Source organism: Pseudovibrio flavus (assembly GCF_009711345.1).
Lineage (GTDB): Bacteria > Pseudomonadota > Alphaproteobacteria > Rhizobiales > Stappiaceae > Pseudovibrio > Pseudovibrio flavus.
This window is the reverse complement of sequence record NZ_SMMA01000066.1, coordinates 77,404-189,422: the sequence shown is the minus strand read 5'-3', so window position 1 is coordinate 189,422 and position 112,019 is coordinate 77,404. Positions and strand designations below refer to the sequence as shown.

Annotated in this window: 102 protein-coding genes and 1 tRNA gene; 56 read left to right on the top strand and 47 right to left on the bottom strand. The window is 52.4% G+C overall.

Going from position 1 to position 112,019, the window contains the following annotated elements; translation table 11 throughout:
* Nucleotides 1–114: 114 nt before the first annotated feature.
* On the bottom strand, nucleotides 115–957 hold the full coding sequence (locus E1162_RS17835; RefSeq protein WP_155134251.1) for a hypothetical protein: 843 nt from the start codon (nucleotides 955–957) through the stop codon (nucleotides 115–117).
* Between the two features lie 310 nt (nucleotides 958–1,267).
* Here E1162_RS17835 and E1162_RS17830 point away from each other — a divergent pair, with 310 nt between their 5' ends.
* On the top strand, nucleotides 1,268–3,436 hold the full coding sequence (locus E1162_RS17830; protein WP_155134248.1) for a putative bifunctional diguanylate cyclase/phosphodiesterase: 2,169 nt from the start codon (nucleotides 1,268–1,270) through the stop codon (nucleotides 3,434–3,436).
* A gap of 1 nt (nucleotide 3,437) precedes the next feature.
* Here E1162_RS17830 and E1162_RS19800 read toward each other — a convergent pair whose 3' ends face one another.
* The gene (locus E1162_RS19800) at nucleotides 3,438–7,193 is read right to left on the bottom strand and encodes an AAA family ATPase (protein ID WP_155134245.1); all 3,756 of its coding nucleotides are present in this window, start codon (nucleotides 7,191–7,193) and stop codon (nucleotides 3,438–3,440) included.
* The gene (locus E1162_RS17820) at nucleotides 7,193–8,437 is read right to left on the bottom strand and encodes an exonuclease SbcCD subunit D (RefSeq protein ID WP_155134242.1); all 1,245 of its coding nucleotides are present in this window, start codon (nucleotides 8,435–8,437) and stop codon (nucleotides 7,193–7,195) included. The genes E1162_RS19800 and E1162_RS17820 overlap by 1 nt, the downstream gene beginning before the upstream one ends.
* 556 nt (nucleotides 8,438–8,993) lie before the next feature.
* Here E1162_RS17820 and E1162_RS17815 point away from each other — a divergent pair.
* Nucleotides 8,994–9,989: an ABC transporter substrate-binding protein gene (locus tag E1162_RS17815; protein ID WP_155134238.1), complete on the top strand. Its 996-nt coding sequence runs from the start codon at nucleotides 8,994–8,996 to the stop codon at nucleotides 9,987–9,989.
* Nucleotides 9,990–10,063: 74 nt separating this feature from the next.
* Here E1162_RS17815 and E1162_RS17810 read toward each other — a convergent pair whose 3' ends face one another.
* The 3 genes from E1162_RS17810 to E1162_RS17800 all read right to left on the bottom strand — a co-directional run bounded on the left by E1162_RS17810 (nucleotide 10,064) and on the right by E1162_RS17800 (nucleotide 13,518).
* Nucleotides 10,064–10,612, bottom strand: a complete 549-nt coding sequence (locus tag E1162_RS17810) for a hypothetical protein (protein ID WP_155134235.1) — start codon at nucleotides 10,610–10,612, stop codon at nucleotides 10,064–10,066.
* Between the two features lie 206 nt (nucleotides 10,613–10,818).
* Entirely contained in the window at nucleotides 10,819–12,135 is a 1,317-nt protein-coding gene (gene preA / locus E1162_RS17805) for an NAD-dependent dihydropyrimidine dehydrogenase subunit PreA (RefSeq protein ID WP_155134232.1), read from the bottom strand.
* Nucleotides 12,136–12,159: 24 nt separating this feature from the next.
* Nucleotides 12,160–13,518 carry an NAD(P)-dependent oxidoreductase gene (locus E1162_RS17800; protein ID WP_155134229.1) on the bottom strand — a complete coding sequence of 453 codons (1,359 nt, stop codon included), beginning with the start codon at nucleotides 13,516–13,518 and terminating at the stop codon, nucleotides 12,160–12,162.
* A 486-nt stretch (nucleotides 13,519–14,004) separates the two neighbouring features.
* On the opposite strand from E1162_RS17800, the gene E1162_RS17795 reads away from it, so the two are divergent.
* The 4 genes from E1162_RS17795 to E1162_RS17780 all read left to right on the top strand — a co-directional run bounded on the left by E1162_RS17795 (nucleotide 14,005) and on the right by E1162_RS17780 (nucleotide 18,359).
* Nucleotides 14,005–14,733: a pirin family protein gene (locus tag E1162_RS17795; RefSeq protein WP_155134226.1), complete on the top strand. Its 729-nt coding sequence runs from the start codon at nucleotides 14,005–14,007 to the stop codon at nucleotides 14,731–14,733.
* A gap of 185 nt (nucleotides 14,734–14,918) precedes the next feature.
* Nucleotides 14,919–15,323 carry an arsenate reductase (glutaredoxin) gene (arsC, locus tag E1162_RS17790; protein WP_155134223.1) on the top strand — a complete coding sequence of 135 codons (405 nt, stop codon included), beginning with the start codon at nucleotides 14,919–14,921 and terminating at the stop codon, nucleotides 15,321–15,323.
* A gap of 324 nt (nucleotides 15,324–15,647) precedes the next feature.
* A complete protein-coding gene (locus E1162_RS17785; protein ID WP_257099100.1) occupies nucleotides 15,648–17,300 on the top strand; it encodes a GNAT family N-acetyltransferase in 1,653 nt (550 codons plus the stop codon).
* Between the two features lie 189 nt (nucleotides 17,301–17,489).
* Nucleotides 17,490–18,359 carry a glucosamine kinase nucleotide-binding domain-containing protein gene (locus tag E1162_RS17780; RefSeq protein ID WP_155134217.1) on the top strand — a complete coding sequence of 290 codons (870 nt, stop codon included), beginning with the start codon at nucleotides 17,490–17,492 and terminating at the stop codon, nucleotides 18,357–18,359.
* On the opposite strand, the gene E1162_RS17775 is transcribed toward E1162_RS17780, so the two are convergent.
* On the bottom strand, nucleotides 18,356–19,282 hold the full coding sequence (locus E1162_RS17775; protein ID WP_155134214.1) for a LysR family transcriptional regulator: 927 nt from the start codon (nucleotides 19,280–19,282) through the stop codon (nucleotides 18,356–18,358). The two genes, E1162_RS17780 and E1162_RS17775, sit on opposite strands and share 4 nt — an antisense overlap.
* A 107-nt stretch (nucleotides 19,283–19,389) precedes the next feature.
* On the opposite strand from E1162_RS17775, the gene E1162_RS17770 reads away from it, so the two are divergent.
* Nucleotides 19,390–20,580 carry a multidrug effflux MFS transporter gene (locus E1162_RS17770; protein WP_155134211.1) on the top strand — a complete coding sequence of 397 codons (1,191 nt, stop codon included), beginning with the start codon at nucleotides 19,390–19,392 and terminating at the stop codon, nucleotides 20,578–20,580.
* Nucleotides 20,581–20,613: 33 nt separating this feature from the next.
* Nucleotides 20,614–21,246 (top strand): glutathione S-transferase family protein, encoded by a 633-nt coding sequence (locus E1162_RS17765; protein WP_155134208.1) that lies wholly within the window; start codon nucleotides 20,614–20,616, stop codon nucleotides 21,244–21,246.
* Nucleotides 21,247–21,312: 66 nt separating this feature from the next.
* Here E1162_RS17765 and E1162_RS17760 read toward each other — a convergent pair whose 3' ends face one another.
* Both E1162_RS17760 and E1162_RS17755 read right to left on the bottom strand, forming a co-directional pair.
* Nucleotides 21,313–22,767 (bottom strand): DEAD/DEAH box helicase, encoded by a 1,455-nt coding sequence (locus E1162_RS17760; RefSeq protein ID WP_371312009.1) that lies wholly within the window; start codon nucleotides 22,765–22,767, stop codon nucleotides 21,313–21,315.
* Nucleotides 22,768–23,137: 370 nt separating this feature from the next.
* Nucleotides 23,138–23,214 (bottom strand) — tRNA-Ile (locus E1162_RS17755).
* A 243-nt stretch (nucleotides 23,215–23,457) separates the two neighbouring features.
* Here E1162_RS17755 and E1162_RS17750 point away from each other — a divergent pair.
* Nucleotides 23,458–24,516 carry an AI-2E family transporter gene (locus tag E1162_RS17750; protein WP_155134205.1) on the top strand — a complete coding sequence of 353 codons (1,059 nt, stop codon included), beginning with the start codon at nucleotides 23,458–23,460 and terminating at the stop codon, nucleotides 24,514–24,516.
* A 133-nt stretch (nucleotides 24,517–24,649) separates the two neighbouring features.
* A complete protein-coding gene (locus tag E1162_RS17745) occupies nucleotides 24,650–25,372 on the top strand; it encodes an SIMPL domain-containing protein (RefSeq protein WP_257099099.1) in 723 nt (240 codons plus the stop codon).
* A 62-nt stretch (nucleotides 25,373–25,434) separates the two neighbouring features.
* Here the strand turns inward: E1162_RS17745 and E1162_RS17740 are convergent, their stop codons facing one another.
* The gene (locus E1162_RS17740) at nucleotides 25,435–26,673 is read right to left on the bottom strand and encodes a cytochrome P450 (RefSeq protein ID WP_155134199.1); all 1,239 of its coding nucleotides are present in this window, start codon (nucleotides 26,671–26,673) and stop codon (nucleotides 25,435–25,437) included.
* Between the two features lie 316 nt (nucleotides 26,674–26,989).
* On the opposite strand from E1162_RS17740, the gene E1162_RS17735 reads away from it, so the two are divergent.
* Both E1162_RS17735 and E1162_RS17730 read left to right on the top strand, forming a co-directional pair.
* The gene (locus E1162_RS17735) at nucleotides 26,990–27,673 is read left to right on the top strand and encodes a type 1 glutamine amidotransferase domain-containing protein (RefSeq protein WP_155134196.1); all 684 of its coding nucleotides are present in this window, start codon (nucleotides 26,990–26,992) and stop codon (nucleotides 27,671–27,673) included.
* 404 nt (nucleotides 27,674–28,077) lie between these two features.
* Complete coding sequence (locus tag E1162_RS17730; protein ID WP_155134193.1) at nucleotides 28,078–28,290, top strand: hypothetical protein; 213 nt, start codon at nucleotides 28,078–28,080, stop codon at nucleotides 28,288–28,290.
* A gap of 56 nt (nucleotides 28,291–28,346) precedes the next feature.
* Here the strand turns inward: E1162_RS17730 and rpoD are convergent, their stop codons facing one another.
* The 3 genes from rpoD to E1162_RS17715 form a co-directional block, all read right to left on the bottom strand.
* The gene (rpoD, locus tag E1162_RS17725; RefSeq protein WP_155134190.1) at nucleotides 28,347–30,419 is read right to left on the bottom strand and encodes an RNA polymerase sigma factor RpoD; all 2,073 of its coding nucleotides are present in this window, start codon (nucleotides 30,417–30,419) and stop codon (nucleotides 28,347–28,349) included.
* Nucleotides 30,420–30,943: 524 nt separating this feature from the next.
* Entirely contained in the window at nucleotides 30,944–32,917 is a 1,974-nt protein-coding gene (gene dnaG / locus E1162_RS17720) for a DNA primase (RefSeq protein WP_155134187.1), read from the bottom strand.
* 103 nt (nucleotides 32,918–33,020) lie between these two features.
* Nucleotides 33,021–33,482, bottom strand: coding sequence for a GatB/YqeY domain-containing protein (locus E1162_RS17715; RefSeq protein WP_155134184.1), 462 nt, complete (start codon nucleotides 33,480–33,482; stop codon nucleotides 33,021–33,023).
* A 251-nt stretch (nucleotides 33,483–33,733) separates the two neighbouring features.
* On the opposite strand from E1162_RS17715, the gene carA reads away from it, so the two are divergent.
* Nucleotides 33,734–34,921 (top strand): glutamine-hydrolyzing carbamoyl-phosphate synthase small subunit, encoded by a 1,188-nt coding sequence (gene carA / locus E1162_RS17710; RefSeq protein WP_155134181.1) that lies wholly within the window; start codon nucleotides 33,734–33,736, stop codon nucleotides 34,919–34,921.
* A 150-nt stretch (nucleotides 34,922–35,071) separates the two neighbouring features.
* Here the strand turns inward: carA and E1162_RS17705 are convergent, their stop codons facing one another.
* Nucleotides 35,072–35,515, bottom strand: coding sequence for a MerR family transcriptional regulator (locus tag E1162_RS17705; RefSeq protein ID WP_155134178.1), 444 nt, complete (start codon nucleotides 35,513–35,515; stop codon nucleotides 35,072–35,074).
* A gap of 1,256 nt (nucleotides 35,516–36,771) precedes the next feature.
* Here E1162_RS17705 and E1162_RS17700 point away from each other — a divergent pair.
* From E1162_RS17700 to E1162_RS17685, 4 genes are all read left to right on the top strand, one after another.
* Nucleotides 36,772–37,038 carry a helix-turn-helix domain-containing protein gene (locus E1162_RS17700; RefSeq protein WP_155134175.1) on the top strand — a complete coding sequence of 89 codons (267 nt, stop codon included), beginning with the start codon at nucleotides 36,772–36,774 and terminating at the stop codon, nucleotides 37,036–37,038.
* A 126-nt stretch (nucleotides 37,039–37,164) separates the two neighbouring features.
* On the top strand, nucleotides 37,165–40,524 hold the full coding sequence (gene carB, locus E1162_RS17695) for a carbamoyl-phosphate synthase large subunit (protein WP_155134172.1): 3,360 nt from the start codon (nucleotides 37,165–37,167) through the stop codon (nucleotides 40,522–40,524).
* 106 nt (nucleotides 40,525–40,630) lie between these two features.
* A complete protein-coding gene (gene greA, locus E1162_RS17690; protein WP_155134169.1) occupies nucleotides 40,631–41,104 on the top strand; it encodes a transcription elongation factor GreA in 474 nt (157 codons plus the stop codon).
* A 178-nt stretch (nucleotides 41,105–41,282) separates the two neighbouring features.
* A complete protein-coding gene (locus tag E1162_RS17685) occupies nucleotides 41,283–42,629 on the top strand; it encodes a globin-coupled sensor protein (protein ID WP_155134166.1) in 1,347 nt (448 codons plus the stop codon).
* Between the two features lie 33 nt (nucleotides 42,630–42,662).
* Here the strand turns inward: E1162_RS17685 and E1162_RS17680 are convergent, their stop codons facing one another.
* Nucleotides 42,663–43,145 carry an Lrp/AsnC family transcriptional regulator gene (locus E1162_RS17680; RefSeq protein ID WP_155134163.1) on the bottom strand — a complete coding sequence of 161 codons (483 nt, stop codon included), beginning with the start codon at nucleotides 43,143–43,145 and terminating at the stop codon, nucleotides 42,663–42,665.
* Nucleotides 43,146–43,308: 163 nt separating this feature from the next.
* Between E1162_RS17680 and E1162_RS17675 the strand changes: the two genes are divergently transcribed.
* Genes E1162_RS17675 through E1162_RS17665 form a run of 3 tightly spaced genes read left to right on the top strand, consistent with a single transcriptional unit; the run spans nucleotide 43,309 to nucleotide 46,219 of the window.
* On the top strand, nucleotides 43,309–44,259 hold the full coding sequence (locus E1162_RS17675; protein WP_155134160.1) for a mitochondrial fission ELM1 family protein: 951 nt from the start codon (nucleotides 43,309–43,311) through the stop codon (nucleotides 44,257–44,259).
* Nucleotides 44,260–44,317: 58 nt separating this feature from the next.
* Nucleotides 44,318–45,280: a thioredoxin-disulfide reductase gene (gene trxB, locus E1162_RS17670; RefSeq protein ID WP_155134157.1), complete on the top strand. Its 963-nt coding sequence runs from the start codon at nucleotides 44,318–44,320 to the stop codon at nucleotides 45,278–45,280.
* Nucleotides 45,281–45,307: 27 nt separating this feature from the next.
* A complete protein-coding gene (locus E1162_RS17665) occupies nucleotides 45,308–46,219 on the top strand; it encodes a LysR family transcriptional regulator (protein ID WP_155134154.1) in 912 nt (303 codons plus the stop codon).
* Between the two features lie 6 nt (nucleotides 46,220–46,225).
* On the opposite strand, the gene E1162_RS17660 is transcribed toward E1162_RS17665, so the two are convergent.
* The 3 genes from E1162_RS17660 to E1162_RS17650 form a co-directional block, all read right to left on the bottom strand.
* Nucleotides 46,226–47,200, bottom strand: coding sequence for a DUF2332 domain-containing protein (locus E1162_RS17660; RefSeq protein ID WP_371312008.1), 975 nt, complete (start codon nucleotides 47,198–47,200; stop codon nucleotides 46,226–46,228).
* 18 nt (nucleotides 47,201–47,218) lie between these two features.
* Nucleotides 47,219–47,656, bottom strand: a complete 438-nt coding sequence (locus E1162_RS17655; protein ID WP_155134151.1) for a GNAT family N-acetyltransferase — start codon at nucleotides 47,654–47,656, stop codon at nucleotides 47,219–47,221.
* 78 nt (nucleotides 47,657–47,734) lie between these two features.
* Complete coding sequence (locus tag E1162_RS17650; RefSeq protein ID WP_155134148.1) at nucleotides 47,735–48,706, bottom strand: NAD(P)-dependent alcohol dehydrogenase; 972 nt, start codon at nucleotides 48,704–48,706, stop codon at nucleotides 47,735–47,737.
* A 94-nt stretch (nucleotides 48,707–48,800) separates the two neighbouring features.
* Between E1162_RS17650 and E1162_RS17645 the strand changes: the two genes are divergently transcribed.
* A complete protein-coding gene (locus E1162_RS17645) occupies nucleotides 48,801–49,694 on the top strand; it encodes a LysR family transcriptional regulator (protein WP_155134145.1) in 894 nt (297 codons plus the stop codon).
* A gap of 832 nt (nucleotides 49,695–50,526) precedes the next feature.
* Here the strand turns inward: E1162_RS17645 and msrP are convergent.
* The 3 genes from msrP to E1162_RS17630 form a co-directional block, all read right to left on the bottom strand.
* On the bottom strand, nucleotides 50,527–51,495 hold the full coding sequence (msrP, locus tag E1162_RS17640) for a protein-methionine-sulfoxide reductase catalytic subunit MsrP (protein WP_155134142.1): 969 nt from the start codon (nucleotides 51,493–51,495) through the stop codon (nucleotides 50,527–50,529).
* A 178-nt stretch (nucleotides 51,496–51,673) separates the two neighbouring features.
* A complete protein-coding gene (locus E1162_RS17635; protein ID WP_155134139.1) occupies nucleotides 51,674–53,725 on the bottom strand; it encodes an elongation factor G in 2,052 nt (683 codons plus the stop codon).
* A 227-nt stretch (nucleotides 53,726–53,952) separates the two neighbouring features.
* Nucleotides 53,953–54,498 carry a DUF992 domain-containing protein gene (locus E1162_RS17630; RefSeq protein ID WP_257099098.1) on the bottom strand — a complete coding sequence of 182 codons (546 nt, stop codon included), beginning with the start codon at nucleotides 54,496–54,498 and terminating at the stop codon, nucleotides 53,953–53,955.
* Nucleotides 54,499–54,793: 295 nt separating this feature from the next.
* On the opposite strand from E1162_RS17630, the gene E1162_RS17625 reads away from it, so the two are divergent.
* Nucleotides 54,794–55,525, top strand: coding sequence for a hypothetical protein (locus tag E1162_RS17625; protein ID WP_155134136.1), 732 nt, complete (start codon nucleotides 54,794–54,796; stop codon nucleotides 55,523–55,525).
* A 73-nt stretch (nucleotides 55,526–55,598) separates the two neighbouring features.
* On the opposite strand, the gene E1162_RS17620 is transcribed toward E1162_RS17625, so the two are convergent.
* Nucleotides 55,599–56,126: a GNAT family N-acetyltransferase gene (locus E1162_RS17620; protein WP_155134133.1), complete on the bottom strand. Its 528-nt coding sequence runs from the start codon at nucleotides 56,124–56,126 to the stop codon at nucleotides 55,599–55,601.
* Between the two features lie 93 nt (nucleotides 56,127–56,219).
* Nucleotides 56,220–57,419 carry a pyridoxal phosphate-dependent aminotransferase gene (locus E1162_RS17615; protein ID WP_155134130.1) on the bottom strand — a complete coding sequence of 400 codons (1,200 nt, stop codon included), beginning with the start codon at nucleotides 57,417–57,419 and terminating at the stop codon, nucleotides 56,220–56,222.
* Between the two features lie 254 nt (nucleotides 57,420–57,673).
* On the opposite strand from E1162_RS17615, the gene E1162_RS17610 reads away from it, so the two are divergent.
* From E1162_RS17610 to E1162_RS17595, 4 genes are all read left to right on the top strand, one after another.
* A complete protein-coding gene (locus tag E1162_RS17610) occupies nucleotides 57,674–58,087 on the top strand; it encodes a GtrA family protein (protein ID WP_155134127.1) in 414 nt (137 codons plus the stop codon).
* A gap of 127 nt (nucleotides 58,088–58,214) precedes the next feature.
* On the top strand, nucleotides 58,215–58,445 hold the full coding sequence (locus E1162_RS17605; RefSeq protein WP_155134124.1) for a hypothetical protein: 231 nt from the start codon (nucleotides 58,215–58,217) through the stop codon (nucleotides 58,443–58,445).
* A gap of 445 nt (nucleotides 58,446–58,890) precedes the next feature.
* Nucleotides 58,891–59,301, top strand: coding sequence for a DUF3775 domain-containing protein (locus tag E1162_RS17600; protein ID WP_155134121.1), 411 nt, complete (start codon nucleotides 58,891–58,893; stop codon nucleotides 59,299–59,301).
* 333 nt (nucleotides 59,302–59,634) lie between these two features.
* Complete coding sequence (locus E1162_RS17595; RefSeq protein ID WP_155134118.1) at nucleotides 59,635–60,534, top strand: DMT family transporter; 900 nt, start codon at nucleotides 59,635–59,637, stop codon at nucleotides 60,532–60,534.
* Here E1162_RS17595 and E1162_RS17590 read toward each other — a convergent pair.
* The 4 genes from E1162_RS17590 to E1162_RS17575 all read right to left on the bottom strand — a co-directional run bounded on the left by E1162_RS17590 (nucleotide 60,531) and on the right by E1162_RS17575 (nucleotide 67,826).
* Complete coding sequence (locus E1162_RS17590; RefSeq protein ID WP_155134115.1) at nucleotides 60,531–62,090, bottom strand: MltF family protein; 1,560 nt, start codon at nucleotides 62,088–62,090, stop codon at nucleotides 60,531–60,533. The two genes, E1162_RS17595 and E1162_RS17590, sit on opposite strands and share 4 nt — an antisense overlap.
* A 186-nt stretch (nucleotides 62,091–62,276) precedes the next feature.
* Entirely contained in the window at nucleotides 62,277–65,060 is a 2,784-nt protein-coding gene (uvrB, locus tag E1162_RS17585; RefSeq protein ID WP_155134112.1) for an excinuclease ABC subunit UvrB, read from the bottom strand.
* Between the two features lie 124 nt (nucleotides 65,061–65,184).
* On the bottom strand, nucleotides 65,185–66,381 hold the full coding sequence (locus tag E1162_RS17580; RefSeq protein ID WP_155134109.1) for an OmpP1/FadL family transporter: 1,197 nt from the start codon (nucleotides 66,379–66,381) through the stop codon (nucleotides 65,185–65,187).
* A gap of 491 nt (nucleotides 66,382–66,872) precedes the next feature.
* Nucleotides 66,873–67,826 carry an acetyltransferase domain-containing protein gene (locus E1162_RS17575; protein ID WP_155134106.1) on the bottom strand — a complete coding sequence of 318 codons (954 nt, stop codon included), beginning with the start codon at nucleotides 67,824–67,826 and terminating at the stop codon, nucleotides 66,873–66,875.
* Nucleotides 67,827–67,992: 166 nt separating this feature from the next.
* On the opposite strand from E1162_RS17575, the gene E1162_RS17570 reads away from it, so the two are divergent.
* Complete coding sequence (locus E1162_RS17570) at nucleotides 67,993–68,436, top strand: septal ring lytic transglycosylase RlpA family protein (RefSeq protein ID WP_371312028.1); 444 nt, start codon at nucleotides 67,993–67,995, stop codon at nucleotides 68,434–68,436.
* A gap of 155 nt (nucleotides 68,437–68,591) precedes the next feature.
* Complete coding sequence (locus tag E1162_RS17565) at nucleotides 68,592–69,575, top strand: DUF1402 family protein (RefSeq protein WP_155134103.1); 984 nt, start codon at nucleotides 68,592–68,594, stop codon at nucleotides 69,573–69,575.
* Nucleotides 69,576–69,666: 91 nt separating this feature from the next.
* Here the strand turns inward: E1162_RS17565 and E1162_RS17560 are convergent, their stop codons facing one another.
* Nucleotides 69,667–70,329, bottom strand: coding sequence for an MBL fold metallo-hydrolase (locus E1162_RS17560; protein ID WP_155134100.1), 663 nt, complete (start codon nucleotides 70,327–70,329; stop codon nucleotides 69,667–69,669).
* Between the two features lie 569 nt (nucleotides 70,330–70,898).
* Here E1162_RS17560 and E1162_RS19730 point away from each other — a divergent pair.
* From E1162_RS19730 to E1162_RS17535, 5 genes are all read left to right on the top strand, one after another.
* Nucleotides 70,899–71,570 (top strand): cold-shock protein, encoded by a 672-nt coding sequence (locus E1162_RS19730; RefSeq protein WP_155134097.1) that lies wholly within the window; start codon nucleotides 70,899–70,901, stop codon nucleotides 71,568–71,570.
* A gap of 167 nt (nucleotides 71,571–71,737) precedes the next feature.
* Entirely contained in the window at nucleotides 71,738–72,586 is an 849-nt protein-coding gene (locus E1162_RS17550; protein WP_155134094.1) for a 23S rRNA (adenine(2030)-N(6))-methyltransferase RlmJ, read from the top strand.
* An 84-nt stretch (nucleotides 72,587–72,670) separates the two neighbouring features.
* Complete coding sequence (locus tag E1162_RS17545; RefSeq protein ID WP_155134091.1) at nucleotides 72,671–73,156, top strand: cytoplasmic protein; 486 nt, start codon at nucleotides 72,671–72,673, stop codon at nucleotides 73,154–73,156.
* A gap of 109 nt (nucleotides 73,157–73,265) precedes the next feature.
* Nucleotides 73,266–73,814, top strand: a complete 549-nt coding sequence (hemG, locus tag E1162_RS17540) for a menaquinone-dependent protoporphyrinogen IX dehydrogenase (protein WP_155134088.1) — start codon at nucleotides 73,266–73,268, stop codon at nucleotides 73,812–73,814.
* Nucleotides 73,815–73,961: 147 nt separating this feature from the next.
* Nucleotides 73,962–74,573, top strand: coding sequence for a glutathione S-transferase (locus E1162_RS17535; RefSeq protein ID WP_155134085.1), 612 nt, complete (start codon nucleotides 73,962–73,964; stop codon nucleotides 74,571–74,573).
* A gap of 96 nt (nucleotides 74,574–74,669) precedes the next feature.
* Here E1162_RS17535 and E1162_RS17530 read toward each other — a convergent pair whose 3' ends face one another.
* The gene (locus E1162_RS17530; RefSeq protein ID WP_155134083.1) at nucleotides 74,670–75,320 is read right to left on the bottom strand and encodes an outer membrane protein; all 651 of its coding nucleotides are present in this window, start codon (nucleotides 75,318–75,320) and stop codon (nucleotides 74,670–74,672) included.
* 407 nt (nucleotides 75,321–75,727) lie between these two features.
* Here E1162_RS17530 and E1162_RS17525 point away from each other — a divergent pair, with 407 nt between their 5' ends.
* The 9 genes from E1162_RS17525 to E1162_RS17485 all read left to right on the top strand — a co-directional run bounded on the left by E1162_RS17525 (nucleotide 75,728) and on the right by E1162_RS17485 (nucleotide 83,896).
* A complete protein-coding gene (locus tag E1162_RS17525; protein ID WP_155134080.1) occupies nucleotides 75,728–76,711 on the top strand; it encodes a calcium/sodium antiporter in 984 nt (327 codons plus the stop codon).
* A gap of 93 nt (nucleotides 76,712–76,804) precedes the next feature.
* Nucleotides 76,805–78,838: an excinuclease ABC subunit UvrC gene (gene uvrC / locus E1162_RS17520; RefSeq protein ID WP_371312007.1), complete on the top strand. Its 2,034-nt coding sequence runs from the start codon at nucleotides 76,805–76,807 to the stop codon at nucleotides 78,836–78,838.
* A gap of 93 nt (nucleotides 78,839–78,931) precedes the next feature.
* Nucleotides 78,932–79,969 carry an endonuclease/exonuclease/phosphatase family protein gene (locus tag E1162_RS17515; protein ID WP_155134076.1) on the top strand — a complete coding sequence of 346 codons (1,038 nt, stop codon included), beginning with the start codon at nucleotides 78,932–78,934 and terminating at the stop codon, nucleotides 79,967–79,969.
* Nucleotides 79,970–80,076: 107 nt separating this feature from the next.
* Nucleotides 80,077–80,703 carry a thymidine kinase gene (locus E1162_RS17510; RefSeq protein ID WP_155134073.1) on the top strand — a complete coding sequence of 209 codons (627 nt, stop codon included), beginning with the start codon at nucleotides 80,077–80,079 and terminating at the stop codon, nucleotides 80,701–80,703.
* A 39-nt stretch (nucleotides 80,704–80,742) separates the two neighbouring features.
* Nucleotides 80,743–81,030 carry an HlyU family transcriptional regulator gene (locus E1162_RS17505; RefSeq protein ID WP_155134070.1) on the top strand — a complete coding sequence of 96 codons (288 nt, stop codon included), beginning with the start codon at nucleotides 80,743–80,745 and terminating at the stop codon, nucleotides 81,028–81,030.
* Between the two features lie 102 nt (nucleotides 81,031–81,132).
* A complete protein-coding gene (gene pgsA / locus E1162_RS17500; protein ID WP_155134067.1) occupies nucleotides 81,133–81,705 on the top strand; it encodes a CDP-diacylglycerol--glycerol-3-phosphate 3-phosphatidyltransferase in 573 nt (190 codons plus the stop codon).
* 19 nt (nucleotides 81,706–81,724) lie between these two features.
* Entirely contained in the window at nucleotides 81,725–81,976 is a 252-nt protein-coding gene (gene moaD, locus E1162_RS17495) for a molybdopterin converting factor subunit 1 (protein ID WP_371312027.1), read from the top strand.
* 22 nt (nucleotides 81,977–81,998) lie between these two features.
* Entirely contained in the window at nucleotides 81,999–82,466 is a 468-nt protein-coding gene (locus E1162_RS17490) for a molybdenum cofactor biosynthesis protein MoaE (RefSeq protein ID WP_155134061.1), read from the top strand.
* 176 nt (nucleotides 82,467–82,642) lie between these two features.
* Nucleotides 82,643–83,896 (top strand): multidrug effflux MFS transporter, encoded by a 1,254-nt coding sequence (locus tag E1162_RS17485; protein ID WP_257099097.1) that lies wholly within the window; start codon nucleotides 82,643–82,645, stop codon nucleotides 83,894–83,896.
* A gap of 75 nt (nucleotides 83,897–83,971) precedes the next feature.
* Here E1162_RS17485 and E1162_RS17480 read toward each other — a convergent pair whose 3' ends face one another.
* Nucleotides 83,972–84,871, bottom strand: coding sequence for a branched-chain amino acid aminotransferase (locus E1162_RS17480; RefSeq protein WP_155134058.1), 900 nt, complete (start codon nucleotides 84,869–84,871; stop codon nucleotides 83,972–83,974).
* Nucleotides 84,872–85,200: 329 nt separating this feature from the next.
* On the opposite strand from E1162_RS17480, the gene E1162_RS17475 reads away from it, so the two are divergent.
* Genes E1162_RS17475 through E1162_RS17465 form a run of 3 tightly spaced genes read left to right on the top strand, consistent with a single transcriptional unit; the run spans nucleotide 85,201 to nucleotide 87,807 of the window.
* Complete coding sequence (locus tag E1162_RS17475) at nucleotides 85,201–85,689, top strand: MarR family winged helix-turn-helix transcriptional regulator (protein WP_155134055.1); 489 nt, start codon at nucleotides 85,201–85,203, stop codon at nucleotides 85,687–85,689.
* Nucleotides 85,689–86,390 (top strand): response regulator, encoded by a 702-nt coding sequence (locus tag E1162_RS17470; protein WP_371312006.1) that lies wholly within the window; start codon nucleotides 85,689–85,691, stop codon nucleotides 86,388–86,390. Before E1162_RS17475 ends, E1162_RS17470 begins: the two co-directional genes overlap by 1 nt.
* 34 nt (nucleotides 86,391–86,424) lie before the next feature.
* Nucleotides 86,425–87,807, top strand: coding sequence for an ATP-binding protein (locus E1162_RS17465; protein ID WP_155134052.1), 1,383 nt, complete (start codon nucleotides 86,425–86,427; stop codon nucleotides 87,805–87,807).
* A 17-nt stretch (nucleotides 87,808–87,824) separates the two neighbouring features.
* Here the strand turns inward: E1162_RS17465 and E1162_RS17460 are convergent, their stop codons facing one another.
* From E1162_RS17460 to E1162_RS17440, 5 genes are all read right to left on the bottom strand, one after another.
* Nucleotides 87,825–88,181 (bottom strand): tRNA-binding protein, encoded by a 357-nt coding sequence (locus E1162_RS17460; protein ID WP_155134049.1) that lies wholly within the window; start codon nucleotides 88,179–88,181, stop codon nucleotides 87,825–87,827.
* 27 nt (nucleotides 88,182–88,208) lie between these two features.
* Nucleotides 88,209–88,832 carry a TetR/AcrR family transcriptional regulator gene (locus E1162_RS17455; protein ID WP_155134046.1) on the bottom strand — a complete coding sequence of 208 codons (624 nt, stop codon included), beginning with the start codon at nucleotides 88,830–88,832 and terminating at the stop codon, nucleotides 88,209–88,211.
* Nucleotides 88,833–88,927: 95 nt separating this feature from the next.
* Entirely contained in the window at nucleotides 88,928–89,749 is an 822-nt protein-coding gene (proC, locus tag E1162_RS17450) for a pyrroline-5-carboxylate reductase (RefSeq protein ID WP_155134043.1), read from the bottom strand.
* Nucleotides 89,746–90,246, bottom strand: a complete 501-nt coding sequence (locus tag E1162_RS17445; RefSeq protein WP_155134040.1) for a type III secretion system chaperone family protein — start codon at nucleotides 90,244–90,246, stop codon at nucleotides 89,746–89,748. The genes proC and E1162_RS17445 overlap by 4 nt, the downstream gene beginning before the upstream one ends.
* Before the next feature lie 279 nt (nucleotides 90,247–90,525).
* Entirely contained in the window at nucleotides 90,526–90,810 is a 285-nt protein-coding gene (locus tag E1162_RS17440; RefSeq protein WP_155134037.1) for an accessory factor UbiK family protein, read from the bottom strand.
* 199 nt (nucleotides 90,811–91,009) lie between these two features.
* Between E1162_RS17440 and lgt the strand changes: the two genes are divergently transcribed.
* The 6 genes from lgt to E1162_RS17410 all read left to right on the top strand — a co-directional run bounded on the left by lgt (nucleotide 91,010) and on the right by E1162_RS17410 (nucleotide 96,715).
* Nucleotides 91,010–91,852, top strand: coding sequence for a prolipoprotein diacylglyceryl transferase (gene lgt, locus E1162_RS17435; protein ID WP_155134034.1), 843 nt, complete (start codon nucleotides 91,010–91,012; stop codon nucleotides 91,850–91,852).
* A complete protein-coding gene (locus E1162_RS17430) occupies nucleotides 91,852–92,937 on the top strand; it encodes a class I SAM-dependent methyltransferase (protein ID WP_155134031.1) in 1,086 nt (361 codons plus the stop codon). The genes lgt and E1162_RS17430 overlap by 1 nt, the downstream gene beginning before the upstream one ends.
* A gap of 72 nt (nucleotides 92,938–93,009) precedes the next feature.
* Nucleotides 93,010–93,774: a peptidoglycan editing factor PgeF gene (pgeF, locus tag E1162_RS17425; protein ID WP_155134028.1), complete on the top strand. Its 765-nt coding sequence runs from the start codon at nucleotides 93,010–93,012 to the stop codon at nucleotides 93,772–93,774.
* Between the two features lie 24 nt (nucleotides 93,775–93,798).
* Entirely contained in the window at nucleotides 93,799–94,959 is a 1,161-nt protein-coding gene (locus tag E1162_RS17420; RefSeq protein WP_155134025.1) for a M24 family metallopeptidase, read from the top strand.
* Between the two features lie 162 nt (nucleotides 94,960–95,121).
* A complete protein-coding gene (locus tag E1162_RS17415; RefSeq protein ID WP_371312005.1) occupies nucleotides 95,122–95,550 on the top strand; it encodes a hypothetical protein in 429 nt (142 codons plus the stop codon).
* 232 nt (nucleotides 95,551–95,782) lie between these two features.
* Nucleotides 95,783–96,715 (top strand): ribose-phosphate pyrophosphokinase, encoded by a 933-nt coding sequence (locus E1162_RS17410; protein ID WP_155134019.1) that lies wholly within the window; start codon nucleotides 95,783–95,785, stop codon nucleotides 96,713–96,715.
* A 95-nt stretch (nucleotides 96,716–96,810) separates the two neighbouring features.
* Here E1162_RS17410 and E1162_RS17405 read toward each other — a convergent pair whose 3' ends face one another.
* On the bottom strand, nucleotides 96,811–97,638 hold the full coding sequence (locus E1162_RS17405; RefSeq protein WP_257099096.1) for a sulfite exporter TauE/SafE family protein: 828 nt from the start codon (nucleotides 97,636–97,638) through the stop codon (nucleotides 96,811–96,813).
* A gap of 289 nt (nucleotides 97,639–97,927) precedes the next feature.
* Here E1162_RS17405 and E1162_RS17400 point away from each other — a divergent pair, with 289 nt between their 5' ends.
* Genes E1162_RS17400 through ychF form a run of 3 tightly spaced genes read left to right on the top strand, consistent with a single transcriptional unit; the run spans nucleotide 97,928 to nucleotide 100,452 of the window.
* A complete protein-coding gene (locus E1162_RS17400) occupies nucleotides 97,928–98,542 on the top strand; it encodes a 50S ribosomal protein L25/general stress protein Ctc (protein WP_155134016.1) in 615 nt (204 codons plus the stop codon).
* Between the two features lie 33 nt (nucleotides 98,543–98,575).
* Nucleotides 98,576–99,352 carry an aminoacyl-tRNA hydrolase gene (gene pth, locus E1162_RS17395; RefSeq protein WP_155134013.1) on the top strand — a complete coding sequence of 259 codons (777 nt, stop codon included), beginning with the start codon at nucleotides 98,576–98,578 and terminating at the stop codon, nucleotides 99,350–99,352.
* Entirely contained in the window at nucleotides 99,352–100,452 is a 1,101-nt protein-coding gene (gene ychF / locus E1162_RS17390) for a redox-regulated ATPase YchF (protein ID WP_155134010.1), read from the top strand. Before pth ends, ychF begins: the two co-directional genes overlap by 1 nt.
* A 55-nt stretch (nucleotides 100,453–100,507) precedes the next feature.
* On the opposite strand, the gene E1162_RS17385 is transcribed toward ychF, so the two are convergent.
* The 11 genes from E1162_RS17385 to E1162_RS19625 all read right to left on the bottom strand — a co-directional run bounded on the left by E1162_RS17385 (nucleotide 100,508) and on the right by E1162_RS19625 (nucleotide 110,114).
* Nucleotides 100,508–101,320, bottom strand: a complete 813-nt coding sequence (locus tag E1162_RS17385) for a DeoR/GlpR family DNA-binding transcription regulator (RefSeq protein WP_371312004.1) — start codon at nucleotides 101,318–101,320, stop codon at nucleotides 100,508–100,510.
* A 367-nt stretch (nucleotides 101,321–101,687) separates the two neighbouring features.
* Nucleotides 101,688–102,185 (bottom strand): GNAT family N-acetyltransferase, encoded by a 498-nt coding sequence (locus E1162_RS17380; RefSeq protein WP_155134003.1) that lies wholly within the window; start codon nucleotides 102,183–102,185, stop codon nucleotides 101,688–101,690.
* A 25-nt stretch (nucleotides 102,186–102,210) separates the two neighbouring features.
* Nucleotides 102,211–102,879, bottom strand: a complete 669-nt coding sequence (gene bluB, locus E1162_RS17375) for a 5,6-dimethylbenzimidazole synthase (RefSeq protein ID WP_155134000.1) — start codon at nucleotides 102,877–102,879, stop codon at nucleotides 102,211–102,213.
* The gene (locus E1162_RS17370; protein ID WP_371312026.1) at nucleotides 102,876–103,409 is read right to left on the bottom strand and encodes an adenine phosphoribosyltransferase; all 534 of its coding nucleotides are present in this window, start codon (nucleotides 103,407–103,409) and stop codon (nucleotides 102,876–102,878) included. The genes bluB and E1162_RS17370 overlap by 4 nt, the downstream gene beginning before the upstream one ends.
* Nucleotides 103,410–103,466: 57 nt before the next feature.
* Nucleotides 103,467–104,336, bottom strand: a complete 870-nt coding sequence (locus E1162_RS17365) for an S-methyl-5'-thioadenosine phosphorylase (RefSeq protein WP_155133996.1) — start codon at nucleotides 104,334–104,336, stop codon at nucleotides 103,467–103,469.
* Between the two features lie 168 nt (nucleotides 104,337–104,504).
* Entirely contained in the window at nucleotides 104,505–105,350 is an 846-nt protein-coding gene (locus tag E1162_RS17360) for a cytochrome c1 (RefSeq protein ID WP_155133993.1), read from the bottom strand.
* A 21-nt stretch (nucleotides 105,351–105,371) separates the two neighbouring features.
* Nucleotides 105,372–106,658 carry a cytochrome b gene (locus E1162_RS17355; protein WP_155133990.1) on the bottom strand — a complete coding sequence of 429 codons (1,287 nt, stop codon included), beginning with the start codon at nucleotides 106,656–106,658 and terminating at the stop codon, nucleotides 105,372–105,374.
* A 23-nt stretch (nucleotides 106,659–106,681) separates the two neighbouring features.
* Nucleotides 106,682–107,263 (bottom strand): ubiquinol-cytochrome c reductase iron-sulfur subunit, encoded by a 582-nt coding sequence (gene petA, locus E1162_RS17350; protein WP_371312003.1) that lies wholly within the window; start codon nucleotides 107,261–107,263, stop codon nucleotides 106,682–106,684.
* A gap of 315 nt (nucleotides 107,264–107,578) precedes the next feature.
* Entirely contained in the window at nucleotides 107,579–109,426 is a 1,848-nt protein-coding gene (locus E1162_RS17345; RefSeq protein ID WP_155133987.1) for an ABC transporter ATP-binding protein, read from the bottom strand.
* A gap of 70 nt (nucleotides 109,427–109,496) precedes the next feature.
* Complete coding sequence (locus tag E1162_RS17340; protein WP_155133984.1) at nucleotides 109,497–109,781, bottom strand: hypothetical protein; 285 nt, start codon at nucleotides 109,779–109,781, stop codon at nucleotides 109,497–109,499.
* A gap of 207 nt (nucleotides 109,782–109,988) precedes the next feature.
* Nucleotides 109,989–110,114, bottom strand: coding sequence for a hypothetical protein (locus E1162_RS19625; protein ID WP_257099094.1), 126 nt, complete (start codon nucleotides 110,112–110,114; stop codon nucleotides 109,989–109,991).
* A 284-nt stretch (nucleotides 110,115–110,398) separates the two neighbouring features.
* Between E1162_RS19625 and E1162_RS17335 the strand changes: the two genes are divergently transcribed.
* Entirely contained in the window at nucleotides 110,399–110,854 is a 456-nt protein-coding gene (locus E1162_RS17335) for a tRNA (cytidine(34)-2'-O)-methyltransferase (RefSeq protein ID WP_155133981.1), read from the top strand.
* Nucleotides 110,855–110,948: 94 nt separating this feature from the next.
* On the top strand, nucleotides 110,949–111,860 hold the full coding sequence (gene hemF, locus E1162_RS17330; protein ID WP_155133978.1) for an oxygen-dependent coproporphyrinogen oxidase: 912 nt from the start codon (nucleotides 110,949–110,951) through the stop codon (nucleotides 111,858–111,860).
* Nucleotides 111,861–112,019: the final 159 nt, after the last annotated feature.

The window sequence follows — 112,019 nt, the reverse complement described above, 5'->3', positions numbered from 1 at the left end:
CCCCATACGAGCGTCAGCCGAAGCCCCCCCACTCTTGCAGCTTCTAGCTGTGCTGCATTGACTTCAATCAATAAATAAAACAATGTTTGATTATCTAAACCTGAACCCACTATCTTATTGCCAGGTATACATTTTTTCCCAATCTATCTCTGACGAAACGGAAATAAAAACATGGCCATCACGCTGAGAGGACCGCTCTAAAATACCCCCTTTTGCTGCGCGTATGGAGACCAGAGCGCCGTCCCCAGCCGCCCTATTTTCAGTAAACAGAGCGCCGCCTTGGGCCGCTATGGTCAACACGGGAGGATGGCCGACACGATCAAGGAAAAGCTCTAACCATGAACCCTGAAGATCAGATGCACCAAGTGCAGCGGAAGTACTATCAGATGACGCCAGACGCACGGGCGCATCAGCCTCAGCATTTGCGACCCATCTGGGACCATGGATTACATACTGCGGCGCGATGGACAGCTTCTCTGAAACAATAGCCCTTGTTAGCTCTTTATCTGGCCCGGTAGCCACCCAAACGATAAAGCCCTTTTCTTGAAGCAGCTCCACCAGCTCCGTCATGGGCTGATAGACCATTTCCTTCAGCGGAGCCCGCGTTGACGGATGCATGCCGGTTAAATACCAACTTCTGGCATTTTCCCGCTCATTTAGCTTTGCATTCCAACGACCGTTTAAAGAAGGTGCCGCCCCGTCTGCCTGCACCTCGGTGAACTTGTAGTGCTGATATGTCCCGCGGCTCCACAGGGTGCCTTCTGCTTCGATGAGTACATGCCGGTGAGTTTCGGGAACGAAATCTGGACTAGCCTCTCGCGTTGCCCGCTCTACGAACTCGACAATCCCATGACGCGCTTCGGATGCTTCCCAACTTGGCAGAATGTTCTCGTGCTCAGCCCCTGTAGGCTTCATCACAGACACTGCACCCATAACAAGCAAAGCAGACCACTTCATGGATACCCTCACTGGACGTTTTGACAGTGAAGCAATTCATAGCAAAAACGAATTCAGGGAATCATAAAATCAAATATAAAATTGAACGGTGAATCGAAACTCAAAGGAGAACGAAAAAACACCAAGATAAGTACAAACCAATAATAAAAATAAGAAAACTATTAACCACGAAAATTCGAAATAAATTCAAAAACAAAGCGGAATATATGCAAATTCTATAAACCGCCTGAGACTGCGTTATTTTAATAATAAAACATTAGCAATTTGCTGCCCCAATAGCTCTCTTGTTTAATTAGGAATTTCGGAGCTAATGCTGTTTTATCGATCGATATCTGCTTTCGCCGTCTCCGCCTCGACCTTCGGCATTAGGCAGCTTCTACTCGTAAGCGTGCTTTGCGGGACCGCTTACGCTCACAGCCCGATCACACCTCAAGAAACAGCGCCAAGCCACTGGTTCTGGCTCCATACAGTTCTACCCTTAGCGGCGATCTTTATTGCCTTAGCAGCTCTCCATTCCAGCCATCTGCGCCTTACTAAGGGCAGCAAACCGTCAGCCCAAATTCCCGATCAGAACGCTATTTCCAAAGAAGGCATCGACGTTTTCGAAAGAACTCTAGATGAAGTCCTACTAGGCAGCGTGACCTCCAAAAAGCGTTTCGAACCTGACGCCCTAGGCAAACTCGGAAGATCTGCTCGCCTGATAAACCGAATTCTAGACCGGTTTCAGGTCGAGCTTTTCCGGCGCTCTTTTGAGGAGGAGAACGCTCAGGAGACAGGCCGCGCCAATCGTCTTTCAACGTTTTCAGAGGGCGCATTCGAAGGACTGATCATTTCCCACCAAGGCCGGGTGATAGAGACCAATCGCGCTTTATGTGACCTTGTCTCCCAAACCGAAAGTGAGATGATCGGCCGCCACCTTACAGAGTTCATCGCCCCTGACAGCATCGAAGAGGCACTTGTGAACCTGAAGTTGGATACAGCCTCCCCCTATGAAATCGAGATAATCAGCTCCTCAGGGGAGTATATTCCGGTCGAGGTTCGTGCCCGAACGGTTGAGATAAACGGTCAAAAACTTAGAGCCACGGCTGTGCGAGATATTCGAGAACAACGCGCAGCCCATGCCCAAATTCTTCACATGGCGCAACATGATCTTCTTACCGGATTGCCAAACCGCCAGCTACTCAGAAGCAGGCTGGAAAAGGCCCTAAAGCGCCAAAAGCAAACGAACAAACCAGTTGCTGTGCTTCTTATCGACATAGATCGCTTCAAGGATATCAATGACCTCTACGGCCACCCTATTGGCGACAAACTCATCAAAACAACCGCAGCGAGGCTTGAGGCCTGCACCGAGAAGAAAGACACTGTTGCCCGATTTGGCGGAGATGAGTTTGCTATTCTCGTAGCCTCTGGAAAATCACGCTCACAGCTCGGCGAACTTGCCAAGAAGATACAAGCAGCCATTTCTGAACCAATTGACGTTGGAAATGGTATTTTGGTTAGAACAACCGCCTGTATCGGCATAAAAATCGCAAAAGCTGATCGCTTAGACCCCGACGCTCTTCTGGCAAACGCTGATATTGCCCTCTACCGCGTGAAAGACTTTGGCCGAAACAAAATCTCGTTCTTCCAAGCGTTCATGGCAGCGGAAGTCGCCCTGCGCCGAACAATGGAAGATGACCTTCGCCTAGCCTTGGAAAAAGGTCAGTTTGAAGTCCATTACCAAGCGCAGGCTCGGACAATGGATCGCAAAACAAGAGGCTTTGAGGCTCTGCTACGGTGGAACCACCCGACCAAAGGCGCTATTTCCCCGGCGCAGTTCATACCAATCGCAGAAGAAACCGGTCTGATTGTACCCATTGGCCGCTGGGTAATCGAGCAAGCCTGTCAGGCTGCAGCGCAATGGCCGCAAACACTTCGTGTGAGCGTCAACCTAAGTCCAGTGCAGTTCTATGACGACCAACTCATTCCGCATATCGAATATGCTTTGCTGCAAAGTGGACTAGAAGCGCATCGTCTTGAAGTGGAAGTTACTGAAAGCATCCTCATCGAGGATGATGCACGAACCCTTTCAGCCCTCAACAAGCTCAAAGAGCTTGGCGTAACCATCGCCCTGGATGATTTTGGTACAGGATATTCCTCGCTCAGCTATTTGCGCCGTTTTCCTTTTGACCGCTTAAAAATCGATCGCAGCTTCATTAGCGGCATAACTCATACGCCGGAGTATCTTGCGATTATTCGCGCGGTGATTGATCTGGGCCACGCTCTGGGCATGGAAGTAATTGCCGAAGGCGTTGAGACTGAAGCAGAAGTCGCGCTGTTGCACTCAGAGCGATGTGACGAGATACAAGGTTACCTTATCGGCCGTCCAAAGCCGCTCAGCGCGTTGGAGCCAATAAGCGACACGTTTCACTACGCAGATGCAAAGGCCGGCACTTCAAAAAAGGACAGCAACATCGTTCGAGCATTAGAAAGCGCCTAAACTACCAAAGCTCTGGCGCTGACAACGCTACACGGCTTTTACCAGCCCCCTGACGTTCAACTCGGATCTGTACCGGAATACGGTCCTTCATCGCTTCAACGTGGCTGATCACGCCCACCTTACGCCCCTGCCCTTGCAGCATCTCCAGCGCATCAATAGCAACGTCCAGCGTATCACCATCAAGCGAGCCAAAGCCTTCGTCAATGAACAGCGTATCGACGAACGACTGACGTCCTTCAAGACCGGACAGCGCCAAAGCAAGAGAAAGCGAGACGAGGAAGCGCTCACCACCACTCAAAGAGCGAGTGGAACGAGGCACATCGCCCATATCCCTGTCTTCAACAAGAATACCAAGACCGCCACTTGCCCGCTGTAAGCGGTAGCGCGGTTTCAGCACCTGTAGCTGTTTGTTGGCGAGCTCTACGAGAAGGTCGAGCGTTACCGCCTGAGCAATCTTTTGGAACTTGTCGCCTTCTGCAGAACCAACCGCACGGTTTACGGCACCCCACGCAGTGAAGTGCTCCTTGGCTTTGTTGATCTCAACCATGAGGCCAGCAGCTTTAGCCCGCGCGGTATCATCAGCCACAAGCTGTGCTTCCACACGGCCCACTTTCACAAGTAAATCCTGATGCTCGTTCTGCGCCTCTTCTATCTTCTGTTCCAGTATCAGAAGAGGATCGGCAGGCATCGGCTGGGCAAGCGCTTTTTCCAAATCGACCTTGCGCAAGCGAACAACTTCACGCGTCTGGATCAACGCTTCATCGATGCGGGCTAACTCGGCCTCAAGAACAGGCAGTTCTGTAACCAGACGCTGACGGGCGGACTGGTATTCCTCGGCACTGACACCGAGTTCTTGCAGCACGGCTTCAAAAGCAGCTTTTGCTTCTGTTACCGTTTTCTCATAGGCAGCAAGGTTTTCCTTTGTGGTCTCGAAGCGGCCTTGAGCGTCTTTCAGCTCCTCAAGCTTACCAACCAGAACAGTGTTGGTTTGCTGGGCAGCGGCGCGCGCACCTGCGCGTTTTTCTGAAAACTCGTCTTGGTGCTGTTTCGTCGGCTTCCCATTCAGCAAGCCAGCTCGCTTTGCCCTCTCCTGTTGGAGACGCTCTTCGAGCAGTTTCAGCTTGCTTTGACCCTCAGCGGCCGAACGCTCTGCGCTTTCACAGGAGCTTCGCAGGCCAGCAATATGCTCAGCAAGTTCAGCAAGACGCTGATCGCAGACAGTAGATGCTTTGTTCGCATCCTCCCATTCGGCAGCAAGACTTCCAACCTTCTGCTTGATGCTTTCCGGCTTCTGCAACATTTCATCGAAAGAGGTTTCCATAAACGCCAGCGGATGAGAAAGCTCCCTGCCAAGGCGGTTCAACTCATTCTGAGTGTTGGTCTTATCGGAGGACAGTTTGACCTTCTGCTGTTCCAGAGAGCCGATTGTACGGCGCTGCTCGTCCCGCTGCTGTTCCTCTTTCTGTGCTTCGTCCTGCAGCTTCTGCAATTCGCCGTAGTCTGCATCAACTTGCGCTTTGAGGCGCTGATAGGCATCAAGGCGCTCACGCCCCTTAGCAGCCTCTCCCGTGATCATCTCTTTGAGCGAGAGCCAGTTTTCGTCTAGGCCGCGAATACTTTGCTTGTCGATGGAGCCACCGACAGACTGCACCAAACTAACAAACTCGCCAACCTGCTCTTCAAAGGCAGGAATGCTCTCTGCAAGAGAATTGGAGATTTCTTCACTGCTGCGCTGACGTTGATCTTTCTCCGCCTCGGCCTTTGCAATCGCAGAGCCGAGCTCCTGCTGCTGCTTTTCAGTGGTTTTGCGTTTTTCGCGAAGCGCCACAAATTCCGCTCGCAGCTCTTCAAAGAGCGCTGTAATCGCAGGCGCTTGCTCACCAACAAATGGATGGTCTATAGAACCACAAACCGGACACGGCTCATCCTCCACCAGCGCCATGCGCAGGTGTGCGCTCACCTCATCCGCAGCTTTGTTGGCAAGGCTCGCCTTACCTTCAGCACGCTCCTCTTGCTCACGAAGACTTTCCAGCTCTAGAGACAGCGCCTCCTTTTGTGCTGTCAGTGCCTCGATGGTACCAGTAAGGTGTTGAACTGCTTCATTTTCTCCGAGCAGACGCTTTTCATTTTGACCAAGAAATCGGCTGTCCCGTTCTAAACTAGAAACGAGACCCCCCAATCGTTCGAGTGTCTCACGGCGGGCTTGCAGCGTTTGAATATCAAAGTCACCAAGCGCGTTTTGCGCCTCATTCAAGCGAGCACGAATGGTCTGCTGCTGCGAGGCGAAACTCTGAAGGCGGCCTTCCAGCTTTTCTTGCAGGTCTTGTAGTTCGTTGGCCCGTTTGAAAACAATCTGCTCTTCGTCTTCAATCTTGGACAAGCGAATAGCCGCGTCCTGCGCGCCGTTGATACGTGTAATGATATCATCACCGCGCTCATGGAACCCTTGAGCAGGCTTGAGGCGGGCAAGCTGATCCTTCAGCTTGTCTTTCAGATCCTTCTGCTCTTCCATCTCGCGTAGTTTGCTGGTCAATTCCTGCTGGAATGCAGAGAGCTGGTCACTAAGTGAACGCGTTTCACGTCTGTGCCCCTCGACCTGATTTCCAAGCTGGCGGACAGCCTCATCAAGACGCTCAGCCTCAGCCCATTGCGGCTGCATGATCGCAAAGTCAGCATCAATCTGCTCTAGAACAGACTGCGCCTTGTCATTTTCTTCTCGGCTAGAGCGCACAATCGCATCGGCCCGAGCAAGGAACATTTCCAGCTTCTGTAGCTGGCTGCGAGCCTCGCCCTCTTGCCGCACAGCATGCTCCTGCGCGACAGCGATTGGCTCGGTTCCCTGAATGCGCTTTAACTGCTCACGCAGCTTGCGCTTGGTCTCATTTGCTTCGCTCTCTCGAACGGCAAGATCCTGTTTGGTTTCAGCCTCTTCCACCTGTTCGCGGGCAATATCAATGCGCTTGAGAATTTCCGCGCCAGCCTTAAGCTCCGCAAGGGCCTTCTGGCGCGCTGCCGCAAAGGCGCGCTGCTCATCAAGCTCTTTTTGCAACTCTCCGCGCTGCTCATCATCCAGCATACCCACCGCATCACAGCGTTTTTCCAACTCGCTCACAGCCTGCTGAGCCGTGCTGGTTTGCTCGTGAATACGCTTGGAAACACGGCGGTAAATATCTGTGCCTGTTACCTTTTCCAGCAGAGCGGCACGCTCTCGGTCACCTGCACGAAGGAAAGCATCAAAGTCGCCCTGAGCAAGCAGAACCGTTCGGCGGAACTGCTCATAGGTAAGACCCAGCTTTTCCTCGACGGCTGCATCCACCTTCTTGATGCCATTCTCGATGGTTTTGTCATCACGAACACGCACCAACTGGCGATCCACGTTCTGCAGGCGACCTGTTGCTTTGCCGCGCGCTCTGCGCACGACCCACTGGCTGCGATAGACCTCCCCGTCGATGCCAAGAAAGTCCACCTCGGCAAAACCGCTGGCAGCACCGCGTGTGAGCACCGATTTTGGGTCGCGCTCGCCATGCGTATCGCCGGAGATATCAGGAACGGACTCGTTAGAGCCATCTGCCGTCAAGCGCGGGCATTTGCCGAAAAGCGCCAAACACATAGCGTCCAGCAACGTAGACTTGCCTGCACCGGTCTCACCCGTAATGGCAAACAGGCCAGCGCCCTTGAGAGGCTGCACTTCAAGGTCAATTTCAAACGGCGCAGCAAGGCTCGCCAGATTTTCACCGCGAATACTTAGAATGCGCACTAGTCGATCTCCGCAAGGACACTATGAAAGAGCTCAAGGTGGCGCGCTTCCGGCCCCTCGCCATGCTCTTTCTCAAAGGCCGTGTAGAACAGGTCCAACGGTTTTATCTCTTCCAATTTCTTCAAACTGACAATTTCGGATGGAGCCGCCTGCCCCTCTTCCTTGGCGCTGACAATGGAAACACCAGTATCGCGCACCGGATAACGAGAGAGGATTTGATCCACTTCCGCCCGTAGCCCCAGAGCAGATGTCTGACGGCGCAGATCCACATGCACGAAAGGCTGTTGCTCAACAGGTAGGTCGGCGTCCAGCTCAAGAGCCTCCAGCGCACCTTCCACTTCTGCAACAAGAAGCCCGTCTTTTCCCTTCAGCCGATAAAACGGTACAGGACGGGTAAGGGCGTGGCGCTCATAGGAATAGCTATCGCCATCAAGCTCAATAATATCAACGCCGTGCTTGTAATTGAGTTCGCTAACAGAAAGAGGGAATGGTGAACCGGAATAACGCACAGTATCGCGCCCAACACGCTGCGGCTTGTGCAAGTGCCCAAGAGCCACGTAAGCGAGGCTCTCGTCAAACACAGTTGCCGGAACAGCATGTTCCCCGCCGATGAGAATGCGTCGCTCGGAAGCTTCGCTCTCATCACCGCCGGAAACATGCAGATGGCCCATGGCAACAAGCGGCGCATCGCCAATCTGCTCACGCGCACCGCTAACAGCCCGCTGATAAAGGTCTGCCACAGCGCGCACAATTGGAGAACCTGCTTCTTTGGCGCTCTCACCCGTCAGCGTAGGCAAGTCACTTGCTCGCGGAAACGGCAGTGCCAGACAGTAAGCCTCAATCACGCCTTCTGCATTTTTCAGCGGCACCAAATGGCGAGATAGGTCCAGCCCACCATCTTTTTGCAGGATCATGCCTACGGCGGACACACCAATCTCTTCCAGAAGAATACCCGGCGCTTCCAAGCGCCCAGCTGGGTCATGGTTACCCGCTGTCATTACCGTAGTGAGATGGGGCCTTGCCCGACGCAGATCCGCCAAGGCATGAAACAGCATGCGCATTCCTTCCGCAGACGGGTTCTGATTGTCGAACACATCACCGGAAATCAAAACAGCATCAACCGCCTCGCGCACCACGATTTCCTTCAGCTCTTTGAAGAAAAACGCATGCTCAAAGGTGCGGTCCCATCCATTGATGGTCTGGCCGATATGCCAGTCTGCCGTATGCAGAATGCGAACTGCCATAGAGGTAAACTATCCCCCCGAAGAGACTCAAAAAACGATCACTGCAGATTAAGGGGCTTTGCCCGCCCTCGCGCTCGTCTTACCCCTTCTTTCCAGAGGTTTCGACCTGTTTTCCAAGTTTTCCTAGGTGCACCCACGCATAATCCTTGGTCAGAAGCGAAGGATAACGCCAACGAACTATGCAGCGCCGACTAACCCAAGGAAAATATCTATAATATCCATAGGCTTAAGTATTTTCAAAATGCCCATCAAGTATGCAAGATAATTTCTTGACCAAATGGTCAAGCATACCTAATCTAAACTTATTGGAGAGGGAAAGTTTCTTTACACGCCCAGTGATTCATATGGGTAAATTTAAACTTATACTTCAAACTCAACTTATAAGTGCCAAGGAATTTACAGGATCCAACCAACACAAAAGCCAGACAAAATAAAAGGCCGGGAAAGACAGCAGAAAAACTGCGCTTTCATCAGCATTGGCAACCGGAGACTTCCTTGCACACACCTTCCAGCGCCCAAAGGGGACGGCGCAATAACAACGAGGAGAGTACACGGAATGACAATCAATAAACTGAAAACGCTATTGGTTGCCAGCGTAGTGGGGGCAGGTCTTGCAACTCCGGCGGCGGCACTTGATGAATTGACCCTTCAGCTGAAGTGGGTCACTCAGGGCCAGTTTGCAGGCTACTATGTTGCGAAAGACAAAGGTTTTTATGAGGAAGCAGGCCTTGATGTAACCATCAAGCCGGGCGGCCCTGACATTGCTCCGCCGCAGGTTATTGCCGGTGGTGGCGCTGACGTTGTTATTGACTGGATGCCATCTGCCCTCGCCTCTCGTGAAAAGGGCGTTCCGCTGGTCAACATCGCCCAACCATTTGCCCGCTCTGGCATGATGCTGACCTGCCGCAAAGAAACCGGCATTACCTCTCCTGAGGACTTCAAAGGACGCACTCTGGGCGTATGGTTCTTCGGTAACGAATATCCGTTCCTGTCTTGGATGAGCCAGCTTGGCATTCCAACAGATGGCGGCGCGGAAGGCGTGACCGTTCTCAAGCAGGGCTTCAACGTAGACCCACTTCTGCAAAAGCAGGCCGACTGCATCTCCACCATGACCTACAACGAATACTGGCAGGTAATCGACGCAGGCATTCCGGCTGAAGACCTTGTTGTCTTCAAGTACGAAGACCAAGGCGTTGCGACACTGGAAGATGGCCTCTACGTGCTGGAAAGCACCCTTGAAGAAGACGGCATGAAAGACAAGCTCGCACGCTTTGTCGCCGCTTCCATGAAAGGTTGGGACTACGCACGCGAGAACCCTGAGGAAGCAGCTGATATCATTCTGGAAAATGACGCCTCTGGTGCTCAGACAGAAAAGCATCAGGTTCGCATGGTAGGTGAGATCAATAAGCTGACTGAAGGCTCTGACGGCACACTCGATATGGCAGCTTACGAGCGCACAGTGGCAACTCTGCTGGCTGGCGGCTCCGATCCGGTTATCACCGCAAAGCCTGAGGGTGCAACAACCACAGTCATCACAGATATGCTGAAGTAACGCTTCCAGCATTAAGACCAGTAAAGGCGGCCCAGCGGGTCGCCTTTTTTGCTTTGATCAGCGTGACGGAGCATCTAATCGATAATGATCGTCACGTTCCCCTTGGTCCTATGCTTTATCGGCTTTGCCCCATAAAGCCCCTTCGGAAGCCATGACAGGTTTGCATAATTAGGGTCTTTCACATGGCTCAAATCTATATCGACACCCAGCACTTGGAATTGCCCTCCATCTGACGGAGCACCAAGCCCGGTGCCAGCAAAGCAAATCTGCTCTCCATCGTAATCAGCAGAACCATCAAGCGGGATAGACTGGGACGATTTGAAAGCCACTTCACCGATAATATGCATGGAGCTAGAAAGGGCACGCATGAGTTCCTCGGCGCTATGGTCGCTTTTTTCCGTGAAGACCTTCACAGGCAGCGTCCAACAGTAAGTCACTGAGCCAGTATCGGCATCCACCTTACCCGGCCCGCTTTCGCCGCCGGAGATTGAAGCCGTTGCGGTTTCTGTATTGATCCGCACCTGAATGAACGCATGAGATGAAGAAACGCTCGCCGCGAGAATAGGAACGCTGAGCAATAAACCCATCGCGGAACAAAAGACCAACCCAACCCTTCCAGCCATACAAATCTCCTTCTAATCGAAGGGAGCACTATGGCGTTAAGCATGGGAAGAAAGAGCTAAACTCGGTTCTAAAGATATAATCAAACTACTCCAAAAGAAGCGCGGTTTTGTATAGGAAGCATGCTTTGCAGGTTCAGCTAAAGCGCAAAAACAAAAAACGCGCCGCAGTTTCCCGCAGCGCGTATTTGCAAGGTCTTAAGCTCCGCTTACTCAGCAGGCTCGAAGTTTGCAGAGCTTGGATTATTTGGATGCGTTGTCCAGTTTGCGTAATCTGCGCTGATAGGCTTATCAGTGCGCGGATCAATCGTGCCAACCGGCATTTGCTCCATGGTGATACAGTCCTGAACCGGACAGACGTTCACACATAGGTTACAACCCACGCACTCCTCGTCGATCACCTCGAACTTTCGAATGCCATCCACCATATTGGTAATCGCTTGGTGAGACGTATCCTCACACGCGATGTGACAGCGACCACACTCAATGCAGAGATCCTGATTGATCTTGGCCTTCGCAACATAGTTGAGATTCAGGTACTGCCAGTCGGTAACGTTTGGCACAGCACGGCCCACTACCTGATCAATGCTGTCATAGCCCTTGTCCTCCATCCAGTCTTTCAAGCCCTCGATCATGTCCTGCACGATCTTGAAGCCGTAAGTCATGGCAGCCGTACAAACCTGCACGTTACCAGCACCAAGAGCAAGGAACTCCGCCGCATCGCGCCATGTAGTTACACCGCCAATACCGGAGATAGGCAGACCGTAGGTCTCAGGATCACGAGCAATCTCGGCAACCATGTTAAGCGCAATCGGCTTAACTGCGGGACCACAGTAACCACCGTGAGTGCCTTTTCCGCCAACAGTCGGGTTCGGAGCCATAAGATCAAGATCAACACCAACGATAGAGTTGATGGTGTTGATGAGAGAGACTGCGTCTGCGCCGCCACGCTTTGCCGCCTGAGCAGGCTTGCGCACATCAGTGATGTTTGGCGTCAGCTTCACAATCACCGGCATGCGCGTGTGCTTCTTCGCCCAACGCGTCACCATCTCGATGTATTCTGGCACCTGACCAACAGCTGCGCCCATACCACGCTCGGACATGCCGTGCGGACAGCCAAAGTTCAGCTCAACACCGTCAGCCTCGGTATCCTCGACCCGCTTGAGAATGCTTTCCCAGTTAGCTTCCTCACATGGAACCATGAGGGACACGACGAGCGCACGATCTTTCCAATCCCGCTTGACCTGCTTGATCTCCTGAAGGTTCACCTCAAGCGGACGGTCGGTAATCAACTCAATATTATTGAGGCCGATAAGCTCGCGGTCCTTACCGTGAATAGCGCCGTATCGCGGACCATTCACGTTGACCACAGCAGGGTCTTCGCCAAGCGTCTTCCAAACAACACCGCCCCAGCCTGCTTCAAAAGCACGAACGACGTTATAGGCTTTGTCAGTTGGTGGCGCAGACGCCAGCCAGAATGGGTTAGGTGACTTAATGCCTACGAAATCAGATCGTAAATCAACCATAGTACTCTCCAATTCAAATCAGCATTAAGCGGTTAAGACAGCGTTGATTGCTTCCGCAGCAACCTTGCCATCCTCAACAGCAGCGACGGTCAAATCTTCACCGCCAGCAACGCAGTCTCCGCCAGCCCACACGTTTGTAAGGGAGGTTTTGCGCTGCTCATCAACCTTGATGCGATCACCCTCAAGCGCGAGCCCTTCGCCTTCAGCAGCAATGTCTTTCGTCACCAAAGTCTGGCCAACGGCTTTGAAAACCATGTCCGCCGGAATTGTCTCAATATCGCCAGTCGCAAGAAGACGACCATTTTCGTTAAGCTCTGTCCGCTCCAGCTCAATACCGGAGACCTGACCACCCTCACCCTTGATGGCGAAAGGCTTACTCCAGAACTTGATCGCAACACCGTTGGTCTGCGCCAAATCCTGCTCAAACTTACTCGCGCCCATCTGATCCGGCCCGCGGCGATAAGCGATAGTCACATTTTCTGCCCCAAGCAGTTTGGACTGAACGGCAATATCAACGGCAGTCATGCCGCCGCCAATCACGACGACATCACGGCCAACAGGCAACTTGGAAAGATCAGAGGCCTGACGAAGGTCTTCGATGTAATCGACAGCATCCTCAACATTCTCAAGATTCTCGCCTTCAGCACGCAGAGCATTCACACCACCAAGACCGATGGAAAGGAACACGGCGTCATAATCAGCCTGCAAACGCTCAAGAGAAAGGTCACGACCAAGCGCCATACCGGAATGAACCGTGATGCCACCGATGGAAAGCAACCACTCTACCTCTTTCTGGGCAAAGTCATTGGTGCTCTTGTAGGCCGCGATACCATATTCATTCAGCCCGCCCATTTTGCCTTTGGCCTCGAACAGGTCGATCTGATGGCCGTGGCTGGCAAGACGGTGCGCGCAGGAAAGACCGGCAGGACCTGCACCAACAACAGCAATGCGCTTGCCAGTTTCAGCAGCGCGAGTGAAGGATGTACCCTCTTTGGTTTCCATAAAGTGGTCAGTAGCAAAACGCTGCAGCTCTCCAATCCGCACCGGTTTGCCCTCTGCCTTCTCGCGAACGCAGGCTTCTTCACACAATGTCTCTGTCGGACAAACCCGAGCGCACATACCGCCAAGAATATTCTCCGCGAAGATAGTCTTTGCAGCCCCATTCGGGTTACCGGTAGAAATCTGGCGAATGAACTGAGGAATGTCGATCGAGGTCGAACAAGCGGTCATACATGGCGCGTCGTAGCAAAAATAGCACCGGTCAGCTTCGACAGCAGCCTCATGCGGGTCAAGGCGTGGATGCAGATCGCTAAAGTTGTCTTTCAGCACCTCGTCCGAGAGGCGCCCGCTTCTAATATCAGCGGCTGTTAAAGTATCGGCCATAGGCCCTCCGGAAGAAAATTTATAATTGAAAATAGAAGAGCTTCATTTAGCGAGCCCTTTCTACGTAGTTTCATTGAGCCAATTTTTGACCAATTAGTCAAATATTTTTACTTAAAAAATAACATGAGACATACAGTCATATTATGTATTCAGTTCAAGAACACTAAGTCAGATTGCAATTTAAGGATCAGATAGTACGGTGTGTGCTTATATTTTGCTCTGGGTGCGCATTTATATTGCACCGCAATCAAAGATTTACAAATTATAGACTTCTCACAATCGAACAACACACAAACAGGACTTATTTACTCATATTATAAATGCATAAAAACTTGTGTTTCGATATTTTCATCTAGGGCACCGAAATTCTTGAGAGTGCTGAGATTGTTCATGATTTGCGAACACTGCGGTCACCGGAGAGCGTCTTGCTGAATACGCCAAACCACCTACCTTGATGGCAAGCAAACGAATTCAAAGGACGAAGCAATGACCACCGTTCAAACCCCAACACTCGCCCCTTTAACAGTCCGCCCTTCCCAATCACGCGGACATGTAGACCACGGCTGGCTCAAAAGTGCCCATAGTTTCAGCTTCGGAAGTTACTACGCTCCTGAGAACACCCATTATGAATCCCTTCGCGTGATCAACGATGATTTCATCGCTGGCGGCGGCGGGTTCCCGATGCACCCGCATAAGAATTTCGAGATTTTCTCCTACATTGTCGAGGGCGCGCTGGAGCATCGTGATTCGATGGGCAACGGTAGCGTCGTCAGCGCAGGTGGCATTCAGTACATGAGCGCAGGCTCTGGCGTAGAACACTCCGAGTTCAATCCATCCAAAACCGAAGCGATGCGCCTGCTACAAATCTGGCTGATACCTAATGAAAAGGATGCAGCGCCAAAATACGATCAGCTCTACCCGAAGCCAGAGGAGAAAGATGGCAAGCTGAAACTTATTCTGTCTCATGACGGAAGAGACGGCAGCCTTCATGTTCGCTCCGACACAGATGTCTATGCTGCATACCTCAAGCAGGGTCAGTCCATCGACTTTGCCGTCAAAGAAGGCCGGCGCGCGTTTGTTCAAATCGTAGGCGGTACACTCTCCTTAAATGGCACTGAGCTAAGTCAGGGAGATGCTGCCCAGATAGACAATTCAGGTGACTTGGAGTTTAGAAACGGAGAGAATGCCGAGTTCATCCTCTTTGAATTCATCTAGACAATACAACAAGAGAGGTGCTCCCATCGGCACCTCTCTTTCTCGTTCTGGCTCGAAGGCTGCAGCGCCTAAAAGGAATGCTTTGCATATATCGTCATTTCCCGATATACACACTTTCGCAAATGATAAAATTCCCACCATTCGTTACCGCCAAAGGCGGTTTCGGCGGTTAAAAGGCTTACGAAATGGCAGTAACCATCTACCACAATCCTAAATGTGGCACCTCTCGCAACACCCTCGCCATGATCCGCCAAAGCGGAGTTGAGCCAGAGGTTATCGAGTACTTGAAGACCCCACCTTCCCGCGAGAAGCTGGTTGAGCTGATCAAGGATATGGGTATCTCTGTGCGCGACGTTCTGCGCCGCAAGGGCACGCCCTACGATGATTTGGACCTCGACAATGAGAAATGGTCTGATGACGAACTCATCGATTTCATGGTCGAGCATCCAATCCTTATGAACCGCCCAATCGTGGTAACAGAAAAGGGCACCGCCCTCTGCCGACCTTCCGAGAAAGTACTTGACCTTCTAGACGGTGATATAGGTTCCTTTACCAAGGAAGATGGCGAAGTCGTCGCTGCCAAGAAGTAGCAAATGGCGCTCAGGCGTTAGCCAAGACAAAAATCTTTTCCAAAGGCCCGCAGAACCATGATTTTGGCTGCGGACCTTTTTCGTGACTTAAGCAAACCCATAAGACAAAACAGCTTTCTGAGCGCTTCATCCATTAACCCTATGGGAAATAATTATTATTTCGGAGCTCGAAATTTCCTGATTTCGGCTGCCACCATCGCGCAACCTTCCCTTACGTCTTGCGCACCCTCTTTATTCAGTTAATATTAAATACTTACATAAATTTGCGCGTTCACTGATGAGCGCCTGCACCTCCGAAGAAAAACAAGAATGCGGAGCGGATTGATGCAGATTGAAATTATTGAGGACATGCAGCGGTTTCTCGAGTTGAAAGAGAACTGGAGCAATGTCTACAAAAATGATCCTGATGCGAACTACTACATGTCGTGGCGTTGGTTCCGGCAGGTCTTTGAGCGGCGCCCGCAGGGATGGTTTATCCTTGCTGCCAAGTCAAACGATCAATCGGGCTACGTGGGTTTCTTTCCTCTTAGACGTCGTTTGGGCATCAACAAGAAGAAAGGCTTCTTCTATGATCAAATTTTCATGGCAGGCAATTTCTCGTCGGACTACACCGGCTACCTCGTAGACAGTAAATACGATGAGCAGGTCATTCCGGCGTTTGCCAAGTTTCTAAGCAAGCAGCCTTGGGCCAGACTGCAAATGGAAAGCCTTCGCTCCAGCCCGGAGCGCCTGTCTCTGTTTATGTCCGGTCTTACAAAGGGACCGTTTGAGTTCCGCGATATCCCCCGCACTAACAAAGCAGACGGCGTAAACACGCTGATCTGTCCCTACGCTGAATTACCAGAGAGCTACGACGAGTTTCTTCAAACCAATCTGTCTTCCAAAACACGTCAGAAAATGCGCCGCTTCACCCGCAAAATGGAAGCGGACGAGACAATGGAAATCCGCCAGATCGACGAGGAGCACTTTGACGAACAGCTCGACATACTTTTGAGTTTCTGGAGAGCTAAGTGGGCGAAGCGCAAAGGTAAGCGCATCGACTACCTCGTGAGTGAATACAAACTCATCTTTGGCGACGCTTACAAAGACGGAAGCCTATTCATTCCCGTCTTCTGGCGAGAAGGACGGCCCATTGGCGGCCTATTCAGCTTCATTGATAAAGAAAAAGGAGAGCTTCTGTTCGTGCTCGCATCACGAGATGAGAGTGTCTCGGATTTCCCGTCAGGGCTTGTCCTTCATGGTCACAGCATTGAGTGGGCCATCAACAACGGTATCCGGTCCTACGATTTCCTTCGCGGTGACGAAGCCTACAAGTATTCCTACGGTCCCAAAGAACGCTTCATCCAAAGCCGCTTAATCTCCACGCGTTCCCGCCGCAATCAAGGGGATGTGCTGGATCCAAGTAGCCTGAACGAAGTGTTTAAAATTGCCACGCAGAGCCACAAAAAAGGGAACTACAAACTGGCGGAAGGTGGCTATCGCCAGATCCTCAAGTCGCGGCCAGATCATCCGAAGGTTCTATACAGCTTCGGTCAGTTGTTGATGCATCAAGACCGCCCAGAGGACGCAGTTAGCGTCTATCAGACCCTTACAGAAACCCATCCGGACAACGTGAAGGTGTGGCTGCGTTATGCTCTTGCGCTCGCCAAATCAGGTGAGTTCGATCAGGCCCGCAAAGCCTACAGGTTTGTTCTCTCCCTTGCGCCAAACCATATTCTTGCAAACGTGAACCTTGCCCAGCTTCTGCTTAAAGCAAGTCGCGAGGATGAAGCTATTTCCCACTTCAAGGCATGTTTGAAGGCTGTGCCGCAGCAAAACGAAGACCAGCGTTTGCAAACCTTTGCGAGCAAGACGATCAAAAATCTGCGTCCGCTAGAAAACACCAAGGGCGTACTGGAAGGGTACTCGGCCATTCGTGTACCTCAAAACCAACGCTCCACCCCTCGCCCACCTTGGCAACGGAGCGGGTTACACTAGCGCTTGCGGAATAAACGCAGAAGTTAGAAGGAGGCCCAACACGCCTCCTTTTTTCTTTAGCGCACCTCATCAAGCCGGGCAGACCCACGGTTTCAACAGCAGTTCCAAGAAAAACACGCCAATCGTTTGACAGCTCGTGAGGGATGCCTAGGGTATGCACGTTTTTGGTAGGATGACAGACGGCAGGCTATGACATTTCTTCTAGGTATTGACGGCGGCGGCACCTCTTGCAAAGCAGTTCTGGCGACTTCAGATGGTGCGGTTTTGAGCGAAGCAAAAGCTGGAGCCTCAAACCTCAATACCGATAGAGAACAAGCCCTCAGCTCAATTATGGCAGCCTGCGCCGCTGCATTCGAAGCAGCCAGCCTTCCCTTTGAGCCGGAAAAAATCACAAATGCTGTTCTAGGTATGGCCGGTGCCAATGTCCTTGGCTCGCTGGAAGACTTCGGCGCCGCTCTGCCTTTTCAAAGCTGCGAGATTGTTACCGACGCGCGTATTGCCTTGGAAGGCGCTCATGCTGGTGAGGACGGAATTATCGCCATTATCGGCACAGGTTCTGCCATCCTTGCCAAGCGCAACGGCGAGATGAAACACCTTGGCGGCTGGGGCTTTAAGCTTGGAGATCAAGCCAGCGGCGCATGGCTTGGCCACAATGCCTTGAAAGAAACGCTTCTTGCCTACGACTGCCTTGCTGGTAGCTCTGCTCTGACAGAAGAGATCCTGCTCCGTTTTAATAGAGAGCCAGATAGCATCATCGCCTTTGCTCAAAAGGCAGCGCCGTCAGACTTCGGCAGCTTTGCTCCTGCTCTTCTGGATGCAGCAAAACAGAATGACCCTCTGGCAAACAAGCTGCTTGATGAAGGTACTCAGTATCTGGAAGCAGCGTTTTCAAGGCTAATGAGCGAAAAGAAGCTGCCTATCGCACTACTCGGCGGGCTATCTCACATCTACATGGAGCGTCTGTCGCCAGAATTTCAGGCGCTCGTCACCGCTCCGAAAACCAATGCTCTACGCGGAGCCCTTCTGATGGCACAGAAAAACGCTGGGGCCCGCGCTTAGGCAGGCTCCCTTTCCACGTTATTTTCCTGCGAAAATTCAGCGATCAGAAAATCAACGAACGCACGGGTTTTCGCAGCCAAGTGAGTACGATGCGGATAGACGGCATAAATGCCCGTTGGGGCTGGCTCATAACCAGTTAATACCGGAACCAGCTTGCCAGCTTCCAGCTCTTCTTCCACCACAAAGGACGGGATTTGCGTTAAACCGATCCCGTCAATCGCGCAGGCCACCTCTGTCTCGGCGTTGTTGGCATGCAGAATTGGGTCAACAGTAACAGACAGCGCCTCACCATCCGGCGCAAAATAATCCCAGATGTTTGGAATAGCCTTGTTGGAGTAAGCAACGCAGCGGTGATGAACTAGGTCCTTCGGTTCTAACGGCTCCCCAAACTCGGCAAGATAAGCGGGAGAGGTAACCGTCATCAAACGAGATGTCGTAATTCGCCGCGCTATTAGGTTGGAGTTGCTGAGCGCACCAATTCGTATTGCAACATCAACACCTTCTGCAACCAGATCGACAAAACGGTCGTTGGCATTCACATCTACCCGCACATGAGGGTGTTGGCGCATAAACTTCGGCAGCACCTTATTCAAATGCGTATGGCTGAAGCTGACCGGCACGCTCACCCGCAAACTTCCCCGCGCTTCTGCCGCTTCATTTACAACGCACTCCTGCGCGTAAATAGCATCTTCAATGAGTTGCTGCGTACGTTCGTAAAACACGCGCCCTTCATCCGTTAAGCGCACACTGCGCGTTGTCCGCTGCACGAGCCGAACCCCTAAACGCTCCTCAAGGCGCACAATCTCTTTACTCACGTGGGAAGGAGAATGATTGAGACTATCAGCAGCGGCAGAGAAGCTACCCAAGCGGCCAACTTCCGCAAAAACTTGAAGCCCCTGAAAGAGCGAGCGATTAGAACTCATTTGGAAACAATCTTGTTCAATCTAAACTATTAATTACGAGCGATACGCAATCTAACGTATCTCCAGTTGATTTCAAAGACAAATGTCTTCACTGGAGGTCGCCGAAAATGAGAGACAAATTTCTCTTCGTTGTGTGCTTGAGCTTTGTATTCATGCTCGCACCTTTTGCTATCGATATGTATCTTCCGGCCCTTCCGGCGATAGCAAATGATCTAAATACAGGTATCGGTTCGCTTGAGGCGACCGTTGCTATCTTGCTGATCGGCTACGCTATCGGCCAGCTGGTCCTTGGCCCGCTATCAGACCGCATCGGGCAAAAGCCCGTCCTCATTGGCGGCCTCATTGTTTATGCAGCGGCCAGCTTCGGAGCGTCCTTCGTCACATCTATTGAGCAGCTTTATGTACTGCGCCTCTTCCAAGCATTTGGCGGGGCCGGAGCGGTTGTGGTCTTTCCAATGGTCCGTGCGCGTTACAACGAGGAAACCAGCACCAAGATCATTTCCTACATCATGGGTATGACGGTTATTGCGCCCCTCATTGCACCCATCATTGGTGGCTATCTGTTTGTGCTCGCAGGCTGGCCGTCGATCTTCACCGCTCTCGCCGTGTTCGGCGTCATCGCTCTGTCCATGGCCTTTGTCGTTGTAAAACCTTCGCCAGCGCAATCCCCTGAACAGCCACGAGAAAATCCGCTCACCTCCTACGTTTCAGTCCTGTCTAACTGGCGCGCTGTGACACACATCCTTACCGGATCTCTCGCATTTGCTGGCCTTTTCACATTCGTTGCAGGCTCCCCATACGTCTACATCACCCACTTTGGCGTAGCCCCTGAGAACTACGGCTATCTCATCGCCTTCAACGCCTTCGCAATGATGGCCGCAAACATGGCGAATGCCCAGTTCTTCGCCAAAATCAATCCCACAACCAAGGCGACTGCTGGCGCACTGACCCTTGCTGTAATCGCCCTTGGCCTCGCCACCCTCGCGTTGACACAAGCTACCCTACTCTGGGTCGTCGTAGCTGTTGCCCTCTATGTGACAGCGATGGGCTTCACGGCAACCAACGCAATCGTCGGCGCTCTATCTGTACTGCCTAGCCAGAACGGCACAGTGTCTGCTCTCAACGGCGCTCTGCAGTTTACGATTGGAGCAGTGGCCAGCTTCATCGTCTCCCTGCTGCACAGCAGCGGACCAACTCAGATGCTCGCGATCATGGCGATCTGTGGCTTAGGCTCAGCCCTCTTCGCCCTCCCCCTTCTTCGCAAATCCGCAACCACCATCACACCAGCAAACGCATAACTCTTTGAACCCAATCTTTCGAAAGGACATACTATGAAACTCTATTCAGCAATCGGAACCTGTGCCACTGCCATCCATATCGCTCTGGAATGGACCGGAGAGCCATACGAGGTCGAGCAGCTTGACTTCAAAGCAATGAAGTCTCCGGAATACCTTAAGATCAATCCATCTGGCGTCGTGCCGACCCTGACTGACGGCGACATGGCCCTACCTGAAGGCGCTGCTATTCTGCTCTACTTGGTCGATAAGTTCCCTGCCGCGAACATTGGCCCAGCTCCGCAAGACGCAAACAGAGCAGACCTTCATCGCTGGCTTGTCTATCTCTCCGGCACGCTGCACCCGTACTTCTGGCCACACTTCATGCCAATGCGCTTCACAACCGATGCAAACGGACATCAAGCAGTACAGGAAGCCTCTCATATTCTGGTCGACAAGAGCCTCACCCTGATCGACCAACATCTGGATGGCAAAGAGTGGATGGTAGGCAATGAGAAGTCCGTCGCCGATGCTTTCCTCTATGCCATGGCATCTTGGGCATACGGGTTTGAAAAACCAACCAGCGCTTACCCGAACATTCATCGCTTGATGCAAAGGCTGGCGAACGATCCTGCGGTTCAAAAGGTGCATGAAGCCCAAGGAACGGCATCCAAAGCCCTAGCTGCTTAACGGTTATTACGAAAAAGCCCCGCAGCTCTTGGAACTGCGGGGCTTAATTTTTTGAGTAGTCTCAAATCAACGGGCGCGTTTTGGCTTTGCACCGCCACGATGACCGGAAGCAGGGCGCCCCCCTTTCGCAGCAGGCTTGGCGCGCTTTACGCCAGTCGGTGCGCTTCCGTCACCCTTTTTCACTCCGCCAGCTTTGCCCGCAGCAGCTTTCGGCTTTTTAGGTCCACGGGTTTTAGCGGCGACCAGCTTTGGCGCATCAGGAAGCGCGGTCACGTTTGCCGTTTTTCTCTTCTTCTTCGGTGAGCTGGAAGACTTGGTCTTGCCCTTGCCCGAGCGACCCTTCTTAGGTGTCTCCTCGGACATAAACCAGCCGTAGCCTTCAAGCTCTTCGATAGACTGGCGGGTGAGATGCTCAATCGTCGTCAGCATGCCGCGATCTTCCGGCAAGCAGAAAGTAATCGCGCTACCTTCACGCCCTGCACGAGCAGTTCGGCCAATACGGTGTACATAGTTCTCGGGCACGTTCGGCATGTCGTAATTGATGACATGAGAGATGCCGGAGATATCAATACCGCGTGCAGCAACATCGGTTGCAACGAGAATTTTAACGTCACCGCGTTTGAAAGCATCAAGGCTGCGCTGACGCTGTCCCTGAGAACGGTCACCGTGGATCGCCTCTGACTTAAAGCCAGCTGCGTTGATGATCTTGGAAAGCTTCGAAGCACCATGCTTTGTGCGGCAGAAAACGAGAACGCTTTCAATCGCCTCATCACCAAGCAGATCCAGAAGCAAAGATTTTTTCTGCGAGCCGTTGATGTGCGCCACTTTCTGGCTCACCTTCTCGGCAGTTGTTGCAGCAGGCGCTACTTGAACTTCGACAGGATCACGTAGGAACTTACGGGCAAGGCCGGAAATTTCCTTCGGCATAGTCGCGGAGAACAGCAAGGTCTGACGCTGCTTTGGCAGCAAACCAGCCAACTCGCGCAGTGTGTGAATGAAGCCAAGGTCCAGCATCTGGTCAGCTTCATCAAGAATGAAGATCTCCAGATCATTGAAGTGCAAGGAGCCGCGACGCTGCAAGTCCATCAAGCGGCCCGGAGTAGCCACAAGAATGTCCAGCCCGTTCTTAAGCGCGTTGATCTGCGGGTTGATGGAAACACCACCCACGACGCTACCGATTTTCAGCTTGGTGTCGCCAGCATACACTTTGATGTTGGTGTAAATCTGCTCGGTCAACTCTCGCGTTGGCGAGAGGATCAAGGTGCGAACACCGCGAGGAGATGGTCGCTTATTGCTCTGCAATAGCAACTGGATTGTTGGCAGCGAGAAGGCCGCTGTCTTACCTGTACCGGTTTGAGCAAGGCCCAAAAGGTCGTTCCCTTCCAACAACGGAGGAATAGCCTGCTGCTGGATCGGGGTTGGTTCACTATAGTTTTTCGAGGCTAGAGCCGTCACAAGGCTCTCGATAAGGCCCAGTTTTGCAAAGTCGCTCAACGAGTGTTCTTTCTGGTTTTGGGCCACGGTCGACTATCCAGAACTTATGTCTGGACTCTCTAGCGGGAGGTCGTTCCGAAAAGGCCGGTCTTGCAAGTGCTGCGGTCCCTCTAAACATTGGGGATTTGACCGGCGCTTGCCATAGCAAAAGAGCTATATGGAATATGAAGTGGTTTCAAAAATCTGGAAACCGATTGCGTTCATCTGTTGGTTTCCTCATCAAAAGTCAAGTTAAAACTCGTAGATGCCGCATACCGGCGCACACCATGCGCCTGGCAAACAACCACTGGCAGTCAGCGCAAAGCATAACCACAACTTTTGATTTTTCAGCCTGCGGCACCCGCAAGCATACTATGCTCGTATGCAGCCAAGCATTTCTTTGATTTTGATGGGAAGGTGGTAGGCCCGGAGGGACTTGAACCCCCAACCAGTCCGTTATGAGCGGACGGCTCTAACCACTTGAGCTACAGGCCCTTACCAAGGACTTTCCTATACCAAGCCAATGCCCCTAGTAAACACCGGAATCCCTGTTTTCAGTCAGTTCATACAGTGGAACCTGTTGAAATCACGGGATAGCGGAAATTGGTAGATGCGATTGTACTAGCCACTGCGCATAGTAACCTAAGCTATACGCCGGAGATCTTTGATCCCGCGACCTGCTATAAGATATAAGAATGACAAGATCGTCACTGAACGACATGCTATTGGAGCACACGGATGCGACAGCCCCTAGTCCAGTTCACCCTTGCACTGCTGATGCTTTGCATAATCGGATGGTTGTTCTACGTCGGGCGCTCTTTACTGGTGCCATTCATCATCGCGCTGGTGCTATGGTACATCATTAATTCCGTATCCGCAGCCCTGCTCCATACCCCTTACATTGGCAAGTACTTGCCCAAGTCCATCACCATTGTGATGGCTCTTTTCCTTATATTCTATGCCCTTACTTGGGTGTTCAATATCGTAACCGTTAACCTGCAACAGCTTGCTCAAGATGCTCCTATTTACCAAGAGCGCCTCGATCAGGTTCTGCTAACGGTATCCGAACAGTTGAAGCTGAATGATACGTTGACCCTTGGCGACATCATTCCAAACTTCTCTATATCGCACGCCATATCGACGGGCGCAGGCTTGCTGACAACCGTTGCAGGGTCCAGCTCTCTCATCATTGTTTATGTCCTCTTCCTCATTTTTGAAGCGAACATCATCGATAAAAAGCTGGCGGCGCTCTTTGCAGATTCCAACAACGCCAAACTTGCGTTCGCAATCCGTGATGAAGTTTCCCGCCGCATGCTGCGCTATGTGGGCATCAAAACCGGTGTAAGCATCGCTACCGGCCTCTGTACCTACGCGCTTCTGGTCACTGTCGGCCTGCCGTATGCTGCGCTATTTGCCTTCATTACATTCATGCTGAACTACATTCCGACCATCGGCTCCATGATCGCGGTTATCTTCCCGAGCCTGTTCTCATTGGTCTACTTTGATACGCTGGCGCCGTTCTTCATCGTGACCTTTGGTCTTGTCGCCATCCAGTTCACAATCGGTAGCATCATCGATCCACGCCTCATGGGCACAAGCCTCAACATTTCTCCGCTGGTCATCATGCTGTCGCTGAGCTTCTGGGGGTCGCTCTGGGGCGTTATCGGCATGGTACTCTGCGTACCGCTGATGGTACTCGTCATCATGATCTGCGCGCAGTTCCCGAAATCACGACCCATCGCGATTTTGTTGTCGGGCAACGGGGATGTTGGCGAGCCGATTGTGCACAAAGACTGATTATTCCCTAGAATTGTCAGTGCTTTAACAAAGAACCGCCAGATCTACGCCACAATTACACTGGTAAATACAACTCAAAGTAACTGGATCGAAAATGCGATCCCAAAAAAATTTTCTCTCAAGGAGCAATCACATGACGGTTGGTTTGAACACATTGACAAAAGCAGGCGCCGCTCTCGCAGTAGCAGGTACTTTGACCCTAGCAGGCCCTGCCTTGGCCGATGAAACGTCCAAAATCACCGTTACCGGTACCGGTGTTGTCACCGTGACCCCAGATAAAGCTCTGGTTACCTCCCGCGTTGTAACGCAGAACAAAGATGCAAAAGCTGCTCTGGAAGAAAACTCGAAAAAAGTCAGCGCCATGATCGAAATGATCAACGATGCTGGCATCGAGAAAGAAAATATCCAGACATCCGGCTTTGACATCAGCCCAGTTTACAACAACCTGCGCTCCGCAGATCAGAACGCAACTCCGGAAATCGTTGCTTACCGCGTGAGCAATGGCGTCGAGATCTCTGTATCTGAAATCGGCAAACTCGGTTCTCTGCTGCCAAGCATGGTTAGCGAAGGCGCAAACAGCATCGGCAACATTCAGTTCGTTGTTTCTGACGAGAACGCAAAGCTGGATCAGGCCCGTGAAGCAGCAGTTGCTGACGCAATTCGCAAAGCGAAACTCTACGCGACCGCTCTCGGCGGCCAGCTGGGTAACGTCATTTCCATGCAGGAAGGCGGCTCTTACTCCCCACGTCCTGAGCCTTACATGATGCGCGCCGCAATGGACTCCACTACCCCAATTGCAGCCGGTCAGGAAAACCTCACCGCTAATGTGACTGTGACTTTCGAGCTTTCTCAGTAAGCTCCAAACACTCGCAGACAGTTTTCAAGGCGGCAGGGTCTCCCAGCCGCCTTTTGTTTTGGCTAATCGTGAGCGCTGGCCGAGATATTGAGTGGCAAAGCAGCCCAGCAGCGTAAATTAAAATTACGGCTGTGCTTTAGGTTGTTATGAGCAAGCTCAATGGTTTTGAGCCTACCAAGAAGCACTTCAAAACCTATACGCATCTCCAGTTTAGCTAGCTGTACGCCTGCGCAAACATGGGCCCCCACGCCAAACGCGCTGTGCTTATTAGGCCGCCGCGTTGCATCAAAGCTCTCAGGATCATCAAATACAGCGGGGTCACGGTTTGCTGCGGCCAGCAACAATATCACCGTATCCCCTTTTCTGATCTGCTCGCCTGCAAAGTCAACATCTTCCTGAGCAATCCGGCCGATGAACTGTACCGGCGTTTCCTGCCTTAAAACCTCCTCGGTGAAATCGGAAATCTTGGAAGGGTCATCTCTTAGCGCACGCATCAGCTCCGGCTGCTGCAACAGTATGTACATTCCGTTTGTCAGCGCGCAGCAGGTCGTCTCGTTACCGGCGTTCAAAAGCAGCATTGTATTCGCCAGCAACTCGTCTAGCGAAAGTTTGCTCTCCCCTTCTTGTGCCAACACCAGTGAGCTAAGAAGGTCATCACCGGGCGCTTCCTTCAGCACCTTCGTCCGTTCTCTGAGATAGTCACGAAAATCATGCGCGCTTTCTAAAGCATTCTTCAAAATGCGCTCAGACGTGTTTGTGTAGAATGTGAGCGCAGCAACGGAGTAATCATCACACCATTGCCGGATCTTGCCCCTATCCTCCAGCGGCACCCCAAGTATCTCGGAGATCACTAGGATTGGTAGCGGAATTGCGAAATCCGTCACGAAGTTCATCTCGCCATTCAAAAGCGCACCATCTACAAGCTCATTGGCAAGCGCTCGAATACGGTCTTCGTATTTGGAAACTTCCGTGCGCTTGAAAGCGCTGTGCACCAGAGCCCTCAGCCTCTCATGCTTCTCTCCGTCACTTTGAACCATGGTTTCAGAAAAAATATCGAAAAGCGGCGCGTAGGAGCGAGAATAACGGGCGCGGTGTGCGCTCACCCTATTCGATAGAAAACGCTTATCCTTGAGGACGCTATCGGTCTCTGCGTAGCCCGTAACGACCCATGCCTGCACCTGATCAGACCATTGAATCGGGTTAGCCTCCCGCAATTCCCGATAGATGTTGAAAGGATTCTCAAGCATCTCATCACCGAAAAGATGATGAGGCCGGATTGGCTCCATCGGCATAGCTTTCATCGCGCACCTCCCATTTTGTAGGAGCTCTCAAATGGCCAAAGCCACCTCCCAAAAGAGCTCTCCAAGTAAAAATGGCATAGGACACAGAGATCTTCTGGAATAAGACCCAAGCACCCTAACGAGTAAACCTTCAGCCTGCCTGCTATAGGTCTTTTTCTCAATCCTGATATTATGGAGGTGTTCAAAACAAGGCGAGGCAACTTCTTTCACTCAGAATGGAAGGAAACTTCCTCAGCGCCACTACGGCCTAAATAGAGCCATAAATTTGGAGAGACTGACCGCCAACCTCCTAACCGTAAGCAGAAGGCAAAGTGTTTTGACTAAGGTTCTTATTGTACTCACATCGCACGATCAGCTGGGCAACACCGGAGAAAAGACAGGCTTCTGGACAGAAGAGTTTGCAGCGCCTTACTACAAACTTATCGATGCTGGCGTTGACGTAACTCTTGCGTCTCCGAAAGGCGGCCAGCCTCCAATCGACCCCAAGAGCAATCAGCCTGATTACCAGACAGAGGCAACCCGACGGTTGGACAGCGATAAGTCCGCGCTGGGTGCCTTAGCTCACACCCACAAGCTTGATAGCGTGAATGCGGATGACTACGACGCTGTGTTCTATCCCGGCGGTCATGGACCTTTGTGGGATTTAAGTCAGGACCCGAACTCCATTGCTCTCATCGAGCACTTCATCGCCTCCCATAAACCTGTTGCCGCCGTTTGCCATGCGCCTGCCGTGCTGCTTCAGGCGAAAACAGCAGACGGTGAACCCCTCGTAAAAGGTAAAACAGTCTCAGGCTTCTCAAATGATGAGGAAGCAGCAGTTGGACTGACCGAGGTCGTACCCTTCCTGCTGGAAAGTGAGATGGACCGCCTTGGAGCCAACTACACCAAAGTCGCGCCATGGCATACGCTGGCAGTGCAGGATGGCCTTCTCATTACAGGACAAAATCCGCAAAGCTCAGTCGCAGTTGCAGATGAGCTCCTAAGCGTTTTGAAAAACTAGGAAGAGCGTTTATGGATGCCGGATCAAGTCCGGCATGACAGGCTGCCCCCGAGAACCGATGGTCACCCCGCACTTGATGCGGGGTCCAGCCCCGAGCTTGCATCCATAGGCTTGATAACGCACGGGCAAGTTCGTTGCAGGAATCAACTTAATGCTTTACGTGTAATTTACCTAATTACAACTTTAGGTATTTTTTGTTTATTGCATAAAGTTAGACGCCTGAAATGATCTTTCGAAAATTTACATCCATCGCCGCGGCTTCGGCGATCCTGATGACGATTGCGGGCTGCGCATCGTCGCCAAACAGAATCCAACCTTCTTATGTCTCTCACAATAAATACTCAGCTTACAACTGTAGAGAGATAAACGACGATTTGATCTCAGTATCCCAAAGAGTCAATGAATTGACCAAGGATCAACGTCAAGCAGCAACTGCGGATGCTGTTTTGATGGGCGTTGGCCTACTTGTATTCTGGCCATCCCTCTTACTATTGGCAGCCACAGAAGATCATAAGGAAGAGCTCGGACGTCTGAAGGGCGAATATGAAGCCCTGCAAGCAGCCGCAGCAATAAAGCGCTGCAAGGCTGTTAGCCCTGAAAAAGACCCTACCACCTAAACAAAAAAGGCCAGCCCCATCGGGACTGGCCTTTTTTTATTTCGTAGCGCTGCCTCTTAGCTGTCGAGGAACGAACGCAGTTTGCGCGAACGGGACGGATGCTTCAGCTTACGCAGAGCCTTCGCCTCGATCTGACGAATACGTTCACGAGTAACGGAGAACTGCTGACCAACCTCTTCAAGAGTGTGGTCGGTGTTCATGCCGATACCAAAACGCATACGCAGAACGCGCTCTTCACGTGGGGTCAGAGACGCCAGCACGCGGGTTGTGGTTTCACGCAGGTTAGCCTGAATTGCTGCATCGATTGGAAGAACAGCGTTCTTATCTTCGATGAAGTCACCCAGATGGCTATCTTCCTCATCACCGATTGGTGTTTCGAGAGAGATAGGCTCTTTTGCGATCTTCAGAACCTTGCGAACCTTCTCCAGAGGCATCTGCAGTTTTTCTGCCAGCTCCTCAGGGGTCGGTTCACGACCGATCTCGTGTAGCATCTGGCGCGATGTACGAACGATCTTGTTGATCGTTTCGATCATGTGCACCGGAATACGGATGGTACGCGCCTGGTCAGCAATAGAACGGGTAATCGCCTGACGAATCCACCATGTTGCGTAGGTGGAGAACTTGTAACCACGACGGTATTCGAACTTGTCTACCGCCTTCATCAGACCGATGTTACCTTCCTGGATGAGATCCAGGAACTGCAAACCACGGTTGGTGTATTTCTTGGCAATGGAGATAACCAGACGTAGGTTGGCTTCCACCATTTCCTTTTTCGCAATACGCGCTTCGCGCTCACCCTTCTGCACCATGGAAACGAGCTTGCGGAACTCGGTGATTTCAAGACCGGTTTCAGTTGCAAGCGTCTGGATTTCCTGACGCAGTTCACGGATCATGTCACCATCGTTGGTGACGAATTTTTTCCAGCCGCGACCAGACAGGTTTGCGACCTTACGGATCCAGTTAGGATCCAGTTCGTTGCCCTGATAGAACTTCAGGAACTCGGCGCGGTTAACACCATTACTATCAGCAAGACGCAGCAGACGGCCTTCATAGCCCATCAAGCGCTTGTTGATGTCGTAAAGCTGGTGAACCAGCGCTTCAATACGGTTGCCGTTAAGCGACAGGGACTTAACTTCAAGAATGATGTCTTCTTTGAGCTTCTTGTAACGACGCTCCTGAGAAGGCGACAGGGTCTTGTTAGCCAGTTTGTTCTCAACCAGCTGGTCCTGAAGCTTGCGCAGCTTTTTGTAGTCTTCCGCGATGCGGTCGAAAGTTTCCAGAACCTTAGGCTTCAGCTCGGATTCCATGACGGACAGAGACACGTTTGCCTCGTACTCGTCATCTTCATCGTCCTCAGAGCTTTCTTCGCCTTCAGATTCAGTTGCTTCACCGTTCTCAGAACGCTGAGCAGCTTCTTTCTTTTCCTTGCGCTCTTCGCGCTCGCGATCACGAACAGCATCAGGAACCTGGCCTTCACCAGCTTCTTCCTGTTCTTCGATCTCTTCGTCAGATGGTCCGCCTTTACCGTCCGGGCCGGCATAAGTCGCATCCAAATCGATGATGTCGCGCAGAAGCACGCGGCCTTCGTTCAGCTCTTCACGCCAGATGATAATCGCCTGGAACGTCAAAGGGCTTTCGCAAAGACCAGCGATCATTGCTTCACGGCCAGCCTCGATGCGCTTGGCAATGGCAATTTCGCCTTCGCGGGAAAGCAGCTCCACCGAACCCATTTCGCGCAGGTACATGCGCACTGGGTCGTCGGTACGGTCAGCAGGCTCGCGGGTTGTCGTGGTCTTGGCAACTGCAGTGCCAGACGCAACAACAAGGTCGCCGCCTTCTACCTGTTCCGCTTCCTCTTCGTCGTCGCTGTTTTCTTCAGCTTCCTCTGACTCCACAACATTGATGCCCATTTCGGACAACAAAGACATGGTGTCTTCGATTTGTTCGGAGCTTACCTGGTCGGGAGGCAGAACCTCATTCAGTTCGTCATAAGTGATGTAACCGCGCTTCTTGGCGGTCTTGATCATCTTTTTGACTGCGGCAACTGACAAATCCAGAAGTGGACCGTCTTGTCCTTCTGCACCTGCCGGTTCCTGTGTTTCTTCAGCTTGTGTCGCCTTTGTCGCCATACTCTGCTCCAAGTTGCCGGCTTAGCGATAAACCGACAAACAACGTGGTTGCGCACAAAATTCGTGGGCTGTGTGTATCAGCCCCCCTTTGGTTCACAGGGGTCTAAATGACCTTGAGAAATACTCTAAAGCCTCTTAATCCCGACTTAACCCTGCTCAAAGACCACCAAAAATTTATGGGCCAAATATGAAAAACACGCGTTGCTCGTGGCAACGTGCACCTTCACTGGCCTCCGGAATCCGGTGGTTTTTAGGGTATCAACAGCTCCTAACACTTATCTATCATCTCGCCGCTTGCTTGGTTAACTTTGAACCTATGGGCGCTCGTATGGGCTGTTCATCCATGTGTATGTAGCGGGCTTTGCGTGATTCGCAAGGGTGATTCGGCCTTAAAGCTTAAAAAAGAAGCGTTTATCGACGAAATCCCTGCCCGCTGACACCTTTTAGCCAGTATTTGAGGGGCAACAGCAAAGCAACGAACCCCTCAGATCTGTGTTAGCGCTCCGCAAATCTGCTTTTGCAGCCTAAAGGAAGCTTCCTTTAGCGCCCCGCATCTTTCTGGCTCGCTCGGCCAGAACCTGCTCCTCGCGGGTGCACTCCTCACGGCGGCGGGAAAGATCTTGGGTCATAGCCTGAATGCGCTGCCAGTCCTCTTCGCCAAAGTTCTCATCAACGTTGTTCATTTCGTTTTCCAGCTCCTCCTCCATGCGGTGAAGCTCAAGAACATCAATGAAGTGCATAAAGATATGCTCGATGAAATCCTCAGGTGGATCTAGCTTGAGGATCGGAAGGCGATGCTTAAGTTCGCCCCACTGGCGCACGCCAGCAGCAAGAATCTTTTCATCTTCCCGAGCCAGCTCCGGCCCGCGCACTTCATAAAGAATGCGGAAGAAGCGTTCATCCAGCTTGCCGTAAAACTCAGCCACGGATTCGCTCGCAAGATCGGTAGCAATTCGGCACATAGCCGCCAAGAAGCCCGAATGAAGTTCGTTCGCCAGATGCAGCTGGGAAATGCGCTCGTAATGGCGGTCGAACAGCTGCGGATAGGCAAGGCACAGAGCGCAGAACTGACGCTCGATACCAAACATCTTGGTTTCTGGAGCATCAACCCGCGCACCAAGCCCCTGTCCGCCAAAGATATCGCGTTCGCCAGAGGAACGTCCACCAGTCCGTCCGCCTTGAGGGGTGAACGGCTTACGCCCTTTCCTACTCTCCTCGAAGAAGAGATTAGAAAGACGTACGCGCATGTCGCGCTGATAGCCTTTCTTGACCCGCTCATCGCGAATGGAACCCGTGAGATCATCCAGCGCTTTTTCCAGCGCAGCCTTGCGCTCTGGCGTATCGATACGGGCCTGAGCAGCCTCGCGTTGCCACAAAACCTCCGACAGCGGCAGGGCTTTATCAAGCTCAGCCACAAAGCCCGAAAGTCCCTTGGCACGCAGAATATCATCAGGGTCCTGCCCGTCCGGCAAAAGCGCAAACTGGAAGGACTTACCGCTGGTTAGCACAGGAAGGATACGGTCAACTGCCCTGTAAGCAGCAGAAAGACCCGCCGCATCACCATCAAAACAGATGATCGGCTCTTCAGCGAACTTCCACATCCGCATAATCTGGTCTTCGGTGAACGCAGTACCCAAACTCGCAACGACGCCCTTGATGCCAGCCTGATAGACGGCAATGGCATCCATATAGCCTTCCACCACCACGGCCTGCCGCGCATCAAATGCTGGCTGGCGGGCTCGGTGAGCATTGAAAAGCATCGTGCCTTTGTGGAACACAGGCGTTTCAGGGGAGTTCAGGTACTTTGGCTGTCCATCAGGGTCCATGGTTCGACCACCAAAGGCGACGACACGGCCACGATCATCCTGAATGGGAATCATCAAACGATTGCGGAACCGGTCATAAGACGGACGGCCATCATCTGGCTTGATCAACAAACCAGCCTCAATCATATCCGCTTCTTTGATGTCCTGTTTCAGCAAGGCTTGCTTGAGGTTGTCCCGGCCCGCAGGAGCAAAGCCAAATCGAAACTCCTGCAGCGTGTCAGGGCGCAGACCACGCTTTAGGCAATACTCCCGCGCACCTCGACCAATATCACCATGGAAACTCTGCTGAAAATACCGCGCCGCCATCTCGCAAATATCGGAGAGGCTTGCTTGCTTCGCCTGCTTACGCGCCGCCTGCGGATCTGGCGCGGGCATCGGCAGCCCTGCCATATTGGCGAGTGTCTCTACCGCTTCAGGGAAGGATAGGCCTTCCGTCTCAGCCAGAAATCTGAAGTGATCGCCTGATTCTCCGCAGCCGAAGCATTTGTAGCGGTTACGGCGGTCATCAACGTGAAAACTTGGACTTTTTTCCTGATGGAACGGGCAGCAAGCCCAGAAGTCACCTTTTCCCGGCTGGGATTTACGCCGATCCCACGAGACTCGACGGGCGACCACATCTGAAAGGGTCACTCGATTACGAATTTCGTCGAGAAACTGCGGGCTGAAGCGCATAGGTATCACTCAATACAATGGGACGCGCACGCGCGTCCCTGTAACATTCTTATTTCAAACTGCTTTAATGCAGCAAATTCTTGGTTCGCCGGAGGATGGGGAATCAGCTCGGAGCCTGCAGGAGCTTTTTCACCATGCAGCTGGCTTTCACAAAGTCCATCTGCCCCGGATAGCGGGCTTTCAACTCGTTCATGCACTTGCCCATGTCGCGCAAGCCTGTAGCGTTGACGGACTGAACGATGTTGTTGCACACGAGCTTGATTTCATAGTCGCTAAGCTGCGCTGGCAGGAACGTACGGATCATGTCCATTTCTTCACGTTCCAGGTCGGCCTGCTCGGTCTCACCCTTTTCTTCACAGTCCTGGCATTCAACAACGCGCTGATCCAACATGGTGCGCAGCAGGTTCATTACCTCTTCATCGGTAATGCCGTCTTTGCCTTGTTCGCGTGCAGAAGCATCGCGGTCTGTAATTGCGGCACAGATAAGCCGCAGAGTTGCAGCTTTCTTCTTATCATTGCTTTCCAGCGCTTGTTTCAGCGATTCAGCAATTTGATCACGCAACATTATCGAGGGACCCTCGTCCATGTACACCATACGCTCTTTATATAACACTGCCTGACTTCAGGCACAAAATCACAATCCGGACTCGAAAATAGGATCCTACTTCTGTCCTATTTTCTTCATGATGATATTGACCAGATCGGCCCCTTCTCATAGATTGCCAGCCTTGATGCGACTGCAACGGTGCAATGTCAACCCCAACGGCAATTGCAAACAGGCGCATGATGTCATCAACACACTCAAGAAAGCAAGATATGATAACTGCAGATGCGTGGTCCAAGACACCGACTACTGCCCTGATTGTGCTCGCGGATGGTACAGTCATTGAAGGCAAGGGAATCGGCGCCTCCGGCTCTGCACCCGGAGAGGTTTGTTTCAACACTGCCATCACGGGTTACGAGGAGATCCTCACCGATCCTTCCTACGCCGGACAAATCATTACTTTCACGTTCCCACACATCGGAAATGTCGGAACGAATGAAGACGACATTGAGACTGTAAATATGGCCGCGGCCTCTGGGGTTCGCGGTATTATTTTACGTGCTGACATCACGCAGCCTTCCAATTACCGAGCAAGCCGACATTTTGATGCTTGGCTCAAAGCTCGCGGTATTATTGGCATCACAGGCATAGACACCCGCGCCCTCACCGCGATTATTCGCGAAAAGGGCATGCCTAATGGCATCATTTGCCATGCGCCTGATGGACAGTTCGATCTTGACGATCTGAAAGCAAAGGCAAAGGCATTTAGCGGACTGGAAGGTCTCGATCTTGCAAAAGACGTTACCTCTCCTCAGACCTACGAGTGGGATGAAACCACTTGGAAGTGGGATGAAGGCTTCGGCAAGCAGACTGACACCCGTCACCACGTTGTGGCGATGGACTTCGGCGTAAAGCGCAACATTCTTCGCCTTCTCGCCGATCAGGGCTGCCGCGTTACCGTTGTTCCAGCAACGGCGAGCGCAGAAGAAATTCTGGCCCACAACCCGGATGGCGTTTTCCTTTCCAACGGCCCGGGCGATCCAGCTGCAACTGGCGAATATGCGGTTCCAACCATTCGTAAGCTGATTGAGCGCGATCTGCCGATCTTCGGTATCTGCCTCGGTCACCAGATGCTTGCGCTGGCTTTGGGCGCTAAAACAACCAAGATGCACCAAGGTCACCACGGCGCAAACCATCCGGTTAGCGACTTCACGACCGGCAAGGTGGAAATCACCTCTATGAACCACGGCTTTGCTGTCGATACCGACACCCTGCCTGAAGGCGTAGAAGAGACCCACCGCTCACTGTTTGATGGAACGAACTGCGGCCTGCGCGTAACGGGCAAGCCAATCTTCTCGGTTCAGCACCATCCAGAGGCATCCCCTGGCCCACAGGACAGCCTCTACCTCTTCAAACGCTTCATGGAAGTCATTGAAGAAAGCAAGAAAGTTGCTGCCTAACGAAATGGCGACAGCCCATAGGCTTTGACCATTTGGAATGAAGTAAAAACGCCGGGATTGCCCACATCACAATCCCGGTGTGCTATACAAATAAAAAACCCGCAGAAAACTGCGGGTTTTTTTAAACTCTAATTTTAAAGCAAGTGGAGCTTAAGCGGCTTCCAACATGTTTTCGAGCGCATCGACCACAGACTTCACTTCTGCGATCTGCTCTTGAAGCGCCTGCTCCTGCTCGCGCAGCAACTGCTCTTGTGAACCGCAGATCTCTTTCAGCTCTTTAAGCTGCTCGTCGCGTGGAGTTGTACCTTCAACGAGTTTGATAATGCGGCGGACTTCAGCAAGCGTCAGACCGATTTTCTTGGCCTGCAAAATCACACGCATACGGGAAACATCACGTCCCCGGTAAAAACGCCGTGCCCCACGACGAACCGGATTGAGTAGCCCTTTTTCTTCGTAGAATCGCAGCGTGCGTAGTGTCACGCTGAACAACTCAGACATTTCAGAAATTGCAAGAAGCTGTCCGTCGCCCTCGTCATCACGGATCGGACCCGCAATATCAGGAACCAGATCAAGCTTCATAGGAATACTGTTCATTTCTATTTGCCCGGTGTTTGCCAGTTTATCCCTCGATGAACATTAATTTGGAAAGCTTTTCTGATCTCCCCCAGCCTGTCTGGCTTTGCCACACAGGAGCACTTCCCAATGCTCACCCCGTTTATGTTGCTGCTTCACCTCAGAAAGATTGCCTCAAGTGCATGTTATAGCTCTCTCTAGGACATGCCGTAATTAAGACAGCCCAAAGAACCATTCCAGGCCCCGGAAGCAGGTCAATCCTTATAACGCGCGTCCCTTTTTTAGATCTTGCGCTACGGGATTATTGATAAGGTACACAAGCATTTTCTAAAAATATAGCCTGACGAAAATCTTTTTTTCTTTAGTTATGTAATTTATCAGCTATGGCTTAACACCTACCGAAGTTTATAACCAGTATTCGCCAAGTATAAAAAATGTATTTTGAGCGTAAAATAAATGGAAGAAATCATCACTTACAAGGTGATCTAAGCAAGAATGACACTGCGTAATCTCAAACCACTACTTTTAGCAGAAGCAAAAAGCGCATTTCTTCAAGAAGGCGCAATATGTGCATGAAAAGATTTTGCCATCTATAATATATTTCAGATTTTGCATCATATTTTAAAATGATTGAATTGAATTTTCTCGCACATGCACAAATGCGATCTACATTCATACCTATCGTTTTTTCCCACAGAATAAGCTGTTGAATGTGTATTTCCGATACAACCTATATGGGTGAAGGGGTGTGAATCACTTCCCCTTCCCTAAAATTTCTTCATCTTTTTGTGCCCTGCACACGAGTAGTTCAAAAACGAAATTTGGTTCCACCAAAAGGCTAAGGGCGTTTCACCTAACCATCTCAGACCGAGCAACTTCAAAGCTATTACGGTAGCCCATAGAAGTAGGTCAGCGAACTGTTCCCCAATCCCTATGCCTTTATGCGTTTCTTGTTCCATTTTGTAACGAATACAAAAAACAACCAATTTATACTTTAATTCGGACAGGGTTTTGCGAAATTCGGGCAAACGGCCATTACTACCCTACGCTGCAGCCTGCCTACCAATACGACCTACTCTTCCTGCATTCATCGAAGCAGATGCTCTAGATGAGGAGGCTTACCACGCGTCGCCCCTCCCTCTCAGAAAGAGATGAGAAATGCTCTATTTACAGCCGTTTCGCCAACTGCAATGCTTGATTACGACTACGGATACACCTTAAAGTAGGCCATCATAAATCCATGGTTGTAATGACCGTAGCGCTGTGAACGATGCCAGATGACTCCCGAACAATTCAAAATGTGGCGAAGATCACTCGGACTGAAGCAGAAGGAAGCTGCTGAGGTACTGGGGCTCAAAAAGCGGATGATTCAATACTACGAAAAAGGCGAGCGAGAGGACCGGAAAGTAGAGATTCCCAAGTCCGTCAGGCTTGCCTGTTTCGCACTTCTTCAAGGTATAGGAGATTTCGACGGGGAAAAAATAACCGAATTAAAACTATCGGTTAACACCCTTGAGGATGAAACCACACGAAATTCTCCTTAAATACACCAAGGAAGGTCTTTAATAGTCGAGAGAACCCACATATAAGGTTCGCTCAGCTTACAGCACTTATATTCACTCCACCTTGCGCAGGTTTCTGCGCGGGGCGATTACTGACGACGAGCGAAGATGCCAAAACGCAACGATATCCAATCCATCCTCATCATCGGAGCAGGCCCAATTGTGATTGGCCAGGCCTGTGAGTTTGACTACTCCGGTACACAGGCTTGTAAGGCGCTGCGAGAAGAAGGCTACCGAATTATCCTCGTCAACTCCAATCCGGCAACGATCATGACTGATCCGGATCTGGCAGATGCGACTTATATCGAGCCGATTACCCCAGAAATTGTCGAGCAGATTATTGCGAAGGAAAGACCAGATGCGATCCTTCCGACAATGGGTGGCCAGACTGCGCTGAACTGTGCCCTTGCACTGGAAGAACGCGGTACGCTGGAGAAGTACGGTGTTGAGATGATCGGCGCGAAAGCCGATGTCATCGACAAAGCTGAGGACCGCGAAAAGTTCCGCGCGGCCATGGATAAAATTGGACTGGAGAACCCACGCGCAGCAATTGCCAGCTCTCCGGCTATCCATGATGAAAACGGCAAAATCATTGGTTACGACCGCATGCAGGGTTACGCTATCGCGCTTAGCCAGCTCGATGAAATCGGCCTGCCTGCAATTATCCGCCCAGCCTTCACCCTTGGTGGTACCGGCGGCGGCGTTGCCTACAACAAGGAAGAGTACGAGCAGATCGTACGTTCCGGTATCGATGCCTCTCCAACCGGTCAGGTGCTGATCGATGAAAGCCTGCTTGGCTGGAAAGAGTACGAGATGGAAGTGGTTCGCGATACAGCGGATAACTGCATCATCATCTGCTCTATCGAGAACATCGATCCGATGGGCGTGCACACCGGTGACTCCATCACTGTTGCTCCTGCACTCACCCTGACCGACAAAGAATACCAGATCATGCGCGACGCCTCGATTGCGGTTCTGCGCGAGATCGGTGTTGAAACTGGCGGTTCCAACGTTCAGTTCGCGGTAAATCCTGAGAACGGCCGTCTGGTTGTTATCGAAATGAACCCGCGCGTATCCCGCTCCTCCGCTCTTGCATCCAAGGCAACCGGCTTCCCGATTGCTAAGGTCGCGGCTAAGCTGGCAGTGGGCTACACCCTCGACGAGCTGGAAAACGACATCACCGGCGGCGCAACCCCTGCGTCCTTCGAGCCAACCATCGACTACGTCGTCACCAAGATCCCTCGCTTCGCATTCGAGAAGTTCCCGGGCTCCGAACCAAACCTCACCACTGCAATGAAGTCTGTTGGTGAAGTTATGGCAATCGGCCGTACCTTCGCAGAAAGTATGCAAAAAGCGCTTCGCGGTCTTGAAACAGGCCTGAGCGGTCTTGATCCAATCGAGATCGAAGGTCTTGGTCAGGGTGATGACCAGAACGCAATTCGCAAGGCACTTGCTGTTGCAACACCAATGCGCCTGCTCAACGTTGCTCAAACCCTGCGCCTTGGCACCTCTCCAGAAGAGATCCACTCTATCTGTAAGATCGATCCATGGTTCATTGCCCAGCTGCAAGACATCATCGAGATGGAGAAGAAGCTGGAAGAGCACGGCCTGCCAACCAACGCAGACGCTCTGCGCATGGTGAAGGGCATGGGCTTCTCCGACAAGCGTATTGCAGCACTAACCAACACCACAGCAGAGCAGGTTGCAGCTCTTCGCGCAGAATTCGACGTGCGCCCTGTTTATAAGCGCATCGATACCTGCGCAGCAGAATTCGCATCCCCAACCGCTTACATGTACTCTACTTATGAGACACCACTTGCTGGTGAGTTGCACTGTGAAGCACAGCCAAGCGAGCGCGAAAAAATCGTAATTCTCGGCGGTGGCCCTAACCGTATCGGTCAGGGTATCGAGTTCGACTATTGCTGCTGTCATGCATCCTTCGCTCTGAAGGACGCTGGTTACGAAACCATCATGATCAACTGTAATCCGGAGACCGTCTCCACCGATTACGACACCTCTGATCGCCTCTACTTCGAACCACTGACCGCTGAAGACACTCTAGAAATCCTGCGTCTTGAGCAGTCCAAGGGTGACCTCAAGGGCGTGATCGTTCAGTTCGGCGGCCAGACACCTCTTGGCTTGGCGAATGCGCTTCTGGAAGCTGGTATTCCGATCCTCGGCACCTCTCCAGATGCAATCGACCTTGCAGAAGACCGTGATCGCTTCCTGCGTCTTCTTCACCGCGTTGGCCTCAAGCAGCCAGAAAACGGCATTGCCTACTCTGTAGAACAGGGCCGTCTCATTGCGAGCCAGCTTGGTCTGCCTCTCGTTGTTCGCCCATCCTACGTTCTGGGTGGCCGTGCAATGCAGATCATCCGCGATGATGAAGCGCTGAACAACTACCTGCTCGGCACCCTGCCTGAACTGGTACCGCACGACATCCGCGCAAAGTATCCGAACGATAAAACCGGCCAGATCAACACCCTGCTCGGAACCAACCCGCTTCTGTTCGACCGTTACCTCGACGGCGCAATTGAAGTAGACGTTGACGCCCTGTGTGATGGTGAAGATGTCTTCATCGCCGGTATTATGGAGCACATCGAAGAAGCTGGTATCCACTCCGGCGACAGTGCTTGTTCGCTCCCTGCATACTCTCTCAGCGATGAAATGCTCGCAGAGTTGGAAGTGCAGGCACGCAAGCTCGCTCTGGAACTCAATGTGGTTGGCCTCATGAACGTGCAGTTCGCTATCAAAGACGGCGAAATCTACGTTCTGGAAGTGAACCCACGTGCATCCCGTACTGTTCCATTCGTTGCGAAAACCATTGGTGAGCCGATTGCGAAAATCGCATCCCGCATCATGGCTGGCGAAAAACTGGCGACCTTCAACCTTCAGAAGAAGGACCTGAAGCACATCGCAGTGAAAGAAGCGGTATTCCCGTTCGCGCGCTTCCCGGGTGTTGATACGGTTCTTGGCCCTGAAATGCGCTCTACCGGCGAAGTAATGGGTCTGGACGTAGACTTCGCAGTTGCCTTCGCTAAATCACAAATCGGAGGGGGAGTACTTATCCCTACCGGTGGAACTGCGTTTATTTCCGTAAAGGACTCCGATAAACCGAAGATTGTGGAAGCGGCTAAAGCGCTTGAAGCTAACGGTTTCAAGATTATTTCTACAGCCGGAACACAAAGATACTTGGAAAACCAAGGGATCGCTTGTTCAAAGGTCAACAAGGTTCTTGAAGGGCGTCCTCATATCGTTGATGTTATCAAGAACGGTGAGGTGCAGCTGGTCTTCAATACAACGGAAGGCGCTCAGGCCCTTTCCGATAGTAAATCGTTGAGACAAGCCGCCCTTATGAACAAGGTTCCGTATTACACGACCTTGGCTGGCTGTCTTGCGGCTTCTAAAGCAATCACGGCCTACAAAGCCGGAGACCTTGAAGTAAGACCACTACAGTCTTATTTCTAGGAACTGACAATAACGTGTCCGGGTGAGGTAACCTTGCCCGGTCAGTTTTTTTGTTGCGTAAGCGAGGTGCTCTTAAAAACGCAACAGTTAGAAAGGTGTACGTGTAATGGAAAAGGTACCAATGACGGCCGCCGGGTACGCGATGCTCAACGACGAGCTGAAGAACCGTACCTCCGTTGAGCGTCCGCGCATTATTGCGGCCATCTCCGAAGCTCGTGCCCATGGCGATCTTTCCGAGAACGCAGAGTACCATGCGGCGAAAGAACAGCAGAGCCTGAACGAAGGCCGCATCGCTGAGCTGGAAGACAAGCTGGGCCGCGCTGAAGTTATCGACCTGACTAAACTCAGCGGCGATACCATCAAGTTCGGTGCGACTGTGACCATGATTGACGAGGACACTGAAGAGAAGAAAAGATACATGATCGTTGGCGACGTTGAAGCAGACGTTTCCAAAGGCAAGATCTCCATCTCTTCCCCGATCGCTCGCGCACTCATCGGCAAGTCTCTTGGCGACAGCGTTGAAGTGACTGCACCAGGCGGTGCACGCTCCTACGAAATCGTAGAGGTAGAGTTCATTTAAGCTTTACGCTTCGATACCCCGAAATGCCGCTCCCTAGCGGCATTTTTTTTGCCTAAAAAACGCTCATGGAAAAATTATCAATAATCGCAATATAGGTGATTTTTACTAATCATTATCACGAATGATTAACCTTTCGCTGTAACATATCACGCATGGCAACCGTGGGGGTTATATCGGTATGGAAGAGAGTAAAGATCAGCAGTTTCAAAGGCTACTACAGTTTTATGGCATTGACGCAGCGACACGCGCGCGCCTGAAAAAGCTATGGCCAACGATCTCCGAGATGCTCCCAAATGTCTTGGACACTTTCTACAAGAACGTTGAGGATGATCCGAACATCGGTCACCTTGTCAGCAATCACACCGAGCGCCTCAAGCTGGCGCAAAGCTCCCATTGGAAGCTCCTTTTCTCCGGAGAGTTTGATCAAAGTTACTTCGACAATATCGAGCGTATCGGTAGAGCCCACGCCCGCATTGGACTGACCACAGAATGGTACATCGGTGGCTACAGCTTTATTCTCGGCGAGTTAACTCGTCATCTCGGTAAGAAAGCCCGCTGGCGTGCAGGCGCGCTTGCACAGGACATAGCAGCCGTTCAAAGAGCAGCGACCCTTGATATGTGCTTTGCTGCAAACGCCTACCAAACCATCATGGTAGAGGAACAGCAGAAGAAGGATCGCCAGATCCATACGGCTATTGAAGAGTTCCGCACGCAGGTTGAACAGCAGACCCATCTAGCAACGGAACTGGGGCAGAAGCTGGTTAACAGTGCTGACGAGATGGAACAGCTTGCAGAGCAGAACAAATCTACAGCGATCTCGGCAAACAACACAGCTACTGCCACCGCCCAGAACGTTCAAAGCGGTGCCGCGTCCGTTGAGGAGATGAGTGCCAGCGTTTCGGAAATCGGCCAGCAGGTCAATAAGTCTGCGGCAACAGCACGTTCCGTGGCAGAAGATGCAGAACGCACCAACAAAAACCTCGCTGACCTTCAGGCAGCCACGGATGAGATTGGCGCGGTAACAGATCTCATTCGCGATATTGCAGAGCAGACCAATCTACTGGCTCTCAACGCAACCATCGAAGCGGCGCGCGCTGGTGAAGCAGGGAGAGGCTTTGCCATCGTAGCAGCTGAGGTGAAAGACCTTGCAGGCCAAACCAGCAAGGCAACTGAAGATATCGGCGTAAAAATCGCGGCAATTCAGGCCGAGACCATTCGCTGTGTTCAGGAAATCGCATCTATCGCTGCCAAGATTAGCGAAGTCAGCCAAACCACAACATCAATTGCAAGCGCAGTTGAAGAACAGGATGCAGCTACGCTGGAAATCGCCAAGAGCGTTCAGTCAGCGGCGGAAAATGCGGCTCAGACCAACAACGAGATCAGCGAAATTCTTGCGCAGGTAAACAACGCCCATCAGGCGATTACCAATACAGCAAGTACAAGCCGAAAGATGGAAGAGGAGAATGGAAGGCTTGGGGCCGGAATTCATGCATTCTTCGATGAAATCCGGCGCATTCAAGCCTAGAGCCCGTAAAGGCTCAAGAAAGGGGTCAGGCGGTTAGTCCGCCTGTCCTTTTGTAATCGCAACACTAGGGTGATCCTTACAACGGCGGATCGCCAAAGCGGTACGAACGGTATCGACGTTCGGGGTCGCAGTCACATCGCGGATGATGAAGTTCTGGAAGCTTTCCAGATCCGGAGCGATACATTTCAAGATGAAATCGAATTCACCGGAAATGATGTAGCTTTCGCGCACAATGCTCCACTCGTTTACCTTGTTCTCGAATGCAACCAGATCAGCCTCGGTCTGGTTGTGCAGGCCAACCATTACAAAGCCGGTAACTTCGAAGCCGAGTTGCTTCTCGTCCAGCAATGTACGGTAGCCGCGAATAAGACCAGCTTCTTCCAAGGCACGAACTCGACGGAGGCACGGAGGAGCGGAAATGCCGACACGACGGGCAAGCTCCACGTTCGTAATACGGCCATCCTCTTGCAATTCTTTGAGAATTTGCCAGTCGATAGAATCAAGACGTGCTTTCAAGCCTAAGCCCTTCATTGGTGTCCTGTTGCATTATCAGGACCAAAATTATAGGAAACTACGGAATTAGACGCGAAAAGCATATTGTAGCTTTATTGCGCCAATGCGAAAGACTATATCAAATTTCCGAGATAAATAGAAACTTGATGATAGGTAACGCGGCACAATGGCCCAATATCTGTGGGTAATAACGGACGGCAAAGCTGGCGACGAAACTCAATGCCTTGCTGTTGCAAATGAACTTGGTGGAACCGTCGAGACGAGGCGCGTCACGCCGCGTCGTCTTTTTGCGCTGGCAATGCCCCGTGGACCCATTGATCCCAAAGACCGGCCAAGTGAGCAAGGCAGTCCCATTGCTCCGCCCTACCCTGATATCGCAATTGCATCCGGCCGCCGCGCAGTTCCTTATCTGAGGGCCATCAAGAAGTACTCTGGCGGCAAGACCTTCACCGTATTTCTTAAAGACCCACGCACCGGAACCAAAGATGCAGATTTCATCTGGGTGCCGGAGCACGACGGCCTACGCGGTGAAAACGTTCTGGCTACACTCACCTCGCCCCATCGGTTCTCGGCACAGGCTCTAGAGCAAGCGCGTCAAAATCCGTGGCCTGAGATCGCTGCCCTGCCCCTGCCCAAGCTTGCTGTGCTAGTGGGAGGCAACAGCCGTCACCATACCTTCACAGATGCAGATAGCCGCAAATTTGCAGAAGGGCTGGCAGAAGCGGGTAACACCCACTCGCTCATGATTACCTGCTCCCGTCGCACACCTGAGGGGCTACAGCGCAAAATCGCGGAGATCGCCGCTTCCGGCCCACACCTTCTGTGGAACGGTACGGGTGAAAACCCGATGCTTCAGTATCTTGCAGGCGCATCAGGTATAGTCGTTACAGCCGACTCGGCCAACATGGTGAGCGAGGCAGCAGCGACCGGAAAACCGATCTATGTCTTCGCGCCAACCGGCGGCCACGAGAAGTTGAAGGGATTTTTATCGCGCTTGGAAGTGGAAGGTATCACACACCCCTTTCCGGGACCTTTGGATGGCCCCACATACACACCGATAGATGCCACTCCGCTTATTGCAAGTGCCATCCGTTCTGCTATGGAAAAGCGCGGATAAAGCCAAGTGAAAGGCCGTATGCCTCACACTTGCCAAATTACAGGTTAAGGAAACTGGAATGACAAGCAAACACTCCAAAATGTTGATTATCGGCTCAGGTCCAGCTGGCTACACAGCTGCTATCTATGGCGCGCGTGCCATGATGGAGCCAACGCTTGTCACCGGCATTCAGGCAGGTGGTCAGTTGACCATCACCACCGACGTTGAAAACTATCCCGGCTTTGCTGATCCTGTTCAGGGCCCATGGCTCATGGAAGAGATGCGCAAGCAGGCAGAGAACGTTGGCACCAAGATCGACTACGACACAATCACATCTGTTGATCTGAGCAAGCGCCCGTTCACAGCCGTGGCTGACAGCGGCAACATCTACACTGCTGATACGCTTGTCATCGCAACAGGTGCACAGGCGAAATGGCTGGGCCTTCCTTCCGAGGTCAAGTATCAGGCAGGCGGCGTTTCCGCATGCGCGACCTGTGACGGTTTCTTCTACCGCGGCAAGGAAGTTGTCGTCGTAGGCGGCGGCAACACAGCCGTTGAAGAAGCGCTCTATCTGGCAAATCTGGCAAGCAAGGTGACTTTGGTTCACCGCCGCGACAGTTTGCGTGCGGAAAAGATCCTACAGGACCGCCTATTTGCACACGAAAAAATTGAAGTTTTGTGGGACAATGCTGTGGTCGAGATTTTGGGAACGGAAAACCCTGCGGTGGTTACCGGCGTTCGTCTGGAAAACACCAAGACCGGAGAACAGCGTGAGCTGGACACACACGGTGTGTTTGTAGCCATTGGCCACGCTCCAGCCGTCGAACTGTTTAAAGACCAGCTCCAGATGAAGCCATCTGGCTACCTTTGGACCGAAGCAGATTCGACCAAAACTTCCATTCCCGGTGTATTTGCTGCCGGTGATGTAACGGACGAGATTTACCGTCAGGCCGTTACCGCTGCGGGAATGGGCTGCATGGCCGCACTGGAAGCAGAGCGCTTCTTGGCTGCTATGGAAACAACAAGCGAAGCTGCGGAGTAAATCCGCACAAAAGGAGAAGACAAAACGATGCCAGGGCGCTCTTTGGACTGGGACAAGCTGCGTATTTTTCATGCCGCAGCACAAGCAGGCAGTTTCACCCACGCCGGTGAAGCGCTGAATATGAGCCAGTCCGCTGTCAGCCGTCAGGTAAGTGCACTGGAAGCGGACTTGGGCGTTGCCCTGTTCCATCGTCACGCCCGCGGTCTTATCCCGACCGAACAGGGTGAAATGCTTTTCCGTACAGCCCGTGAAGTGCTTCTCAAGCTGGAGGCGGCGCAGAGCCGTCTCACAGACAGCAAAGAGAAGCCTTCCGGTCTCCTGCGCGTAACAACAACGGTTGGCCTTGGCTCCACTTGGCTCACCGAGCGTATCAACGAGTTCATCGACCTTTATCCGGACATGCGTCTGGAAGTGATCTGTATGGACGATGAGCTCGACCTGACCATGCGCGAAGCCGACGTCGCTATTCGTCTGCGTCAGCCAACCCAGCCGGACCTCATCCAGCGCAAGCTGTTTACCGTACACTTCCACGTTTACGCTTCGCCGAAATATCTTGAGCGCTTTGGCAGCCCAACTTCCATGGAAGACCTGTCATCCCACCGCATCGTAACTATTGGTGGCTATACCCCGCCATACCTGCGTGTGATGAACTTCCTTGAAACAGCCGGTTTGCCAGCAGGTGAAACCCGCGACATCGCGGTTCGCATCAACAACCTTTCGGGTATCAAGAAGGCCGTCCAGCGCGGCATGGGTATTGCGATCCTGCCGGACTATATGGTCGAGCCAGATTCCGGCATTGTTCGCGCCATGTCCACCCGTCAGGAAGACCTGCCAAGCTTCGACACATACTTTGTGTATCCGTCCGAGCTAAAGAACACAGCGCGCGTTACCGCGTTCCGTGACTTCCTCGTTTCCTACGCAGAGCGCTGGAACTACTAAACGACCTTACGCTCCATCCGTCTGGTCGATCCACTGGATCGACTGGCCGTGGGGGCCTGTCCATGCTTTGGGCTCCCCGTTCATAGAGAGCAGAAACTTTCCCCTTGGCGGCTCGCCTTTCACTTTATCAGTAATGCTGGGAAAGACCCTTGGAGACTCGTTGCTGATCCACACCACATCGCGTGCCAGCATATCTCGTGCAAATTCTTCACGCTCAACCTGATCTGCAACGTAGCTGAGAACAGCGCTGTGAAAGACCACAGGCGTTGCGCCGTCGGGCATCTGCTCCAAGAGGTTCGGAAGCCCGTCTCTCACATCGCCTTGAACCAAAAGAGGTGGGTTCTGAGCGACAACGTCCATAGCTCTAAGTAACCGCTTGCGACGTTCGGCATGTTCAGGCCAAACAAGCGTGGCCAGCCAGTCTCGAGCATCGGATGAACCAATATCTAGCGGATTAAGATCTAACCCTGCCCGCCAAACGACCTCTGGCAGTTCGGGAGGCACAGGAACAGCGCCGCTAACACTACATTGGAAAACAGGGCCATCTTCTTTGAGCCCCACACTTGTGCCGTCATAGTCATAGGCATAACGATCTGGGAACAGACAGAGGCCTGCTGACGCGCCAACCTCTAACAGAGCAAGAGGTTGCGGCAGACTGGCAAGCAGGGGCAAAAGCACCGCACATCTTGCTGGCTCGTTGGTTTGAGTAGAACGGGCAAACATCACCTCAGCAATTTCTTGCCCTTTATTCTCGACGATATTAGGCAGGTTATTCGCAGCAGGAACATCTCCAACAACCCAGCGAATAGCAGCAAAGAAAAGGTTTGGTTGGCGCTTGTGCTCAGGCAATGACAGCAGGAAAGCTTGAAGGGTTGGAGAGCCGACCACCTGCATAGACCACGCCTCGAACGTTGGAGACTGGCCGTGGGCCTCATACTCGGCAAACCTAATATAACCGTTCCTCAGCTTCGCAGCGTCCACTAACTACCCCAATCGTGGTTACAACTCCTTTGAGAAGAAAACTCTGTTTCCCTCCCGCCCTACTTCATGCCATCCAAGCCGTTTGTAGAAGGCAGCAGTGTCCGGCATCGACACGTGAGTGGCAAGGTTACAGCGGTTAATAGCTTTAGCCTGTAGCTCTGCCGCTGCGCTTTCCATCAAAGCACGGCCAACGCCTTTGCCGGAGGCCACAGGATCAACGGCAAGGTTGGCGATATGCCCTTCGCCCTCATAAATCCCGAAGATAATCCCACCAATTACCCTTGCCCCTTCACACGCCACAAGCACCTGCTGCGTTTCAATATCCTGCGCGATACCGGCACTGACGTCCGGCAGGTCGGGGATCATCTGTAGGTAGCGGGCGTACGCCTTCTTAATCACTTCTGTAAGCTGGACAGCATCAGCCGAAGTGGCCTTGCGAATGGAATAGGTTTGCATGGTGCAAACCTAGTTGATCCTCTCCCGCTTAGTCCAGCTCTCCTAAGGCCGTAGAGACAGCCAAACCTGCACGCTACATTAAGGAGCAACGGAAATAACGACACTTCCGCTCTTATGTCTTCGCTCGACATATCGGTGAGCTTCGACCAGTTGCTCCAACGGGAAGCTACGATCAACAACAGGCTTCAAAGTACCAGAGGCAATCATCGCCGCCAGAGCTTCAAGATCGCTCTTGCGGTCTGGGTTGACGTTGATGACCATCCGCCGTTTGGTCAGCAGATTAACCCCAAGCGCTGTAATAAGAGCACATAGGCCGAAGTTTAGCGGCGCATACCGTCCCCCAGCCTTTAGCATTGGGGCTGCGGTGGAGTAGCTTGTTACGCCTACACAATCGAAAACAACGTCGAACTTGCCAGCGTCTTGGGAAAATGCGCCTTTATCATAGGCCAGCACCGCCTTGGCCCCTAAGCCAAGAACCATTTCCGTATTCGAAGCACTACACACACCCGTAGCCTCGGCCCCCATAGCCACTGCAATCTGTACAGCATAGGCACCAACACCGCCGGAAGCGCCGACAATCAAAATCCGCTCGCCTTTTTTCAGCTTGATGTAGTCCCGTAGAAACGTAAGCGCACAAAGCCCGCCAAAAGGCACCGCTGCAGCATCACCAAAACCAAGACCTTCCGGCATATGCGCTACCGCCTTGCCAGCATCAATCCGCAAGTATTCGGCATTGCCGCCATCACCGCAAAAGCCGAATACACGATCTCCAGCAGTGAAATCCGTCACGTTGTCACCCACGGCTTCCACGGTGCCGGAGAAGTCGGTGCCTAGCACCTTGTTCTTGGGGCGGAACAGGCCGACGAACATCCGCCCTACCAGCCACAAACCACCGGGAAAGGCAGATGCTCTCATACGCCAGTCCGCAGTGCTGACGGAACTCGCTGCCACCTTCACCAGTAAGTCGTTTTCACCAATTTTAGGATTTGCCACGTCCGCCATATGCAGAACCTCAGGCGCGCCGTAGCGCTCGTAAATCATCGCTTTCATAAAAGCCCCCTAAAGATCAACTCTGGGGCGCATTCTAACCATACGGCAACAATTCAAAATTGACGAATATAGCACGCATGTTATGCATATATGCATGGAATGGAAAAACATCGGCTTCGACTGGAACCACGCCCGCGCCTTCTATGTAACAGCAGAGCAAGGCTCGCTATCAGCTGCAAGCAGAGCGCTTGGCCTCACCCAGCCTACGCTGGGAAGGCAAGTCACCGCGCTGGAAGAAGAGTTGGGCGTCACGCTATTTGCCCGCATCGGCAACAAGCTTCAGCTTACACCCGCCGGACAAGAGCTGCTGGGTCACCTCAAGCAAATGGCAGAAGCTGCTGCCCGTTTCTCAATCAGCGCAGCAGGTACAACGGAAACCTTGGACGGAAAGGTAACCATCTCCGCCAGCGAGGTTTATGCCTTCCACCTCCTACCGCCGATCATCAAGAGCCTGCGAGAATCCTATCCGAATATGGAATTCGAGATTATCGCTTCCAATGCGCTTAGCGATATCCGCAAGCGTGAGGCCGATATTGCCATTCGCAATGCTCGCCCGAGCGATCCAGAACTCATTGCCCGCAACATTGGCGAGGATGAAGCGTATCTCTACGCCTCCCCAGCCTATCTACAGCGAGCGGGCACGCCGCAAACACCGGAAGATCTGCAACAAGCAACCATGATCGGCTTCGACAATGTGGAGATACTGCTCAAGGGCCTAAACGACTTTGGCCTTCCAGTTACGAGGGAGAGCTTCAAGGTACTCAGCGCCAGCCATCTCATTCAATGGCAGATGATCAAAAATGGGGCAGGCATCGGTGTCATGACGAAGCTTCTGGGTGATTCTGAACCCCAAGTGACCCGCGTTCTGGAAGAGTTCACATCTATTCGCTACCCCATTTGGCTGGTTACACACCGTGATTTGAAGACCACCCGTCGCTACCGCCTAGTTTTTGATCATCTAGTAAAATCACTTAAGGCCTTGATTTAGAAATATAATTATTTTTCCCAAGTGCGTCAGCATGTCTCATCCCGCCAAAAAATCATCTGCTATACCCTACACGCATATCTGCATTGCACAATTGTCATATTGAAACGCGCAATTTGCACTGCATATATACAACTGCTGTTGATCAAAACGGCACCGCAATCTCTCCTCCCCGCGGCGCTGTGATCTGGTCAACTGTTCCCCTCTGGAAGGTGATTGATACACTTTACTGTTTTCAATCAAATTTAGACTAGCCGGGCCACAAGCCCGGCACTTTTCTTTATAGTCCTGTAATTAAACGGGAATTCCTCACACCTGCCGATAATCCTACGTCCCACGCTCTTAGCGTTGAGGGTCTTGGCGCGCCATATGCATATGTATGGAGAACGCTTTTGGCAGGAAAGAAAAGGCTTCAATTTCCCGCAACTGGAAGTGCACGTTTTTTGAGCGGTAGGTCAGATAGCTTTTCGCGCTGCGCAATAACGCCTAAAGCCCCGCAACAGGCGCGCGAACCCAAAGAAAGGCCCCAACAATAAAAAGGGGCCAAAACTGCTGGACCAAAACTGCCAGACGAGGCCTACCAGCAACACTGATACAATTACCTAGCTTTCGGAAATTGAGGCAGCCATAGGCCGCCTCCCAGTTCATTGTATTCAGTTAGTTAGCCAGAGGGCCTCAATATGTTTGAAGTCAAGAGGACGGCAGTAATACTTACTCTTTGCGCAGTTTTTACAATTTACGGCGAACTATCACACGCCATCACCAACAGCACATTCCTGACGGACAACGCTAGCTTCATCGTCTCGTTGTTGGATCAGTAGGCGACACTGGCCGCCTACAGGTAGAGAGACTTTTCTTTGAGGTCTGGGTATAGCCCTGCGACCTGCTCCTCATAGCCATTGAACAGACGCGTTGGCACACGCTCGTTTGTGCCCAGCAACTGCTCCGTCTCCTGCGACCAACGCGGATGAGGCACATTAGGGTTCACATTCGCCCAGAAGCCATATTCCGATGGCGCAATAGTCTGCCAGAAAGTTTTTGGCTGCTCGGAAACAAAACTGATCTTCACAATTGATTTGATAGACTTGAACCCATACTTCCACGGCACGGCAAGGCGCAGCGGGGCTCCAAACTGTTTCGGTAATGGCTTGCCATAGATACCCGTTACCATGAAGGCCAGCTCGTTCGTCGCCTCATCAATGGTCAAGCCTTCAGTGTAAGGCCACGGATACCAGAACTGGCGCTGACCGCTGGCCACATCAGGGTCTTCGAATGTCTCGAAACGAATGAATTTCGCACCAGCCTTAGGCCCAGCCATCTTTACAAGGTCAGACAGCGCAAAGCCTGTCCATGGTACAGTCATAGCCCACGCCTCAACACAGCGATGGCGATAGACCCGCTCCTCAAGCTGCATCTTGCGGACCAGATCATCGAATTCAATGACTTGCGGGTTATCGACCTCACCATCAATCGTAATGGACCACGGGCGGATTTTAAGCGCTTGGGCTGCATCGGAAATACGTTTGTGCGAACCGAATTCGTAGAAATTGTTGTAGGTGGAGGCGTCCTTTTCAGGCGTCAGAGCGCGGCTCACCGTAAACCGGTCATCACGCTGTGCAGGGTAAAGGTTAGCAGTCGGGTCAGCTTCTTGCGCCAGAACAGAGCGTGGCAAAGCGCCGGCAGCCACCGCCCCCAAACCAAGAAAGCCCATGGACTTCACAAGAGCGCGCCTATTCATGAAGATCGCCTCAGGGGTCACTTCACGCTCTGGAATATGCCAGCTTTTGGGGTGAATAATGTTCATGGCCAATCCTCCTGCATTCTCTCAGCATAAGTATTGGCAGCTACACTTCAACTGCAAGTCAAGCTGAAGTGATCAACCCGTGCATGGGTTGGCCGTGACTTTAAAAGCACATAGAAAACCCCGCAAACCCTAGGGTTATGCGGGGCTCTCGGTTCTTAACTAACTTGCGACCTTCGCTTTATTGCTGCTGAACAATCTGGTCAGCAACTTTGCCGGAAAGCTCGGCCAGATGGTCGAAGGTCTTGGTGTAGCTGCCCACACCGGCTGTTGCAGAGCGAAGCTCAACGATAAGGTCGGTCACTTCACTTTCAGGAATGAGGGCTTGCACCTCATCCCATCCGTCCCAGCCTTCGCGAGCATCAAAACCAAGTATCTGACCTCTGCGGGACGAGATAATGGCGTTGATTTTCGCTGTCGCATCAGATGGGCAGTAGATGGAGCAGCGGGCAATCGGCTCAAGAAGAACCGGATTACACTGCGGTAGACCATCACGAACGCCCATGATAGCGGCCATGCGGAATGCTTGGTCGGAGCTGTCAACAGAGTGATAGGAGCCGTCCTTCAGGGTCACAGCAACATCCACGACAGGGAAGCCGAGCGGTCCCTTCGTCAATGCCTCTGATACGCCCTCACCAACGGACGGAATGTACTGCTTAGGCACCACGCCGCCGGTAATCGTGTCGTCAAACATATGCCCTTCACCGCGAGGCATAGGACGAATGTTGAGCACCACATCACCGAACTGACCGTGACCGCCACTCTGTTTCTTATGGCGAGAACGCAGCTCAGTGCTGCCACGAATGGTTTCGCGGTAAGGAACAGCCGGGGTGTAACGTTCAACGTTCAAGCCGTATTTGTTGCCAAGGCGCTCTATCGCAACGCGCAAGTGCATTTCACCCTGCCCGCCAAGAAGCGTCTCTCCGGTTTCCTGAACCTGATAAACCCGCAGTGACGGATCTTCCTCGGTTAGTTTGGTGAGAGCTGCAGTTAGGCGCACATCATCCTTTTTCTCCTTGGCACGAATGCCAGTAGAAAGAACAGGATCAAGCACTACAGGCGTAATAAGCTGCCTGCGAGGCTTCTTGCCAATACCAAGGGTATCGCAGGTGTCCACTTCCTCAAGTTTACCAAGGCCTACCAGATCACCAGCCTTAGCGCCGGAAATCTTGATGGCTTGCGAGCCTTGAAGACGGAAGAGACCGCTAGGGCGATACTCTTCACCATGCTTATCCGTTACCAGAGAGGTCTCGGTCAGGTTGCCGGAAAGCATGCGAGCCATGGAAAGCTTGCCGCCATGCTCTGTATGGAAAGTCTTCAGAACAACCAGCGTACCGGTGTCAGTCTCTTCCAGACCAAGGCGGGCTGCAGTTTGTTCATGGCCACAAGCTTCGTGACGCAGGGCCTTCCATAGGCGTCTGATGCCGTTACCTTTTTCGGCACTGCCGATAAACACAGGGCAGATATCGCCCTTGCGCATTTCTTTGACGAGATCCTCAAAGACCAGATCGTTCTCTGGAGTAATGTCTTCAAGAAGCTGTTCCATCAGCACATCATCGAGGTCTGCAAGCTGCTCCATCATGGAGTAGCGGGCTTCCACTTCGCGGCTGGTTTCTTCATCCGGAATGCCGATAACCTCGCTGGCCTGCCCTTCCTGATAAACAAAGGCACGCTCTAGCGCGAGATCGATAAAGCCGGTTGCGATACCGTTCTTCCAGATCGGAATCTGGCGCAGCACGAGCGGTACAGCAGAGGCTTTTTGCAAAAGCTCCAGTGTTTCGCGAACACGCTGGTTCGTACGGTCGATTTTGTTAAGGAAAAGAGCATGCGGTATGCCGCGGTCTTCCACGGCCTTTAAGATGACCTGCAATGCTGGAATTTTTTTGTCGTCGGGCTCGGCCACAACAATGACCATATCAACGCCGTCGAGTGCGTTGTTTTCTTCGGAAAGAAATTCGACTGAACCCGGGCAGTCGATGAAGTGGAAGGTATCTCCCTTATAATCACAGGAAGCGATATTGGTTTCCACGCTCATCACGTGTTCACGTGCTTCCTTCGAGCTATCTCCTAAAGACGTCTTACCGGTGACACTCCCTTGTCTCGGTATAGCCCCCGCTCGGGCAAGCATAGCTTCAAGCAGTGTTGTCTTTCCGCTAGCAAAAGGCCCTACGATCGCCACACAGCGAGGGCTGCTAACCCTGCCTACGGCATCTCCAAAGCGTTTATCTCCCATGATCGCTTCTCCGTGTCGTTATTGAGGTCGACACGCGCACCACGCCTTCCTGAAAGGGCGCGGTGTTACTGCGTACCTCCCTCTCTCCCTTCAGGAACAAGAGCATGGTCGCAGGAAATGGACAGGGATTGCAAGTAAGAAGACTGCGGCGGTCAAAAGTGTGACAGTCCGCCGCAGATTTTATTGTTTTTACCTAAGCATTTAAACGGGTTAACCGCTATTTGCTATTAGCGTTCCAGTGTCAGGCCGGTTACGCCAGCGGTCAGGTTGATGCCGGTCTGGCTCTGCAAAGATACTGGCTGCAGTGCGATAGAGCGGTTGAAACCACCTAGAAGAACGTTTGCCTGTACGCCTGCGCCAAGTGCTGCACCTGCAGAAACACCTGCGTATTTACCGGCAAGAGCTCCGGGCTTCATATTGGCGGCTGGAGCCAAGACACCCCATACGAGTGTACCGGATTTCACAGTTCCAATATCAAGGCCAAAGCTGGTGATTTTTCCGGTGTACGGCTGAGACTTGCCGTTAGCGTTTTTGAAATCGCAGCCAAGAGCGTGGCTGGAACCGATGATGAAGGTAGAGCCACCTTCGATCTTGCAGGTCAAAGTACCGATTTCAACGGTCGGACGGTTTTCATTGGTGGCCGGGGCTGCAGGCTGCGCTGTTGCAGCAGGTGCTGCTGGCTGTGCGGCTGGTTTTGCTGGCTGTGCTGCAAGAGCCGGAGCTGCAAGCATGACCAAGGCTAATCCGGTTGCGAGGGCTGTGTTTTTATACATTTTTGTTCTCCTCGGGTTACTGAAAAGTCAATGTCTAACCCACGGGAACAAAAACACAGATTTATGTCAAAGAAAGGTTTCCCCTAGAGTCAACCAAATGGTGAGTTGATAACCTCAAATTACGTATAAAATTTTCCTTTAAAACCATAGAGTTAATGAGATTCCCCCGTAAGTAACCGTTTATTAACCAAGAAAATCGAGACCTCTTTGTAACGTCTCCAAACGAACACTGTGGCAAGACTCTGTTAAACATCCCGCGAGATTCTATTGGCAATTAATACCAATGAGAATCGAGATGGTCCGCAAATATCAGTCCCTTACCGTTGCCGCTGCAACATTGCTAGTCGCCACTGCCCTGCCTAACCTGGCACAGGCGCAGTACTATGGTAACACAAGCCCGAACGCCCGTATCGCTGCCGCTTTCGGTACTCTTGAAGGCAAAGGTCTGGTTATCGCTAACGCTAACTTCGTTCAGGGTATGGCTTCCGGCTTTACCACCCAGTTCGACGTAAATGCTGGCGGCACCACCGAATACGGCTTCATCGGCGGCACAGCCCGCATGGGCTTCCGTCAGGCAGACAACGGCTACTTCGGCTTGGTTGGCTCCGCTTCCCACATCAACCGTGACAACGGCCAGTACGGCTATCTGGGCGCAGAAGCTCAGATGCACTTCGGCAACTTCTCCGTTGACGGCTTGATCGGTTACGAACTGTGGGATGACAATGACGGCGAAATCATGGGCGCAGTTACTGCCTCCATGTACATCACAGATAACATGCGTCTTTACGCAGGTTACCGTTATATCGCCGACAACAACACCTACGCTGCAGGTATGGAATTCCGTCCAAACGCCTATTCCGACCGTGGCATGACCTTGTTCGCAGACGCCCGTTTCCAGGATACCGACGACGTATCCATCATGGGTGGTGTACGCTTCTCCTTCAACGGTCAGCGCACCCTCAAGCAGGAAAACCGCAACGACTTCGTGAACAACAACCTGTTCATCGACGAGCTGCTGCCTCGCTAAACAGTAGGCAAAGCAAGCAACAAAAAAGGCGCCCGTTTGAGGCGCCTTTTATTTTACCTGAATTCAATAAGTCTTAGCCGCCCCAAAGCGATGGCTTCTGCCAGATCGCTGGCACCTTAAGCACACCAGACAGGCTTTCAGCGTCGTCACTGAGCGCGATAGACTGCCAGCCCGGCTCGTATTCTGCTGGGATCGGGCAAGGCGTAGTAATAGCGCTGTCGGTCACAAATCCGGTACGGCCATAGTATGCAGGATCACCAAAGACCATCATCTTTTTGAAGCCAGTAGCTTTAGCGCGGGCGATGCCTTCTTTGATCAGCGCGGTGCCGATACCCTGTTTGTGAAGGGCTGGAGTGACAGCCAGCGGCGCCAGTAGATAGATGCTGTTCTCAGCGCCTTCTACACCGCAAAGGCTGTAGCTGACATGTCCGACGACCTCACCGTTCTTTTCCGCGACCAGCGAGAGAAACTCGTCACCACCAGAAAGCAGTTCCTGCGCAACTGGCACCAGATCCTCTTCAGGAAACGCAAGCGGGTAAAACCCCAGAATTGCAGCGGTGTCTTCAGGTCTCGCGTCACGAATGATGAATGTGTCGGCCATATAGCCTTCCCTTATTGTTGTATCTTAAAAATAGAAAAGCCGCAGCGTGGCAGCTGCGGCTTCCCTTATATCAGTTTTGGCAGAACCCAAAGCTTATTTCAGGTTTCCGCAGAAACGCTGGATACGGGTGCATGCTTCGGTCAAAGCTTCGGTCGAAGTCGCGTAGGAAACGCGGAAGTTCGGACCAAGACCAAATGCAGAACCAGGAACCACTGCAACGCCTTCGCTTTCAAGAAGCTCAGCACAGAAGTCGAGATCGTTCTCGATCACTTTGCCGGACGGTGCGGTTTTACCAATGCAGTCAGCGCAGGAAGGGAACGCGTAGAACGCGCCTTCAGGCACTGGGCACTTCAGGCCCTTTGACTGGTTGAGCATGGACACAACAAGGTCACGGCGACCTTTGAACATGTCGTTGTTGACCGGAATAAAGTCCTGCGGACCGTTTAGTGCCTCAACCGCTGCCCACTGAGAAATGGAGCTTGGGTTAGAGGTGGACTGGGACTGCACCTTGGCCATTGCCTTGATGAGTTCCTGCGGGCCTGCAGCGTAACCGATACGCCAGCCGGTCATGGAGTATGCTTTGGAAACACCGTTCACGGTCAACGTACGGTCATAGAGCTTAGGCTCGACCTGCGCAGGTGTAGTGAACTCGAAATCGTCATAGACGAGGTGTTCGTACATATCGTCGGTCATCACCCAAACATGCGGGTGCTTCATCAATACGTCGGTCAGCGCCTTCAGTTCGTCACGGGTATAAGCCGCGCCGGAAGGGTTGGACGGAGAGTTGAAGATGAACCACTTGGTTTTAGGCGTGATTGCCGCTTCTAGTGCCTCAGGTGTGATCCTGAAGGTCGCCTTGTCAGCTTCAACGATGACAGGCTCACCACCAGCAAGCAGAACCATATCCGGATAGGACACCCAATAAGGGGTCGGGATGAGAACTTCATCGCCCGGATTGATCGTCGCAACAAGCGCATTGTAAAGCACCTGCTTACCGCCTGTACCAACGGTAACCTGGCTTGGCTCGTACTTCAGGCCGTTGTCACGCTCGAACTTTGCGCAGATTGCCTGCTTCAGTTCTGGAATGCCATCAACAGCTGTGTACTTCGTCTTGCCTTCATTGATCGCGGCAACGGCTGCTGCCTTGATATTTTCTGGGGTATCGAAGTCCGGCTCACCTGCACCAAGACCGATAACGTCTCGGCCAGCAGCTTTAAGTTCACGTGCCTTGTTGGTTACTGCAATGGTAGCAGAAGGTTTTACACGTGCTAGCGCGTCGGCAATAAAGCCCATTTTGCCCTCCATGAAAGCGGCGCTGTCTGCGAAGATATTTAGCTGGCGGACCCTAGGACGCACACAAAGGGAAAGCAAGACGCTTTGCCTTATTTTTCTTGAAAATTGATTGTTTCACCAAGGGCAACACCAGATTGCACGCAGTCTTACGAAAGCGATAAGCGCAGCTCCCCTTGTGTTTCTGTTACGCTCTGTTTAAGAGGCAGCAGGGCCTGCGCTCAAATAGAATATAACCCAAATTGTGATTACCGCTAATGACCGCCAATACGATCAAAGACTTGATTCGTCGTGCTACGAAAAGCCAGTTTCTACGTTTCTGTATGGTTGGTTTCTCCGGATTAGCGGTAGATAGTCTTGTACTAGCGTGTTTGCTTGCCTACACCGGAATGGGGCCGTTTCTCGCTCGCATCCTGTCCATTTTGGCAGCAATGACCAACAACTGGGCCCTGAACCGCATTTTCACCTTCAAGTCATCCGGCAAACGGCTGGAAGAGTTCCTGCGCTTTGTTGCAGTGAACGGCGTTGGCGCCCTTATCAACTATGCGATCTACAGTGGCCTGCTGCTCAATTTCCCTGAGCTTTCGCCCTTCATCGCCCTGTTCGTTGCAACCGTCTGTGCAACCGCCTTCAACTTTATCGGGTCAAAGCTGTTTGCCTTCAAATCTTAACGCATGTTTGGACTTTGAACTGGGATAGCCATTATTAATCAAGGAATTTGACCATTCTGGGCACGTTTCTGCCTCAAACCCCAACCACAACGTAGGGGTGGCAGTTAACGTTGAGGAGCACAACTTGGTGACCCAGTCCAGACCAACCATTGCGCGTGCTAAAGCAACCGCAAAGAAAACCAATATTGTCCTGCTCTATGCGGTAGTCAGCCTGCTTCCTCTGACTGCAGCAATTTCGGCAAACATTGGTAGTTTTGATCTGAAACAGTCACTGCTGCTATGCGGCCTCGTCGGGGCCTTTTTAGGCCTTGTGGCCACCCTCCAGTATTTCATCGTGGAGTTTCTCCGCGATCAATAAGCTCCCGCAAGAACTCCCTAGTTTTGCGAAAAGAAAGCCGGTGCGTGTCCCCCCGATCACGCACCGGCTTGGCACTCAAGGTCCGCCGCATAGACCGCAAAGAGTACCTGTGATTGCTTTGATGAGCGCCGAGCCTATAGTTAGTTGCGCCGCAATAACAAGGCCGGAAGGCTCTTAACCCGAAAATTTGTACCTTTGTTTGTAAGTGATCAAATTCTAGGGGATAGAAAATAACTGATCAAAAAGTCGGCAAACGACTATTCGTGGGACGAAAGACTGATTCGACCAGCCCCTTCCCCTTTGAACTTTAAATATAAAATTCTACCGTAGCTGTATGAATACTGCACGTAAACTGAGCATCTGTTAAAGATGACTACTGTTTCATCCTTGCAGTCCTGACACCTTCGGTGGATAACAATAGATGTAACCAACAGCGAGAAGTCCGATGACCAATGATCTCAACTTATCCGCTGATTCCGTTCGGATGATTGTACAAAAAGTCCGGGCCGCCAACTCAAGCCTTCCAGACACCTACGAGGCTGGCCACGACCCAGACTTCAGCTTTGACCCTGTCACTCTGGGCAATGCCCATCACCACGACAAGCTAGCGGAAGAAGAAGTAAACGACCTGACTACGGAAGAGGTGCGCGAACTTCTTGATGACCTGAATGTCGATGAAGCTGCCGAGCTTGTTGCCATAACGTGGATTGGCCGCGGGGATTTTGATGCCAGCGACTTTGAAGTCGCCCTGCTAGAGGCCAAGGAACGGGCAACCGGTTCCACTGCTTCCTACCTGCTCGGGCTCCCGCATTTAGCCGACCATCTGGAAAACGGCCTAGACGCCCTCAACCTTTGAGCGGCGAAAACCCGCTAAACGTCAGTAAAGTCCCGCCTGCCCTCATCATGCGTGTCACGGTACGCTCGTGCTCTTAAAACCGGCTCCATCAATAACAAGAATCCTTTTGGTGCGGAGAGTACGAACGTGTACGAAGAAGACTATGATGATGAAGACATGCCTATTGTCAAAAAAAGCAGGAGCCCGTGGCCCATTGCTGGCGCTGCGTTAAGTATCTGCACCGTCATCATTCTCTTGGGGTTTGTCTTTTAGGCGTATTGACGCTTGACCAACATTTGCTGCTAGTACGTATTTTACCCAAAATGCCAGTCATTTAGACGTACGGAGCACTCCATGTCGCGCGCCACAGCCAACCTTCTGCTTTTGCTTGCCGGTGTAATCTGGGGCATGGCGTTTATCGCCCAGTCTACGGCGATGGATGACATTGGACCCCTTCAGTTCTCCGGCATCCGTTTTCTGCTTGCCTTTATCGCAGTGCTGCCCTTTGTGTTTTGGGAAAAGCGCAGAAAGCCGAAGGCCAAGATTGAGCGCAAATACTGGCCTACCCTGCTGATTATCAGCGTCTGCTTCTTTCTCGGCCACGTACTGCAGCAGATCGGCATTATCCATACCTCGGTAACAAACGCTGGCTTCCTCACCGCTGCCTATGTGGTACTGACACCTTTCTTCGTGCTGTTCTTCTTTAAAGGCAGACCGGATTGGGTCATTTGGCCAGCAGCGTTCCTAACCCTCATTGGCATCTATCTCTTGAGTGGCGGAGACCTTAGCGCCCTTAACGTTGGTGACGCACTTATGATCGTGGCTGCGGTCTTCTGGGCGCTGCAGGTGATTTACCTTGGTAATGCAGCCCACGAGACAGGACGGCCTATCACGATTGCTGCAATCCAGTTCCTGTTTATCGGCGTGTTCGCCACGGGTCTGGGGCTAATCTTTGAAGAAGTATCGCTGGCCGCCATTCAGGCAGCCGCAGTGGAGCTTTTGTTTGCCGGTGTGCTTTCCGGCAGCCTTGCGTTCACCCTCCAAGCGATTGCGCAGCAGTGGACCAGACCGTCAGACGCGGCGATCTTCCTCTCCACCGAGGCACCGTTCGCTGCCATTTTCGCAGCAATCATGCTGGGAGAGCGCATACCGCCGATTGGCCTGTTTGGCTGCGCCCTCATCTTCACTGCTGTACTCCTGACCGAGCTTGGACCGCTTTACCTGAAACAGCGCAAAGCAAAGCACACGCTTTAGTCAGAGGAAGATAGCGCCGATATCTGGTCGATCCGCGCCAGCTTGTGCGGACGGTTCAAAATCTGGTTAAACGCCAGATAGTACCGGTAGATGTTCTTCACATACTGGATTGGCTCGAAACCCGCGACCTTGGCGACTTCCCACTCAACGTTATCGAACCACAGGTTCGGGTTCTCTGCTTTTTTGCGCACCCGCGCCACTCGGTTGGGACCAGCGTTGTATGCGGCCAAAGCCATGTAGATTTTCTCTACATCGGGAATTTCATCATCATTGAAGTAGTTATCGACCACCCAGCGCAGATACTTCGCGCCGGCTTCAATGTTCCCTTCAAGGGTTCTGAAGTTCTTGATGTTGACCGACTTGTCAGCGGCCGTTGATGGCAGCAACTGCATAATGCCGATAGCTCCGGCATGACTGCGAGACTTATGTTTGAAACGGGACTCCTGAAACGCCTGCGCTGCTAGCAACATCGGGTCGATATCATACTTCTCGCCGTACTTCTGGAAGAGCCCCTCAAGTTTCGTCAGCAGGCTGCGATACTTGAGTGCTTCAGGGTTCGCCAGACGAAGCGCAAGGTTCTCATGCCTCGCCAAAATATTGCGAGCCAGGATGCTCGTCTTCGGGTCGCTCAGCTCCATGTACTCGTTGATTTCTTCTTCAAGCTGAGGACTGTTCTGCCGTACCGCCCACGCGATGCTGGCCCCCTCGCGGATCGCCAGATCGTGGTGCAGCTTTACGTTCTTGAAGACAACGCTCCAGAATTTGCCGACGTGCTCATCAATCACCATGGCGGGGATCATCCCCACGTCGATCATCTCGTAAAGGTCCTCCTCCTCCAGCTTGTCATCTGCCAGCATAATCGTCACCGGCTCCAAGCCCATCTCGGCAAGCTCGACATTCACCTTCAGCAAACTGGGATAAAAGCTGCTCTCTCTGCGCACAAAGATCTGCATACCCTCAAGGTCTTCAATCGACTTGATGTCCGCAACGTTTGGCTGGGTGGCAATGACCTCACGAACGTCTTTGATGATGGGATCGGCGAAATCAACGTCTTCCTCCCGCTCCTCCGTCACCGTAAGCCCAGCGACGATCACATCACCCTGCCCAGCGATTAGCCGGTCGAATAGCTCATCAGGGTGAGTGGGAATAATAAGAACGCGGGTTTTATCCGCTTCCTTTTTGACCCCTTTGTTAAGCCGTTTCTCAAACTCGCGAAGAAGATCAGCCTGAAGCCCGCGCTCTTCCCCTTTGTCGATGTAAAATGCGGAAAGGGAGAATGGCACCAAAGCTCGCACAAAGCCGCGCTCGGTCATCTTGTCCAGATCACCCAAAGCGGGCTCCAGCGCCTTTTGAACCAGCAGGTCGCCCTTGGAAAGCGCGTCCTCCGGCTCTTTGGCCTTTTCTTCCGCCGGCCGAACAGGAATAGGCGTAGGGCCTTTAATCGTGTCAACGAATTTGGGTGCTTCGGGTTTGTCTTTTGGTGGAACCTCCGCCATCGCCGAAAACGGCAACAGCAGGCATCCTAGTGCCGAAAACACAAGCCAATGAAGACGCATGATGAAGGCCTCGCTCTTCTCTCAAGCAACTCCACCTCACGCTGCAACGCTCCCCGCGTGCTATTTGATTGCCGCCCGATACACGGACCGCATCTCACCCGATTTTTCACTGAGGACTATAGCCATGTACAGTCTCGGGGACAAACTTCTGCCGGCGCTATGGTAAGCAGCGCCGGCAAAACAAAGCTAACTCTTTCTAAAGGTTCGCGTTCCCGGACGGCCGCCAGTGCTGCGCCCCTTAGCCGGTTTACGGGAAGCACCTGCAGGTTTTGCAAGATCGGTACCCGGACCCATCTCGTCTAGTGTAGGCTTGCGCACTTTGGAGCCCTTAGGCAGGTTGGCCGCTGCGCCGTATTTCTTGTCACCAGCATAGCCACCACTCTTCTCCTCAACAGACGACTGCCTTGCCAACGGGTCATCAGCAATAGCCAGCTCGGTTTCCCGAAGACGCTTGACCTCATCGCGCAGCCTTGCCGCTGTCTCGAAGTCCAGATCAGCCGCAGCTTCGCGCATCTGTTTTTCAAGGTCTTCAATATAAGCCTTGAGGTTATGCCCGATCATGCTGCCTTCCTCAGCAAATCCGGCATCAACAGTAACGTGATCCTGCTCGTAAACGCTTTCCAGAATATCGCCGATAGAACGCTTTACGCTCTCAGGCGTAATGCCGTTCTCAAGGTTATACGTCTCCTGTTTCTCACGGCGGCGGTTGGTTTCCTTAATCGCACGGTCCATGGAGCCGGTAATTCTATCAGCGTACAGAATAACCTTGCCATCCACGTTACGCGCAGCACGGCCAATCGTCTGGATCAACGAAGTTTCAGAACGCAGGAAGCCTTCTTTATCCGCATCAAGAATAGCCACCAGCCCGCACTCTGGGATATCCAGACCCTCACGCAGCAAGTTAATGCCGATAAGCACATCGAAAGCGCCTAGACGCAGATCGCGGATGATCTCGATACGCTCAAGCGTATCAATGTCGGAGTGCATGTAGCGAACCCGAACACCATTCTCGTGCAAGTATTCTGTCAGATCTTCCGCCATGCGTTTGGTGAGCGTGGTAACAAGCGTGCGGTAACCGCGAGCGGCCACTTCACGCACCTCACCCAGAAGATCATCAACCTGCGTTTTGGCAGAACGAATATCGATATCAGGATCGGTAAGACCCGTCGGGCGAATGACCTGTTCGGCAAACACACCGCCAGCTTCTTCCATCTCCCACTTACCCGGCGTTGCGGATACCGCGATGGTTTGCGGGCGCATTGCGTCCCACTCCTCAAAGCGTAGCGGACGGTTGTCCATGCAAGACGGAAGACGGAAACCATATTCGGCAAGCGTCGCTTTACGACGGAAGTCGCCTCGGTACATGGCGCCAATCTGCGGAATGGTTACGTGACTTTCATCAGCAAACACAAGCGCATTATCCGGCAGGTATTCGAACAGCGTTGGCGGCGGCTCACCCGGTGCACGGCCAGTCAGATAACGGGAGTAGTTCTCGATACCCGCGCAAGCCCCTGTAGCCTCCATCATCTCTATATCAAAGGTACAGCGCTGCTCCAATCGCTGCGCTTCCAACAGGCGGCCGTGATCATTTAGCTCTTCAAGACGCTTCTTAAGCTCCGCCTTGATGGATTTCACCGCCTGGGTCAGTGTCGGCTTCGGCGTGACATAGTGCGAATTCGCATAGAATTTCACGTTTCCGAGGTCTGCAGACTTCTTCCCTGTAAGTGGATCAAACTCGGTGATGGATTCAACCTCATCCCCGAACATGGAAATACGCCAAGCACGATCTTCATAGTGAGCTGGAAACACTTCCACTGTATCCCCGCGCACACGAAACGTACCGCGCTGGAAAGCAGCATCGTTGCGCTTGTACTGAAGCGCCACGAGGTCTGCGAGGAACTGGCGCTGGTCGATACGCTCGCCCACTTCCAGACCAAAGGTCATCGCGGTGTAGGTTTCTACCGAACCGATACCGTAAATACAGGAGACCGAGGCTACGATGATAACATCATCGCGCTCCAGCAGAGCACGGGTTGCCGAGTGACGCATCCGGTCAATCTGCTCGTTGATGGAGCTTTCCTTCTCGATGAAGGTGTCCGTACGCGGAACATACGCTTCTGGCTGGTAATAATCGTAGTAGGAAACAAAGTACTCTACCGCATTCTCAGGAAAGAACGATTTGAACTCACCATACAGCTGCGCGGCCAGTGTCTTGTTAGGCGCGAGGATAAGCGCCGGACGCTGCGTCTGCGCGATAACCTGCGCCATAGTGTAGGTTTTACCGGATCCCGTTACACCAAGCAGAACCTGCGTACGCTCGCCCTCTGTGAGGCCTTCACATAGATCAGCAATCGCATAGGGCTGATCCCCCTTTGGCTCGTACTGAGACACAAGCTTGATGGGAACGCCGCCCTCGGACTTAGTCGGACGCTCTGGCCTGTGCGGCACCCACTCCTGACCGTCTTCTTCGGCGCGGCCACGCTCAATAAGATTGGCAAGTGCCTGAACAGTAGCGGTAGCGCCGGAAATCGTCGCAGACGCATCAGACTTCTTCTTGCGCTTGTTCTCCTTGGTATGCTTTTGAAGCATCGCTTCTGCATCTTCCAAGGACATATCTAGGCCAGCAACAGGATTAAGCCCGCCCGCTGCGCGATCCCTTGGTGAAGATGCCTTACCAATAGACGTACCACGCGCAGAGCGGGTACTGCTCTCTTTCTTGGCGGCCGCAGGCTTCTTGGGTTTCGTCGCCTTGCTCTCGGCTTTCTTCTCCGGCTTCGCGGTAGACTTCTCTGCCTTCGCCTTCAAAGCGCTAAGGTCTTCCTCTTCAACACTGTCGAACCAAGAAGAAATGCTCTCAGGCACCGGCGCACCAGATAAGGGCGGCTGCGGTGCCTCACCAAAGCCCTGCGGATCGGCTGGCTCTTGATTGTCGAGGTTCGGAGTGTCGGAGGAAGTCGTTTTCTTAGCCATGCAGGCAATATGGTCCGAGTCCATCCAAAAATAAAGAGTGTTCCCGCTTCGTTCCAGACATTAGATAGCACCAACAAAAAAGCGGAGCCGAAGCCCCGCTTAATTCTGTCTCTATAAACGTTCCTTAGAAGGAAACTGTCAGCTTGGTAGAAGCGACAAAGTTCCAAGAAGCATCGTAGGAGTATGTTGTAGTGGTAGTTGTGCCACCTTTAGTAGAGGAGTACTCGCCATCTTGTGCGGTTTTGTAGATAGCTTTACCGCCAAAACCAAGGTCCACGTTTTCGGAAAGCGCGTAGGAACCGCCAAGGCCGATGCTGTATGTGTCAGAATAAACATCCCCAATACCTTGATCCCAGCCAATGTTAGCGCCGAGAGCCAAATCGTCATTGAGACGATGAGCAACACCCGCTTCTACTGTCCAGCCATCTTTATAGTTGAGGTGACGAGTAAGCATTGGCGTACCCGCTGCTGTGTTCACAGTCAGGTCGTCAAGAACACTCCAGTCCATCCACTTCACGCCGAGCGATGCCATCCAGCCAGGAGCAAAGCCGCTCTGAACGCGAGCTTCGACAGACTGTGGAAGGGTCACGCTTGCTGCAATTGGAGTATCACTTGGGTTAGGGCCTGCTCCCAGAGTATCAACAGATAGCGCCCCAGCGAGATCAACATCCGTCGCACTGTCGTAAATCAACGTTGCACGAAGAGCGATTTCCGGCATCTCATAGGCCGCACCCAAGCGCCAACCGATGCCGCGTTCTTCAGAACTCAGGTCAAAGCTCGCCAAACCGGCGGGGTTAAGGGCGGGAGGCGGAGCCAAAGGTGACATTGCCTGCATGAGGAAATCGAGACTTACCGTCCGAACACCACCAAAGATCCGAATATTGCTGGATTCATTTAACTGATGCTTGTAGCTGACAACACCATCAATACCGAGTGCAGAAGCATCAGTTTTCACAAGCGAATAACGCCCGCCCCATGCCATTCCTGGATCTTCACTGATGATAAGAGGGGTGTGAACTTCCGCAAATACATCGAAGTTGCCCCAAACATTCGCTTTCGCCGCTACAGAGTTAACCCAAATGTCTGGAATGGCGTCTTTCGAAGCTTCGTTCAATCCAGGCGCGATACCCTGAACATCTTTATAGTCAACATTTCGGTCAACGTAAGCAGCCTGCCCTTCTACAACAAACTTCTTGTCGGAGAACAAGATTGCCATGCCGTCGATGCCGGTTGTATCCCAGCCGCTCGCCAGTGCAGTGGAGGACAATGCCATCGCCCCAAGTACGGCGCCAATCGGCGCAGCGTATACCGTCTTTTTCATAGGACCTCCCTCAACGCGTCACCCCTTTGGACGCTACTGTTTCATGCCTCAAGCACGTCAAACATCATTCAGGCGAAGGGTCTTCTGATCTCTCTTCACGCTGACCAGCGGCTGCCTGTTCTTTACGAGTTGGAATAAAGAGGCAAATTCAATCGCTTAATGTTCGACGCATAAAATATCCAAGATATTGTTAGGGCGGATATATTACAGGTCAAGAGGGGTATATAGCGGAATATACCTATGCACTTTTTGAAAGCACCTTTCAAAAAATGGGGCTCTCGGGGGATGGGTGGTAAAAGGGAAAAAAACTAAGAATTTTGCGTAAAATTACACGCGATATGAAACAGCAGTTAAAAATGTGACGAAAAACACGCCAATTAGCTGCATTGTGCACTTATTGTAAATAATGCCCAGTATTGATGTTTGTGTGACTTTTCAGCATCACAATCACACAGGTAGCCCAAGCGATTCCCTCAGGAAAACTGCGCAAACTATCGATTTTCTGCTGGTCTCTGGCACATTCGATAGACCTCAAGGATCTCATTATTAAGCTCCGAGGCTGGAACACCCTTCGTATACCGCTGCCATGTTCCGGAGGCCTTTATGCCGTCTAATGAACAAGTGCAGACAGCCTCGCAGACTTCTTTAGAAGCACTTTGGCTGCAAACGGCAGTGCACTCGTTCACGAACTGACGTTCCTGAGGAGACAGAACTACGCCCGTCTGCACGAATGCCCAAACCAGTCCGAAGAGGATTGGCTGATGCAGAAGGTAAATGGGAAGCGAATGCCGCCCAGCCCATGCAAGGCCTGACTGCCAGAGAGACGCTCCCGCACCACCTGCCAGAATAGTGAGACGATCCGATGCCTTCATAAGCCTTGCAGTCACCAAACCGAGCATCACAGCGCCGAACCAAGGAATGACAGGCACAAAATCGACACTGGAGCGCGCAGATGGCCCAATCCCAATCCAATCATACCAAGCACTTGGCGAAACCTGCTGGGCAGCCTGCCCGCCTATGCCCATCACTATTATTGCAACAACTGCGACCCAGAGCGGCGCTCGTATAAACGGAATTGCTAGCAGGCTTGTTACTGCAATCGCATGTAAGATGCCGAAACGAACCATCCCGTCGCCAAAGCTGAAATACGTTACAAACGAGACCAACGCCGCGGCAGCGACAATAATCGCTTCGCGTTTCCAGAAGGCTCGCCAACGCATTCCCTCACCATGAGCGAGAACTAAAGAAAAGCCGACAAGAAAAAGAAAACTGGATGCAATGAGCTGAGCAAATAATCTCCAACCATTTCCGTTGGAAACAGGCCAATCAACGAGTCGAAACCAAGACAAGTCCCAACTAAAATGATAGATGGCCATAGCAACAAGAGCCACACCACGGGCGATATCTATGTAGATCAGATGCCGCTTGCTGCTGTTTTTTTGCATTTTTGAAGCTTCCACTTAACCTTTTGCCTTCAATAGCCTAGAGGCTACATATACGTAGTATCTACTAATAATATCAATAATTTATAGTGAAAGTGCCATGATTCCGCCGCGATTTATGGATTATTTGCGCCGCGAATTAACCGACTATGGAGTTCACATGCCAACGATGTACCGCTCTGCCGGCACACGCCGCTCCTGCTTTGCTGTTATCGGCGCGTGCATGGCCCTCGTAGCTACGCTACCCCTCGCCATGCCTCAAGCCATGGCTAAAGAAAAATCTCCCGTGGCAACCCAATGCGGTAAAGCCTCGTGGTACGCAATGACATCAAAAACCGCAAGCGGTGAACGCGCAAGCCCATATACAATGACGGCCGCGCACCGCACTTTGCCTTTTGGTACCGTTGTAACTGTAACCAACAAGGCAAACGGCAAATCCGTTGATGTTCGCATTAACGACCGCGGACCCTTCGTAAAGGGCCGTGTTATTGACCTCACTAAAGCTGCTGCTGATAAAATTGGCTTCCTGAATGCTGGCGTTGCAAACGTTAAGCTGACCGTAAAAGGAAAAGGTGCCAATAAACTGAGCGGTTACAACTGCGCCGACAGTTAATAGGAAATTTCGGGGACTGGATTTCAAGAGTTTCAATAATTTCATTTAAGAAACGACAAGATCGCTTGATATCACTACCGTGTCTAGGCTATGAAAGCAGCTAATTCCGCAAGGTAATAGAACCATTTTTAGCGGATTCGAGCTGCATACAATCTATGGCAATTTCAGGCTTTCATTTCGGGCTATCGATTGCCCGTAAACTCTTGAGTTCAGTCCTACTTTCCAGTGCTGTATGCCTTACAGCGCCAGCCATGGCGCTTGAGGTTATGCCAACTGGAAACCGCAATATGGAACAGCCTCCAATTCCCGAGGCTTCCCGCGTTCGCACAAGCTCGTTCCAGCGGACCTACGAAAAGAAATTCCAGAAAATTCTCAGGGTCTTGAAACGCGATCGCACGCTGCTGAATAGAATTCGCGTGGCATCAGAGCGTTATGGTTTTGACCCGATACACCTCGTTGCCGCCATTGTGGGTGAGCACACTTATAACTATGACAGCCTCGATAGCGCGCAGAGCTATTACCTAAAGGCTATTCAGTATTCAGGCATTCGTCTTGAATTTGAACTCGACGACGAGCACGTTTCCAAGTTCGTAACCCGCCCTCAATTCGACACCTGTAACCAGTTTGAGCAAAGCAGCCGCAAATGGCGCTGTTATGAGCAGGTCTGGCGTGAAGAGTTCATGGGCAAGGTCGTGGATGGAAAGCAGTTCCCTCTCCTGCCATTCAACCGTACTTTCTTCTACCCAATGTTCGCAGGGCAAAGCTTTGGCATTGGCCAGCTTACGCCCCTAACTGCGCTTAAGATGAGTGATCGGGTAGAGACGATCAGCGGCTTCAGCCCCTTGTCTCCAGATAACGCCATGGAAATCTATAAGCGCGTTATGGATCCAGCGACCTCCATCGATTATTCCGCCGCCGTTATTGCAGATGCAATCGAGGCCTACAAGACCGTCGCAGGTATAGACATCTCGACAAATCCGGGCATCACAGCGACCCTCTACAACCTCGGAAACCCTTGGGAAAGAGCCGAAGTTTTGCGGAAGAAGCGGGAGAAAGAGCCAGAAGTGCTGCCTAGCGAAAACTATTACGGCTGGCTGGCAAACGAACGTTTGGAAGAGTTGCGAGCCGTCTTGAAGTAGAGCGCGACCGGCGCACTCTTAATTGCCCAACCTACAACTGATCTGGAATTGGCAGCGCACTGAAAAATGCGCTGCTTTTGCTTATGACTGCTTACTTTAGAAACGGATTGGATTTCCGCTCATCACCGAATGTAGAGGCTGAGCCATGGCCCGGCAGGAACGTGATGTCGTCTCCAAGCGGCAGCAGCTTATCTTTAATGGAGGAAATCAGGGTCGCGTAGTCTCCGCCCGGAAGGTCTGTACGACCAATGGAACCTGCAAACAATACGTCACCAACTACGGCAAACTTCAGCTCTGGAGTGTAGAAAACGACGTGACCTGGAGAGTGGCCTGGGCAATGCAGCACCTGAAACTCTACACCGGCAACATCAACAGTATCGCCTTCATTCAGCCATTGATCCGGCGTGAAACTGCGAACGTTTGGCAGTCCAAACTGCTTCGCCTGCTTACCAACACCGTCAATGAGAGATTTCTCATCTTCATGAGGACCGATAATAGGTACGCCCAAACGCTCTGAGAGATCAGCAGCAGCGCCAATATGGTCGATATGGCCATGTGTGATGAGGATTTTCTCAATTTCCAGCCCATTGTTTGCAATGGCTTCAAGGATAATGTCCGCATCTCCACCTGGATCAACTACCGCGCCCTTCTTTGTAACTGGAGAATACAAAATCGCACAGTTCTGCTGGAATGGCGTTACAGGAACGACAGTTACCTGTAACTCATGCTTGGTGCTCTCATCGCTACGGCTCATACGCCACAATCCCTTGTCTCGTAAAATACTGAAACCCTAGCTACAGGAGAAACGCCTTCAAAGAAATGGTTAAGACCCCGAACTGCCAAGGTTTCCGTAGCCCCAGCCAGAAACTGCGCGGAAGCGCCAAGAATCGACCTTTTGGTCAACTTTCCTTGGGCATGTATTCCTCATTTAAATAAATAAGTATATCAACCAACAATACTCGCGAAAAAATCGGCCTAACTCGCTGCATTTTACCCCGATAAACTACGAGGAACTACGTAATCTGCGAGTTACCCCTTATTTTAGAGGGGTTTCAGCGAATTTTAATACGCTTTCTCTTGCTCTTTTCCCTGAGTGAACTTTATGATGCCACCCTGTGCATGAGCAGTTGATGGTTGTATAGCTTTTGGTGCCCGCAATTTGTACCTCTAAACGCCATTTCTTGCTGGGTACAGCTCTGTATTTTGGATAGTTTTTAGCCACAAATACAGCTTATCACCTACCTTAAAGCCTCCAAGCTTTAAGGTATTACTTTGGTTGCCGATAAATTCATGAGGAATATCGGCAAGAAAGGCGATTACGTAATGTACAATGGGAATTCGGGCCGCCGGAACCGCACCAAGCGTGGGGGCAAACGCGAATTTGGAGATTCGCAAGGTTTTGGCCCGGACTTTGGTGCTCCGGACTTTTTGCAAACAGATTCCGGTTTCGGTTACGCTCCTAGTTATGAAAACAACCGCGGCAGAGGAAACCGTGGCGATTTTCAGGAACGCTCTGACCAAGGCGCCAACCCAGGTCGCTCCTTTAGAAGCGACGGTAACCGCGGGGGTTATCGCGGTGAAGGAAATAATGAGAACGGTGGCTATCGCGGCGGTAACCGCGGTGGAGCAGATCGCGGCCGTCCTGATCGCGGCGGATTTAACAATGATGGCCCAAAACGTGAAAGCCGTGGACGCCCACCGGTAGAACGCGGACCGCGTCAGCCGGGTGTTGTTAAATTCTTTAAGGAAGACAAAGGTTTCGGCTTCATCACTCCTGATGATGGCTCCGATGACGTCTTTGTTCACATCTCTGCTGTTGAGCGTTCTGGTTTGCAGAGCTTGGCAAGTGGACAAAAAATCTCTTTCGAGACTGAGCCAGACCGCAAAGGCAAAGGCCCTAAAGCTGTCGAGCTGCGCCTTGAAGAAGGTGAAGCTGCTCCAGCTGGCGACGCGCTGGACCAAGGTTTCGAAAGCGAAGGCTTCGGCGACAACTAATCGGGGTGTTCAGCATCCTGACGGAAGTGAAAAGGCGGCCTTGGGCCGCCTTTTCTTTTACATTGCCCGCCCTTCACATACGGTCAATTTGTGTTGCGAGAAGCGGTCCAACACAATAAATAAGGCCCAACGAAACCGGCATGAGCCGCTGAAAATAAAGAGAAGCAATGAATTACAGACACATCTACCATGCTGGCAATTTGGGTGACGTTCTCAAGCACATCGTGCTTGGCGTAATCATTGACTATCTCAAGAAGAAAGACGCTCCATTCCGCATTATGGACACGCACGCAGGTGTTGGTCTTTATGACCTGACATCTGAAAAGGCTCAGAAAACCGGAGAATGGCAGCAGGGCGTTGGCAAGATTATTGATGCCGATATACCTGCAGATGTTGAAGCGGTTCTGGAGCCATGGCTTTCCGTTGTTCGTGAACTTAACCCGCAAGGCGGGGTCAATCTTTATCCCGGTTCGCCGGAAATCGCCCGCAGTCTTCTGCGCCAGCAAGACCGTCTTACCCTCACTGAACTTCATCCACTAGACTTTGACGAGCTCACCGAAAACTTCGGCGGAGATAAAAAGGTAAAGGTCATCGAGTTGGATGCATGGCTTGCACTTGGCAGCTTTGTCCCTCCAAAAGAGCGCCGCGGTGCTGTGCTGATTGATCCGGCATTTGAAGTTGAAGACGAGTTCGACCGTTTAGCAGAAGGCGCGATCCGCGGATACAAACGCTGGCAGACCGGAACCTACGCTCTTTGGTATCCAATTAAAGAACGCAAGGCAGTTCAAAAGCTTGTGGCACGATTGGAAGACGCTGGCGTTAAAAACGTCCTTGCTCTGGAACTTTCAGCAGGCCGCATTTCACCCGAAGCTCCAATGCGCTCCAGCGGCATGGTTGTCATCAACCCACCGTGGACACTGGCAAGCTCTATGAAAACCGCCCTGCCTTGGGTTTGCGATACGCTCGCCCAAGGTGAAGGTGCAATGTGGTCTGTCGAGCAGGTGATTTCAGAATAAGGCCCCCATAGATCAGTGAATTGACCAGACTCGGGGCATGTTACATCGTGCCCCAAGTTAACCCACTGATTCATTGGAGGCGACATGCTTCGCGGACTGCTCTCTGGCCTTAGCGCACTTCTTCTTTCAGCTAGCTTGAGCGTACCGGCAGTCGCCGCAGATATCGGAGGGTACCCGACCCAGACCCCGACTGGGGAAGAGCCCCGCGTCTACTTCTCTTTGTCTGGTGACCCACGCGTTCCTTTTTGTGATGAAGGAGCGGTATCGCGCACTGTCAAACGTCAGATCCGTAGAGCAGATGAATCCTATTACGGCGGCCTCACAATTTCTGAAATCAACTATATTCAGGAAACCGGCTTCCAACTCGGCAATCCAAGCCCTGTAGCCCGCCGGTATTGCGCGGCAAGGGCAATCCTCTCCGATGGTTCACACCGCGCTCTCTACTACATGGTGGTGGAACATGACGGATTCGTTGGCGTCTCGTGGAACGTGCAGGCCTGCCTTGATGGTTTGGACAAATACCGCGTCTATGACGGGCGATGCAGAACGGTACGCATCTCACCCTTCTAACTGCGCACCCGTATAAGTGGTGCACAGTTCTACGCACTCAGCCGCAAAACTACGAACCTACAGAAACACTTAAACGAACTATAGTGCCGCGAAACGCTTCGGGGCCACTATGCAATACTCCATCTATTTCGCGACACATGACGCGCATACCAAACAGATCATCTCCAAAATCCAAGAGCATCTGGAAGCAGCCGGACATACTGTAAATCCGGTTGAGCTTTCTAGCGGCAAAGAGCCGTTGGCCGAATGGCATGAAGATCATCGCATCATCGTGGCTGTTCCAATCCGCTACGGCTTCCACCTGCCAGCAGTGCGCCGCTTCGTTAAACGCAACATCGTAAGATTGAACAGCGAGCAAACGGCCTTTATTTCCGTCAACCTCACCGCTCGCAAGCCGAACAAGAATACTGCTGAAACCAATTTCTACTGCCGCAAGTATCTGGAACGCTCCGGTCTTGAGCCAAAGAAAGCCGCTGTATTCGCAGGCATGCTCAACTACCCGATCTACAATATCTTTGATCGCGTAATGATCCAGCTCATCATGGTGATCACCGGTGGTCCGACCGACGCCAGCCAGAAATACGAGTTCACCGATTGGGGTCGTGTGGATGATTTCGCGCAGGAACTCGCGGACTGGGATACGCCAATATTCCGCTAAGAAACCGATTGGCCAGCACACTTGCAGGTCGGCCGATGACAACGCTCTGCGTTTCCCAAAATGCGCTTGTTAGACCAAGCACTTGCAATTGAGTAGAAATCCGGCATTCTGCCACCCAGACGTGTTATTAAACCAAGGGTGCGCATAATGCTGGTTCTACGCTCTTCGCCTGCTTCTCCATTCGGGCGGAAAATCAAAATCGCAGCAGCTGTTCTGGGTCTTTCCGACCATATTTCCGTAGAAAACGCTGATACGACCAACGCCAGCGATAGCCTTCGCAGCCAGAACCCGCTGGGAAAAATTCCAGCGCTTATTCTAGAGGATGGTTCGGTGCTTTATGACAGCCGCGTCATCACCGAATATCTCGACTATATGGCAGGTGGCGAAAAGTTGCTGCCAGCAGGTGCGGAGCGTTTTGAAGTTCTAACCCAGCAGGCGCTGGCAGATGGCATTATGGATGCAGCCCTTCAGATCGTTTACGAAGGCCGCTTCCGCGCAGAAGACAAGCAGTTGCCGGAATGGGTTGCTTACCAGCAGGAAAAGATCGATCGCGCTCTGGGTTCCTTTGACACCAAGCCGCTGCATTACGTTGCCCATAACTCACCAAATGCCGCGCAAATCGCGCTGGCCTGTGCGTTGGGTTATCTGGATCTGCGTTTGGAAGGAAAATGGCGTGAAAACCACACGAATGTTGTGGCTTGGCTGGATGACTTTTCATCGGCAGTGCCATCATTCGAAGCAACCCGCATGAAAGTCTAGTTTTACCGCTTGCAGTAAGCACTGCCAGCAGAAAACAAAAAAGGCGTGCGCTGTTTCCAGCGCACGCCCTTCCATAAGAACCCTGACGGGAACCTATTAGAACTTAACTGCTACACCAGCGCGAACGATGTGATCGTCCAGAGCGATTTTAGAGGTGTTTGCGCCAAGATCGAAAGACTGCTTGCCGAAGTCCTGGTAGTTGTATTCTACGCGAGCCAGAACGCGGTCAGTTACAGCGTGCTCAAGACCAGCACCGAGGGTGTAACCGAAAGCGGTGGTGGAATCTTTGAAGCCGTTGTCGTGTGCTTTGAAGTTAGCGAACGCTACACCACCGGTACCATAAACCATGGTGCGGTCCATTGCGTAACCAGCGCGTGCACGCAGGGTGCCGTTCCAGTCGGACTCAAGCTTGGTGGTGCCCTGTTTGTTGGTGAAGTCGTTGTAAGAGATGTCTGCTTCAGCACCCAGAACAACGTTTGGAGTTACCATGAAGTTGTAACCGCCGAATACGCCAACGTTTACGCCATCGGTGTTTTTGTCCAGAGCGCCAGTTGCGTTCTGCTTACCGTTTGCGCCGAGGAAGCCCCAACCAATGTTGGCACCAACGTATGCACCGTTCCAGTCGTAGGTTTCATACACAACTGCTTCTTCATAAACGATCTGTTCAGCTTCCTGTGGGAGGTCAGCAGCCAGAGCAGGGGCAGCAACAACGGAAAGTGCAACAGCAGCAAGGGAAATGCGCTTCATAATATCGTCTCCATATTTTTGATGGAACCTTCGTTGAACACGAGGTCCTTATGAACACCGGATCGGGCCCCCCGATCTCGCGTTGAAAGAGATATGCTGACCCAATGTGGCTGGATCCGTTGTCAAAAACGGAGAATTCATGGCGAATTAAGGAGCGAATGTGACGTATTTTTAACCCATTGTTTCCGCTGCGTTATTTTTTAGGGGTCTGTTACACGTTAGGTATGAATGACCCCCATATGTTGCAAAATTACATCATTTTTTCATGCTTCTGATCCAACATTTTGTGGACCGAACCCTTCAACGGCCTTGCATAATAACTATATAGCCCGTTGAAGAAGCACCAATAACTAACCGAATCTCTTCGCGGCCCCTTCCGCGAACAGTGAATTGGACTGACTGCTCACATGCTTTTAGCCTACATAAGCTTGATTGGCGGCTTGGCCGCCCTCGTTGTCGCTGGCGACATACTCGTACGTGGATCTGTGGGCATCGCGACCCGACTGGGTATTCCTTCCCTGATTATCGGTTTGACGATCGTTGCATTCGGCACTTCAGCGCCGGAACTGGTCATTTCCCTCAAATCAGCGATGGAAGGCGCAGACGGCATCGCCATTGGCAACGTTGTCGGCTCCAACATTGCAAACGTGCTTATTGTTCTCGGTCTGCCTGCCCTTATTGCCAATACCCCGTGCAATGAAAAAGGAACCCTTCGCAACTCAGCCTTCATGGTTGCGATCTCCCTCATCTTTATCGGCCTGTGTTATCAGGGCACGCTCTCTGTATTCTCTGGCTTGATCCTTCTGGTCCTGCTTGTTGTGTTCCTCGCAGACTCTGCAAGAACAGCACTGGCTCACCGCAAGTCCACCCGCAGCGAACAGAGTGATGATTCCGAGCTTCTGGGCGATATCGACCCATCGGAACTGCCGGATAGCTACTGGAAAGCAGGCGTAATGGTCGCCATCGGCCTTATTGGCCTGCCGATCAGTGCCCACTTCACCATTGATGGTGCAACCCAAATCGCCGCCCAGTGGGGTGTAAGCGATGCTGTTATCGGCCTCACTGTCGTTGCTCTTGGCACTTCCCTGCCAGAACTTGCAACAACCATGATGGCAGCCATCCGTGGTCATGCGGCTGTGGCGCTCGGTAACGTAATCGGCTCCAACATCTTTAACATTCTGGCGATCCTTGGCATCACCTCTGTTATCACGCCGTTGGACATTCCGGCTCAGTTCTTCGCATTTGATTTCTGGGTCATGCTGGCCTGTGCGCTGCTCGTTCTGTTCTTCACAATCAAGAAGATCGAGCTCAACAAGGTCTGGGGCGTGGGCCTAACGCTTGCCTATGTCGCTTACATCTACGGCGTGTTTGCTGTTGGTCAAGCGGGCTAAATAAAAACGCATAGGCCCACCTATGCACTTTTTATGATAAAAGACAGGGCTTGCCTTTCCTGGGGCAGGCCCTTCATTTTTTGAGCAGAGAACGTGACGTCAGATAGACCTGTACAGGCAGAAGAAACCGTAGCGGAAGATACCCTCCTCCCCCAGATCAATTTTGAGGGAAGTAAATCAACGCTGCCCGAAGGCACCAAAGGCGTGGAAGTTATCAGCGACTTCGTAAAACGGTTGCCGCTGGGACCGGGCGTTTACCGCATGCTGGATGAAAATGGCGACGTATTATATGTCGGCAAAGCGCGCTCGCTCAAAAAACGCGTTACCAGCTACACCCGCGTACAAGGTCAATCGAACCGCATCCTGCGTATGATTATGGCAACAAGCTCAATGGAGTTTGTTGAAACCAGAACAGAAGCTGAAGCCCTTCTTCTTGAGGCCAACCTCATCAAGCGGCTGCGTCCTCGCTTCAACGTTCTTTTGCGTGATGACAAGTCGTTTCCATATATTCTGATTTCTGCAGATCACGAAGCGCCCGCAATCATCAAGCATCGCGGAGCACGTAATCGCAAAGGCAGCTACTTCGGTCCATTCGCCTCCGCTGGAGCGGTGAACGATACGATCAATGCCATGCAGAAGGCCTTCCATATCCGCAACTGCTCAGACAGCTATTACGCCAACCGCTCTCGTCCTTGTCTTCTCTACCAAATCAAGCGATGCGCAGGCCCTTGCACCGGTGAAGTTTCGCCTGAGGGCTACAAAGAACTGGTTGCCGAGGCCAAGGCCTTTCTTTCTGGCCGTAGCCAAGCGATCAAAAAAGACCTTGCAGCCGCTATGGAAGCCGCGTCTGAACAGCTCGACTATGAAAGAGCCGCTGTGTACCGCGACCGCCTAGCCGCGCTGTCTCATGTTCAAAGCCATCAGGGCATAAATCCACAGCACACCGAAGAAGCAGACGTTTTTGCCGTCCATCAAGATGGCGGTCAGGCATGTGTGCAGGTCTTCTTCTTCAGAACCGGTCAGAACTGGGGTAACCGCGCTTACTTCCCTAAGGCGGATAGAAGCTTTACCGAAGCCGAAATCCTGCAGAGTTTCCTTGGCCAGTTTTACGACAACAAGCCGGCCCCTCGCCTCATCCTCCTGTCTCATGAGACAGAAGAACAGGAGCTGCTTGCGCAAGCGCTCTCTGCGCGGTCTGGACATAAGGTCGAGATCACCGTTCCAAAACGCGGTGAAAAGAAAGACCTGCTCGACCACGCAGTAACAAATGCTCGCGGGGCTCTGGGCAGACGCCTTGCCGAAACTTCCAGCCAGCTACGACTGCTCAAGGGCATGGGCGAAGCATTCGCTCTAGACCGGATGCCGCGCAGAGTGGATGTCTTCGATAACTCCCATATCTCGGGCACCCATGCTGTGGGCGGAATGATCGTGGCAGGGCCGGAAGGCTTTGCCAAAGGCCAGTACCGCAAGTTCAACATCAAGTCGGAAGATCTAACCGCTGGCGACGATTACGGGATGATGCGTGAAGTCCTGAAACGTCGCTTCACTCGCCTGCTGAAGGAAAATCCGGAGGGGCTAGAGCAAGCCGCCCGCTTTGCAGAAGGTACGCCGGAGCAAAACGAGGGCGCGGACCAAACCGAGGAGGCAATGGATACCCCGCTCTCCAATGCCGATATTCCGCAGTGGCCTGACCTTGTACTGATTGACGGCGGTCAGGGCCAGCTCTCCGCCGTGCGCAGCACACTGGAGGAGCTTGGCATTACCTCCATCCCACTCGTAGGTATCGCCAAAGGGCCAGACCGCGATGCAGGGCGAGAGAAATTCTTCATCTCCGGCAAACAAAGCTTCATGCTGCCAGAGCGTGACCCCGTGCTTTATTTCGTCCAAAGACTGCGAGACGAAGCACACCGTTTTGCCATTGGCACCCACCGCAGTAAACGGACAAAAGCTATCAGCACAAACCCGCTAGACGAGATCGCAGGAATTGGTCCCACCAGAAAACGTGCACTCCTGCGACATTTCGGAACAGCCAAGGCCGTGTCAAAAGCTGGTATTGACGATTTAACCGCAGTCGAGGGCATCTCCCGCCAAATCGCCAAAGTGATCTACGATCACTTCCATGAATAAACATCATTTGCGTTGATAGGGCACAATGCCGCTTGGCCTACCTGTGGTTGTTTATTTATAACTATCAGAACTTTATGCGTAGGGCCGGTGGGTTTGGTTAAGTCGATTTTTTCTAATTTGAAGTGGCGTGGAATTATCGCGGACATTTCGCTTGCTGTCGCGACGCTGTGCATCGCGATCGCAACATGTGTCTATATTTTCCCGGGAACCTTCTTAGGAGAAGCCGCTGCCTTCTTTGTTCCGCAAATTTTGCTGACCATTGTTCTGGCGCTTGTAGCCTTCATCATAACCTCGGCAAAACTCAATATCTTTTTGGGTTTGGGCTGCTGCCTTCTGCTGCTCGTCTCGTTTTCCTTCTACCGCATAACGCTGGTTCAAACCGGCGGCGCTACTCACAACACCGGCGAATCTTTGAAGCTGATGACCGTGAACCTTGAGCACATGCGCCGTGGTGAAGGCCTACTCAAAAACGCAATCGATAGTCATGATCCAGATCTTGTGGTTTTTCAGGAAACTGGAGGAACCGCGTGGATTATTGAAAAGCTGCTCGCCGATACCTATCCATATTCGTTTTCACCACCGAAGGGTTTTGACGCGGACATCACGATCTTCAGCCGCTTACCGCTGGTAAACAGCAGCCGCTCGGAAATCTCGAATATGCCGCAGAACCCGAATATCACTAAGGAGTTCGTTGAAACGACGGTCCTCGTTGGTGGTGAACGGTTAAAGCTCTTTGCGCTGCATCCATCCAGCCCACGTACCTGGGACCGACTGCGCGCACGTGAAGCCTATATGTCCTATATTCGCAGCCACATTCGGCGCGAGCGTAAAGCAAGTGAAGACAACAGCTCGCTCGCCGTTGTTGGTGACTGGAACACGTCAATCTGGTCGGGCTCAAGCCAGTTTACATTCCGACACTTGGGCCTACATACCCGCTTCCCAAGTAAGCTTCCATCCAACACCCGATACTTCTTCCGTCCAGAGCTGTCTTCGCTCCTCGGAGCTCAGGTTGACCACATCGCCGTGTCTACAGACCTCAGCGTATCGAACCCAAAGGTTGGTCCCCATATCGACTCTGACCATCTACCTCTTGTAGCAGAGATCACTTTCCCCTCGGCAAAAGAGCGTTGAGAACTGCATAAATATCGGGAGAAACGGGAAGGCAGCTGCGGCAGTCTCGGCGAATCCCTGTATGTGTTTTAGCTAAGTTACCTGCTTAAACCATCAGACCGGACATAATGGCGAAGCTCTATTTCAACTACTCGGCAATGAATGCCGGCAAGTCTACCCTACTGCTACAGGCCTCCTATAACTATCAGGAAAGAGGTATGAAGACCCTGCTCTTCACCGCCGCCTTGGATGATAGAACGCAAGTTGGCCAAATCGCCTCCCGTATCGGACTAAACTCCACTGCGCTTCTTTTTGACGAGTCAAAGGATCTCTTTGAGACCATTAAAGAAGAAACCAGCACAGAACGCATAGACGCAGTCTTCATTGATGAGGCCCAGTTCCTCTCGGAAGCGCAGGTATGGCAACTGGCGAAAGTCGCCGACAAACTCCGTATTCCTGTGATGTGCTACGGATTGCGCACCGACTTCCAAGGCAAGCTGTTCCCCGGCAGCGCTGCATTGTTGTCTATTGCAGACATCATGCGCGAAGTTCGCACAATTTGTTGGTGCGGCAAAAAGGCTACCATGGTGGCCCGCCTCGACCAGAATGGCGATATTGTAGAAGAAGGCGATCAGGTCGTTATTGGCGGTGAAGAAAGATACGTCTCTCTGTGTCGCGCCCATTGGCTAGCAAGACAATTGCGCACAGATCAGCTAAAACAACTAGAACCAGAGTTTGAAGCGGTGGGCGTATAAGCCCCACGAACAACCGCAGCATTGAAGGAACCCGGGATAATGTCTTTCCTTTCTCGCCTTTTCGGCTTTTCAGGTAACAAAGAAGCCAGCAAAAAGGGGCCAGAGCCGACCGAACACAAAGGGTTCCTGATTTTTCCAACTCCGCGCAGTGTATCAGGCCAGTGGCAGATCGTTGGCGTTATTCGTCTCACCAAGGACGAAACGACCCTAGAACAGGAATTCATCCGCGCAGACACTTTGCCTAGTGAAGAAGAAGCCATCGCCTTCACCGTCCGCAAGGGTAAGCAGATCATTGACGAAATGGGAGAAAACCTGTTCGATAACTGATCTCTAGGCAGATACGCGCACTTGATATTGCCGTTGACAACCTACACCTGTTGGGGGCACATCACTGTGCAGCTAACGCAACTGGAATGACCGAAGGCTAGAATGAACAACAGCATTGTGTTTTCTCTACCCAATCTTCTAACGTACGGGCGAATTCTCGCAGTTCCCGCAATGGCGGCCTGCTTCTACTTTCCCGGGACGACGTCGAACTGGGTGGCTCTGGCGATTTTCGTAACCGCAGCCCTGACCGACTTTCTAGACGGTTATCTGGCGCGCGCTTGGAAGCAGCAGAGCAAACTGGGCCGTATGCTGGACCCGATTGCAGACAAGCTCCTCGTTTCTGTCAGCCTTCTTGTGCTCACTCACGCTGGTATCATCGGCCAGTGGTCCCTGATCGCTGCTATCATCATCTTGTGCCGCGAGATCCTCGTCTCTGGTCTGCGTGAATTTCTCGCTGAACTGCAGGTCAGTGTACCTGTTACCAAGCTGGCGAAATGGAAGACAACCGTACAGCTCGTTGCCATCGGCTTCCTGATTGTTGGCCCGGCAGGTGATGCGATGTTCCCGTACACAACGCATATCGGCATTGCTCTTCTCTGGCTGGCAGCGATTTTGACGCTCTACACCGGCTACGACTATTTCAGAGTGGGTATGAAGCACCTGATTGACGGATAAGGAAGCACCTATGAGCACCATCAAAGTCCGCTACTTTGCTTGGCTACGCGAGCGCACCGGCACGGCAGAAGAAGCAATTGAGCTGCCGGATAATGTGAACACGCCCGCAGCTTTGATGGAATGGCTCAAACAGCGCGACGAAGCCTACGCCTATGCGTTCGAGGAGACGGATGCGATCCGCACTGCTATTGATCATGAGCATGTGGAACACGACCATCCCCTCACCGGCGCACGCGAAATAGCGTTCTTTCCGCCTATGACGGGCGGCTAAAGCGCAGCAAACGGGTTTACAAATGACAGCGCCTATTACTCCAAAAGTTATCGTGCAGGCTGAAAACTTCGATGTCAGCTTAGAAGAGCGTGAGCTTCGCGAAGGACGATTGGACGTAGGCGCCGTTCTATCGTTTACCGGCATTTGTCGCGACGAAGGCGGCCTTTTGGAAGCTCTTGAGCTAGAGCACTATCCGGGTATGGCAGAAGCAGAGCTGACACGCATCGCGGTTGAAGCATGCAAGCGCTGGCCGCTTACCGGACTGACTGTCATTCACCGTTTCGGCAAGATTAAATCCGGCGAGAATATCGTTCTCGTGGTTGCTGCAAGTGCGCACCGCCGAGCTGCCTTTAACGCCGCCGATTTCCTGATGGATTTCTTGAAAACACGTGCCCCGTTCTGGAAGAAGGAACACTTCAAGCAGGACGGTGAAGGCTCGTGGGTTGCAGCAAAAGAAAAAGACGACGAAGACGCTGCACGCTGGAACTAGAGTTCCAACCCCTCACTACCTTGAAAAAATCTTTCATGAGACTGGGCATTGACAGAGCCTAAGTAGACCTGATTATTCTCTGTAGAGGGGCAATTCAGGTATTGCCCTGTGCCTTGGTTTCGGCCATCCCCCACGACTTATCCAAAAAAATAATAGGAACTAGACAAGGACCACGCATGCTCAGCACGGAATCCCCCGCGCCATCAAAGCTACCGCGCAAGCCTCATGAAGGCATGTCATTCCCTGAGTTTGTCGCTCTTATTGCAGCGTTGATGGCCCTTAACGCGCTATCTATCGATATTATGTTGCCGGGTCTGCCAGACATCGGCAAAGACTTCGGCCTGACAGACCCAAATGAGCGCCAACTCCTCATCACGTCCTACCTTGTAGGGCTTGCCTTCGCTTCCCTAATCTTCGGCCCAATATCGGACTGGATCGGACGTAAGAAGGTTTTGCTTTTCGGCATTGTTCTATTCGCTTTCGGCGCCTTCCTTTCCGCCATGTCAGACACCTTCGGCACCTTACTCCTTTCGCGCGCTGTGCAGGGCATTGGTGCAGCAGCGCCGCGCGTTGTAACTGTGTCCATGGTGCGAGATTGGTATGAAGGCCGCCAGATGGGCCGCGTCATGTCCCTCGCTATGATGGTTTTCATGGCAGCGCCTATTCTCGCTCCCTCCATTGGGCAGTCGATCCTGTTTATCGGCCCGTGGGAGTGGATCTTTGCGTTCTTGACGCTGTTTGGCGTATGCCTGCTCGCTTGGTGCTACACCCGCCTACCGGAAAGCCTTGAGCCGGAGAACCGGCGCAGAATGAGCTTCGGCTTTGTTCTAAACGCCTACAAGACCGTGCTGACAACCCGCCTTACCTTCGGCTACATGCTCGCCATGTCGTTCGTATTTGGTGGCTTGATGAGCTTCATCAACTCGGCGCAGCAAATCTTCGTCGACATCTTCGATCTGGGAACCACCTTCCCGATTGTCTTTGCAGTGATCGCCGCGTCCCTGTCGCTCGCATCTTATCTCAACGCCCGTTTCGTTGAGAAGTACGGTCTACGCCGCCTCTCCCACATGGCATTGTTCGGCTATACGGCCGTCAGCATCATCCATGCGATAGTGGCGCTTTCCGGCCTTTCCAACCTTGCTACCTTCATCTGCTTGCAGATGCTGATCATGTTCTTCTTTGGCTTCATCGGACCAAACTTCAATACAATGGCAATGGAACCACTTGCGAAGATCGCAGGCACCGGCTCCGCCATGATCGGCTTTTTCTCAACGTTGGTTAGTGCTTTGCTTGGCGCGGCAGTAGGGGCAATGTTCGACGGAACGATCATTCCGTTCACTCTCGGCTTCTCTACCTTCGGCATTCTTGCAATGATTACGGTTTACATCACCGAGGGCGGTGAATTTATGAAACCGCAACACGAGCAGTAAGCACCGAACCATACAAACAAAAAACCCCGCGAAGCGATCTTCGCGGGGTTTTCTTTTTTCTTAACGAAAAGCAGATCAGGACGCTGCGCGCATCGCATTTGCGTGAGCACGAACTTCAGCCTGATAATCGGTAACCAGTGCGCGGGAGATATCGCCCACTTGGAAGTTGAACTCGCCGATTTCAGAAACAGGCGTCACTTCCACAGCTGTACCGGTGAGGAAGCATTCCTCAAAGCTTGCCAGCTCCTCAGGCATGATGGCACGTTCAACAACCTCGATCCCGCGACGCTGCGCAAGTTCGATAACAGTGCGACGTGTAATACCATCAAGGAAGCAGTCTGGCGTTGGCGTATGCAGCTTGCCTTCTTTCACGAAGAAAACGTTCGCACCGGTCGCCTCTGCTACCTGACCACGATAATCAAGCATCAGCGCGTCGGCATAGCCGCGACCTTCCGCTTCATGCTTGGAGAGCGTGCAGATCATGTACAGGCCCGCAGCCTTGGACTTGTATGGCGCAGTTTTCGGGTCTGGACGGCGATACTTAGCCATATCCAGACGAATACCCTTCATAACCTCTTCCGGTTTGAAGTAGCTAGGCCACTCCCAAGCAGCAATGGCCATGTGAATGGTATTGCGCTGAGCAGATACAGCCATCATTTCGCTACCACGCCATGCAACAGGGCGGAAATAGGCATCAACGAGGTTCATACGCTTGATGAGATCACGACATGCATCGTTAATCACTTCAACGCTGTAAGGAATCTCGAAGCCCATCACTTCGGCGGATGCGTGTAGACGGCGAGTGTGCTCATCGAGCTTGAAAATCTCACCACCGTATGCGCGCTGTCCTTCAAAGACGCAACTGCCATAATGTAGCCCGTGCGTTAGCACGTGCACGTTCGCGTCAGCCCAGTCGACAATTTTGCCATCATACCAGATGACACCTTCTCGCTGATCAAACGGAACACCCGCCATTTCTAATACTCCTGTCCGGCGACAATTCACAGGTCGTGCAGTACGATTACCGCACCTGCCATAGCTTGTACTGGTTTAAACTGTTAGATAATTTCCAAGTTAATCTTGCTGTCTTGCTGCTTAGCAAGTACGCAATCATCTTCAAGAGACGGAACAACCGAGATCTGAAGGATAATAAAATTACCTATAAAGAACTCTGCGTGTTCAATCGTTTCATGAGAGACACAAATCTTGTAACAACCAGAAAGAAATAAGTCAATAAACCTGACTTATTTTTTTGAAGTATCCAAAATTTAGGCAAAAGCGTGCAAACTTGGGATTTTTTAGGCATGAGCCAAGACGACACCGGAACACCACGTTTTGATCTGATCGAGCTATTATTCTTTGCATACCGCGACTTTACTGCCGATCCTGACATTCTTTTGAACGAGATTGGCTATGGCCGAGCCCACCATCGCGTCTTGCACTTTGTCCACCGCAACCCGGGCATGACTGTTTCTGATCTCCTGGAAATATTGAGAATTACGAAACAAAGCCTCGGCCGCGTGCTGAAACAGCTTGTTGATGACGGGTATATCCTGCAAGAACCGGGTCCTCTGGACCGTCGTCAGCGCTTGCTGTACACCTCGGATAAAGGGCGGGAACTTTCAGAGCAGCTCTCTCAATTGCAAACACGCCGGATCAACAATACCATCTCCAAGATGGCACCGGGCAGCGACGAGAAGGTTCGCGAGTTTCTGTACCTGATGATTGACGAGAACCAACGCAGTGAGGTCGCGCGTTTGATCGGGGATGATCTGAGCGCGAAGGGCGAGTAGTGAAGCAACAAAGTGCACCGGGCGATGATGCCTCCCATATCCTGCTGATCGATGACGACAGCCGCATCCGCGATCTGCTTCGCCAGTTTCTTGGCGACAACGGCTTTCGCGTAACGACCGCTCGCGATGCCAGCGAAGCACGCAGACGGATGGAAGGGCTGGAGTTTGACCTCCTGATCCTCGATGTCATGATGCCCGGTGAAACAGGCTTGGAACTGGCTGCAGACCTGCGCCAACGCCTTGATGTGCCAATTCTAATGCTTACCGCTCGTTCCGAGGCTGATGACCGCATTGCGGGCCTTGAAGCTGGTGTTGATGACTATTTGGCAAAACCTTTTGAGCCTCGCGAACTTCTTTTGCGCATCAGCGCCATTCTGCGCCGGGGCGGCCCTAAATTGAAGGCGAAGCCGGAAACTATCCGTTTTGGCCCGTTCCAGTACAACCCTGAACGCGGCGAATTGAAACGCAACGAAGAGTTCATTCGCCTGACAGACCGCGAAAAGCAGATACTCAATCTGTTTGCAGAAAAGCACGAGCAGATTGTTGCCAGAACAGATTTGATTGGCGAAGACAGCTCGCTTGGTGAGCGTACCGTTGATGTGCAGATCAACAGATTACGCCGCAAGATCGAGGAAGATCCGGGCAATCCGCTCTATCTTCAAACCGTTCGCGGTATCGGTTATCGTCTCATCACAGACTGATTGATTTATTCGCTCTAAGCGCGAGTGGGCATATATGAGCCTTTCAAAATTCCTGCGACTACCCTCTTGGATGCAGCCTTTGCTAGCGCCCTACAATGCGCTGGCCAATTGGCTGCACCGTATCCTTCCAAAGAGCTTGTACGTCCGCGCGCTCATGATCATCGTGATCCCGATTGTTCTGCTGCAATCGGTTGTCGCCTTCGTGTTTATGGAGAGGCACTACGACCTCGTAACTCGTCGCCTCTCGGAGGCCGTTGTTAGGCAGATGGCGGCCGTTGTGGAGATGGTTGAGACCTATAACCACAATGACAACTACACAGATCTAAAGCGCATCTCAGCCAACGCCCTTGGTCTTTCGGTTACCGTTATGCCCAAGGAGCCGCTACCGAAACCAGCACCAAAACCCTTCTTCGATCTGGTTGATCGCTACATGAGCAGAGAGATTGCGGCTCGCATCGCCAAACCGTTTTCGCTCAACACCATCGGTGAAGGCCGCTTTATTGAGGTACGCGTGCAGGTTGGCGACCACACGGTTCGTATCATCACACGCCGCAACCAGACCTACGCATCAAACTCGCATATTTTCATCGTATGGATGGTGGCAACTTCGCTCATCCTCATCTGCATTGCTCTGCTATTCCTACGCAATCAGATCAGGCCAATCGAGCGATTGGCAAGAGCTGCTGAAGAGTTCGGCAAGGGCCGAGAAATAAAGGGCTTCCGGCCACAAGGTGCTAGAGAGGTTAGACGTGCCGCGCATACTTTCCTTGATATGCGCCGCCGCATTGAACGCCACGTTGAACAGCGTACAATCATGCTTGCAGGTGTGAGCCATGATCTTCGCACCATTCTCACGCGCTTCCGCCTGCAGCTGGCAGTAATGGAAGACAGCCCTGATGTCATTGCACTGCGCAGAGACGTCGACGAGATGAGCCGCATGCTTGAGGACTACCTGTCCTTTAGCAAAGGCTACGGTGAAGAAAAATCCAACCCTGCCGACATCGCACTGATGATTGAAGACCTGGAGGTTGAGGCAGAAGTTGTGGGAGCCGACATTGCATCCACCTTCGAAGGCGACCCGATGGTTATCGTGAAGGAGCAGGCGTTCCGACGTTTCCTTCTCAACGTCATCTCCAATGCGGCGCGTTACGGTAAGACGATCCGTATCAAAGGCTACCGAACAGACGACTGGCTGATCATCACCGTCGATGACGATGGCCCCGGCATTCCGGAAAATGAACGAGAGGCAGTTTTCCGCCCGTTCTATCGTTTGGATGCAGCACGCAATCAAGATAGCGGCGGCTCCGGGCTTGGCCTTTCCATCGCCCGTGACATCATCCGCAGTCACGGCGGCGAGATTTTCCTTCGCAAGTCGCCACTTGGCGGTCTCCGCGTGCGGGCGCGCATTCCAATCTAACGCTTGAGGTTGGGCGGTTAGTACAACCGCCCGCCAATTGGCACGTCTTGACTTGGCTTTATCAAAACCACATCGCCATTTTCGTCCGGCACGCCAAGCGTCAGCACCTCAGACATAAACTTGCCGATCTGCCGAGGCGCGAAGTTCACGACACCCATCACAAGGCGACCCTGCAGATCTTCCATGGTGTAGTGAACCGTGATCTGGGCTGAAGTCTTTTTAACACCGATCTCCGGACCGAAATCGATCCATAGTTTGTAGGCAGGCTTGCGGGCTTCAGGAAATGGCTGCACATCCACGATCTTGCCAACGCGAATATCCACTTTCAGAAAATCATCAAAACTTGCCACTGCGGGCTCTTTCAATTCACTCATCAAACTACCCAATCAAACCAAATGAGCCTACGCTCGCTTTCTTCCAAACAGTCTTTTAACAAACGGACCAGCCAGTTTTTGCGCTTTCTCAACGCGCCCCATCCACCTCTGGCCTTCCTTCAACATATCATCCAAAGCCACCATCGTTTTGGGTTGCCCCGGATCTGTCTCATCCAGCCAAACGGAAATGACACGGCCAAATCCAACCGCCAACGCGCGGCTCATGCCAGCCCTTCGCAGTCCTGTTTCGTTGATGGCTGCTGCAACCATCATCCAATCCATTGACCGACTAATCATCCCCAAAAGAGCAAGACGCAAGACCGGATCGCCACTCATAGCCGCTTCAATATTATGCAGCGCTCCCCGATAAGGCTCCAGCGCGTCCAAGCGGCTCATCAACACATCAAACAGCCGGTCACGACTGCCTTCCTCTGCAATGTCCTCTCGCGCTTCTGAAAGCACTTTCTGGTCGATCTCGCTGATGAAAGCGCCAAGCATTTCCTCTTTGCTGGCATAGCTCGCCCTAACAACATCGAGCCCTACACCCGCTTCCTCCGCAATCTGCTCGTAGCCAACGGCCTCATAGGCGTTCGCATCTAGCAACTTAATGAAGCTGGCGACAATCTTCTTTCGCGTTTTCTCAGTTGGCAAAATGCGATCTCCAGAAAATGAAAAAGGGGTGGCAACAAAGCTACCACCCACTACGCATTTGTCCATAGAACTGGATCAGAAACAGCGCCGTCTGTTTACTTTGAAAGTTCAGCCGCGCGATCAGCAGCCGCCTTAACTGCCTTAGACATCAGGCTTTCCAGAGCCCCATCTTCCATAAGCACACCAAGCGCTGCCGCTGTAGTACCGCCCGGAGATGTAACATTCTGGCGAAGTGTTGCTGCATCAAGGTCAGATTGATAGAGCAGCTCGCCTGCACCGCAAACGGTCTGGCGCGCAAGCTGCATAGCAACCTCGGAAGACAACCCGAGTTTCTCACCCGCTGCGGCGAGACACTCTACAAGGTGGAACACATAGGCCGGACCGGAGCCACTCACCGCGGTCACAAAATCGATCTGCTGCTCGCTATCCACCCAAGCAAATGCTCCGACGGAGCTTAGAAGCAGAGCAACAAGCCCTCTCTGCTCGGCGCTGATATTGTCTGTCGCAAAAGCAGCGGTTACGCCTCGCCCAACCTGTGCAGGTGTGTTCGGCATTGCGCGAACGACAACGCAGCCTGCTCCAAAGTATTGCTGGAAGGTATCGATGGAAGTACCTGCCGCGATGGAAAGGATAAGCGTGCCCTTCCCTGCCATCTTGGCAACATCAGGCAAAACAGCAGCCATCATCTGCGGCTTGATAGCCACGATGATCATCTGCGCGTTCACGCTATCATCGCTTGCAGTCAGATGACGAATGTCGTTGGAAGATAAAAACTCGCTCATTTCAGAGGCAGGCGCAGGGTCAACCACTACAACTGCTTCTGGAGCAACGCCATTGGCAATCCAGCCGGCAAGCATCGCGCCGCCCATCTTGCCAGCACCCACCAATACAAGTGGGGCGTCTTTTGTAAAACTCATGCTTCTCCTGCTGTCTCGAACAATGCGGTTTCAACGGCCTCGTTCGCCGTTTTACCCGCCCATACTACAAACTGGAAAGCCTGATAGTATCGTTCACAGGACTCAAGAGCATTTGAAAGAAGAACTTCGAGCTGTCGCACATTCGCTTCCGCACCACCTGCCAACAGCAAGGTCTGGCGGAAGATAACAACCCCTTCATTAGACCAGAGATCGAAGTGGCCAATCCACATCTGCTCGTTAACAAGCGCAAGTAGACGGGTAATCTCGGTCACTCTAGGCTCAGGAACCCGAAGATCGAAGGCACTTGCCAAATGCAAAGCTTCCAGATCTTCCATCCATGAAAAGGAAATCTGATAGTCGGTCCAGCTACCTTTGACGGAAATTGAGATCTCGTCGTCCCCAAGCCGTTCGAATGACCAGTCATTCATATGGGCAAGCTGCTCGATAGCATCTACGGGATGACTGGATCGTTCGGCTTCGAATTCCATGAGACTCATGCGGGGTCTCCGTCGGCTGGAGCTATGGTTTACGACACAGTACAGATCGTGTTTGCGAAGCGTTCAAAGGCAATCAACGGTTCCCTAAAGTTTATCAAGTGAACCTACAGGACGACGCTAGTGCGTCAGCCTAGTATTTGACGCTTCGAATCTTTTTCTTGCTTTCAATATATAGGCAACTTCCCGTAAAACGATACAGAGGCACCGGTAAGAACATTGCGAAAATTGTGGACGACAACGCACCGCCCACAGAATATTCACATGTAATTTTAAGCGAGGTTAGTCCTCTTTTACCTCACTCTTGGATTCTTCATTGGCTGAAAGCTTGGCTTCAAGTGCAGCAATACGCTGTTCAAGGCGTTCAACTTCGTCCAGTGCTTTCACAGCCATGTCTTTAACCGTGTCGAACTCTTCACGCGAGACGATATCCATATCAGAAAGGAAACGCTCGGCCTGCGCACGAAATGCAGTCTGAACTTCGCGTTGGGCACCTTGCGCCACACCCGCTGCATCAGTCATGAGTTTTGCAAGTTCATCCAGAAAACGGTTTGGTGAATGGCTCATAGGGCTCTCCCGTGTTTGCTCATAGACAACACCTATTGATCAGCGCAGACGACTTCAAGAGGTAAGCAGCGGCAAGCACAGGTTTAGGTCGTTTCACACTGATTTTACTGCTCCTCCCCTGCTCTTTGGTGCAGGATTGCCTAAATCTGCCAAGATCGTTAGGCAGTAACAGAAACCTTTTTCTTTAAACGGATGAATCATGCCTTTTCTTGCGCTGCCATTTCCTGCGATTGACCCTGTACTCATCGAATTCGGTCCGGTCGCGATCCGCTGGTACGCCCTTTCCTACATCGCAGGAATTCTGCTGGCATGGTACTTCATGCGCCGCCTTGCTGCAGACCCACGCCTCACAGTTGGCACCAAGCCACCAAGCCTGACTGATATTGACGACTTTGTTGTCTGGGCAGCTCTGGGTATCGTGCTGGGCGGACGACTTGGCTACGTCCTTTTCTATAATTTCGAATATTACCTGCAGAACCCGATGGAAATCCTCGCCGTATGGCATGGCGGCATGGCATTCCATGGCGGGTTCCTTGGCTTGATGACGGCGATTGTGCTTTATTCACGCTCTCGCGGTCTATCGCCCCTCACCTTCCTTGATCTCATTGGCGCGGTTGCTCCCGTCGGCTTGTTCTTCGGCCGCATCGCAAACTTCATTAATGGTGAGCTTTGGGGACGCCCAACCGATGTGCCTTGGGCAATTGTTTTCCCGCATGGCGGCCCTTTTGCACGTCACCCAAGCCAGCTCTATGAAGCGGCGCTGGAAGGCTTTGTCCTCTTCTTCGTTCTTCGCTTCTTGATCTATCGCTTCGACCTGCTGAAAAAGCCGGGCGCTATCGCCGGCTGCTTTGCAATTGGCTATGGCCTTGCCCGCACCTTCGTCGAATTCTTCCGAGAGCCAGATGCCCATATCGGTTACATTGGCGGCTTTGTGACCATGGGCATGATCCTCTCTCTACCAATGATACTCGGCGGCCTAGCTCTGCTGCTCTATGCTCTTCGCTCCAACACCGAAAGCAGTGCTGCGAAAGGCAAGAGCTAATGGAAAGCACCCCGCTGCTCGACAAGCTACGCCGTTACATCGAGACCGACGGACCAATGTCACTAGCGCGTTATATGGAGCTGTGTCTCAGCGATCCGCAGCACGGCTATTACATGACGCGGCCACCGTTCGGGCAGGAAGGCGATTTCATAACAGCGCCAGAGGTCTCACAGCTATTCGGCGAAATTGTTGGTGCGTGGCTGGTCCACACTTGGGTTCAGCAAGGATGCCCTGCCCCGTTTAACCTCGTAGAGTTTGGACCGGGCCGCGGTACGTTGATCAAAGACATCCTGCGTGTTGCGCGGCTGCGGGCAGACTTCATGGCCGCGATGAACCTTCACCTAGTGGAAACAAGCCCGCGCCTTGAAGAGATTCAGCGAACAGCACTCTCCGGAACCAATGCTACATGGCATAAAGGCTTTGGCTCTATTCCCGAAGGTCCAATCTTCCTCGTTGCCAATGAGCTGTTTGATGCGCTGCCCATCCAGCACTTCCAAAAGGCTCAGGATGGGCGCTGGCTTGAACGCAGCGTAGGGCTCAACGAAGATCGGGAACTAACTCTCGGTCTCGGTATTATCGAACTTCCGCCACACGCCCTACCGCCAAACGCAGACAAGGTTGAAGCAGGGTCCGTGCTGGAAATCGGCGCAATGGGCATCGCCCTCATGGGAGCCATCGCCAAGCAGATTAAAACCCACGGCGGCGCGGCACTCATTATTGACTACGGCTACACCCGCACCCAAATCGGCGAGACACTTCAGGCGATAAAGAGCCACCAGTTCTGCGATTTCTTCCGCTATCCCGGTGGTAGCGATCTGTCGTCCCATGTGAACTTCGAAGCGCTTGCAGCAGCAGCGAAAGCGGCTGGCGCTCACACCCACGGTGCCATCACTCAAGCGGACTTCCTTTTGCGACTCGGCTTGCTGGAACGTGCGGGACAGCTGGGCAGCGGCCAATCACCTGATGAGCAGGAAGCTATTCGCGTAGCAGTCGAACGGCTTGCCGCCGACAACCAAATGGGCAACCTTTTCAAAGTTCTGGCCGTAACGAACACCCAAGACGCCCCGGCAGCTTTCACCGGATAACCCCATTAAAGAAATTGACATTCACTTCCCTTAGGGCTCAACTCCACGCATTGAGAGATTAAGGACGTTTGCATGATTAAAGCACAGGCGCTTGAGGCTCTTTCCGGCATAGACCACGGCTTTTTCACCCGCCGCAATGGTGTGTCCAAGGGTATCTATGAGAGTCTCAACGTAGGTCTGGGCTCCAACGACGACCAAGACAGTGTTTTGGAGAACCGTCGCCGCGTAGCCGCATCTTTGAATGTTGATGCAGACAACCTCGTCACCCCATACCAGATTCACTCTGCACGCGTTTTGACCGTAAGCGGTCCATTTGATCCTGAGCAGAACCGTGAAGCGGATGCCCTCGTCACCAACACGCGTGGCATAGCTATCGGCGTTCTCACAGCAGATTGCGGCCCTGTTCTTTTTGCAGATGCACAGCACGGTGTGATCGGCGCAGCCCACGCGGGCTGGAAGGGTGCATTCTCCGGTATCTTAGATAATACGCTGGAAGCAATGTTTGAGCTGGGCGCACGGCCGGAAAGCACTGTTGCTGTCCTTGGCCCAACCATCTCTAGCGGCGCTTACGAAGTAGGCAGCGAATTTCACGAGCGGTTCAAAGAAGAAGACCCGCGCCTTTGCCGGTTCTTCAAGCCGTCTGACCGACCGCAACATTTCATGTTCGATCTACCATCTTTCATTATGTTCCAGCTGGACCGAGCAGGAGTGAACCAAGTGTTCAACCTCGGCCGCTGCACCTACGGAGAAGAGGATACATTCTTCTCCTACCGTCGAACCACGCACAGAAGAGAACCTGACTATGGCCGTCAGATCTCTGCAATTACCTTGATCTAGATTTGGATAAGGGAGCAATCTGGAATGGCCCTTCACTTTTCAGCTGAAGAATTTGCAGACCGCAGAACCGCGCTCGAAGCGGCAATGCGCGAGCGCAAACTGGAATGCCTTCTCCTTTTCGCGCCGGAAAGCCAATACTGGCTCACGGGTTACGACACCTTCGGCTACTGCTTTTTCCAGTGCCTGATTGTCCGTCCGGGAGAAGAGCCAATTCTTCTCACTCGGTCAGCCGACCTTAGACAGGCACGCCATACATCCATCATCAAGGATGTACGTCTCTGGATGGATATCGGTGGCAAATCCCCAGTATCGCAGGTCAAAGAGCTACTATTCGATCTCGACTTACTGGGATCGCGGATCGGCGTGGAGTATGACACCCACGGCCTTACGGCTCTCAATGGGCGCGAACTGGACGAATCCCTTCGTTCCTTTGCAAATATCGAAGACGCATCGGACGTTGTGCGTTCTCTGCGCCTTATCAAGTCACCAGCAGAACTTGATTACGTACGCAAAGCAGCAGAACTCACCGACAACGCGTTTGAGGCAGCTCTTGCTGTCACTGGTCCCGGTGTAAACGAGGGAACTATTCTCGCAGCCATGCAGGGCGCTGTCTTTGAAGGCGGCGGCGATTATCCGGGCAACGAGTTCGTTATCGGCTCTGGCCGTGATGCCTTGCTTTGCAGATATAAGTCCGGCCGCAGAGATCTTTCCCAGAATGATCAGCTGACATTGGAATACGCTGGCGTTTACCGCCACTACCACTGCGCAGCTATGCGCACGGTGATAATTGGCGAGCCGACGCCGCGCCACTTGGAGCTACACCAAGCAGCAAAGACGGCCCTTAGAGCCGTTGAGGAAGCCATGCAGGTTGGCAACACATTTGGCGATCTCTTTGCAGCTCATGCCAGCACGCTGGACGAGCGTGGTCTGATGTCGCATCGCCTGAATGCCTGCGGCTATTCTCTCGGCGCTCGCTTCTCTCCAACGTGGATGGATGCGCCGTACATGGCCTATCGGGATAATCCGCATAAAATCGATAAAAACATGGTGCTGTTCATGCACATGATTATTATGGATTCAGATAGCGAAACAGCCATGACTTTGGGTCAAACCTACATCACTCACGATGGAGGACCGGAGGCTTTATCCAAGCTCCCTCTCGACCTACAGATCAAGTCAGGCTAAACCTATTGCAATTGATCTGCGACAAGCCTGCTCTGGGGCAATTCATAGGTGCATGGCAGGCACACAGGGACTGTAATTGAGAAAATGATTAAACGCTCGAGTTTTAGCCGTTTCGCGGCCCTAGGTTTACTAGCATTGGTAGCAGGGTGTGGCGCCAGTCAGGTGCCTCCAGGGGAACTGCTGAACGGCTCTGCGCAGCCACAAGCAGTCCGTCCGAACGTCGCACCGGATAAAGCAACCTTCGCCTTTGACCGTTTCACCGGTGCTCCGGGGAACGTCTCTGATGATCTCGCCCGCTATGTCGCGACAGTTGCCTCACAGAAAAATCTCAAGCTTGTGCGCCGTGTCGGCGCGCCTGCGACCTACCGCGTAAAGGGCTTCTTGTCCGCAACCGGCAGTCAGGACAGCTCTGTTGTTTTCTACGTCTTCGATATTGTTGATGCCAATGGCAACCGTTTGCAGCGTATCGAGGGCCAAGAATCGTCTGAAGGCGGCACCGGAGATCCGTGGGCACACGTGACCCGTGACACGCTTGAGCGTATTGCTGCCCGTTCTGTGGTGGCTATCGAAGCGTGGCTCTACAGCAGTTAACAGCCTAAGGCGCGTGAATCTCACAAACATTATCTCTGAGACGAAAAAACCGCGCCAATAGACATCCTGCCTATTGTCCGATTGGAACCGTGTTGCTACAAGGCGCCCAAACAGGCGCCAACAGCGTCGGCCATAAGAACTCTGACCTTTCATTAGTTGAAAGGTCTTCAATACTAGTTTCGCTCCCACCCTCCTGAGGAACGAAACAAAAGCCCAGAAGGACTTGCGGGTCATGAAAATCGTCGCGGGTAATGCTAATCGCGCGCTGGCTGAAGAAATCTCAAAGTATCTAGATGTTCCGTTGGCAAAGGCACAAGTTCGCCGCTTCGCCGACCAGGAAATCTACGTTGAGGTTCAGGAAAACGTTCGTGGCGAGGACGTGTTTATCATTCAGCCTACGAGCTACCCTGCCAATGATCACCTCATGGAACTGTTGATTCTGATCGACGCGCTACGCCGTTCTTCTGCGCGCCGTATTACAGCAGTGCTTCCTTACTTCGGTTATGCCCGTCAGGATCGTAAAGCCGGTCCTCGCACACCGATTTCTGCAAAGCTCGTTGCAAACCTGATCACCCATTCAGGCGCTGACCGCGTACTGACCATGGACCTGCACGCAGGCCAGATTCAGGGCTTCTTCGATATCCCTACCGACAACCTCTACGGCGCACCGGTTATGACACGCGACATTAAAGAGCGTTATCAGACCGACAACGTAATGGTTGTTTCTCCAGACGTTGGCGGTGTTGTTCGCGCTCGCGCACTGGCAAAACGTATCGAAGCACCTCTTTCCATCGTCGACAAGCGTCGTGACAAGCCTGGCGAATCCGAAGTGATGAACATCATCGGTGACGTTGCTGGCTACGACTGTATCCTCGTTGACGACATCGTGGACTCCGGCGGCACTCTGTGCAACGCAGCTGATGCTCTTCTGGCTCAGGGCGCTAAGTCTGTAACCGCTTACATCACTCACGGTGTATTGTCCGGCGGTGCAGTTGCACGCGTTTCCGCTTCCAAGCTGAAAGAGCTGGTCATCACCAACTCTATCGAACCAACTGCTGCTGTTCTGGCTGCTCCAAATATCCGTACCATCTCGGTTGCTCCTCTGCTGGGTGAAGCAATCAACCGTACGGCAATGGAAAAGTCCGTTTCCAGCCTGTTCGATTGAAAGCAGCGACAAACGAATTAAAGAAAAGCCGGAGTGTCACCACTCCGGCTTTTTTGTTGTCATTTGCCTGCCGCTCTTTGCGGAACATTTGAAACTTAGAACAGCACGTCCGAAAGCATTTTGAAGCCGGTGATGCCAAGGAAAAGGGCAAACACAAGCTTGAGACGCTTCGGGTCGAGCGTATGGGCCAGCTTTGCACCCCAAGGTGCAGCAAGAACAGAAGCAGGAATAATAAGCAGGAAGCCGACCAAGTTCACATAGCCAAGTGAATAGAGCGGACGCCCCTCAACGCCCCAGCCATAAAAGATCGCTGATAGCGCGCCCGGAATGGCGATAATTAACCCGATAGCTGCGGCTGTGCCGACGGCCTTACGGATAGGGTAGTTGAACAGGGTAAGGATAGGCACACCAAGAGTACCGCCGCCAATACCCATCATCACCGAAAAGCCACCGATAACGAAGCCCAGCAGTTCACGGATCGGGGTGCCCGGCAGTTGCTCAGCCAGCGGCTTGGGATTTTGCCGGAACGCCATATTAGCGGAAACGATAAGCGCAACCACACCGAAGACAGCAGTAAGAACTGCGCCGCTAACGTTACCGCCTACAATCGAGCCAACAATCACGCCAACCGCAATTGGGAGGCTCCAGCGCTTGAGAAGATCAACATCCACACCGCCGCGCTTGTAATGCGCCCACGCAGAAGAACTACCCGTGGCAACGATGGTGGCAAGAGATGTACCCACCGCAACATGCATGATGACGGAGGAATCAATGCCGATCAGCGTAAACATGTAATAAAGAACGGGCACGATAACGATACCGCCACCCACACCCAAAAGACCTGCAACAATACCGGCGATCAAACCGGTAGCCAGCAAGGCCAGCGCAAGCCCGACCAGCTGAACCATATCAATTTCTGGCAAAACACCCTCAGAGCACTTATTGAATTCACCAACCAAACTATAGGGTTGGCCTGCAAATTTCTAGCATGGGTAGGCTTACTATTTCGGCCAAGTTGGCCTATACGTCCCCTCCTGAAAGGAAACCTCTTTCAAGCAGGTTTCCACCCTTGCTCTTTATGGCGTATTCCGCTATAGCAGCAGCGCACGTCGACACCCTTGGAGGAGGCGTGCAAAGCCGGTCGCTGTTGAGTGGCATCTATTGCCCGCTCCTGCGACCACTTTTTTATATTTTTAACTAGGAGAAACCACCATGGCAAACAGCTATGTGCTGAAAGCAACGGTGCGTGACCGTGTAGGCAAGGGGGCCGCACGTGCATCTCGTCGCGCAGGTCTCGTTCCTGCAGTAATCTACGGCGACAAGAAGCCTGCGATCTCTATCGATCTGCCTGTGAAAGAAGCAACCATGACCCTGCATAAGGGCGGTTTCCTTTCCCACATCGGTACCATCGATCTGAACGGCGAGAAAATCTCTGTAATCGCGAAAGACTTCCACCTGCATCCGGTAAAAGACTTCCTGATGCACGTAGACTTCCTGCGCGTAGCAGCTGACGCTGAACTGACTGTTGAAATTCCAGTTCGCTTCCTGAACGAAGAAACCTGCCCAGGCATCAAGCGTGGCGGCGTTCTCAACATCGTTCGTCACACTGTAGAAATGGTTGTTCCTGCGAACGCTATTCCAGAAGCTATCGAAGTTGATCTGGCTGCAGAAGGTCTCGGCTCTTCCCAGCACATCTCTGCTGTAAAGCTGCCTAAGGGTTGCACCCCAACCATCACCGATCGTGACTTCACTATCTCCACCATCGCTGCTCCAGCTGGCCTCAAAGAAGCTGACGACGCTGCTGAAGGTGAAGAAGACGCCGAATAATACCCTTTTCTCTTAGGGTTTGGATTGAAACCAATGAAGCTGTTTGTTGGGCTTGGCAATCCGGGCCCTAAATACGAGAAAAACCGGCACAATATCGGTTTCATGGCGGCAGATGAAATTCATCGCCGCCATGGCTCTTTTGCCCCGTGGCGTGCCCGTTTTCAGGCGCACGTATCAGAGGGCACTCTGGCAGGCGAAAAAGTCCTGCTTATGAAACCCCAGACATACATGAACGAATCTGGTCGCTCAGTGGGCGAAGCCATGCGCTTCTACAAGCTGACGCCTGCAGATGTTGTTGTTCTGTATGACGAGCTGGACCTACCTCCGGGCAAATTCCGCATGAAGGCGGAAGGTGGGCACGGAGGCCACAACGGTCTTCGCTCTATCACCGCGCACATCACAGACAAGTACCGCCGTGTACGCCTTGGCATTGGCCATCCGGGCCATAAAGACCGCGTGCACCAATGGGTACTGGGCGACTTTGCCAAAGCAGATTCCGAGTGGCTCGATCAGCTTCTAGAAGCGATTGCAGACAACGCTCCCCTTCTTGCAGAGGACAAAGACAGTCAGTTCGCCAACAAGGTTACACTGGCCACCCGCCCTGAAGGGCAGGATAAGCCCTACAAAAAAGAATCTTCCCGCAAAGCCGCTACCGAAAAAAAGGCAGCAAAAGCTTCTGCGGATGAAACCAAGTCACCTGCTACCGGATCTACTGCTGCAGCAAAAACTCCGGCTCCGCAGGAAACTTCAAAAAAAGGACCGCTCGCCGCAGGGCTTGAGCGTCTGTTCGGATCGAAAGGACAAGAATAATGGGCTTTCAGTGTGGTATCGTTGGCCTGCCTAACGTTGGCAAGTCTACGCTCTTCAATGCTCTGACCAAAACCGCAGCAGCTCAGGCAGCAAACTACCCGTTCTGCACCATTGAGCCGAACACCGGTGAAGTTGCTGTTCCAGATCCACGTCAGTCTGCTATCGCAAAGATTGCTGGCTCCAAGGAAATCATCCCTACCCGCCTGACCTTCGTGGACATTGCAGGCCTGGTACGCGGCGCATCCAAGGGTGAAGGTCTGGGCAACCAGTTTCTTGCAAACATCCGCGAAGTAGACGCAATCGCACACGTTCTGCGTTGCTTTGAAGATGATGACATCACCCACGTAGAAGGCACCATCGACCCGATTGCCGACGCTGAAACCGTCGAAACCGAGCTGATGGTCGCTGACATGGAAAGCCTTGAAAAGCGTATCGCGCCGCTTCGCAAGCGCGCAGCGACCGGCGACAAGGAAGCAAAAGCACAGCTGCCTATCATGGAAGCAGCTCTTGCAGCACTTCAGGATGGCCGCCCTGCCCGCACCGTTGAACTGGCAGACGCTGAAGAGCAGCGCCAGATGCGTATGCTCAACCTTCTGACCTCCAAGCCTGTTCTTTACGTTTGCAACGTAGAAGAAGGTGCGGCTGCTGAAGGCAATGCCCTCTCTGCAAAGGTTCAGGAAAAGGCTGCTAAAGAAGGCGCTGCTGCTGTTATCATCTCCGCAGCAATTGAAGCTGAAATCGCACAGCTGGACGCTGAAGAAGCTCAGGAATACATGGAGAGCATGGGCCTTGAAGAGCCTGGCCTCGACCGCCTGATCCGTGCTGGCTACGACCTGCTCGGCCTCATCACTTACTTCACCGCAGGCCCTAAAGAGACCCGCGCTTGGACTATCGTGAAAGGTACCAAAGCACCTCAGGCAGCAGGCGTGATCCACACCGACTTCGAACGCGGCTTCATTCGTGCGCAGACCATCGCATACCAAGACTACGTCGGCCTTGGCGGTGAAACTGCTGCAAAAGAAGCTGGTAAAGCACGTGATGAAGGTAAGGAATACATCGTGCAGGACGGCGATGTCCTGATGTTCAAGTTCAATACCTGATCAAATCAATTAAGGGCGCCTCTGGCGCCCTTTTTCATATCTAGCTTGTGGTTGTTTAGTCTAGCAGAACAACGCCGTCAGCGCCGTCGTCATCAAGCTCTACAGTCGTGCACTCGTTCATGCCCGCTGCCTTCAGCCGCTCCAGCATTTTTGGAGAGCAGCCGTTATCCGTAATCAGTCCACGCACTTCGGAGAGATCGCCCGCTTTGTAACGGCTGATGACACCGATCTTGCTGGAATCGCATAGCACGATCAGGTTCTTCGCCTTCTCTATAACAGCGCGGGCGAATGAAGCCTCCGCTGTCTCGTAGTACATAAGCTCACCTTCAAGAGACAGAGCTATAGGCGACAGCACTGCCCAGTCCATCTCGATGGAGCGCACATACTGCTCTGCGACAGGGCCAAGCGTTCCAAGCTGGCCGGAATACATTTCCCCGCCGATAAGCTGCGCCTGCCCCTCGTTGGCGTGGGCTAGAAACGAGGAAGCCACCACGTAGGAGTTGGAGACCACTGTCAGATATGGAACACGAACCAGATGCTGAGCAAGAATGCAGCTTGTGGTGCCGGCGGTAACCATCACCGTGTCCCCCGGCTTTATGAGACGGGTGAACTCGCCACAAATGGAGAACTTTTCGAGATAGTTTGTTCGCATGCGGATGCTGATAGGATCCTCTGCGCGAGGCTCCATAGAAAACAGCGTACCATCGAAATAGTAGAACCCGCCGCGAGAGCAAAGCTGGTTGATTAGAGCGTCGATTGCGTCTTCAGAAACTTCAAGAATTTCCCGCGCCATTGCGCGCGTAATACGCCTATGCTGGCTTGCTAGCCGCGCAAGTGCATCAACCTTGTCGGGCGTGTTTAGTGCCACCCCAATTCCCCCACCGGAACAATTTTCCCGCATTGCCTGAGCAAGCTAAGCACCTCACCATCATTAGTAGAACCACGACAAGTAACTGCTTAAGCCGATAGGCAACAATAAATTCGGACCACTCTACGCAAGTGAAATTGCCTTAGGAACATTTTAGGAGGCAACTTTATTAGTACGCCACAAGAAATTTATTCTAATTTTTGGTGCGCCGCACCATTTTCCTATCTGCTCTAGCTAGGTTTACCTAGAGGAAGATGCAAGTTGGACGCATTCTATTTTACGACCTACAAACAAGCACCCAACAAAAAGGGCGCCATCCCGATAAGGAGATAACGCCCCGTTATATTCTGTAGGTGGCCGATCGGCTCTAGCGGTTATTTTCACTCACCAATGGACGGGCAAAAACAACCTCATCGCGGATCGGAATACCGTGTAGCCCCGTTGCCGGAATTTCCGGCTTGAGCTTACGTTCCTCGTCAATCACGCCCTGCACTACTTTTTCCAAACGGAAACCACGGCGCTGATAGAAGCGGAACGCATCAAGATTATCATTGGAGGTACGCACCAGCAGGCGCGGCATGCCCAGTTCAAGCGCGGTATCGACAACAGCATCAAGAAGGATCGTACCAACACCACCCCAGCGCTGAAGGGAATCCAGCGTTAGAATTTCCCATTCATGGGCTCGCTTAATCAAAGTTACAGCACCAACAAGGCGTCCGTCTTGGAAAGCAAGAAAGCCGGGAAGCTGAGAGGCGTCGATCATTTCCCCTTCAATGAGGATGTCCGGACTTGTCCAACGGCGAACAAGAAGTTCAGTCAGAAGCTCCCTGTCTTCATCACCAATGGTTTTTACAACAACAGACATATTTCTCCTTGGCCTCGCTTAGGGCCTAGCTGACTTTATTTTTATATACCCTTGTCTGCCAAGGGGTTCGTTCCTGCCACCCTACCTGCTGAAGCTCCGGTGTGTCGGACTCAACAGTGGGGTAACCCAGACAAAGATACGCCACGAATGACCAATTGTCAGGAACTTGAATGAGGGACTGTAGTTTATCCGGATGCAGTATGGACACCCAACCAAGCCCTACGCCCCGTGTTCTTGCTGCAAGCCAGAGCGTGTGAATGGCAGAAACCACTGAATAGCGCAGCGTTTCCGGCATGGTCTGCCGTCCCAATCCACGCCCCTGTGCGGGCGCTTCATCACAGTAAACAGCAATGTGGACAGGCGCATCATCCAAGCCTGAAAGTTTCAGGTTTGCGTAAAGTGCTGCCTTATCGCCCTTGTAACCGTTTAGCGCTTCTGAGTTCGCACACTTGAAGTCCTCATAGATTGCCGAGCGCAGGGAAGGCTCTTCAATCATCACAAAACGCCAAGGCTGGCTGTTGCCAACTGAGGGAGATAGATCCGTAAGGGCGAGCAATTCCTCAACCAGCTCAGAAGGAAGAGGGTCGCGCTTGAAGTGGCGCACATCACGGCGCCACTGCAACAGCTTTACAAACTCCTGCCCGAATGCGTCATCAAACGCAGGTCCCGGTGTCTGGTTGCCCTTATCGCTCAATGGCCATCAAACTCCACAAGGGTGCGGACAGGAACACCAAGCGCTTCAATCTTCTTCCGTCCTTCAAGAACAGGCAGATCAACGATAAAGCACGCAGCAACGATATCAGCACCTGCTGCACGCAAAAGCTTAACAGCTGCCTCTGCGGTTCCGCCCGTTGCAATCAGATCGTCTACGAGGATTACTTTCTCGCCCGGCTTAACCGCATCAACGTGGATTTCGATGGTATCAGTGCCGTATTCCAGCGCGTATTCCATCTCCATGGTCTGGAACGGAAGCTTGCCCTTTTTGCGAACTGGCAGGAAACCTGCGGAAAGCTGATGAGCAACCGCACCGCCTAGAATAAACCCGCGCGCTTCAATACCGGCCACCTGATCAATCTTGGAACCTGCCCACGGCTGAACAAGCGCATCAACCGCACGGCGGAATGCCCGCGCATCACCGAGCAATGTAGTGATATCGCGGAAGATGATACCTTCCTTAGGATAGTCTGGAATGCTGCGAATGGAGCGTTCGAGCTCTTCAGCAATTGTTCCGGTAGGCACGGGTCAATTTCCTTTAAATCTGGGTCTGTAACTTTGGCGGTTCTATTTCAGAACTCTGCCTGCCACAGCATCAAGTTTCGCCACAAGGGCGGGATCGCGCTTTTCCTCAGCTGTCATAATTGCAAAGTCCAGCGCATTGTTAGAACCGATCGGGCATGGCTCATGCTCACGCGGAAAACGCTTGGCAACATTGAGAACCAATCGCTGCGCGTTGCTGACGTTGTCATGCAGAACCTTGATAATGCTATTCACATCGACCATGCCATGATCTGGGTGCCAACTGTCATAATCGGTAACCATGGCAACAGTGCAGTAGCTCATCTCTGCTTCACGAGCGAGTTTTGCTTCCGGCATATTCGTCATACCGATCACATCACAGCCCCATTGCCGATAAAGCTTACTCTCCGCGATAGAGGAAAACTGCGGCCCCTCCATTGCAAGATAGGTCCCGCCCCTGCTGTAGGTTAGCGCTTCGTCCTGACAGGCTGCTTCCACAATATCCAGTAGCTTGGGAGAAACAGGCTCGGCAACGGAGACATGAGTCACACACCCCTTGCCAAAGAAGCTCTTAGGCCGGGCAAAGGTGCGATCGATAAACTGGTCCACCAGCACGAACGTTCCCGGTGCGTATTCCTCTTTCAAGGAACCACATGCACTCACGGAGACCAGATCCGTAACCCCTGCGCGTTTTAGAATATCTATGTTGGCCCGGTAATTAATGTCAGAGGGCGCAAACACATGCCCGCGACCATGGCGAGGTAGGAAGACAGCCTTCAAGCCATCAACTTCGCCAATAAAAAGCTCATCAGAGGGCTCTCCCCAAGGGCTTTCAATCTTCTCCCAACGACCGTTTTCAATCCCCGGCAGATTATAGAGGCCCGAGCCTCCAATAAACCCAAGAACAGATTCCATGGAATTCTCCCGTGCCACTTAACCGTGAAAGAATGGGCTTAGATTCGGGCAAAATACAAGGCTGTAGTTTTTGTTTAGTCAGCGTAACGATCTGGTAGCCGGCTGACACGCGCCCAAAGAAAAACCGCCGGTAAGATACCGGCGGTTCATCAATTCGATTAGCTGCTCTTAGTGCTCTACGTTGCGCCAGATTTTGCGCTTAGTGAAGTAAAGCAGAGAAGCGAACAGTACGAGGAAGAGCATTACCCCCAGACCAAGGCTCTTGCGCTGGTCCAGCTTCGGCTCTGCGGTCCACATAAGGAATGCGGAAACATCGCGTGCGTACTGATCAACAGTCATAGGCGTACCGTCGGTGTACTCAACAATCTCTTCAGACAGTGGCGGAGCCATTGAAAGAGCCGTGCCACCTACATAGCCGGTGTTGTAGTACTGACCGTCAGCCACTTCCACACCCTCAGGCGCTTCGTGGTAGCCGGTGAGAAGGCCATACAGGTAATCAGGACCGTTTTCCTGATACTGCGTAAACACATCAACGACGAACAGCGGGAAGCCACGCTTAACCGCACGCGCTTTTGCCATCAAAGACAGGTCTGGCGGATACGAACCGTTGTTGGACGCACGAGCTGCCTGCTCGTTCGCAAAAGGAGACGGGAACAAGTCGAAAGGTTTACCCTCACGCTCGAACATCTCGCCTTCGGAGTCCGGACCGTCAACGATGAAGTATTCCTTGGCCAGAGCCTTAACTTCATCCTCGGAGAAACCAGGACCGCCTTCTTCGGAAAGGTTGCGGAACGCTACATACTTCAGGCCGTGACAAGAGGCACAAACCTCTTTGTAGACCTGAAAGCCGCGCTGAAGCTGCTGCTTGTCGTACTGGCCAAATGGACCGCTGAACGACCACTGCTGACGCTCAACTACCGGACCATCGCCAGCTGCCAGAGCTGCTGGTGCTGCAAGAGCAACACCGGCAACAACAGCCAAAGCACGGGCGCTATTGGTAAGAAGATTTTTCATAAGTCTATCCCCCTATCGCCCTTAAGCAGCTGCTTCGCTGGACTTGCCAACAGTGCTGTCTGCAGCTGGCTTACCCAGAACGGAGTCGTTGATGGAATCTGGCAGCGCCTTTGGCTTTTCAATAAAGCCGAGCAATGGCAGCACGATCAGGAAGTGCGCGAAGTAGAGCACTGTGAACAGCTGAGCCAGAGCCACGTAAGGCTGTTCTGCAGGCATAGCACCCAGCCAGCCGAGCATCACGCAAGTGAAGCCGAAGAACCAGAAAGCAATGCGATACAGAGGACGGAATGTTGCCGAACGCACCTTGGAAGTATCGAGCCATGGCAGCACGAACAGTACCGCAATCGCACCGAACATCGCCAGAACACCACCGAGCTTGGAAGGAATTGGACCAATATCGAAGGTGATCGCACGCAGGATCGCGTAGAACGGCAGGAAGTACCATTCAGGAACGATGTGCGCAGGCGTTACCAGCGGGTTCGCTTCAATATAGTTATCAGCGTGACCGAGGTAGTTTGGCAGATAGAATACGAACCAAGAGAAGAAGATCATGAACACGACGATCGCGAGCAGATCCTTCATGGTGTAGTAAGGGTGGAAAGGAACAGTGTCCTTTTCGCTCTTAACATCAACGCCAGTCGGGTTGTTGTTGCCAGTGGTGTGGAATGCCCAGATGTGCAGGATCACAATACCAACAAGAACAAACGGCAGCAGATAGTGCAGCGAGAAGAAGCGGTTCAAAGTTGGGTTACCAACGGCGAAGCCACCCCACAGCCACTGAACAACGCTCTCACCAACAATCGGGATAGCGGAGAACAGGTTCGTGATAACGGTTGCACCCCACAAGGACATCTGACCCCAAGGCAATACGTAGCCCATGAAGGCAGTCGCCATCATGATGAGGAAGATCAGAACACCCAAAATCCAGGAGATTTCACGAGGAGCCTTGTAAGACCCGTAGTAAAGACCGCGGAAGATATGAATATAAACGGCAATAAAGAACATGGATGCGCCGTTCGCATGCAAGTAGCGAATAAGCCAACCATAGTTCACGTTGCGCATGATGTGCTCTACAGACGCAAACGCAAGCGTTTCATGCGGGGTGTAGTGCATCACCAGTACGATGCCGGTAACGATCTGGGTTACCAGCACAAAGAATGCAATACCGCCGAAGGTCCACCAGTAATTGAGGTTCTTCGGGGTAGGAAAATCGACAAAGCTGCCACGAACGAGTGAAATCACCGGCAAACGGCTTTCTAGCCATTTGGCAGGAGCACTCTGCGGCACATATTTAGTATGACCAGCCATTGCTGCCTCCTGAACTCGTCCCGTTACCCGATCAAGATTGTTTCATCGTCGGTGAATTTGAACGGCGGAATGAGCATGTTTTCCGGTGCTGGGCCACTGCGGATACGGCCTGCCGTATCGTAGTGGGAGCCGTGACATGGGCAGAACCAGCCGCCAAAATCACCTGCTTCGCCGAGAGGCACACAGCCCAGATGGGTGCAGATGCCGATCATCACCAACCATGGCTCCTTACCTTCGGCGGAGCGGTTTGGATCAGTCGCCTGCGCATCCTCTGGCAGGTTTGCGTTGCGTGCATTGCGGTCTGGAAGATCATCGATAGCAACGGAAGTTGCCTCGGCAATTTCCTTGTCTGTACGATGACGAACAAAGACCGGCTTGCCACGCCACATAACGGTAATGGACTGACCTTCTTCAACTGCAGAGACATCCACTTCAATGGAAGCCAGCGCAAGCGCAGAAGCATCAGGATTCATTTGGTGAATAAAGGGCCACACCAGTGCCCCAGTGCCCACAACACCCACAGCGCCGGTCGCGATGTAAAGGAAATCGCGGCGGGTTGGTTCAGCCGTGTTCGTTTGTTCCAAGGTCGCGTCCTCTCGAAACATTTCTACCCCACCTTGCACGGCCCCGAACGCCCCCGGGTTGAATACCCCCCTGCACGGTGTGGATCAGGTTGAGTGGTACGTAGAATACGCACCATGATTATCCCGAGTTTACTGCCACCAATGGTCGCAGTTGTCTAGGGAACAGTGCGTATAAAGGACTTATTGTCGCAGCTAAACTGGGAATAAAACGATTTTCGTGGATTTAGAGGCACTCTAAGAAGGGCTTCTCGCAGCGTTAACCCATTGAAATTTATAATAAGAGTGGATATCCGACTTATCCTTTAGACTAAGACGAAGCCGGATATCCGTTGATTCTTATTGCGCTGCAGGAAGCGCAACTTGCGTCAAAAAGCCGCCAGATTGACGTTCCCAGAGGCTGGCGTACAACCCGCCATGCGCGAGTAGGTCATCATGAGTACCGACCTCAATGATGCGCCCCTCGTCCATCACCACAAGGCGATCCATGGCTGCAATCGTCGACAACCTATGGGCGATGGCGATAACGGTCTTGCCGTCCATAAGCTCGTTCAAGCTCTCCTGAATTGCCGCTTCAACTTCCGAATCCAGAGCAGAGGTTGCCTCGTCTAGAACGAGGATCGGAGCATCCTTCAGCAACACACGGGCAATAGCGATACGCTGACGCTGGCCGCCCGAAAGCTTGACGCCTCGCTCGCCAACCATAGTCTTCAGACCCTTGCGGCCATCTTGATCCTCAAGCCCCTCAACGAAGGATTCTGCGTGGGCGCGGCGAACCGCTTCCATCAACTGTTCCTCTGTCGCGCCGTCGCTACCGTAAAGAATATTCTCTTCGATTGAACGGTGCAGCAAAGAGGTATCCTGACTGACCACCCCGATATGCGCACGCAAACTTTCCTGCGTGACATTAGAGATGTCCTGTCCGTCGATGGTGATCTTGCCGCCTTCCAGATCATAGAAGCGCAGTAGCAGGTTCATAAGCGTGGACTTACCCGCACCAGAACGACCAACAACGCCGATCTTCTCACCGGCCTTGATAGCCAGTGACAGGTCCTCAAGCACGCCGCTTTCCTTGCCATAATGGAAGCGGACATGATCGAAGGAGATCGCAGCATCCTTCACCACCAGCTCTTTAGCCTCTGGCGCATCAACAACCTCACGCGGCTTGGACATCATTTTTAGACCGTCCTGAACCGTACCGACGTTTTCAAACAGGCCAGCAACTTCCCACATGATCCAGTGGCTCATGCCCTGAAGGCGGAACACAAGGCCAATCGCAATTGCGATGTCGCCTGTGCTCACCATGGAGCGCTGCCACAGCAGGATAGAGGTCAGTGCAATGCTAAAGAGCAGCAGGTGGTTGATGGTGGTGAGGCACATATTGAGAAGTGTCACCAAACGCATCTGCCGGTAGACCGGATCCATGAAGGACTTCATGGAATCCCGCGCATAGTTCTCTTCCCTCTCGGCGTGAGAGAACAGCTTTACCGTGGTAATGTTGGTGTACGCATCAACGACCTTACCGGTCATATCCGAGCGCTTGTCGGCCTGCTCCTTGGAAACTTCCTTCAGCTTCGGAACGAAGAACGAAAGCACGCTAATATAGGCAACCAGCCACACCACCATTGGCATAGCCAGCTTCCAATCCGCAGCAAAAACAAGCACGACAGCCGCAGTGAAGTAGATAGCTACATAGACGAAGATATCGACAATGCGCGTTACAACTTCACGAACAGCAATAGAAGTCTGCATCAGCTTTGTAGCGATGCGGCCAGCAAACTCGTTTTGATAAAACTGCATGGACTGGCGCAGCAAATATCTATGCCCGCGCCAACGGATAATCATCGGAAAATTGCCGAGAATACCCTGATGGAAGATCATTTCCCAAGTGAAGCTGATGATCGGATAGATCACCAGAACCACAGCGGCCATCCAAAGCAGATATTGCCAGTTATCAGCAAAGAAGGTCTGCGGGTCTTCAGTTCCAAGCCAATTCACCAGATCGCCCATGAAGGCAAACAGCGACACTTCCAAAATAGCGATCACCGCACCCATAAGGGATGTGATCAGCAAAATAGGCGCCAACGGACGAGCGTAGTACCAGATAAAACTCCAGAACGTGTCCGGAGGCGAGACTATTGGCTCCTTCTTGAAAGGATCGACCAATCTCTCAAAAAAACCAAACATTTCCGGGATCCTTTATTCTCCAAAACCATAGGAGCTGAGGGAAGACCTTGCGCGTCTTCCCTCTGTTTTATTATCGAAACCGCTCATCTTCTTCTCTCGGCAGAGGTTTGCGAGGCTCAGGTGCCAAAAGCCCCCATATGAGGCAGGCAACGCTAACACCAACAATGCCGGAGCCAACCAGAGCATACTTCAGGTTCTGGCGGAAGACTTCTCCGCTTTCAGCTCCTGATACGGTCTGAACCTCTTGCAAAGACATAATCGCCAGATAGAGGCTGTAACCATAACCAGCAAGCGTAATTACAAGGCTGATTAGCAGGAAGATACCGATTTCAAACGCAAGCAACTTCCAATCCATACTGGAAGACTGCATAGGGTTTAAGGCTGGGCTTTTCGCACGCCGGGATAGAATAGCCGGCGCGAGATAGGCCCACGTAAATTCGTGGATCGCCATAACGAACTCCTAAAAAGTCGAGTCGTCGGCAGCCTTACGCACCTTGCCATAACCGAGGCACGGGGTCTGCCGGGTATAAATTTTCTGTAGTCTGGAAAAAGTTGGGTCGGTCTAGTCGCGTACACCAAGTACCGGCTTCAAGCCGGTAGGGGCGCAGATGGTTGGCAATGAGCAGCCAAACATGGAAGCGGCATAACCGGTGACAACAAATGTCAGGTGTTCATTGGAATGAAACATCAACCGCTCCCTTAAATAGTAAACCAAAACCCGGCTAGCCTAGAAATGCCAGCCATTCAAGAAGTGTTCCCGTTACGTGAGAACGAGAGAGGTTATACCCACCATAAGTAGAGATGCCTAGCCCCAAAATTCGAGAAAAATCAGAAAAAGCCTCTCGTGTCATATCGGCAACACATTATCGATAGCGCTTCTCAACGATACAGACACTCGGCTGTTTCATTGCTTTTACCATGCGGTTCAAACTGATATGACCATGCAAACAACTTCATGCAGCTTAGGTCTTCATGCCAGATATTGCTCTCTACCAGCCTGACATTCCCCAAAACACCGGCACGATTCTTCGCCTTGCCGCTTGTATGGACGTGAGTGTTCACCTTATTGAACCTGCAGGTTTTCCCCTTTCTGACCATGCCCTGAAACGTGCAGGCATGGACTATATCGAACGCGCCAAACTGGTACGCCACATTAGCTGGGATGCCTTTAAGCAGTGGCGTGAAGAACAAAACCGCCGCCTTCTGCTTCTCTCCACAAAGGCTGACCACACCTACACAGAGTTCCAGTACAAGGCAGATGACATCCTGCTCATGGGCCGTGAAAGCTCTGGCGTGCCGCAAGATGTACACGATTATGCGGATAATCGTTTGATCATCCCGATGAAAAACGGAATGCGCTCCCTAAATATAGCTGTATCAACCGGTATGGTTCTGGGTGAAGCCCTGAGACAAACAGGTGGCTTCTAGGGAGCTATCCGACAAAAGCATTTATAGGAATTTCAACGCTCCTGCCGTATTCCTCGGTAGAAATGCGTTTTAATAGAATGGCAGGTTCAACGAAATGAGCGAGCGCGGCGGTCCAGTCCCACACGACATCGAAGAGAAAAAACCAATCGCAACAAAGTGGTTTGCCGAACTTCGGGACCGCATTTGCGATGAGTTCGAACGTATTGAGGACGAGGTCGGCGAGCAGGCAGGCCCGTTAAGCGAAATGCCTGCAGGCCGCTTTGTTCGCACGCCATGGGAGCGCACTGACCACAGCGGCGCTAAAGGCGGCGGCGGCGTGATGTCTATGATGCATGGCCGCGTGTTCGAAAAAGTCGGCGTTCACGTCTCTACCGTTCATGGGGAGTTTTCGCCAGAGTTTCGCGGTCAAATCCCCGGCGCTAATGAAGACCCGCGTTTTTGGGCATCTGGCATCTCGCTCATCGCGCACATGCACAACCCCAATGTTCCTGCTGTTCACATGAACACCCGCATGGTGGTCACCACACGCCAGTGGTTTGGCGGCGGTGCAGACCTGACACCTGTTCTAGATGCGCGCCGAAATGAGGATGACGCTGACAGCATCAACTTCCACGCCGCTATGAAGAAGGCGTGTGAAGGGCATAAGGGCGCAGACTACGAGCACTACAAAAAATGGTGCGACGAGTACTTCTTCCTGAAGCACCGCAACGAGGCGCGCGGCATTGGCGGTATTTTCTACGACTACCACAACAGCGGCGACTGGGATGCAGACCTTGCCTTCACCAAATCGGTTGGCCTCGGCTTCCTTGATATCTACCCGCAGCTTGTGCGTGCCAACTTCCTGAAAGGTTGGACGGAGGCACAGCGCGAAGAGCAGCTCATCCGCCGTGGTAGATATGTAGAATACAACCTGCTCTACGACCGTGGCACCATCTTCGGCCTTAAGACAGGCGGCAACGTTGCCTCTATCCTGTCCTCCATGCCTCCAGTGGTGAAGTGGCCGTAATAACAGCGGCCTATCCGTTATTTACATGCGTTTGCTAGACCCCGGATCAAGTCCGGGGTGACGGTTCGCTGTGCCCTTCGGAGCTCCCTATAGCTGCTAGCACTCCGCCCGTCATACCGGACAAACGTAGTGCGAAGAGCTGCTCATTCTCCGTGGCGG

Bases quoted from the DNA above. Each gene is read 5' to 3' on its own strand.
- E1162_RS17835 (WP_155134251.1), bottom strand. From the start codon at position 957: ATGAAGTGGTCTGCTTTGCTTGTTATGGGTGCAGTGTCTGTGATGAAG.
- E1162_RS17830 (WP_155134248.1), top strand. From the start codon at position 1,268: ATGCTGTTTTATCGATCGATATCTGCTTTCGCCGTCTCCGCCTCGACC.
- E1162_RS17820 (WP_155134242.1), bottom strand. From the start codon at position 8,437: ATGGCAGTTCGCATTCTGCATACGGCAGACTGGCATATCGGCCAGACC.
- E1162_RS17815 (WP_155134238.1), top strand. From the start codon at position 8,994: ATGACAATCAATAAACTGAAAACGCTATTGGTTGCCAGCGTAGTGGGG.
- E1162_RS17810 (WP_155134235.1), bottom strand. From the start codon at position 10,612: ATGGCTGGAAGGGTTGGGTTGGTCTTTTGTTCCGCGATGGGTTTATTG.
- preA (WP_155134232.1), bottom strand. From the start codon at position 12,135: ATGGTTGATTTACGATCTGATTTCGTAGGCATTAAGTCACCTAACCCA.
- E1162_RS17800 (WP_155134229.1), bottom strand. From the start codon at position 13,518: ATGGCCGATACTTTAACAGCCGCTGATATTAGAAGCGGGCGCCTCTCG.
- E1162_RS17795 (WP_155134226.1), top strand. From the start codon at position 14,005: ATGACCACCGTTCAAACCCCAACACTCGCCCCTTTAACAGTCCGCCCT.
- arsC (WP_155134223.1), top strand. From the start codon at position 14,919: ATGGCAGTAACCATCTACCACAATCCTAAATGTGGCACCTCTCGCAAC.
- E1162_RS17785 (WP_257099100.1), top strand. From the start codon at position 15,648: ATGCAGATTGAAATTATTGAGGACATGCAGCGGTTTCTCGAGTTGAAA.
- E1162_RS17780 (WP_155134217.1), top strand. From the start codon at position 17,490: ATGACATTTCTTCTAGGTATTGACGGCGGCGGCACCTCTTGCAAAGCA.
- E1162_RS17775 (WP_155134214.1), bottom strand. From the start codon at position 19,282: ATGAGTTCTAATCGCTCGCTCTTTCAGGGGCTTCAAGTTTTTGCGGAA.
- E1162_RS17770 (WP_155134211.1), top strand. From the start codon at position 19,390: ATGAGAGACAAATTTCTCTTCGTTGTGTGCTTGAGCTTTGTATTCATG.
- E1162_RS17765 (WP_155134208.1), top strand. From the start codon at position 20,614: ATGAAACTCTATTCAGCAATCGGAACCTGTGCCACTGCCATCCATATC.
- E1162_RS17750 (WP_155134205.1), top strand. From the start codon at position 23,458: ATGCGACAGCCCCTAGTCCAGTTCACCCTTGCACTGCTGATGCTTTGC.
- E1162_RS17745 (WP_257099099.1), top strand. From the start codon at position 24,650: ATGACGGTTGGTTTGAACACATTGACAAAAGCAGGCGCCGCTCTCGCA.
- E1162_RS17740 (WP_155134199.1), bottom strand. From the start codon at position 26,673: ATGAAAGCTATGCCGATGGAGCCAATCCGGCCTCATCATCTTTTCGGT.
- rpoD (WP_155134190.1), bottom strand. From the start codon at position 30,419: ATGGCGACAAAGGCGACACAAGCTGAAGAAACACAGGAACCGGCAGGT.
- dnaG (WP_155134187.1), bottom strand. From the start codon at position 32,917: ATGCGCTTCAGCCCGCAGTTTCTCGACGAAATTCGTAATCGAGTGACC.
- E1162_RS17715 (WP_155134184.1), bottom strand. From the start codon at position 33,482: ATGTTGCGTGATCAAATTGCTGAATCGCTGAAACAAGCGCTGGAAAGC.
- carA (WP_155134181.1), top strand. From the start codon at position 33,734: ATGATAACTGCAGATGCGTGGTCCAAGACACCGACTACTGCCCTGATT.
- E1162_RS17705 (WP_155134178.1), bottom strand. From the start codon at position 35,515: ATGAACAGTATTCCTATGAAGCTTGATCTGGTTCCTGATATTGCGGGT.
- E1162_RS17700 (WP_155134175.1), top strand. From the start codon at position 36,772: ATGACTCCCGAACAATTCAAAATGTGGCGAAGATCACTCGGACTGAAG.
- carB (WP_155134172.1), top strand. From the start codon at position 37,165: ATGCCAAAACGCAACGATATCCAATCCATCCTCATCATCGGAGCAGGC.
- greA (WP_155134169.1), top strand. From the start codon at position 40,631: ATGGAAAAGGTACCAATGACGGCCGCCGGGTACGCGATGCTCAACGAC.
- E1162_RS17685 (WP_155134166.1), top strand. From the start codon at position 41,283: ATGGAAGAGAGTAAAGATCAGCAGTTTCAAAGGCTACTACAGTTTTAT.
- E1162_RS17675 (WP_155134160.1), top strand. From the start codon at position 43,309: ATGGCCCAATATCTGTGGGTAATAACGGACGGCAAAGCTGGCGACGAA.
- trxB (WP_155134157.1), top strand. From the start codon at position 44,318: ATGACAAGCAAACACTCCAAAATGTTGATTATCGGCTCAGGTCCAGCT.
- E1162_RS17665 (WP_155134154.1), top strand. From the start codon at position 45,308: ATGCCAGGGCGCTCTTTGGACTGGGACAAGCTGCGTATTTTTCATGCC.
- E1162_RS17655 (WP_155134151.1), bottom strand. From the start codon at position 47,656: ATGCAAACCTATTCCATTCGCAAGGCCACTTCGGCTGATGCTGTCCAG.
- E1162_RS17650 (WP_155134148.1), bottom strand. From the start codon at position 48,706: ATGAAAGCGATGATTTACGAGCGCTACGGCGCGCCTGAGGTTCTGCAT.
- E1162_RS17645 (WP_155134145.1), top strand. From the start codon at position 48,801: ATGGAATGGAAAAACATCGGCTTCGACTGGAACCACGCCCGCGCCTTC.
- msrP (WP_155134142.1), bottom strand. From the start codon at position 51,495: ATGAACATTATTCACCCCAAAAGCTGGCATATTCCAGAGCGTGAAGTG.
- E1162_RS17635 (WP_155134139.1), bottom strand. From the start codon at position 53,725: ATGGGAGATAAACGCTTTGGAGATGCCGTAGGCAGGGTTAGCAGCCCT.
- E1162_RS17630 (WP_257099098.1), bottom strand. From the start codon at position 54,498: ATGTATAAAAACACAGCCCTCGCAACCGGATTAGCCTTGGTCATGCTT.
- E1162_RS17625 (WP_155134136.1), top strand. From the start codon at position 54,794: ATGGTCCGCAAATATCAGTCCCTTACCGTTGCCGCTGCAACATTGCTA.
- E1162_RS17620 (WP_155134133.1), bottom strand. From the start codon at position 56,126: ATGGCCGACACATTCATCATTCGTGACGCGAGACCTGAAGACACCGCT.
- E1162_RS17615 (WP_155134130.1), bottom strand. From the start codon at position 57,419: ATGGGCTTTATTGCCGACGCGCTAGCACGTGTAAAACCTTCTGCTACC.
- E1162_RS17610 (WP_155134127.1), top strand. From the start codon at position 57,674: ATGACCGCCAATACGATCAAAGACTTGATTCGTCGTGCTACGAAAAGC.
- E1162_RS17600 (WP_155134121.1), top strand. From the start codon at position 58,891: ATGACCAATGATCTCAACTTATCCGCTGATTCCGTTCGGATGATTGTA.
- E1162_RS17595 (WP_155134118.1), top strand. From the start codon at position 59,635: ATGTCGCGCGCCACAGCCAACCTTCTGCTTTTGCTTGCCGGTGTAATC.
- E1162_RS17590 (WP_155134115.1), bottom strand. From the start codon at position 62,090: ATGCGTCTTCATTGGCTTGTGTTTTCGGCACTAGGATGCCTGCTGTTG.
- uvrB (WP_155134112.1), bottom strand. From the start codon at position 65,060: ATGGCTAAGAAAACGACTTCCTCCGACACTCCGAACCTCGACAATCAA.
- E1162_RS17580 (WP_155134109.1), bottom strand. From the start codon at position 66,381: ATGAAAAAGACGGTATACGCTGCGCCGATTGGCGCCGTACTTGGGGCG.
- E1162_RS17575 (WP_155134106.1), bottom strand. From the start codon at position 67,826: ATGCAAAAAAACAGCAGCAAGCGGCATCTGATCTACATAGATATCGCC.
- E1162_RS17570 (WP_371312028.1), top strand. From the start codon at position 67,993: ATGTACCGCTCTGCCGGCACACGCCGCTCCTGCTTTGCTGTTATCGGC.
- E1162_RS17565 (WP_155134103.1), top strand. From the start codon at position 68,592: ATGGCAATTTCAGGCTTTCATTTCGGGCTATCGATTGCCCGTAAACTC.
- E1162_RS17560 (WP_155134100.1), bottom strand. From the start codon at position 70,329: ATGAGCCGTAGCGATGAGAGCACCAAGCATGAGTTACAGGTAACTGTC.
- E1162_RS19730 (WP_155134097.1), top strand. From the start codon at position 70,899: ATGTACAATGGGAATTCGGGCCGCCGGAACCGCACCAAGCGTGGGGGC.
- E1162_RS17550 (WP_155134094.1), top strand. From the start codon at position 71,738: ATGAATTACAGACACATCTACCATGCTGGCAATTTGGGTGACGTTCTC.
- E1162_RS17545 (WP_155134091.1), top strand. From the start codon at position 72,671: ATGCTTCGCGGACTGCTCTCTGGCCTTAGCGCACTTCTTCTTTCAGCT.
- hemG (WP_155134088.1), top strand. From the start codon at position 73,266: ATGCAATACTCCATCTATTTCGCGACACATGACGCGCATACCAAACAG.
- E1162_RS17535 (WP_155134085.1), top strand. From the start codon at position 73,962: ATGCTGGTTCTACGCTCTTCGCCTGCTTCTCCATTCGGGCGGAAAATC.
- E1162_RS17530 (WP_155134083.1), bottom strand. From the start codon at position 75,320: ATGAAGCGCATTTCCCTTGCTGCTGTTGCACTTTCCGTTGTTGCTGCC.
- E1162_RS17525 (WP_155134080.1), top strand. From the start codon at position 75,728: ATGCTTTTAGCCTACATAAGCTTGATTGGCGGCTTGGCCGCCCTCGTT.
- E1162_RS17510 (WP_155134073.1), top strand. From the start codon at position 80,077: ATGGCGAAGCTCTATTTCAACTACTCGGCAATGAATGCCGGCAAGTCT.
- E1162_RS17505 (WP_155134070.1), top strand. From the start codon at position 80,743: ATGTCTTTCCTTTCTCGCCTTTTCGGCTTTTCAGGTAACAAAGAAGCC.
- pgsA (WP_155134067.1), top strand. From the start codon at position 81,133: ATGAACAACAGCATTGTGTTTTCTCTACCCAATCTTCTAACGTACGGG.
- E1162_RS17490 (WP_155134061.1), top strand. From the start codon at position 81,999: ATGACAGCGCCTATTACTCCAAAAGTTATCGTGCAGGCTGAAAACTTC.
- E1162_RS17485 (WP_257099097.1), top strand. From the start codon at position 82,643: ATGCTCAGCACGGAATCCCCCGCGCCATCAAAGCTACCGCGCAAGCCT.
- E1162_RS17480 (WP_155134058.1), bottom strand. From the start codon at position 84,871: ATGGCGGGTGTTCCGTTTGATCAGCGAGAAGGTGTCATCTGGTATGAT.
- E1162_RS17475 (WP_155134055.1), top strand. From the start codon at position 85,201: ATGAGCCAAGACGACACCGGAACACCACGTTTTGATCTGATCGAGCTA.
- E1162_RS17465 (WP_155134052.1), top strand. From the start codon at position 86,425: ATGAGCCTTTCAAAATTCCTGCGACTACCCTCTTGGATGCAGCCTTTG.
- E1162_RS17460 (WP_155134049.1), bottom strand. From the start codon at position 88,181: ATGAGTGAATTGAAAGAGCCCGCAGTGGCAAGTTTTGATGATTTTCTG.
- proC (WP_155134043.1), bottom strand. From the start codon at position 89,749: ATGAGTTTTACAAAAGACGCCCCACTTGTATTGGTGGGTGCTGGCAAG.
- E1162_RS17445 (WP_155134040.1), bottom strand. From the start codon at position 90,246: ATGAGTCTCATGGAATTCGAAGCCGAACGATCCAGTCATCCCGTAGAT.
- E1162_RS17440 (WP_155134037.1), bottom strand. From the start codon at position 90,810: ATGAGCCATTCACCAAACCGTTTTCTGGATGAACTTGCAAAACTCATG.
- lgt (WP_155134034.1), top strand. From the start codon at position 91,010: ATGCCTTTTCTTGCGCTGCCATTTCCTGCGATTGACCCTGTACTCATC.
- E1162_RS17430 (WP_155134031.1), top strand. From the start codon at position 91,852: ATGGAAAGCACCCCGCTGCTCGACAAGCTACGCCGTTACATCGAGACC.
- pgeF (WP_155134028.1), top strand. From the start codon at position 93,010: ATGATTAAAGCACAGGCGCTTGAGGCTCTTTCCGGCATAGACCACGGC.
- E1162_RS17420 (WP_155134025.1), top strand. From the start codon at position 93,799: ATGGCCCTTCACTTTTCAGCTGAAGAATTTGCAGACCGCAGAACCGCG.
- E1162_RS17410 (WP_155134019.1), top strand. From the start codon at position 95,783: ATGAAAATCGTCGCGGGTAATGCTAATCGCGCGCTGGCTGAAGAAATC.
- E1162_RS17400 (WP_155134016.1), top strand. From the start codon at position 97,928: ATGGCAAACAGCTATGTGCTGAAAGCAACGGTGCGTGACCGTGTAGGC.
- pth (WP_155134013.1), top strand. From the start codon at position 98,576: ATGAAGCTGTTTGTTGGGCTTGGCAATCCGGGCCCTAAATACGAGAAA.
- ychF (WP_155134010.1), top strand. From the start codon at position 99,352: ATGGGCTTTCAGTGTGGTATCGTTGGCCTGCCTAACGTTGGCAAGTCT.
- E1162_RS17380 (WP_155134003.1), bottom strand. From the start codon at position 102,185: ATGTCTGTTGTTGTAAAAACCATTGGTGATGAAGACAGGGAGCTTCTG.
- E1162_RS17365 (WP_155133996.1), bottom strand. From the start codon at position 104,336: ATGGAATCTGTTCTTGGGTTTATTGGAGGCTCGGGCCTCTATAATCTG.
- E1162_RS17360 (WP_155133993.1), bottom strand. From the start codon at position 105,350: ATGAAAAATCTTCTTACCAATAGCGCCCGTGCTTTGGCTGTTGTTGCC.
- E1162_RS17355 (WP_155133990.1), bottom strand. From the start codon at position 106,658: ATGGCTGGTCATACTAAATATGTGCCGCAGAGTGCTCCTGCCAAATGG.
- petA (WP_371312003.1), bottom strand. From the start codon at position 107,263: ATGTTTCGAGAGGACGCGACCTTGGAACAAACGAACACGGCTGAACCA.
- E1162_RS17345 (WP_155133987.1), bottom strand. From the start codon at position 109,426: ATGTTTGGTTTTTTTGAGAGATTGGTCGATCCTTTCAAGAAGGAGCCA.
- E1162_RS17340 (WP_155133984.1), bottom strand. From the start codon at position 109,781: ATGGATTGGAAGTTGCTTGCGTTTGAAATCGGTATCTTCCTGCTAATC.
- E1162_RS19625 (WP_257099094.1), bottom strand. From the start codon at position 110,114: ATGTTTCATTCCAATGAACACCTGACATTTGTTGTCACCGGTTATGCC.
- E1162_RS17335 (WP_155133981.1), top strand. From the start codon at position 110,399: ATGCCAGATATTGCTCTCTACCAGCCTGACATTCCCCAAAACACCGGC.
- hemF (WP_155133978.1), top strand. From the start codon at position 110,949: ATGAGCGAGCGCGGCGGTCCAGTCCCACACGACATCGAAGAGAAAAAA.